Below are 89566 nucleotides of genomic sequence, written 5' to 3' on the forward strand. Positions count from 1 at the left end.
TGGCCGAACCGGGTCGCACGGCCCTGCCGACACGCCACAAGGCGGCGCAGGAACCAGGACTGCAGTTGATCCCGCAGAGGGTCCCGCATGGGCGCGGGGCTGCGGGATACCGGGAGGCAATGGGACGTGCGATACCGAGACCGCACCGCAGCCAGGTCGGGGCATGGAGCCGGCCGCTGCGCTGATTTAGCAGAATCACCGAATCCCCCCTTGCGGCCTCGCGCCGATTGCCTAGTCTGCGCGGCTGGGGGGTATGTGTCGTGATGCGGTTTGGGGGAAAAGCCTTCGTCCTAGGCGCTCTGCCATTGCTGGCAGGGCTGGCCTTGCTCGCCGGTGGGGGATCGAGCGCCGACGCGCAAGCGAACGGGGCGCGGATCGAAGGCGTTGCCTCATGCGCGGGATCGACCTGCCACGGCCGCGCCGAGGGCAATGGCGACGCCGTCCGGCAAGACGAGATCGCCACCTGGCAGGAGCCATCCTCGGCCAGCGGGGCGCACAGCCGCGCCTATGCGGTGCTCTCCAGCCCGCGCGGCAGGCAGATCATTGCCAGCCTGACGAGTTCGGGCAACTACAAGGAATCGGACTGCCTCGGCTGCCATACGACCTACAAGCCCGAAGTCGCCAAGGGCGCGCGCTACCAGGAATCGGACGGGGTCGGCTGCGAGAGCTGCCACGGCCCGGCCTCGGGCTGGCTCGCCTCGCACTATGTGCTGAGCGACGGCGACAATTCGCGCGTCACACATGCCTCGAACGTCGCGCGCGGGATGACCGATCTCACCAAGCCGCGGGTGCGCGCCAATGTCTGCCTCGACTGCCACTACGGCAGCGAGAAGACCGGCCAGTTCGTGACCCATGCGATGATGGCTGCAGGCCATCCGCGGGTGACTTTCGAGCTCGACCTGTTTTCCGCGCTCCAGCAGCATCATGATGAGGACGCCGACTACACCGGCAAGCGCATGAAGCCGGCGACCGACAGCGTGCGCCTCTGGGCAGTCGGTCAGGCCGAAGCCGTTGCGCGCTCGACCGAGCTGTTTGCCGGTCCGCGCGGAGCGAAGGGCGTCTTTCCGCAATATTATTTCTACGACTGCCACAGCTGCCACCGAACGATCACCGATGCCGAGCAGCGGCGGCTGACCTTCGAAACCAACCCGGGCCGCCCGATCGAGTTCGGGCAGGCCCCGTTCAACGACGAGAACATCATCATGCTGTCCTCGGTCGCGCGGGCGCTTGCCTCAGGCCAGGCCGCGTCGTTCGATTCGGCGAGCAAGGCGTTCCACGCCGCGATGGGCGAAGGGCGGGCGGAAGCGCAGGCGGCGGCGCTACGGCTCAACCGCGAAGCCAACGCCCTGGCCGGTGCGCTCGACCGGGATTTCGACGGCAACGATGCCTTCACGGTGATCCAGAAGATTTCCGACACCGCGACCGCGCCGCGCTTCACCGACTACACCGGTTCTTCGCAAGCGGTGATGGCGGTCGATACGCTGCTCAACGCGCTGGTGCGCGATGGCCGGATCACCACCGGTGCGGCGGCGAGCATCCGGGCGGATATCAATGTCGCCTATGGCGCGGTGCGCAGCCCCGAGAGCTACAAGCCGGTCCAGTTCCGCGCCGCCCTCGCCCGGGCAACCGGCGCGATCGGAAGGCTGCGGTAGCATGCGGCGTTCGGGCAGGATCTGGTGCCTTTCGGCCTCGCTCGCTCTGGCCCTGTCGGGCTGTGGCGGAGGCGGCGGAAGCAACCCGAGCCCGATCGGCGGAACCCCGGCGCCGTCACCGACCCCGCCGCCCAGCGGGCGATTGTTCGCCGACCCCGCGCTCGAATCGCTGACCACGGGGGATGTGCAGCGCATCATTGCACAAGCGGCGGGGGAGGCTCAGGCGCGGAACCTGCCATCGACCATCGCGGTGACCGACCGGGTGGGCAATGTGCTCGCGGTGTTCCGCATGAACGGCGCGCCGCAGACCACGCGGATCAGCACACGCCAGATCGGCGGGCTGGCGACCGCGGCCGAAACGGTCGGACTGCAAGGCACCGATGTTCCGGCATCCGCCGCCGCCATCGCCAAAGCTATAACCGGCGCCTATCTGTCGAGCGGCGGCAATGCCTTCTCCAGCCGCACCGCGAGCCAGATCGTGCAGGAGCATTTCCCGCCCGCGCCCAACACCGTCGGGCTGGAGAGCGGGCCGCTGTTCGGGGTGCAGTTCAGCCAGCTGCCCTGTTCCGACCTGTCGGAACGGTTCAATCCGGCGGGCGGCACCGGTGCGCTGATCGGTCCCAAGCGCTCGCCACTCGGCCTGTCGGCCGATCCGGGTGGTTTTCCGCTGTACAAGAACGGCGTTGTCGTCGGCGGAATCGGTGTCGTGGGTGATGGCGACTACGGCTTCGACCCGAATATCCTCGACATCGAGGTCAATGCCGAAGAGGCGATCGCGCTGGCCGGCATCCAGGGCTTCGCACCGCCACCGGAAATCCTCGCCGACCGCATCCCGGTCGATGGCACGACCCTGCGGTTCAGCGACATGACGGTGGCCGATCTCAGCCCGCTGCAAGCCAACTTCGGCGCGATCAACGGTTCGGCCGGCACGCTCATTCCGGTGACGGCGTACACCGACGGGACGATCCGCCCCGGTACCGCCTATGGCACCGAAGCCTCCGGTGTGCGGCGCACCACCGCCGCCGAGTTCGCCCTGCCCGATGCCTATGTGCTGACCAACGGGGCGGGCACCGGGCGCTATCCGATCCGCGGCGGGACCGACGCGGCCTTGGTCGGCCAGCCGCTGACCGCCGCCGAGGCACGCGCGATCCTCGAGGAAGCCTTCACCGTGCTGTCGCGCGCGCGGGCGCAAATCCGTCGGCCGCTCGACAGCCGGATGCAGGCGACCATCAGCTTGGTCGATTCGCAAGGCGCGATCCTCGGCATCGTGCGTTCGCCCGACGGGCCGATGTTCGGCACCGACGTGTCGTTGCAGAAGGCGCGCACGGCGACGTTCTTTTCCAATTCGGTCGCTGCCGCGCAGATGAGCGCCTTCGCGCCGAGCGCGCCCTATGTGCAGCGCGTGCGGACCTTCCTGGGCGATGCCAACGCGCTGACGGGGAACTTCGCCTTTGCCGACCGTTCGGGCGGGAACCTCGCGCGACCTTATTTCCCCGATGGGGAAGTGGCGCAATTGCCCGGGCCGCTTTCGGTCGAACAGTCTTCGAAATTCAGTCCCTTTGCGGTCGGGCTCCAGTCGGACCTGATCGAAGACAATGTCGTCCAACACGTCGTCCATATCGTCACCAACGGCGGTGCGGCGGACACCCCGCGCCGCTGCACCGGCATCCCGCAGAACAACCGGCTCGCCAACGGCATCCAGATTTTCCCCGGCTCGGTACCGATCTACCGCGGCAACACGCTGGTCGGCGGCATCGGCGTGTCGGGCGACGGGATCGATCAGGACGATATGGTCAGTTTCCTCGGGGCGCATAACGGAGGCCTGCGGGTCGGCGGTGTCGGTAACGCGCCCAACGCTATCCGGGCGGACCGGATCGTGGTCCAGCTCGGCAACAACCGGCAGGTTCGCCTGCGTTATGTCAGCTGCCCCTTCGCGCCGTTCCTCGACACGGCGCAGCAGAATGTGTGCGAGGGGCTGTAGATGCCGTCGCCGCTGATCCTGCCCCTGATCCTGCACGCGGCGGCCCCGCTGCCGCAGCCGGTGCCGGAGGTGGATCGGGCAGCTTCCCCGTTCGATGCCGCATTCGGCGATTTCGCCTTTGCGCCCGGAGTGGTGACCGCTGCGCGCGCGCAGGCCCGGCCGGTCAGTTTTGCGGAGGCGTTTGCGCCGTTCAGCCAGGTGCGGCCGGTGGTCGATGCGGGATATCTCGGCGCGCTGTCGCAGCCCGAGCCCGAGCGGCAGCGACCGGGCGGCGGCGAGCCGGAAGAAGAGGTCCAGGCCGAACCCGCTCAGCCCGCATTCGAGGTCGAGCCCTCCGCCCCGCCGCCGGTCGATACGCAGAACGAGCTGGAGGATCGGCGCCGCCCAGGCTTCAACAGCCGGTTGCCCGACCGGATCGACCAGACCAACGAAGGCGCGTTCCGCGCGCCTCCGCCCGAGGCCTTCATCGAGGCTGACGGCATTCCGATTCCCGATCGCTGGCGGTTGTTGCAAACGCTCTGTCCGCCCAAGGACCAGCGCAACAACCCCGATGCTTACGGCATTTTCACTTCGCTGAAGTACAATTGCACCGCGAAGACCGATCCCTACGGGCAGAATGTGCTCAAGGGCGACCGCCCGCTGCCGCCGGGCAAGCGGCCCGGGTTTCTCAAGGGCGACGACTGGTTCTTCATCGTCAATGCGATCAGCGATACGGTGTTCGAACCGCGCACCTTCCCGATCCCTGTCGGTGTCCAGACCACGCAGGACCCCGACCGGCTCGATGTGTTCGGCAACGATTTCAGCCCGGTGCTGTCGCAAAGCTTCATTTTCGGCGCGGCGCTGCTCAAGGGCAACACCGCCTACAAACCGCCGACCGTCGAATATCGTGTCACCTTCGCCTACAACCTCAACTACGTCGATGTGCCCGAACGGCGCGTGCTGTTCGTCGAGCCGTCCAAGCCATCGCACCGGTTCGACCAGTTCCTCGGGGTGCAGGAGGCCTTCGTCGACTATCACATCGGGCGCTACGACAACGACCGGTACGACTTTATTTCGGTGCGCGCGGGCATCCAGCCGTTCCAGGCCGATTTCCGCGGCTTCCTGTTCAACGACAGCCAGCTCGGCATCCGGCTGTTCGGCAATCGCGACAACAACCGCTTCCAGTTCAACCTCGGCGCGTTCTGGCGGCTGGAGAAAGACACCAACAGCGGGCTCAACAATGTAACCCGCATGCCGCGCGACGATTTCCTGTTCATCGCCAACGCCTATCGCCAGGATTTCCTGATTCCCGCGCTGACCAGCCAGGTGACGCTCGCCTACAACCGCAACCGCGAGGCGGACGATATCGAGATCGACGACAACGGCTTCCCGGTCCGCCCGGCGCTGCTCGGCAGCCTGCGCGGGCGCGAATACGATGTGTTCTATCTCGGCTACAACGCCGACGGCCGGCTCGGCCGGATCAACGTCACCGCCAGCGCCTATGCCGCGCTGGGAGAGGACCGCAACAGCTTCTTCACCGATCGCCCGGCGGATATCGAGGCGTTCTTTGCCGCTGCCGAGCTGAGCTACGACAAGGACTGGATGCGATTCCGCCTGTCGGGCCTCTATCAGAGCGGTGACAGCGACCCGTATGACGACAAGGAAACCGGGTTCGACGCGGTGTTCGAGAACCCGGTCTTCGCCGGGGCGGATACGTCCTACTGGATCCGCCAGACGATCCCCTTCGCGGGCGGCGGGCGGGTGATCAGCGTCAACGGGCGCAACGGCATCCTCAACACGCTGCGCAGTTCCAAGGAACAGGGGCAGTCGAACTTCAACAACCCCGGCCTGATCCTGCTCGGCGCCGGGGCCGATTTCGATCTCACCCCCGAATTCCGCATCTCGGCCAATGCCAATCACCTGTGGTTCGAGAACACCGCGACGATGGAGGCACTGCGCAACGAGGGCACGATCCCGAAGGATATCGGCTGGGACCTGTCCGCCGCCGCGATCTGGCGCCCGCATGCGAACCAGAACATCGTATTCCGCCTCTCGGCCGCCACGCTCCTTTCGGGTGACGGCTTCCGCGACCTGTTCGACAACCTGGGCAACGACGACAAGTTCTACTCGGTGCTCGCCAATGTGATCCTGACCTACTGATGCCCTTCCTGCGCCAAATGCTCTTCTGGATCGCCGCCGCCACGCTGGCCGGGGCGATGATCTTCGCCACCCAGGGCGAGGCCGCCGAAAAGGTGCGCAAGGTCGAGCGCGACTACAGCAAGATCTGGAAAGAACCCGCCCCGGTCCAGCAGCCGGGCAAGACCGAAGGCGAGCAACTGGCGGCGGTCGCGCGCAAATCCGACGGCTGCCTCAGCTGCCACGAAGGCAGCGATGTCCCGTCGATGCACGAAACCCCGGCGGTGCAGCTCGGCTGTGTCGATTGCCACGGCGGCGATGCGTCGGTCACCGGCAATCCCAAGCTGCCTTATGACAGCGACCACAACTTCAAGCAGATGGAACTGGCGCACGTCCTTCCCGAATATCCGGACGACTGGCACGGCACTTCGGCCAACCCCAAGCGTAGCTACACCCTGCTCAACCGCGAAGCGCCCGAATTCATCCGGTTCGTGAACCCGAGCGACTACCGCGTGGTGCGCGAGGCCTGCGGGGCCTGCCACATGCCGATCATCGAAGCGGGCGAACGTTCGATCATGGCGACCGGGGCGATGCTGTGGGGCGGTGCGGCTTACAACAACGGAATTCTGCCGTTCAAGAACTACATCGTGGGCGAAGCTTTCACGAGGGATGGGCAGCCGGCCAGGCTGCTCTCGCCCGGTGCCCCCCCGGGAACCCTGACCGAGAACCAGAAGGCGCGCGGCGCTCTGGAAGCGCTCTATCCGCTGCCGACCTGGCAGGTGGTTCCACCGGGCGACGTGTTCCGCGTGTTCGAGCGGGGCGGGCGGACGATCAACCCGGCCTTCCCCGAAATCGGCCTGCCCAACCCGACCGGCAGCATCCAGCGGCTGGAGGAACCGGGGCGGCCCGATCTCAAGCAGTCGAACCGCGGCATGGGCACCGGACTGCGCGTCGCGATCCCGGTGCTCAACATCCACAAGACCCGGCTCAACGATCCCTTCATGTGGTACATGGGCACCAACGACCAGCCGGGCGATTATCGCCATTCGGGCTGCGCCGCGTGCCACGTGGTCTATGCCAACGACCGCGAACCGCGCCACTCGCTGACCTATGCCCAATACGGGCGCGACGGCCAGTCGATCACGCAGGACCCGACGATCTGCAACAAGACCGAACCCAAGCATGATGATGGTGGTCATGGCGAGAAGGCCGGCCACGGCGATGCCGATCATGGCGGCAGCGATCACGCGACGGAGCCATCCGGCCACGGCGCGCTGAGGCAACCTGCGGGGGGCAAGTGCGCCTCGCCCGAAGCGATCGCCGAGGCGGCAGAGAAGGCCGACGACGATCCGGCGGGCAAGATTGCGCACCAGCGCGAAAAGGGCCATCCGCTCAAGCACGTGTTCACCCGGTCGATCCCGACCGCGCAGTGCATGAACTGCCACATGCACCAGCCGAACATCTTCCTCAATTCCTACCTCGGCTACACCATGTGGGACTACGAATCCGACGCGCCCTTCATGTGGCCGAAGGAACAGAAATACCCCACAGCGGAGGAAGTGCGCGCGGTGACCGACCGCAATCCCGAAGGCGCAAGCCCCAAGGGCAATTGGGCGGACATCGATTTCCTGCGCAATGTCTATGACCTCAATCCGCAGCTGAAACACACCCAGTTCGCCGATTATCACGGCCACGGGTGGAACTTCCGCGCGATCTTCAAGCGCGATCGTGAGGGCAATCTGCTCGACAAGGATGACAACATCATCCCCCACGACGATCCGGAGAAATGGCGCAAGGAAGGCGAAGGCAAGTTCGTCGACGTGAAGACCAATCCGGGCAAGACGGTCCACATGATGGACATCCATGCCGAGAAGGGGATGCAATGCGCCGACTGCCACTTCGCGCAGGACAGCCACGGCAACGGGATGATATATGGCGAGGTCGCCAACGCGATCGAGATCGGGTGCAAGGACTGCCACGGCACGGCGGACGCCTATCCGACGCTGCGCACCAGCGGCCCGGCAGCTCCTCCCAAGGGGCACGATCTCTCGCTGTTGCGCAATCCGGACGGACAGCGGCGGTTCGAATGGGTGTGGGATGACAACGGCCAGCGTGCGCTGGTGCAGCGCTCGATCATCGATCCGAAGCTGAGCTGGACGGTCAGCCTGACCAAGGACAGCGCCGATCCCGACAGTCCCTATTTCAACGCCAAGTCCGCCCGCGCCAAGCTGGTCAGCGCAGACAGCGCAGGGGCCGAGGTGATGGAGTTCGGGCCCGATGTCCCGACCGACAAGCGCGCCCACCGCGACGAGAATATGGCGTGTTTCACCTGCCACCTGTCATGGACGACATCGTGCGGCGGCTGCCACCTGCCGATCGAGGCCAACTGGAAGACCAAGGACCACCATTACGAGAACGGTTCCACCCGCAATTTCGCGACCTACAACCCGCAGGTCGCGCGCGACGAGATGTTCCAGCTCGGCAAGCACCAGACGACCAAGGGCAACCAGATCGCGCCGGTCCGCTCGACCTCGGCGCTGGTGCTGAGCTCGACCAACATCAATCGCGAGCGGATCTATGTCCAGCAGCCGCCGATCTCATCGAGCGGCTACAGCTCGCAGGCTTTCGCGCCACATTTCCCGCATACGGTGCGCAAGACCGAGACCAAGAAATGCTCGGACTGCCATATCTCCGATCAGGGCGACAACAATGCGATCATGGCGCAGACGCTGCTGCTCGGGACCAATTTCGTCAATTTCGTCGGGCTCAACGCGTGGACCGGCGAGGAACGCGGGTTCGAAGCGATCCGGGTGACTGAGTGGGACGAACCGCAAGCGGTGCTCGGCTCCTACCTGCACAAATACGCCTATCCCGATTACTACAACCAGTTTGTCGATGAAAACGACCGCGAGCTGAAGAACTGGGTGCGCGGCAAGACGTTCGACGAGAGCCTCTCGGGCGAAACCCAGGCCTTCGAGGAGTTCGCCAATGTCCACGAGGGGACGAGCGACCGGGTCGGTTGCCTGCAACTGCGCGGCGAATACATGTTCGTGGCCGAGGGCAAGGGCGGCTTCCGGGTCTACGATGTCGCCTCGATCGCCAACAAGGGCGTGAGCGAACGGATCATCACCGCGCCGTTCAGCTCGATGGGGCATGACACCCACGTGAAGAGCGCCAATGCAACCTGCATGGCGCTCGCCACCAACCAGCCGATCAACCCGCTGCGCAACACCAAGGCGATGCAGGAAGCCAACCAGGAGCAGCCCTTCCTGCCGATCTACAACTACGCGGTGATCAGCGATAGCGAGGAGGGCATGATCCTCGTCAACGTCAACACCATGGCCGACGGCGAATTCCGCAACAACAAGCTGGAGCGGTTCGAATTCGCAAATGGCCAGACGGCGTGGAACGAGAACGGTGTGCTGACCGGGGCTCGCCATGTGCAGCTGGCCGGCGAAGTGGCCTATTTCTCCACCGACCGCGGTCTGGTGATGGTCGACCTCAAGGATCCGGCCAATCCGGTGGCCAAGCTGGTCGATCTGCCCGGGGCGAAGTCTTCGGCGATCCAGTTCCGCTATCTGTGGGTGGCCGATGGCAGCGGCCTCAAGCTGTTCGATGTCACCGACCTGCGCAACCCCGTGCCGGTGCCGCGGGGGAACATCGCCATCCCGGGCGCGCAGCGGCTCTACCTCGCGCGGACCTATGCCTATGTCGCCGCGAAATCGAACGGGCTGGTGATCGTTGACATGACCCGGCCCGAAGCCCCTGCGATCTATCGCAAGGTCCAGCCCGACGGGCAGCCCTACGACAGCACGCTCGGCGGCAGGTTGATCGATACCGAGGACGTGATCGTCGCCTCGACCAATGCGTCGCAGTTCGCCTATGTTGCGGACGGGCGCGGCGGGATGAAGGTGCTGCAACTGACCAGCCCGGACAGCCAGCCCAATTTCTACGGCTTCAGCCCGGCGCCGATGCCAGAGCTCATCGCCTGGGCGCGCACCAAGTCGCCCGCGATCGCGATGAGCAAGGGCCTCGACCGTGACCGTGCGGTGGACGAGACCGGCGGCCAGATGGCAGTGTTCGGCCGGCTGGGTTCACGCCCGTTCAACCGCGAGGAAATGGAAAAGCTGTTCAAGCGCGGCGAGGCGTGGACCGTCTCCGACGAGGTCGACATGCGCGGCTGGGTGGGCAAGGGCGGCAAATACCTGCGCGCCGATGCGAAGGGTTCGGTGGAGTATTGACCCCAGGCTGCGGTGCAGTTTCCGCTGTCCTGCAGCGGTGCGCGCGGGGAAAGGCAATAAAGCGCGCAGGAGGTCCACCGCGCCAGGGTTTTTTTGCCGCCCCCCGCAGGGGGGGGCGCCCGGACCCGATCACAGAACGGTGGCGCTATTTGGTCGCGCAGTCAGTATCTTAGAGATTGCGCGGCTGTCTGAGCGGGTGCCAACTTCGTCAAGCGGTCGGCAACTTCACTGCCGTTCGCGGAACATGTCCTTCATCATCGGCTTGAGGTGTTCGCCGTAGAACGCCAGCACATCCCAGTTGTTGGTCTTCTCGTAGTGGCTGACCAGCGATTGCCCGTCCCACCTATGCAGCGCGTAGGTCGCCGGTTCGGTGGTGATAAGGTCGCGGTTGTCGGCGCGGTTGGGGTCGACCGGGCGCAGGTCGAGCGAGACCAGCGGCGCGACCGACGGCGTAACCCCCAGCGGCACGCCGTGGAACGTCGTCATGATCGGGCGGTGCAAATGGCCGCAGTGGATCGCCAGGATCTGGTCATGCCCGGCAATCGCCTCGGCGAAGTTGGCGATCCACTCCTCGTCCGGCGCGGGGTCCATCCAGTCGACCCCGGATACGACCGGCGGATGGTGCATGAAGATCAGAGTCGGCATGCCCGCGTTCGCCTCGAGCTGGCTGCGCAGCCAGTCGCGCCGCGCGTGGCAGAACGCCCCGCCGTGCCGCCCTACCTCCAGCGTATCGAGCATGATGAGCAGCAGCCCGTCCTGCTGATGGGTGTAATGGATGAATCCGCCCTCGGTCGGGGTGTCGGGGAAAGCATGGAGCAGGCCTTCGCGGCTGTCGTGATTGCCGACCATCGGCAGGATCGGACAGGTCACCCGTTCGAGCAGCGCTGCGGTCTTCTCGAAGCTGTCCAGATCGCCATGGTCGGTCAGGTCGCCTGACAGCACCAGCAGGTCGATCGGGTTCGGCTGGGCAAGCAGGCGGTCGAGCGTCTTGCGAAAGCGGATGCGGTTGAGTTCCTCCGGCTTCGCATCCGGATCGAAACCGATATGGATATCGGTCATCTGCGCTACCAGCATCGAGCCCCCTGCCGCCGCGCTAACCGGTTTTCCGGGTGATCATCGCGACCTGCTTGTCCCTAGCATCCTTCCGGCGTTCGGGAACCCCCCCGGGTTTGGGGTGGTAGGAATGGCACATGGCGCAGCTCGAAGGAACCGGGGCCTGTCGCGCCTTTTCGCCCAGATGGCAGTCGCGGCATTCGGCGATCTTGGGCATCAGCAGGTCTTCGGACGTTTTCGACACATCCGCCGCGTGGCAGCTGATGCAGGTTTCCTCGCCCTGCCGCTGGCCGCCCTCGATCTTCTCGAACGCGGCATCGCCATGCGATTTGTGGTCGAACCAACTATGCTTGAGGAAACTCTGGTTGAGATAGACCGGAACCACATCGGCACGCCCGCCCCGCGTGGTCGGGATATGGCATTCGCCGCACACGCCCTTGGGGCTCAGCGCCTGGTTGATGCCGATATAGTTGCGCGAAGGGCGGCCGAAGTCCTGGTAGAAGCGCTGTCCCTGCGCATAGTCGCCCGGTCGCTGCCTGCCGGTGGTGATCGGGCGGCGCGGTGCGCGGTCCATCGCGGCGAGATCGGCGCGCATCTGGTCGACGTCGCCATGGCGCAGGGTGCGGAAAGTGTCGCCGACCTTGTCGTAGACCAGGCTGTGGCAGGCCTCGCAGGCTTCCTCCATCTCGACCGGCTTGAAGCCATAACGGTCGGCGGTGGGCTCGTGGCAATCCTTGCATTCGAGCGCCGGGCCATAGTCGCGCTTCGAGCCGATATTGCCCGCCATCCGCGCCACCCCGCCGGTCTTGCGCAGGTGCAGTTCGTGCGGGAATTTGAGCCCGTTCTGTTCGACGATCGGCTTGTCGAGCGAAAGCCGCGTCGTCTTCTTGCTGCCGAGCTCGCCATAGAAGACCGCGCTCAGCTGCGGGTGCGCGGTGCCGAAATCGGCCGCGTTGGCCAGTTGCGTATCCTTCAGGCGGGTGTCCATCCCGTCATGGCATTCGGCGCAGAATTTCTGCGGCGTCGGTTCCATCCGCCCCGCGCCCTCGTGCTCGGTGTGGCAGGTGGTGCAATTTCCGGGTCCTTCCTTGCCGAAAGTCTCGGCCACCGCCCACAGAAACTGGTCACCGCGCGACATCGGGCCGCGGCTGGTCAGCTGGCGATCGATCTTGGCGTGGTCGTCGATCTTCTCGTGGCAGGTGAGGCAGGTCTCGTCGCGTACCGAGACGAAGGCATCGACGTGGCACGCCTCGCAATTATCCTCCAGCCCGTGGTGCTTGACGCTGAGGTCGCCGGTGCTCCAGCTTGCGTCCATGATCGTCTGGCCGGGCTTCTTGTAGTCGGGTTCGACCCGTTCGCGGGTCAGGTTGGTGTAGATCGGCACCGCGAGGAAGGCGAGGAGCACCGCGATCAGACCGGCCCACGCCATCGCGCGCTTGCTCGGCAGCGCGGAGGCGAGTTCGAAGCCCTTGGCCGCATCGGTTGCGGGCTTGTCTTCCTTCTGGGTGATGACGATGGTCACCGGCCCGTCGCCGTCCTGCGTCACGGCGAGCCGGTAGCTGGCAAAGCCGAGCTCGACCCCTTCCTGCGGCTTGAAGGTCGCCGAGGTCGTGGTCCGCCCGTCGACCGTGAAGCCGAGCGTCCCGACCGCCTCTGCCGTGAGCTGCCCGCCGGTCGCCGGATCGATCCGGGCATGTTGCTGCTCAACCGCGAGGTCGGGCAGGTGGATGTCGTTCTCCGCCGCGCGGCCGATGGTCAGGCTGTCCTGCGCCAGTTCGCGGTCGCGCACGATCTCGCGCCCGGTTGCGGTGAAGTCGATGGTGCGGATCAGGAACGCCATGGCCCGCCTCTCACCAGTAATAGAACACGCTGACGACATGCGCGGTGAGCGCGGCGATCAGCAGTATGGTTGCGGGGATGTGGATGAACAGCCAGACCTCCAGCAGCGCCTTGTAGCGCATGTGGCGGCGGATCTGGTCGAGCTGTGCCTGCCGCCGCGCGAGCAGCGAGCGGACCTTGTCCGCCGCTTCGTCGCCGCCGGTGCCGTCGAAGGCGCGCAAGGCCTTGCGGGTGGCGCAGCGGGGGTATTTGCCGGTCAGGCGGGCGAGGAATCCGGCCTTGAACACATCCTGGTCGAGCGCGGCGATGACGACATCGGCCAGATGCCGGTCGAGCGGCTGCGCGGCCGTTTCGAGCTGGCGGTCGAGCGCGTCGAGCCCGTCGACCATCTGCTCGCGCGTCATCTCGCGCCGGTTGTTCGACAGCGAGCGGGGCAGCACCGAATAGACCACGATCCCGTAGATGCCCGACAATATCACCAGCATCATCAGCGCCCAGGCCAGCGTGTGCACGTTCCAGCCGAGCTGGAAGCCGGTGTGCCAGGTGCCGATCACGATCAGCGCCAGCCCGAGATAGACATGCGCGCTGGTCCAGCCCTTGAGGCTGAAATACTTCTCGCTCATCTTGCGCTTGCGCACGCCGAGCAGCGAGAGCCACAGGATCAGCAGCAGCCCGATGGTGCCGAGCGTATAGCCGTACCAGGTGCCGCCGTTGTGGCGCGGTTCGACATCGACCAGGAAATAGCTGACTACCACCGTCAGCATCAGCACCGTCGCGATCTTGAGCCAGCGGAAACCCCGGTGCGCGAGGAAGCTCTCGTGGTCGGTGTCGCGGCGGCGATCGTGGAACGCGAAGTTGGCTTTGGGCAGGCTGGCCATCAGTCGGCGTCCTCCTGCACGAGCTTGGTGAAGGTGAGGAATTTCTCCGGCGCGACGCGGATCGCGGCACCCGTGGGGCAGGCGCGTACACAAGCCGGCCCGCCTTCGATGCCCGAACACATATCGCATTTGATCGCCAGCTTGGCCTGCTCGACGCCCGCCTCCTCGGCCTTCTTCTTGCGCCATTTGTAGGGCGCTTCACCCGGCCCGGGGCCGCGCCCGAACAGCAGCCAGCTGAGCAGCGAGGGCTTGGGCGGGGGCTTCGCATCGAGCCGGATCACCCCATAGGGGCAGTTGCGCTGGCAGTTGCCGCAGCCGATGCATTTCTCGTCGATGAAGACCTCGCCGTCGGCCCCGCGCTTGATCGCGTTGGGCGGACAGTCGGCCATGCAGTGCGGGTGCTCGCAGTGGCGGCAGGAGGTCGGCACGTGGAGGTGGGCGTAGGTCGTCCCGGCTTCGCGATCGAGTCGGCTCAGCCCCTCGTGGCTGTCGGCGCAGGCCTTCTCGCAATTGTCGCAGCCGACGCACAGCGTCTCGTCGATCAGCAGCACGTCGGTCGCTTCGCCGATGCCGTTGTCGATCAGGAACTGCGCGGTCTTGGAATAGAGGTCCACCGCGCCGCCGAAGCTGTGCTTCTGGCTTTCGATGAAGCTGTTGACCTCGCGCCGCGATTTCATGTCGCGCCGCGCGCGTTCGAGCAGCTTGGGATGCTTGTCGAGCACCTGCTTGAACGCATCGCCGTTGATCTTGATCACTTCGGACTTGATCGCTGCCTTGACCGTGGCGGTGCGCTTGCCGCCGTCGAGCAGCGCCATTTCGCCGACATAGGACCCGGCGGGGAGGTAGGACAGGAACACCGGCTTGCCGCCGATATCCTTCTCGACGATCATCGAGCCGACGCGGACGACATAGATGTCGTTGCCCTCGTCGCCTTCCTTCAGGATTGCCTCCCCGGCCGGAACGCGGACGATTTCGGAGGTGTCCACCACCTCGCGGATATCGTCCGACTTGAGGCCCGAGCCGAACATCTGGAGAAGCTGGCGCTCGGTCGAGATGCGTTCGATTGCCTTCTTCGCCGTCGGCACCTGCGACTGCAGCTTGAGCGCGGCGAGGCGCGAAATCTCGACTACGATGGTGTCTTCCGCCGCACGGATCGTCGCGCCGCGGCGGCGGCCAGAGATTAGCCCGACTTCGCCGAAAATCGATCCGCATTCGATCGGGATGGTGATCGACGGGTCTTCCGGATTGACCTCGACCGCGACCGAGCCGCTGGCGATGCCGAACAGCGAGTTGCCCGGCGCGTTGCGCTCGAAGATCACCTCGCCCTTGCGGAAGAACTTTGCTTCGGATTCGAGCATGAACTCGCGCATCTGCAGCGGGTTCATGCCGTTGAGGATCGAGACGTTCGCGCGCAGGAATTCGAGCCAGTCCTCGGTGCTGCGGCCCGCCGGCAGGTCCTTGAACTTGGCGACCATGATCGGTTCGTCGGCCGGCTTCAGCTCGGTGTTGCCGTTGATGAACTCGATAACGTCGTAGCCCTGGTTCATGCAGTGCTTGATCAGCGGATAGCCCGCCAACGCACCGATCACGAAGATGCCCGGGGTGGTCGATTCGAACACCGGCGAGAGCTTTGGGAAGGCGTTGCGATCCTCGCTGGCGAATTCGATCCCGCATTCCTCGACGAACATGCGCGGCGGGGCGGAGCCGATGCGGGCGATGATCCGGTCGCAGGGGATGCGGATCTCGCCGTCGCGGGTGGTCAGGGTGATGAAGCCGGGTTCGATTTCCTTGGTTTCGCTCTCCAGCCGGATCATGAGCTTGCCGGAATCGTGATCGGCCTGAAGCGCCTTGACGTTGGCATCCTTGGCGGTGGGAAAATCGGTGCTGCGGTTGAGGATCGACACGGTGTTGCGCTGCGCCGGGTCTTCGGCGAGGCCGCGCGCATTTTCGATCCCAGCGTCACCGGTACCGACGATCACGATATGCTCGTCGACATACTCGGTCGGATCGTCGAGCTGGTACTGCACATGCGGCAGGTCCGCGCCGGGGCAGCGCATCCGGTTGGGATTACCCTGCGTGCCGATGGCGAGGACGACATTCTCGGCCATCACCTTCTCACCATTGGTCAGCTCGATCTCATAGGGCGGCTGGTGGCGCTGGATTTCCTTGGTCGTCTTGCTGCCGTCGCGCCCGCGCATCACGATGGTGTGGACGCTGCCGGGGATCGCGGGGCCGGTGCCCCTGATCGCCTTGGCTTCGGCATGGTATTTGACGTTGACCTTGTATCCGGCGGTCTGCTCGTCCCACTTGCCGAGGATCACCTCGCGCTTGCCCGCGTCGAAATCGCAGTCCGACCGCAGCACCAGATTGCTGGGCGTCGCCATGACGTGCTTGCCCTTCTGGTACTTGTAGATCGTGTCCGAGAGGTGGTCGGTCTTCTCGAGCAGCACGTGGCTCAGGCCGAGCGCAGCCGCCCGGGCAGCGGCGCTGAGGCCGGCCGGTCCCGATCCGATAATGGCTACGCGATACGTCTCCGGCATCAGTCCCCCCGAGGTGATCCCGCGACCCTATGTTCTGTTGTCGAATCATCATAGGCAATATGCGTCAAACCTCCAGAGGCAATTGCCGCAAACGCCCATGGTTGTTAGCAATCGGGAATGGAAGACCAGAAAACGGATTCGCCGCCCGCTGCCGATGCCAAGGAGAAAGGCGTTTCGCGCGGCGGTTTGGCGCTGCTCGGCGTCGGCGCTGCGCTCCTCGCGGGGGTGGTCGGCTGGAACGCGCTCAAGGACGGCGGGGAAGAGCCAGCGCCCGTCGTTGCCGCCGAGGGCGCACCTCTCACCCTCGAGCAGTTGCGCGAGCGCGCGGAGGCCGATCCGCTCAATTCGGAAGCATGGACCGAACTGGGTTTCGCTTTGTCGGACACCGGCGACTTCGCCGGTGCGGCGCGCGCCTATCGCCAGGCGATCGAGGGCGACAAGGACAATGCCGCGCTGTGGTCGGCGCTGGGCGAGATGCGCATCTATGCCGAGGAGAGCAATCCGATGCCGCCTGGCGCGCTGATGGCTTTCCAGAAGGCTTTCGAGCTCGACCCGACCGATTACCGCGCGCGCTATTTCCTCGCCGTGCAGAAAGACCTGACCGGCGATCACGAAGGGGCCATCGCCGATTGGCTCGCTCTGCTTGAGGATACCCCGGCGGGCGCGCCGTGGGACGAGAACCTCCAGCGCACGATCGAGCAAAGCGGCAAGAAGTACGGGATCGAGACCGCGAGCCGGATCGCCAAGGCCACTTCGGCAAGGCCCGAAGCGCCGCAGCTGACGGCCGGCAACGCCATTCCCGGCCCGAGCCAGCAGGACCTCGAAGGGGCGAGCGCCATCCCGCCGGGCGAACAGCGCGACATGGCGGTGGGCATGGTCGAAAGCCTCGAGGGCAAGCTGCGCGCCAATCCGAAGAACCCTGATGGCTGGGTGATGCTGATGCGCAGCCGGATGACGCTGGGCGAACCCGACAAGGCGCGCAAGGCGCTGGCCGATGCGGTGAAGGCAAATCCCGCCAATGCAGACCGTCTGAAGGACGAAGCGGCGGCACTGGGCGTGCCGGGGACCTGACGCCAGCTATCCCTTGGGCGGCGGTTCAGCCTTGGGTTCCAGCACGATCCTGATCTGCTGGAGCGAGAGGAACGCGGCCCAGAACGCCAATACGGCCAGCGCGCTCGATCCAAGGACGGTGAAGCCCGCGCCTTTCAGCCCCTGCCAGCCCATTGCGACGGGGAGCAGGGAAAAGGCCAGCACCATCGGGATCGCGCGGGCGAGGAACGCAGTCCCGGCCCGGTTGGCCGCCACCAGCAGCGATTCGAGGCTCGCCCCGACCAGTTCGATTGCGCCGGCAACCGCGAGGATCACCATGGTCCAGTAGACGACACCGAACTCCTTGCCGGCGATCGTCTCCAGCCCCCAGCGGCCGAACAGAACCGCGACGAGCACCGCGATCGCGCCGCCGATCAGCGACAGGTTCGCCATCCGGCGGGCGATTTCGACCGCATCGTCCTTGGCGTGCACCAGTTCGGGATAAATTGCCTTGGAAACGGTCTGCGCCAGTTGCACCAGCGCCTGTCCCAATTGCGACGCGACCCGGAAGCCGCCGGCAAATGCTTCCCCTCCGATTGCGCCGACCAGCAGGATCATCACCTGCTTGCCGCCGACATTGAGGCTGCCCATCGCGTTGGTCGAAAGGACGAAGCGCCACGCATCGGGATGGTGGCGGGGCAGGCGGGTCAGGCTGATCTGCGACAGGTCGACCTTGTCCTTACGCACGGCCGCCCACCACAGGGCGAGCGCCACGGCGACTTCGGCTGCCGCCCAGGCGATGATGAACCCGACCACGCTCGGCATGAAGATGACTGCGAGCACCGCCCCGATTGCGCGGACCACCGGCTGCACGGCCTCGGCGAAGGTCGCCTCGGCAAAGCGGAACCGCAGGCGCAGTAGCCCGGTGGGGGTCGACCGCATGGCGACCAGCGAGACGATGCAGAACCAGAAGGCGACCCACAGCAATTCATGCGGGAGCGGGAGCCAGAATTGCGCGCTATAGACCAGCCCGCCCGCGAGCAGCGCGCCGAGCACGGTCGACAAAGCGTCGAGCGCGATGGCGAAACCCGTCGCCTCGCCCGGACCCTCGCCATTCGCGCCCCAGCGGACCACGAACTGCCAGGTCTGGAAGTTCGCCAGCCCGGTCACCGTCTGGCCGAGCGCGACGATAAGCGCAAAATAGCCGAAACTCTCGATCCCGAGCGTGCGCGTGGCGAGCGCGAGATAGACCAGGCTGAGCAGAGCGTTGACCGCGCGGCCGCTCAGTAACCAGCCGATATTCTGCAACAGGCGCTTCATCGCACGCGCGCGCGGGGCAAGCCCGTCACGCCCTCCCGGAGGTTCGTTGCCACGGCAGGCTGGTGCGGACTTCAGCGTTGCGTTGGAAGATGATCGCCACGTTGCGCTTCCTAGAGCAGCTTGCGCCGGGTGCAAGCCTTGTCATGGGGATGTGCCGTAGGCAGGCTATTGGCGATGCGGACCAAATCCCGTCGCAATCGCTTTGGCTGCGCAGCGTAAGGCACGAGAGAACACCAGGCATTCTGGCCGAAATTGCCCACGGTGCGTCGCGCACGGGCAAGTAATCCCACCAATCGGCTTGGTGATGTGAGCGTCAACTACTAGAAGCGACAATGCACTGCGGCTGCTTCCAGCCCTTCGGGTCCACCAAGCAAAATGGCGGTTCGGTCGCAGTGCAACCTCCCTTGCGTTTCACAGCATTCTGATGATGGCCGAGAAGTCTAGCCCGCCGTTGCCTGCGCCGTTGAAGTCTTCGTAGAGCGAAGTGGCGCGCTGGCCCATGGGGACGGCGGCGTCGGAGCTTTCCGCCGCTTCCATCGCCAGCCGCAGGTCCTTCAGCATCAGCGCGGTCGCAAATCCGCCCTGGTAACCGTTGTCCGCCGGTGTGGCCGGGCCGACGCCGGGGACGGGGCAATAGCTGGTCATCGACCAGTTCTGGCCCGAACTGACCGAGGATATGTCGAAAAAGGTCTGCGGATCGAGCCCCAGCTTCTGCGCCATGGCAAAGGCCTCGCAGGTGCCGATCATGTGGATGCCGAGCAGCATGTTGTTGCAGATTTTGGCCGCCTGCCCGTTGCCCGCATCGCCGGCGTGGATCACCGCCTTGCCCATCGGGTTGAGCACATCCTTCGCGCGGGCGAAGGCGGTGTCGGTCCCGCCGACCATGAAGGTCAGCGTACCGCCATTGGCCGCCGCGATCCCGCCGCTGACCGGCGCATCGACCATGTCGTAGCCTGCGCTTTCCGCCGCCGCGATCACCTCGCGCGCGGTGTCGACATCGATGGTCGAGCAGTCGAGCAGCACCGCGCCGGCGGGCGCATGACCGATCACGCTTTCGGCATAAACCGACTTCACGATTGCGCCGTTGGGCAGCATCGTCACCACCGCCTCGACGCCTTCGACCGACGCGCGCGCATCGGTGAAGGTCGCGCAGCCATGTTCCGCTGCCGCAGCGAGCGCCGCATCGGAGAGGTCGAAGGCGTTGACCGAATGCCCCGCCTTGACGAGGTTCGCGGCCATCCCGCCGCCCATATTGCCGAGGCCGATAAAGGCGATTTTCATGTCATTCTCCGTCATCCCAGCGAAAGCTGGGATCGCTTTCTGCCGGCGTTTCGTTTGTGGCACGCGATCCCAGCTTTCGCTGGGATGACGGCGTCACCGCCCCTTCCACACGCCCTCGCGCTTTTCGATGAACGCGGCCATTCCCTCGGCCTTGTCTTCGCTCGCGGTGAGGATCTGGAACAGGCGGCGTTCCTGCACGATGCCCTGTTCGAGCGTCATTTCGTAGGCCGAATTGACCATTTCCTTGTTCGCGATCGCGGCCATCGGCGGCATCGATGCGATCAGGGCGGCGGTCTTCTTCGCTTCGGCCATCAGCTCGCCATGCGGCACCACGCGGGCGACGAGGTTGCTGCGTTCGGCCTCTTCCGCGCCCATCATCCGTCCGGTGAGGCACATTTCCATTGCCTTCGACTTGCCGACCGCGCGGGTCAGCCGCTGGCTGCCGCCCATCCCGGGGGCAACGCCGAGCTTGATCTCCGGCTGGCCGAACTTCGCATTCTCGCTGGCGATGATGAAATCGGCCATCATCGCAAGCTCGCAGCCGCCGCCCAGCGCGAAGCCGTTGACCGCCGCGATCCACGGCTTGCGCGTCGTCTTGACCAGGTGGCTGGTCCATTTGGCGAAGAAATCGTCGAGATAGAAATCGGCCGAGGCCTTGTCCGACATTTCCTTGATGTCCGCACCTGCGGCGAAGGCCTTGTCGCCGCTGCCGGTCAGCACCGCGCAGCGCTGGCTGTCGTCGGCCTGGTAGGCGGCGAAGGCGTCGATCAGCTCCTCCAGCACCACGCTGGAAAGCGCGTTCAAGGCCTGCGGGCGGTTGAGGGTGATGATCGTTACCGCGCCGTGGGTTTCGGTCAGGATGGTTTCGTAGGTCATAGGTTCTCCTCAATCCTCCCCATCGACTTGCGATGGGGAGGTGGCAGTCGCTGCAAGCGGCTGACGGAGGGGCGGACGCGGCACGAGACCCCTCCACCGTGCTGCGCACGGTCCCCCTCCCCATCGCGAGTCGATGGGGAGGATCACAGCGGCACCCACTCCTCGCCTTCCGGCAGCGGCGCGAAGATGCTGTCGAGCAATTCCTCGGTCACCCCCTCGGGCGTCGCCGGGTCCCACTTGGGGTCGTTGGTCTTGTCGGTGATAACAGCGCGCACACCTTCGGCGAAATCGGGGAGGGTCAGTACGCGACTGGCGATCCGGTATTCCATCCGCATGTTGTCCGCGAAGTCAGCAAACGTCAGGCTCTCGGCAAGCTGGCGCAGGGCGACCTTGCAGGTCTGCGGGCTCTTGGTGCCGAGCGTGTCCCGTTCCCTTGCCGCCCAGTCACTGTCATCAGACTCGAGCGAAGCGAGGATATCCTCGTAGCGATCCGACGCGAAATGGCGCCGGATGCGGTCGGCATTCTCTTCGATCCGCGCCTTGGGTGGTGAGCCCGGCATTTCGGACAGCACGCCTGCGATGCGGCCCGGCTTGTCGATAATCCGCGCCTTGGCCTCGGCGACCATGTCTGCGGGCAGGTAGTGCGTTGCAATCCCTGTCCACAGGCATTCCGCCCCGTCGAGCCGCGCGCCGGTGAGCGCAAGGAACTGCCCCAGCCGCCCGCCAAGCCGAGAGAGGTGCCAGCCGCCACCAACGTCAGGGAACAGACCGATGCCCGTTTCCGGCATGGCGAAGCGCGTGTTCTCGGTCGCGACCCGGAATTTGCACGGCAGCGCAATGCCGACCCCGCCGCCCATGGTGATCCCGTCCATGAAGGCCGCGATCGGCTTGGCGTAGGTCATCATCTGGTGGTTGAGCTGGTATTCGTCGTGGAAGAACTTGCGGCCCGATGCACCGCCATCGTTGAGCGCCGAATTGCGCAGGAAGGCGATATCTCCGCCGGCGCAGAAGCCGCGCCCTTCGGCATGGTCGAGAATGACCGCCTCGACGCCGTCGTCGTCCGCCCATTCTCGCAAAGCCGCGCTCATTGCGTGGCACATCTCCAGCGTCAGCGCATGCAGCGCCTTGGGCCGGTTGAGCGAAATATGCCCGACCGCACCGTGGCGGTGGATGAGGATGTCGTCGGTCATACAACTGCTCCTTCGAGACGCTCGGACATGCGTCCTCGCTCCTCAGGATGAGCGGTTCCAGGGAAATCCCGCTCATCCTGAGGAGGCCGAAGCCGCAGGCAGAGGCCGTCCCGAAGGACCCGTGTCCAAGTGTCTCGGAGGATCATTGCCTGAGCAGGTCCCTTCCCACGATCATCCGCATGACCTGGTTGGTCCCTTCGAGGATCGAATGCACCCGCAAGTCGCGCCAGAAGCGTTCGATCGGGTATTCCTTGAGATAGCCGTAGCCGCCGAACAGTTGCAGCGCATTGTTGACCACGTTCGATCCGCTGTCGGTCGCCAGCCGCTTGGCCATGGCAGAGAAGCGGCTCTTGTCGGGGGCGTTGTCGGTCACCTTGGCGGCAGCGAGATAGAGCAGCGCGCGCGCCGCCTCCAGCTCGGTCGCCATGTCGGCCAGCATGAACTGGGTGTTCTGGAAATCGGCGATCGGCGTATCGAACTGCTTGCGATCCTTGGTGTAGGCGATCGCCTCGTCGAGGCAGCGTTGCGCCCCGCCGAGCGAGCATGCGCCGATATTGAGCCGCCCGCCGTCGAGCCCCATCATCGCAAATCGGAAGCCTTCGCCTTCGTCGCCCACCCGGTTCTCCACCGGCACACGCGCGTCCTCGAAGATCACCTGCGCGGTGGGGGAGGCGTTCCAGCCGAGCTTTTTCTCCGGCTTGCCAAAGCTGACGCCCGGCGTGTCCTTGTCCACCACCAGGCAGGTGATGCCTTTGGTCTTGTGATCGGAGGTGCGGACCATGGTCACATAGACGTCGTTGAACCCGCCGCCCGAAATGAACTGCTTGGTGCCGTTGAGGACGTAGTGATCGCCGTCCAGCTTGGCGGTGGTCTTGAGCCCCGCCGCATCCGAGCCGGAACCAGGTTCGGTCAGCGCGTAGCTGGCGATCTTTTCCATCGTCACCAGGCTGGGCAGGTATTTGTCCTTCACCGTTTGCCCGCCAAATGTGTCGATCATCCACGCCGCCATATTGTGGATCGAGACATAGGCGGATGTGGCGGGGCAGCCATAGGCCATCGCCTCCATGATCAGCGCCGCCTCGAGCCGCCCGAGCGCGATCCCGCCGCTGGCTTCGGACACATAGATCGCGCCGAAGCCCAGCTCGCCGGTCTTCTGGATCACGTCGCGCGGGAAGTGGTGCTGTTCGTCCCACTCGGCAGCGAAGGGGGTGATGTTGTCTGCAGTAAACCGCTGCGCCATTTCCTGGATCGCAAGCTGGTCATCGGTCAGCTGGAATTGTCCTGTCATGGCCGGGCCTTTAGCCGCCGCCGCAGGAATTTGCCACCCACCAGAGTGGCGGAAATCAGGCCGGGCAACGCTTGTATGCGGTCGTGCGTTGTTCGCCCGCGTCGTGATTGGTGACCGTCAGGGTCAGGGCGACCGGATCGACCGAGAAGGTCAGCTCGTCGCGCGTCGGGGTGTCGGCGTAGGTCGTGTCGAACTGCGCACGGATCAACCCGTCTTCGCGCTGACTGACGTCCAGCATCGTGCCGCCGGTTTCGAAGATCGAGAAGCGCTTTTCGCGTACCTCCATGACCTTGCCGATATTCCCGCCCGCCGTGCCGTCGCATTGTGCAGCAGTGGGTGCAGGGCCATCGGTTTCGCGCCACTTTCCGCGCATCGCATTGGGAAAGGTCGCGACCGACAAGGCAGCGCTGCCTGCTTCCTTATCGGCTGCTTCCGGCTTGGCTGTATCGGCAACCGCCTCGCTCGGGGCAGCGGGCGAGGGAACCGGGCCTGCTTCGGGGCTTTCATCCCGATCCTGATCGCAGCCGGCGATCATCAGAAGTGGCGCCAGGAGCACGGCACGGATCGGCGGCATGAGGCGATCTCCATTAGGAATGGTCATATCTTCAACAAGTGCGTGCCGCACTCGTTCCGGCCTAGCCGCCAATCACCGCTTCGGCCTCGATCTCGACTTTCCATTCCGGGCGGCAAAGCCATGCGACGCCCAGCATCGTCGCGGCAGGCGCGGCCTCGCCGAAGAACCGGGCATGGACCGCGCCGACCGCGTCCTGGTCCGCCGGATCGGTCAGCAGCATCCGGGTGCGCACCACATCCGCCGTGCTGCCGCCCAGCTGCTCGATAGCACGGACGATGAGCGTGCAGCATCTGTCGGCCTGCTCGGCGGCTCCGCCCGGAGTGGTTGCCCCGTCATCCTCGATCGGTCCGGTCCCCGCGACGATGATGCGGTCCCCCACACGGACCGCCCGGCTGAAGCCGAATTGCGCCTCGTAAGGCGAGCCGGAGCTGGCGCGGTCTCGGCTCATCCGCAGGTGATCGCGGTGATCGTCAGGCTCTCGTCGTAGCGCACGTTCACGCGGTCGGTGCGATAGTCCATCGTCCAGGCCGAATCCGGCGCACCCCAGCGCAGGCGCCTCGCGCCGCTCTCGGTCAGGATCGCTTCGCCCATCGTGGTGGTCGCCGCGTGCCCCACGTGATTCTGCACGGCGGCGGCGTTGCATTCACCGCCTGTGGGGCGCTCGGTGATGCTGTCGGGCGGACTGGCCGTCACGCAGGCGGAAAGCGAGAGAAGGGCGAGGGATGGCAGAAACAAACGCATGGAACGCTCCTCAACTGCACTTGGTGTAGGTCAGCGGCTCGGCCAGTGCGTCTTCGCCGAATTCGCTGCGTTCGAGAGTTGTGCCGTCGTCGCCGATTTCCCATTCGATGTCGCGCGTCCATTCCATCCCCTCACCGGTGAAGGCGAAGTTGGCGCGGAACGAATCCTCGTCTTGCGATGTGACCTCGTCGAGTTTGCCGACCGATTCGAAAAAACGGATTTCACTTTCGCTGACTTCGATCAGGCCCTTGGCATCGCCCCGCGTCGAAGTGCAGTCTGCCGCGACCAGACCCCACTTGCCCTGTATCGACGGCGGGATCATGCCGTCGGGCGCAGTCACGGCCGGAGTTGGCGTGGCCGACTCGGTCACTTCTGCGAGCGGCGGGGGCTCGCTGTCCGTGTCGCGCGAACGGTCGACCGGTTCGGCGCAAGCCGCAAGAAGCACGAGGGGCGAGGCAATAAGGGCAATTCGCATGGAAACCTCCAGGGCGGCAATTCAGACTGAACGCGCGGGACGCAGCTTCTTTCCCCCGATCGGCCTCCCGATCAGCCCCCCGATCAACCCATCGTGGGGATGATGAAGGCGTTGCTACCATCGACGCCGCCGTCCGGCCAGCGCTGGGTGACCTTCTTGGTCTTGGTCCAGAAGCGCAGGCCCTCCATCCCGTATTGGTCGATATCGCCGAAGCCCGAACGCTTCCACCCGCCGAAGCTGTGGTATGCAACCGGCACCGGGATCGGCACGTTGATCCCGACCATGCCGACATTGACGCGGGATGCGAACTCGCGCGCGGCATGGCCGTTGCGAGTGAAGATCGCGACGCCGTTGCCGTACTGGTGCTCGCTCGGCAGGCGCAGCGCGTCTTCAAAGTCCTTTGCGCGCACGATCTGGAGCACCGGGCCGAAGATTTCTTCCCGGTAGCTTTCCATCTCGGTGGTAACCCGGTCGAGAAGGGTCGGCCCGACGAAGAAGCCCTTCTCGAAACCCTGCAGCGTGAAGCCGCGCCCGTCGATCACGACCTCCGCACCTTCGCGTTCGGCGGTGTCGATCCAGCCTTCGACGCGGGCCTTGTGCTCCGGCGTCACGACGGGGCCATAGTGCGCGTCCTTGTCGGTCGAGATGCCGACACGCAGAGCCTGGATCGCGGGGATCAGCTTGGCGCGCAAGGCATCGGCAGTGTCCTCTCCCACGGGGACGACTACGGGAAGCGCCATGCAGCGCTCGCCGGCCGAACCAAACGCTGCACCGGCGAGATCGTTCACCACCTGGTCGAGGTCGGCATCGGGCATCACGATCCCATGGTTCTTCGCCCCGCCAAAGGCCTGCACCCGCTTCGCATTCGCGGTGCCGCGGCTGTAGATATACTGCGCAATGTCCGAGCTGCCAACGAAGCTGATCGCCGGAATGTCGGGATGGTCGAGGATCGCGTCGACCATTTCCTTGTCGCCGTGGACGACCTGCAGCAGGCCTTCGGGCGCGCCCGCCTCGAGGAACAGTTCGGCCAACCGCACCGGCACGCTCGGATCGCGCTCGGAAGGCTTGAGGATGAAGGCGTTGCCCGCCGCGATCGCCATGCCGAACATCCACATCGGGATCATCGCCGGGAAGTTGAACGGGGTGATGCCTACCCCGATGCCAAGCGGCTGGCGCATCGAGTAGACGTCGATGCCGGGGCCTGCCCCTTGCGTGAACTCACCTTTCAGCGCCTGCGGAATACCGCAGGCATATTCGATCACCTCCAGCCCGCGCTGGATATCGCCATGCGCGTCGTCGACCACCTTGCCGTGCTCGCTGGCGAGCAGTTCGGCCAGTTCCTGCTTGTGCGCTTCGACCAGCCGCTTGAATTCGAACATCACCCGGGCGCGCTTCTGCGGGTTAGTCGCCGCCCATTCGGGCTGGACTGACTTTGCCGCATCGACTGCGCGCTGGAGCGTCGAGGCATCGCCCAGCACGACCTCGGCCTGGATTTCACCGGTCGAGGGATTCCAGATCGAATGCTTGCGACCGGAACCGCTCCCGGCTCCCCCGACGATGAAATGATCGACCTGGCGCATGGCGCATCTCCTGCAAAGTCTGTTGTTCTAATATTGCGCGCTCCCTAGCGCCTTCGCCCAAGCAAGGCGAATCCCTTTGTCGGGTATCGCGGGCTACGGCAGGGGCACGCCATGCGAACGCAGCGCTCGCTCGACCCGTTCCGCGGCTTCGCCGTAACGCTGCCACTGGCCGACCGATTTGCTGTGGATCGGTGCGCGGACCTGTACCGAACTTGCGGTGGCCACCGGGGCGGTGTTGCGATGGAACCGGAGGCATGCCTCATCCCACTCCAGCCCGAGGAAATCGACCAGCCTCCGGCTCTGGGCTTCCTGCTCCGCAACGAGCTGTTCGTAGCGCACTTCGGTGTAGCGATCAGGCGGCAAGGCCCTGAGCCAATGGTCGGCGAGATCGACGAAACCGGCGACGAAATGCGCGGTATCTTCGAGATCGTAGGCATAGTCGTAATAGCCGAAATCGGTCGCGAACAGCTGGCGGAAATTGGCGAACACCGTATCGCGCGGATCGCGGCGGACCATCACGATGCGCGCCAAAGGCAGGCTCTCGAGGATATGCGCGGCGAAGAACAGGTTGAACGGCATCTTGTCGATCAGCCGCGCGTGTCCTCCGGCTAGAGGTGATGTGCGCGCGAAGTATGCTTTGCCCGTTGCAGCGGGATCGTAGCGCGCCTTGAGCAATTCGGGCGACAGCGTGTGCGGCCCGCCGACCTCGCTGCTCCGCTTCACCAGCAGGGCGAAGTCGGGCAATTCACCGGCGGTTGCGACTTCGGGGTGGCTGGAAAGGATGCGCTCGACCAGCGTCGTCCCGCTGCGTGGCATGCCGAGAACGAACACGGGGGCGGGCGCGGCTGCGGAACTGCCGTTGGCACAGGCGATCTTCGCTACATCGCGCGTCTTGGCGGCTGCGAACAGTCGGTCCGCCCAATCCCGGTCGTAGGCGACCTGCGCGGCTTTGGCCCGCTTGGCTTTGAACAGCCAGTCGAGCGATCCGGCATGGTCCCCGCGCGCTTCGCAAATGCGGGCCGCCGCATGGCCGAGCTGCAACGCGCTGTCGATTTCTTGCCGATGAAACTCGAAAAGATCGTCGAGCGCGGACAGGTCGTGCTCGTTCGCGTTCTGCAGTTGCACCAGGGCCAGCCGTGCTCGGTGAAACGCCGGATCGGTGTCCAGCACGCTCGCATAGCTGCGCTTCGCCTCGTCCAGTCGGCCGGTGAATTGCAGCGAGGTGGCAAGGTTGTAGCCGAATTGCGCGACATCGGGCCGTTCGCAAACCGCGCGCTCGAAATAGGGCAGGGCTTCCTCGTGCAGGCCAGTCCGGGCGAGGATCACCCCGATCGTATCGGCTTCGAGCGCATCCTTGCACGTGTCGAGCGAGGTATCGGCGGCGAGGTCGCGCGCTTCGTCCTGCCGACCGGCGGCAAGCAGAGCCCGACCGCGTCCTCCGCGGACCAAGGCCGAGACTGCTCCCATATCGAGTGCCTTCCCGGAAAGTTCGAGCGATTTCATGATATTGCCGCCCTCGAGCGCGACGAGCGACATGATCCCCCAAGCCTCGCCATTGCCGCGATCGCGCGACAAAGTCTCAAGCGCCAGCTGATAGGCCCTCTCCAGCGCTCCGGCGCGCAGTTGCCTTTTTGCCTCAATCACCGCCATTTGTTCATCCGGGGCATCATTTCGCAGTTGCAGCATCGAGCAAAATTCGACAGATTCAGTCGATTAGGGAAATGGGTGGGAAATAATATAATGAAATTTGCAAAGATGCCTTTTCGCGCGCTCCTTTTCGTTGCGACGAGCACTATCCCGCTCGCGGTTAGCGCTCAACCGATCGAGGGGGAAGGTGCATCCGAAGCCGACGACGACGATATCGTCGTCACCGCCACGCGGCGCGAAGGTACGGTGCAGGACGTGCCGATCAATATCTCGGCGGTCGGCGGCGACCAGCTCGAAGCGCAGGGCCTCGACAATCTGCGCGAAGTCGCGGCGACGGTTCCGGGCGTCTACATCCTCGACCAGGGCAACCGGGCCGGCACGCCGATCGTGTTTCGCGGCCTTAACGCCACCGGCCTCGGCTCGTTCGACGGCAACAACGACGGCGGCGGCGCGGTGGCGACCTATGTCGGCGACATCCCGCTCTACGTCGACCTGCGGCTCAATGATATGGAGCGGGTCGAATTCCTGCTGGGACCGCAAGGCACGCTCTACGGTGCCGGCACGCTGGGCGGTGCGATCCGCTACATCCCGGTCAAACCCAAGCTGGGCGAGATCGGCGGCGAGGTGCGCGGCGACCTCTACACCTACCAGAGCGGCAGCGGCGTCAGTTCCGACACGGGGATGACGATCAACATCCCGCTGGGTGATGTCTTCGCCTTCCGCGGCTCGATCGACTACATCAACGATCGCGGCTTTATCGACTACCCCTATGCCGTCACCCGCCTGCCGTCGATCGGCACGGTCGGGCTGGTCAATCCGGACGATATCGGCAATGCGGCCAATTTCACCCCGCTGAAGGACCTGAACACCGACGATACGCTCTCTGCGCGCGCCGCGCTGCGGTTCGCCCCGTCGGACATTTTCGACGCTACGCTGACCTATTACTATCAGGACGCGCGCACCGACGGCCGCCAGTTCTCGCAGTTCCGCCTGACCAATTTCCCGGTCGACATCGGCAAATACGAAAACGTGCTGCGCGTGCCCGAACCCAACCGGCGCAAGACGCAGCTAGTCGCGCTCGAGGCCGAACTCGATCTCGGTTTCGCCAGCCTCGTTTCCGCGACCGGCTATTCGGACCACCGCGAGCTGGGCAACCGCGACCAGACCGACCTGCTGATCACGCTCGAATACAGCTACGAGCAGTTCCCCAACTTCACCGCCTTCACCGAAGAGCGCGACAAGACGACGATCTTCACTCAGGAAGTGCGGCTGGTTTCGAACCTCGACGGTCCGTTCAGCTTCATCGTCGGCGGCTTCTACAACAAGGAGAAGGTCCGCTCGGTGAGCACCGAGTTCACGCCGTTCTACGATGCCTTCAATGGCGGCAGCCGCCCCGATGCGATCGAGTATATCGCCCCGTTCAATTCCGACCTGCGCGAAGCGGCTGTGTTCGGCGAGCTGAGCTACCAGTTGACCGACGCATGGCAATTCACCGTGGGCGGGCGCTACTACGACTATGACCTCGAAACCGAAAGCGCAGTCGACTTGCCGCTGCTCGAGACGGTTTTCAACGGTCGCACGCCCGATGACCTGATCGTGCTCGATTTCACCCCGGCGAACCAGAAGGACGACGGATTCCTGTTCAAGTTCAACACCTCCTATGAGGTGAATGCCGACGCGCTGCTCTATGCTACCGTCAGCCAGGGTTTCCGGATCGGCAATTCCAATGGCCTCGACCCATGTGTTCCGGGCAATACCCAGCAGAACATCTGCGGCCAGCCGAACGAGCTCGAATACACCGCCGACAAGACCACCAATTACGAGCTCGGTTTCAAGACCCAGTGGATGGACCGCCGCCTGACGCTCAACGGGGCGGTCTATTACATCGACTGGAGCGGGCCGCAGGTCGCTTCGGCCACGCTGGTCGGATCGTCGCCGATCACCATCAACGGGGCCGGCGCGGTGTCCAAGGGTTTCGAAATCTATGGCGCGTTGCAGGCGACCGACCAGCTGAGCTTCCGCGGGGCCTACAGCTACACCGATGCGAAACTGAGCGCCGATTCGCCCAACCTGCTGACCGCCGACAATCCCGATCCGACCGCCAGCCCGTTCGACACCATCTTCATCGACGGGCTCGACGGCGATCGACTGCCGGGTTCGCCCAAGCACCAGGGCAGCTTCTTTGCCGATTACGAGCTGCCGGTGTCCGACAAATGGGACCTGACCTTCAGTTATGGTGTGACCGCGCACAGCAATGTGCTCACCCGCACCGGCAGCCGCGCGCAAGGCATCGTTCTCCCCGGTTTCGACACGCATAACTTCTCGCTCAACCTGAGCGACGGGAGCCTGTCGATCACCGCCTATGTGAACAACATCTTCAATACCTTCGGCGAAACCGGCGTACGCGGAACCCCGGCGGTCGACCAGTCGGTGACCGACACCAATGGCGATCCGGTTTATGTGCGCAACTTCGGCACCTTCGTCGCCCCGCCGCGCCAGATCGGGGTAAGGGTGCGCAAGGACTTCTGACCGCCGGACTGTCGACCTGGAAAAGGGCGCGGCGGAGCGATCCGCCGCGCCCTTTTCATTTGCAGCGCCGGTTGTATGGCCTGCGCAAGGATTGAGAGGATCGTTGCACCATGGCCGCAGGCACCGGATTGAAAATGCGCTCCTGGCTGTTCGCTCCCGGCGACAGCGAGCGGAAGATGGCGAAGGCGGTCGAGAGCGACGCTGATATCGTGCTGTTCGACCTTGAGGATTCGGTCACCCCCGACAACAAGCCCGCCGCGCGCGAAGCGGTGCGTGCGATGCTCGATGCGAACGCCGACAGGCGAACGCGGCTGTGGGTGCGGATCAATCCGCTCGACGGGCCCTACACCGCCGACGATCTGGCCGCGATCATGCCCGCCAGACCCGGCGGGATCATGTTCCCCAAATCGAATGGGCGGCACGATGTCGAGGCGCTCGACCGCATGCTGACGGAGCAGGAGCGGACTTGCGGGATCGAGGAAGGCAGCACTCCGGTAATCGCGCTGGTGACCGAGACGGCCGCCGCCATGTTCACCACCGGGGACTATGCCGGCGCGCCGCGACTGGTTGCGATGACCTGGGGCGCGGAGGATCTGGCCGACGCGGTCGGCGCGCTGTCCAACCGCGGGCCGGACGGGGAGTTGTCCTTCACCTACCAGCTGGCGCGCAGCCTGTGCCTGCTCGGTGCCTCGGCGGCGCAGGTGGTGCCGATCGAGACGATCGATGCCGATTTCCGCGATCTCGATGCGCTGGCGGCGCGCGCGAAGCAGGTCCGGCGCGAGGGCTATCGCGGCATGCTGGCGATCCATCCGGCGCAGGTGCCGGTGATCAATGCGGCTTTTACCCCGAGCGAGGAAGAAATCACCGAGGCGCGCGCCATCGTGCAGCTTTTCGCCGACAACCCCGGCGCGGGGACGATCGGCTGGAACGGCCGGATGCTGGACCGGCCGCATTTGTCGCAGGCGCGACAGCTGCTCGCGCAGTTGGGTGACTGATCAGGCGGAGAGCGCGGCCACTTCGGCCAGCACCCGCCCGGCCCATTCAGGGCGGCAGATCAAAAGGTCGGGCATCCAGCTGTCGGCTTCGTTGTAGACCAGCGGACTGCCGTCGACGCGCGAGGCGTGGAGCCCATGCGCCAGCGCCACCGCGACCGGGGCGCAATTGTCCCACTGGTGCTGGCCGCCGGTGTGGAGGTAGATTTCCGCTTCGCCGCGCACCACCGCCATCGCCTTGGCACCGGCGCTGCCCATCGCCACCAGCTCGCCGCCGATCCGCTCCGCGACCTCGACCGCTTCCTTCGCCGGGCGCGTGCGGCTGACCACCAGCCGCGGTCGCTCTTCGGCTGCGGCCAGCGGCTTCGGCCGATCCGACCGCAGCACCAGGTCGATGCCCGGCAGGCCGACCGCGCCGAGAGCCGGTTCCCCGCCCACGGCCAGCGCTACGTGAATCGCCCAGTCCGACCGCGCCTCGCTGTATTCGCGCGTGCCGTCGATGGGATCGATGATCCACACCCGCTCCTTGCCGAGCCGCTCTTCGGTGTCCTTGCTCTCTTCGGACAGCAAGCCATCGTCGGGCCGCGCCTGGCGGATCGCGTGGACGAGGAACTGGTTGACCGCCTTGTCCGCCGCATCGCCCATCGGCTTGCCGCTGAGCAGGCCGGAGCGCTGGATTTCGAGTGCGATCCGCCCGGCGGTGGCGGCGAGCGCCGCAGCGAGTTCGGTATCGGTCATATCCGCTGGCCGATCGCCTTGATGATGTAGTCGGCGGCTTCGGCGGGCGTCATCGCCACGGTGTTGACCACGATGTCGGGCCGCTCGGGCGCTTCATAGGGGCTGTCGATCCCTGTGAAGTTCTTGAGCTTGCCCTCGCGCGCCTTCTTGTAGAGGCCCTTGACGTCGCGCCCCTCGGCGACCTCGAGCGGCGTATCGACGAAGATCTCGACGAGTTCGCCGTCGGGCAGCATGTCACGCACCATCTGCCGCTCGGCGCGGAACGGGCTGATGAAGGCGGTCAGCACGATCAGCCCGGCATCGGCCATCAGTTTCGCCACCTCGCCGATGCGGCGGATGTTCTCCACCCGGTCGGCGTCGGTGAATCCCAGATCCTTGTTCAGCCCGTGGCGGATATTGTCGCCGTCGAGCAGGAAGGTGTGGCGGTTCATACGCTTCAGGCCAATCTCGACCTCGTTGGCGATGGTCGATTTGCCCGATCCCGAGAGTCCGGTGAACCACAGCACCAGCGGCTTCTGGTTCTTGAGCGCAGCATGGTCCTCGCGGGTGACCGAGGTCGCCTGCCAGTGGACATTCTGCGCCCGGCGCAGACTGAAATGGAGCATGCCGGCACCCACCGTGCGGTTGGTCACCTTGTCGATCAGGATGAACCCGCCCAGTGCGCGGTTGTCGGCATAGGATTCGAACACCAGTGGCCGGTCGGTGGTTACCTCGGCCACGCCGATCGCATTGAGTTCCAGCGTCTTGGCCGCCAGATGCTCCATGGTGTTTACGTTGATTTCGTATTTCGGCTCGGCGATCGAGGCGGAGACCGTCTGGGTCGCCAGCTTCAGCCAATAGCCGCGTCCAGGCAGCAGAGCCTCGTCGTCAAGCCAGACGATGGTCGCCTCGAACTGGTCGGCCACTTCGGGCGGATCGTCGGCAGCGGCCAGCACGTTGCCGCGGCTGCAATCGACCTCGTCTTCGAGGCAAATGGTGACCGACTGGCCCGCCTGCGCCTCCGCCATGTCGCCATCGAACGACGCGATCGACTTGACGGTGGAGGTCTTGCCCGACGGCAGCACCCGCACCGCGTCGCCTGGCCGGACCGAGCCGGTGGCGATCAGCCCGGAAAACCCGCGAAAGTCGAGATTGGGGCGGTTGACCCACTGCACCGGCATGCGGAACGGCTTCTCGCCATCGACCGAAGCGCGGACCTCCACGCTTTCGAGGTGTTCGATCAGCGACGGCCCGTCATACCATGGCGTATGCGGCGAGGACGCGGTGATGTTGTCACCCTTGAAGCCGGAAATCGGCAGGGCCACGAAACCCTCGATCCCAATGCTTTCGGCAAAGGCGGCATAATCGGCGACGATCGCGTCGAAGGTCGCCCGGTCGTACTCTACCAGGTCCATCTTGTTGACCGCCAGCACGATGTTGCGGATGCCGAGCTGGTGGCACAGGAAACTGTGCCGCCGGGTCTGCACCAGCACGCCCTTGCGCGCATCGATCAGGATCACCGCGAGGTCGGCTGTGGAAGCGCCGGTCACCATATTGCGCGTATACTGCTCGTGCCCCGGGCAATCTGCGACGATGAACTTGCGCTTCTCGGTGGCGAAAAAGCGGTAGGCGACGTCGATCGTGATGCCCTGTTCGCGCTCCGCCGCGAGTCCGTCGACCAACAGCGCGAAGTCGATCTCGCCTCCTTGCGTCCCGACCCGCTTGCTGTCGCTTTCGAGCGCGGCGAGCTGGTCTTCAAATATCATCTTGCTGTCGTACAGCAGCCGCCCGATCAGCGTGGACTTGCCGTCGTCGACGCTCCCGCAGGTGATGAAGCGCAGCATGGTCTTGTGCTGGTGCCGCTCGAGATAGGCGTCGATGTCCTCGGCAATCAGCGCTTCGGTTTCGTAAGCATGAGAGGTCATCAGAAATATCCCTCCTGCTTCTTTTTCTCCATCGACGCGTCGCCGCCGTCCTTGTCGATCACCCGGCCCTGCCGTTCGCTGGTGGTGGTCAGCAGCATTTCCTGGATGATCTCGGGCAGGGTGGCGGCCGAACTTTCGACCGCGCCGGTCAGCGGGAAGCACCCCAGCGTGCGGAAGCGGATCGAGCGTTCGGTGATCTCGGGCCGCTCGCCCATCACCTGTTCCAACCGCTCGACATCGTCGGCCATGAACAATCCGCCCTGGTACTCGAAAGTCGGCCGGACGGCCGAAAAATAGAGCGGCACGATCTCGATGTTCTCGAGATGGATGTACTGCCAGATGTCGAGCTCGGTCCAGTTCGAGATGGGGAACACGCGGATGCTCTCGCCCTTCTTCTTGCGGGCGTTGTAGAGGTTCCACAGCTCGGGCCGCTGGTTCTTCGGATCCCACCCGTGGCTCGCGGTGCGGAAGCTGAAGATGCGCTCCTTGGCGCGGCTCTTCTCCTCGTCGCGCCGCGCGCCGCCGAAGGCCGCGTCGAAGCCGTAATGATCGAGCGCCTGCTTGAGCCCCTCGGTCTTCCACATGTCGGTGTGCAAGGGGCCGTGGTCGAACGGGTTGATCCCTCGGCTTTTCGCCTCGGGGTTGTGGTGGACCAGCAGCTCCATCCCGGCGTCACGCGCGCTCTTCTCGCGCAACGCGTACATGTCCTTGAACTTCCACGTCGTGTCCACGTGCAGCAGCGCGAACGGCGGCGGCGAGGGGTAAAACGCCTTCTTCGCCAGATGCAGCATCACTGCGCTGTCCTTGCCGATCGAATAGAGCATCACCGGATGCTCGGCCTCGGCCACCACCTCGCGCATGATGTGGATGCTCTCGGCCTCGAGCCGCTGGAGATGGGTCAGGGGGGTGGTCATTCGTCGCCCGGTTGGTTGTAACGGCATTGTGGCAGCGCGCTCCGCTGCAACGTCTTGCCCGCGATGTCCAGCCCCTTGGCAGGACATGGCGCAATTGAAAAACAAGCGTCTCTTTCAGGCGCGGCACGCCGGCTATCGGCAAAAACGATATTGACGCGCCGCACCGGCTGGTGTCTGAGCGCTGTCGCCTGCGCGCGGGTGTAGCTCAATGGTAGAGCAGCAGCTTCCCAAGCTGACGACGAGGGTTCGATTCCCTTCACCCGCTCCAGCTGTGCCAGGCTAGGCCAGCACCCCAACCTTTCGCAGATGATATTCCGCATTGCCGAGCAGTGCGTCGTTGGCGAGGATGCGCTTGTGCAGGTGGCTGACGCTCAACTCGTCGGTCATGCCCACTCCGCCATGGGTCTGGATCGCGGCTTCGCCCAATGCGCGGCCCAGCTTGCCGGTCTGACCTTTCAAGATCGCGATATCCTTCGGTGTGGCGCGTCCGGTATCGATCAGCGCAGTGGTATAGAGCAGCGTCGCACGCGCCTTGGTATAAGCGATCTTCATGTCGGCCAAGCGGTGCGCCACCGCCTGGAAAGTCGCGATCGGGACGCCGAACTGCTTGCGCGTTGCGGCATATTCGGCGGTCTGGCGCAGCAGGGCACCCATCGCCCCGACGCTTTCCGCGCATAGTGCGAGGATCGCCCGGTCGAGCACGCCGCGCAGCGCGTCGCCCGCGTCGGCAAGGATCAGGGCCTCTGCCGGGATCGCGACGGTGTCGAACGCGATGTTGGCGGCGCGGCGGCCGTCGATGGTCGCATAGGGCCTGATCGTGATGCCCTGCACCGCGGGCTCGACGGCAAACAGCGCCAAGGCGCCCTCCAGGCGGGCGACGACGACAAGGACATCTGCATCACCGCCGCCCAGCACCATGCGCTTCTCGCCCGACAGGCTGAAACCGCTTCCCTGCCTTTCGACGACCGCCTGGATCAGCGAGGGATCGGGCGTGCCCGGCCCTTCCTCATAGGCCAGCGCTGCGATGGCTTCCCCGGTGATGACCTTGTCGAGCCAGCCGGCGGCCGGCGAGCCGTCACCAGCCAGCGCCAGCGCCGCCCCGCCGAGCATTGCCGAAGCGGTATAGTGTTCGGCCAAAAGATGCGCCCCGAAGGGCTCGGCGATGGCGACCAGATCCGCCATCGATCCGCCTAGGCCGCCGCGGTCCTCGGCAAAGGGCAGCGCGAGCAGGCCGAGTTTGGCGAATTGCTGCCACACCTCGCGCGACCAGCCCGCATCCGACCGGACGATCGCATTGCGCCGGTCGAAGTCGTAGTTCTTAAGCAGAAAGGCCGAGACGCTGTCGCGCAGCATCTGCTGCTCGTCGGAGAAGGTGAAGTCCATCGGCTCAGCCCTCCCGCCCGACGGTGCGCGCGATCAGGTCGCGCTGGACCTCGTTCGACCCGGCATAGATCGTCGTCGCGCGGCTGTTGAGATACCACGGCATAGCGATCAGATCGAGATCGCTGCCGAGCGGCTCGACATTCGCGCCGACGCGCAGTGCCTCCAGCTGAAGTGGCAGCGCCTCGTTACCAACGGCCTGCGTCAGCATCACCGTGACGCGCTGGGTCAGTTCCGAATTCATCGTCTTGTTGATCGAGGGGTAGGCCGGGTCGGCGGCGACCGGGTGGCCGCTCACTGCCAGCTTCTCGAAATGTTCGAAACTGGCGATGTCGGCTTCGAGCTCGCCGATGTCGCGCTGGAACACCGGGTCCTCCGCCAACATGGTGCCGAAGCCGCTGGGGGTGGTCTGCGCCGCCTCGCGGATGCGCTCGAGCCCGCGCTTGAGCGTGGGGCTCTGCGCCCCGCCGCCGCGTTCGTGCTTGAGCAGGTGCTTGGCGACCGACCAACCGTCGTTCTCCGCCCCGACCCGGCCCGATTGCGGCACGCGGACATCTTCGAAGAAAACCTCGCACTGCTCGGGAAAGCCGTCGAGCCCGATGATTGGGCGCACCGTCATGCCGGGATAGTCCATCCGGTCGAGCAGCAGGAAGGTGATGCCCTGCTGCTTCTTGCCGCTGCTGTCGGTCCGCACCAGCATGAACATGCGGTTCGCGTGATGCGCGTAAGTGGTCCAGATCTTCGAGCCGTTGATGATGTAGTCGTCGCCGTCGGCCACCGCGCGGCACTGGAGCGAGGCGAGGTCCGATCCGGAATTGGGCTCCGAATAGCCCTGCGCCCAGAAATCTTCCCCCTTCAGGATACCGGGGAGGTATTTCGCCTTCTGCTCCTCGGTGCCGATGTCGATCAGCAGCGGGCCGACCATGCCCACCCCCTGCGGCAGCAGCGGCGGCAGGTCGCGCTTGCGGTATTCTTCGGCGAAAATGTACTTCTGTTCGACCGACCAGCCGGTGCCGCCGTGCTCCTTCGGCCAGTGCGGCGCGGACCAGCCTTGGTGGTAGAGGATGCGGTGCCACTCCATCACCTGGTCGAATTGCGCGAAGACGCTGGTGAGCTTGCGCCCCGCTTCGCGGATCGCCGGGGTGGGCGCGGTGTCGAGAAAGGCGCAGACCTCGGCGCGGAAGGTCTCGAGCTCGGAGCCGAAATCGATGTTCATAGTTGCTGCGCTCCCTCGATTTCATCATCCGGCAGGCTGCCCATCGCGATTGCGAGAGGATGCATGGCATTACCCGACCTGGACGCCCACACAAGCTTTGCCGGGCGGACTGTCAGGCACCGGTATTGCGGCATCGGCCCGGATCGAGAAGGCCGTCGTTGGGGCAGGACTGCGTCGGCCGATCTGCCGAAATGCTTACATATACTGTTCGCGCACATTCGCAGGCACATTGGGGCAATGCCTGTGTTCCTGCTGCGTTGCGTCGTCGAAGAACGACGCCGGACCGGTCACGCGGATGGTAAAATCGCTGCTTTCGCCGACCGGATCGTCACCATTCCCGAAGGACCGACCGCGCACCCGATAGCGTCCGTTCCCGATATCATCGAAACCCGAGATCTGCATTGTCCCGTCCCATTCGCCGATCCCCTTGCTGGTGAATTTCACCAGACCGATCGGAGGATCGCCACCCTCTCCGCTGGCGATGGCTTCGGCGCAGCTGCTGCCATACGCGTAAAAGCCTTGCGGGATCGGCGGGAAACCGATGCTGGCCTTCGCTGCGGCAGGAGCCTTCCCATCGGCCAGCTTGGGAACCTTGGCGCGGAATGCCGCCTGCATCGACGGCGAGAGCTGCGCGAAAGAGCATTTCTGGAACGCCTCGTCGGAATACATGTAACCCTTCGGCCCGTCGCTGACCGACATGGCTTCGATCCTGCCGTTTCGGCCGGCCTTGAGGCCAAGGATGTCTTCGTCGGTATCGGCATTTTCCGCGTGCCAGACGAGGGTGTAACCGCGATAATCCTCAAAGAATTCGCTGTCGCGCGACGGCGGACCGACCCTGACGATACGGTTGCTCTCGAAGTAGGCCTCGTCCTGAAAGCCCGGCTCGGCAGGCATCACGTAACCATAGTTCGCGCCGTCGTAGAAAAAGGCCCGCTTGGTCTTGCCGCAATCGCCCCATTGGGTATCGCCGTAAATTCCTACGGCGATAGGCAAAGCCTTGGCCGGAGCGCCGGCATTGCCTCCGCCGGCTTCTGCCGTCCTCGTGTCGTTTCCGGCCACTTCGGCGCCGCCGGAGCCTGTTGCCTCGGACGTATCGCCGGAAGACCACCCGCAGGAGCTCAGCGCCGTCGTGGCAATGGCCAATACCGCGTAGCGACCGAGGCTATTGCCAATCTCCTTTGTCCGCATGTCGGAACCCCCGTATTGATAGTTGAAATTGCAATCTGCAGACTTTTCCGTCAAAACTCCGGTCTGCGTTGGTCGGCCGCATTCTGCCGCTTCCGCGCGTTGTCGGCCTCGCTGTTGGCGACACGCTGTTGCAACGTAATTGCTGTCTCGTAGGCCATCGGCAGATCGATCGCGGTGATCCTCAATTCATCGATCACTCCGTCGGCGTCCCAGCTGAGATAGGCTCGAATGATCCGGCCGCACCCGGCGCGCATGCCGACCTCCCAATCGGGCAGGGTAACCTTGCGATCGATGACCGCGGCATTGTAGAGGCCTGCGCCGTATCCACCCATGCCCACGAAGCTGTTGTCGAGCGCCTTGAAACATGCGTCCGACGATTGCTGGCCCATCCGCTGTCCAGCGGGCGTCCAATACCACAGCATCGTTCCGCCGCGCGTTTTCTGGCTGTTGGGGACCGACTTGATGAAGCTCGCAGTGGTCAGACCCTTGTGAGACATTGGCTCACCGTATTTGTCGACGAGACTTTCGATAGTGTTCGCGGTCGAGGGGCCGGTGGAGGAGCCATAGGTGCGGGTGTAGTGGATGCCCCAAAGCTTTTCCTCACCGGGCTCGGGGGTGAAGGCCCCCGCGAGCATTTTGGTGTTGGGTGAATAGCCCGAGGTAACCTTTGGCCCGGGCGCTCCCCAGCTTTCCGACTTGAACGCCGAATAGAATACATAGTCGCCCAGAGGCGTAATGTGCTGCTTTTCCTGATTGAAATTGCGATCGCCCTCCTGGATCGACAATCCCGCCTCGGCAACAGCCGTCAGCGCGGGCACCGGGCCCATTCCGATCTGGAGACCGAGAATGTCGATCAGCTCGGGCGGCGCGCTTGGTGCCGTCTGTGCCGGTGCGACTGCGCTTGTCTGCAGTGCCAGCAACGCGAGCATCGCTGTGGAGAATTTGATCACCTTCGGGTGTGTGAACCTGCCAGCCATATGAATCGGACTCCTTGCCGGTCCGGACCGAGGACCGATTATTGCATTGCAGTGGACCCGACGTATGTTCTGGCTGAGAATTATCGCGTTCGCGAAGCCCCTACAAGTATCAATGAAATCAGAGGCTGCACGCCGAGTTCGACCCAACCTCGCCTTACTTCGACGGCATCCGGATCCCGCCGTCCAAGCGGAACTGGTGGCCGTTGATATATCCGTTGCGCGCAATCTCGAGCACCAGCGAGGCGAATTCCTCCGGGTTGCCGAGGCGCTTGGGGAAGGGGACGCTGGCGTTCAGCTGCGCCCACATCGGCGGGTTGCGATCCTTCATGCCCAGCATCAGCGGGGTGGCGAAGATGCCCGGCATGATCGAGTTGACCCTGATCCCGAGATCCATCAGGTCGCGCGCCATCGGCAGGACGAGGCCGTTAACGCCGGCCTTGCAGCTGCCGTAGATCACCTGCCCGATCTGCCCGTCCTGCGCCGCGACGCTGGCGGTGAGGATGATCGCGCCGCGTTCGCCGTCTTCGGTCACCGGATCGCTGTTCGCCATGCCGAGCGCGGAGATCGACGCGACGCGGTAGCTGGCGACGAGGATGCCCTCGGCCCCGAAGGCATAGTCCTCGGTCGAAAGCCGCTTGTAACCGCCCACTTCCTTGTCCCAGCCCAGCGTCTTGCCGCGCTTGCTCGCCATCGCGCAGTGGAGCGTCAGCCGTTCCTGCCCGTGCGCGGCGCGGGCGGCGGCGAAACCATCCTCCACCGATTGCTCGCTCATGATGTCGACGTGGTGGAAGGTGCCGCCGATTTCGCGCGCAGTTGCTTTGCCCGCCTCGTCGTTGATGTCGAAGATCGCGACCTTGAACCCGGCCCCGGCCAGCGCCCGCGCGCTCGCCTGTCCCAGCCCCGATGCACCGCCGGTCACCACCGCGGCATGGCCCTGCGCAAAATCCATCGTCCTCTCCCTCCTGCCCTGTTTGCCGATTCGATAGACCGAAAGCTCCGCGCTGTCATTTGCGCTTCATCTGCCAAGGGCATATCTGTCGCAAACCGGATTCGGAGTTCCTGACCCATGACCTATCTCGCCCCCGATCGCCGCCGCTTCCTTGCCGGAACCGCCGCTTCCTTCGCCGCTCTGGTGGCCACCGGCTGCTCGGTGCGCACAGGCGGTGCGCTGGCCGGATCGCCGACCGGCTATGGACCGCTGGTGCCGGACCCCGCTGCACTGCTCGATTTGCCGAGAGGCTTTTCCTACAAAATCGTCTCCAAATTGGGCGATGCGATGGACGATGGCGGCACCGTGCCCGACCGGGCGGACGGTATGGGCTGCTTCGACCTCGGCAAGGGCAAGATCGCGCTGGTGCGCAATCACGAACTCGCCGCCGACCACGATAGCGGCGGCGCAAGCGGCCCGGCCTTCGACACCGTCGCGCGCAGCCTGATCCCGCTCGCAGGCGGGACGACCACGATCGTGCTCGATGCCAAGTCGCTGGCGGTGGAGAAGCAATACCGTTCGCTCGCCGGGACGATCCGGAACTGTGCGGGCGGGATCACACCGTGGGGCAGCTGGCTGACCTGCGAGGAGAATACGTCCAAGGCCGACGGACGAATCAACAAGGATCACGGCTGGGTTTTCGAAGTGCCCGCCGCCGCTGGCAGGCAGGTCGACCCCGTCCCGCTCAAGGCGATGGGGCGTTTCGTCCACGAAGCCGCCTGCGTCGATCCGGCGACTGGCATCGTCTACCTGACCGAGGACCGCAACGAATCGCTGCTCTATCGCTTCATTCCCAAGGTGAAGGGCAAGCTGGCCGAAGGCGGCAAGCTGGAAGCGCTCGTACTGGTCGACGGGAGTGCCGACACCCGCAACTGGGACATGGTCGGATTCGCGCCTGGATCGCGCCGCGCGGCGCGCTGGATCGCGATGAGCGACGTCGAGGCCCCGGAAGACGACCTGCGGCTGCGCGGTGCGGCAATGGGCGCGGCGGTGTTCGCGCGCGGCGAGGGCATCTGGATGGGCGAGGGCGAGATGTTCTTCACCGCCACCAGCGGCGGCGCGGTGAAGCAGGGGCAGATCTTCCGGCTCACTGTGGGCACCGGCGATGCGCCCGACATGCTCGACCTGTTTTTCGAAAGCACCAGCGCCGAGCAATTCGCCTATGGCGACAATCTGACCATCGCGCCGGACGGACACCTGATCGTGTGCGAAGACCAGTACAGCGACACGGTGAACAACCATCTGCGCGGGATTACGCCCGACGGGCAGGCTTACCCCTTTGCGCTGCTGCGGACGCAGACCGAACCGGCGGGGGCGTGCTTCTCGCCCGATGGCAAGGTTCTGTTCGTCAACGCCTACAGTCCGACCGCGACGCTGGCGATCACCGGCCCGTGGCCCTGGCTCGGCTGATCGCCGGGACCGTCGTCTGATGTCGGCGCTGCTCGCCGCGCTGCTGGCAGCGGTGATGACCTCGATCGGGAGCCGCGATCAGCTGCTGGTGGCCCACCTCGCCGGTCGTCTGGGCAAGGGATATGGCTTGCTCGCGACATCGCTGGCGGTCACCGCCGCCTCGACGGCGCTGGCTGCCTGGGCCGGATCGACTGTTTCGGCAATGCTGCCCGCTGCAGCGAAGCAGATGCTGGTGGCAATGGCGCTGGTGCTGGCCGCAGTCGAACTGGCATGGCCGCGCCGGAAAGCCCTCGCCACCGAGCCGACCCGCTCGCTCGGGGCGATCGCGATCGTTCTCGCCGCGCAGCAGATCACCGATGCCGCCCGCTTCCTCGTCTTCGCGCTGGCGGCCGCCTTCGCTTCGCCGACGCTCGCCGCGATCGGCGGTGCGCTCGGCAGCGGGGCGATGCTGGTGCTGGCCTGGGCGGCGCATGACCAATTGGCCAAGTGGCCGATCGCACCGATCCGCCTCGGGCTCGCTGCCATCCTGCTCGTGGTCGGGGTCGTCATGGGGCTCTCCGCACGAGGACTGATCTAGCGATCGATTCTCTCGATTATTGCAAGCGCCACAATCGCCGGACCCATTGGGCATGCCCTGCGTTGAATGGGTGACCTATTCACGCAACAGGAGACAGCGGCATGGCCGACAAGGGCGACAACTCGAAAACCGAACTTATCGCGGCGCTCAACGGCGCGCTGGCCGATACCTACGCGCTCTATATCAAGACCAAGAACTTCCACTGGCACGTCGCCGGGCCGCGATTTCGCGACCTGCACCTTATGTTCGACGAGCAGGCGCAGCAGATGTTCGCCACGGTGGACATCATCGCCGAACGCGCGCGCAAGCTGGATGGCGATACGCTGACCTCAATCGGTGCGATTGCCAAGCTGACCAAGATCAAGGACCAGGATTCAACCTCGATCGGTCCGGACAAGATGGTGGCCGAACTGAAAAGCGACAACGAGACGCTGCATGCCCGGCTCGAAACGCTGAAGGATGCGGCGGAAGCGGCGGGCGACAACGCAACCAGCGCCTTAGTCGACGAGTGGATCGATGCCTGCGAGGAACGCATCTGGTTCCTGCGACAGACTGGCAAGTAGGGCCGCGCGCTCAGCATCGAGCCAGAGCAATGGGCCCAGCATGTGCAAAGCCCACCAATGTCGCCTGTGCGCCGGCGGGTTTTTTGCTATCGCACGCAGATGGCAAATGTAACGATCATTGAACGTTCCTACGATGGCATGGTCGCGGACTGGCTCGCACAGCGACTATCGGCGGCACTGGCTGCCACCGACGGCAGGATTGCGATCAGCGTGCCGGGCGGCTCGACCCCGTTCCCGATCCTGGAGCGACTGGTCGACAGCGCCATCGACTGGTCGCGGATCACGGTCTGGCCGGGCGACGACCGGATCGTCCCCGAAGTTCACCCCGCCAGCAACACCGGCAAGATCCGCGCCCTGCTCGAGCCGGCGGGCGCGCAGGTCGAGCGGCTGGAGGATGCTGCCGAAGTGCCGCATTTCGCGCTCGTCTGGCTGGGCATGGGGGCGGACGGGCACATCGCGTCGCTGTTTCCCAACACCGATCCGCAGGTGGGCGACCCGCAGATGCTCCGGCGGCTCACCCCCGATCCGCTGCCGCCCGAGGCCCCGTTCGACCGGATCACGCTCACCATCCCCGCGCTACTGCGCAGCGACGCGCTGGTGTTCGTCATCCGCGGGGAGGACAAGCGCGTGGTGTTCGACGCAGCGGCGCGCGGCGAGCACGATCTGCCGATTGCGCGACTGCTCGGCGCAGCGACGCAGGAAATCACGTGCTTCGCCTAATGCCGGCCGGCCTGCACCGCCGGGCCTATCGCACCGCGCATGCCTTGCGAAAGCTGTGGTGGCGGCTGACCCGGCCCGAGCTCGAAGGGGTCGCCGTCGTTGCCACCGATCTCAACGACCAGCTGCTGCTGATCCGGATGAGCTACGGTTCGGGCGGCTGGAACCTGCCGACGGGCGGGATCGCCAAAGGCGAGCCGCTCGAAGCCGCTGCCCGCCGCGAGCTGTTCGAGGAAACAGGGTGCGAGGCGGGCCGTCTCGACCTGCTCGGCGTGCAGGAGGAAGTGCTGTCGGGCGCATCGAACCGGGTGCATGTCTTCGCCGCGCGCGTTTCCGGGCTACCGAGGGCCGACGGACGCGAGATCATCGAGGCGCGCTTCTTCCCGATGCATTCGCTGCCCGAACCGCTGACCCACACCACCCGCCGCAGGCTGGAACTTTACCGCGAGGCGTCACAGCAGCGATAGCTGCGCCTCGTCGCGTCCGCGCTCCGGCTCTGCACCTTCGCGCTCGAGATTGGACAGAGTCAGCCCCATCAGCCGGATCGGCAAAGGCAGCGGCAGCATCTCTTCCAGCAGGCCGTGCGCCACCCGCGCGAACTCCGTCTTTCCCGGCACATTGTGCGGCAGAGAATGCGCGCGGCTGGCGATGCGGAAATCGGTGTATTTCAGCTTGAGCGTGATCGTGCGGCCCTTGGCTTCGGCGCGCTCGATGCTTTCCCACACGATATCCACGATGTTATCCAGCGTCTCGCGCAGCAGCAGGCCGCTCGAAATGTCCTCGCCGAAGGTGCGCTCGCCGCCGACCGACTTGCGGATGCGGTTGGCGCGCACCGGGCGCAGGTCGATCCCCCGCGCGGCGCGATAGAGATACTCCGCAAAGCTGCCGAAATGCTGGCGCAAGAAGGCGACATCCTTCGCCGCGAGATCCGCGCCGGTTTCGATCCCCAACTTCGCCATCTTCTCCGCGCCCTTCGGCCCGACCCCGTGGAACCTGCGCACCGGCAGCGACTGGACGAATTGCGCCCCTTCGCCCGGGCGGATTACGCATAGGCCGTCGGGCTTGTTCTGGTCGCTCGCCAGCTTGGCGAGGAACTTGTTGTAGCTCACCCCCGCGCTGGCGGTCAGCTGCGTCTTGGCGCGGATTTCCTGCCGGATCAGCTCGGCGATGCGGGTGGCGCTGCCGATGCCGAGCTTGTCCTCGGTGACGTCGAGATAGGCCTCGTCGAGGCTGAGCGGTTCGACCAATTCGGTGTGGTGGCGGAAGACGGCGCGGATCTGGCGGCTCGCTTCCTTGTAGGCATCGAAGCGGTGGCGCACGAAAATGAGGTCGGGGCACAGCCGCCGCGCGGTGACGCCGGGCATCGCGCTGCGGACCCCGAACTTGCGCGCCTCATAGCTCGCCGCCGCCACCACCCCCCGCCCGCCCGACCCGCCGACCGCCACCGGTTTGCCGCGCAGCTCGGGATTGTCGCGCTGCTCGACGCTGGCAAAGAAGGCGTCCATGTCGACATGGATGATCTTGCGCAGGCCGATCGGGGCCTCGGGCGCGTCGCCGTCCTCTTCGTCCTCTTCCACCATCGCCCTTGATTACGCCCCTGCGCGGCATTTCGGAACCATCTGGCGGCAAAATTCCTTCTGCACTGCACAACGGACTTTCCTTTTGCCGACCGAGCCACCAAGGACCCTGCCATGCTGACCGCCGGCCATCCCGACCACCGACTGAGCGAACGCGAACTGATCGTGCTGATGGCGCTGCTGATGAGCCTGCAGGCCTTCGGCATCGATTCGATGCTGCCCGCGCTCGGCGTGATCGGCAGTGATCTCGGTGCAACAGGAAACGAGCGCCAGTTCGTGATCGGGGCCTATTTCCTCGGCTCGGGTATCGGGGCATTCTTTCCCGGTGCCTTTGCCGACCGGTTCGGACGCCGGCCGGTGCTTGCCGTGGGCCTGGTGGTCTATGTCGTGTTCTCGATCGCCTGCGCATTCGTCACCGCGTTCGACTGGCTGATCGGCCTGCGGCTGGTGCAGGGCCTGTTCTGCGCCGGGCTGAGCGTGGTCCCGGCGGCGATCGTGCGCGACCGGGTAGGCGGCGACCGCATGGCGCGGTTGATGAGCCTGATCATGATGATCTTCCTCGCCGTGCCGCTGGTCGCCCCGACCATCGGCCAGGCGATCCTGACCGTGCTCGACTGGCGCTGGATCTTTGGCGCGATGGCGGTGATGGGCACGCTGGTCGGTATCTGGGTGTGGCTGCGCCTGCCCGAATCGCTCGTGCCCGAAAACCAGCAGGACATCGAACCGCGCACCATCTTGAAGAACATGGGCAACGCGCTGATGCGGCGCGATTCGATCGGCTATGTCATCGGCAGCGCGCTGGTGTTCGGGTCGCTGTTCGGATTCCTCAATTCCTCGCAGCAGCTGATCGGCGAGCATTTCCATGCGGGCGAGAGCTTCGCGCTGATCTTCGGTGCGGCGGTGCTCGGCATGGTGGTGGCCAATTTCACCAATTCGCGCATCGTCGAACGCTTCGGCGCGCGGCGGGTGAGCCATGCGGCGCTGCTGGGGTTCATCGCGGCGAGCATCGCGCAATATATCTCCGCCGGACGCGCAGACCAGCAATTGTGGGAATTCGTCCCGATCCTCGCGGTCTCAATGGCCTCGCTCGGCTTCATCGGCGCGAATTTCAGCTCGATCGCGATGCAGCCGTTCCACCAGATCGCCGGCGCCGCGAGTTCGGCGCAGACCAGCCTGCGCATGGTGAGCGGCGCGGTCCTCGGCAGCGCGATCGGCTTCGCCTACGACGGCACCGCGCGCCCGCTCGCCACCGCGATGCTGAGCTGCGGGCTGCTGGCACTGGCGGCGATCCTGTTCAGCGAGAAGGGGCGGCTGTTCGCGCGGCGGACGGTGCAGAGCTAGTCGGCAGGTCGGCGAGCGCTGGGACGGCGGGTCATTCACTCCCCAGCCGCCGCCACGCCAGCTCGGCGAATTCGCACAGCAGCGGCCGCGTGTCGCGCGGATCGATAATGTCCTCGACATTGAACCGCTCGGCGCTGCGGAAGGGCGAGGTGACTTTGGCAAGGCGTTCGCGGATCGCTGCCAGTTCGGCGGCCGGGTCCTCGGCGGCTTCGATCTCGCTCTTGTAGGCGACTTCCAGACCGCCGGCGATCGGGAGCGAGCCCCAGTCGCCCGAGGGCCAACAATAGCGATACTGGTAGCTGCTGTCGTTGCTCATCGCGCTGCCGGCGATGCCATAGGCGCGGCGCATCACGATGCTGGCGAGCGGCACGGTCGCCTTGTAGACCGCATTCATCGCCTGCACACCGTAGCGGATCGTACCCGCCACTTCCGCCTCGCGCCCGATCATGAAGCCGGGGTTGTCCACCAGATGCACGATCGGCAGGCGGAACTGGTCGGCCAGTTTGACGAACCGCTCGACCTTCTCGCTGGTCTTGGCATCCCACGAGCCGCCGAGATAGCTCGGGTCGTTCGCCAGCACCATCACCGGCCAGCCATCCAGCCGGGCGAGGGCAGTGATGCAGGCACGGCCCCATTGTCTGCCGATCTCGAACACGGTGCCGTGATCGAACAACAGCTCCATCGCGCGGCGCATCGAATAGACCTGCTTGTCCTCGCGCGGGACGAGGCTGAGCAAGGCTTCCTCCCGCCGGTCGGCGGGGTCGCCGGTTTCGATGCGGCGGGCGAGCTGGCCGACATGCTCGGGCATGAAGCTGAGGAAATGGCGCGCACGGGCGAAGGCTTCGGCTTCGCTTGCCACTTCGTCATCGACCACGCCGTTGCGGGTGTGGATCGCGCTGCCGCCGAGCGCTTCCTTGGCTTCCTCGTGGTTGGCCGAGCCGCCATCCTTCCACGCTTCGCCCAGACCGTCGACGACCGCCGGTCCGGCGGCGAAGATCTGGCTCAGGCCCTTGACCATGATCGAGTAATGGCTGGCGACGATCCGCGCGGCGCCAAGCCCTGCGGTCGGCCCGAGCGCCAGCGCGACCACCGGCACGGTGTCGAGGTTCCTGACCACCTCGCTCCACATGTGGACCGCCGGGATATAGGTCGCACCGATCATCTCCAGCGTCTTGACGCTGCCGCCGCCGCCGGTGCCATCGATCATGCGGATGATCGGCAGGCGCAGCTCGTGCGCCATCTTCTCGGCCTGCTCCATCTTGCGGCCGATCCCGGCATCCGCCGCGCCGCCGCGAATGGTGAAATCGTCCGCCGTGGCGACCACCGGGCGGCCGTTGATGGTGGCCTTGCCGAACAGGAAAGGCGCGGGGAGGACGCCCGTCAGTTCGCCGTTCTCGTCATAGGAGCCCTTGCCCGCGATCTTGCCGATCTCGCGGAAGCTACCCGGATCGACCAGGCCTGCGAGCCTTGCGCGCGCATCCATCTTGCCCCGCCCATGCTGGCGCGCGACCTTGTCCGCGCCGCCCATCTGCTCCGCCAGCGCCTCGCGGGCGTGCAGTTCTTCGAGTTCCTTGGCCCAGATCACGTCAACTCCCCTTCCCTAGAGGGAAGGGGTCGGGGGATGGGTGTACCACGCCCGCGGATGTCGAACCCCCACCCCCGCCCCTCCCCACGGGGAGGGGAGATATACCCGCATCACTCAGTAGCAGGCTCCACCACGCACAACACCGCCTCGACCTGCACCTGCGATCCCTGCTCGACCGTCAGCCCGCTGACCGTCCCGTCGAACGGCGCGGTGAGAGCGTGCTCCATCTTCATCGCCTCGAGCACCAGCAGCCGTTGCCCGGCGGTGACGGCCTGGCCTTCGCTGACATCAACCGCGATGACCTTGCCCGGCATGGGAGCGATGATCGCGCCATCGGCGGCGGAGGCTTGGCCGGTGCCGCGGGCTTGATATAGAGTAATGCGGTGAGTCCGTCCGGCTTCCGTGATAATTGCTGCGTCACCTTCGTGATCTGCGTAAAGCTCTGACGGCCAGCGTTCAGGAATATCGACGACTTGTGGGCCTGCCCCCCAGTCCAGCGTAATCGCTCGCTGAGGCGTAGCATTTAATCTAAAGCCAAAACCGCCGACGGTTTTGGTCGGAGTCTCCGACCCGCTCAAGACGTAGGCAGCGGTTTCCAAATGGGTCTGCGACGGATGCTCATCTGGAATTAGCGCATCGCCACGCGCGGCGATCAGACCGGTCGTCATATCGCCGTCCTGAAATGTTTCGTCGTCGAGCAGCGCGACCACGAAGCCGGCGTTGTTCTTGACCGGATAAATCTCTGTCTCCGACAGAATGTGGCGGAGCTTGCCGATGGCGAGTTCTCTCGTCTCCGAATGGGCAATCGCCTTGGCGATCATCGGGTCATAAAACGGCGAAATATCGGAACCTTGTTCCACACCGGTATCGAAGCGGACGCCGCCACCTGACGCGTGGAAATCGAACCGGTCCAATCGCCCGATGCTCGGCAGAAAGCCTTTCGCCGGGTCTTCAGCGTAAATGCGGGCCTCAATGGCCCAGCCGTTGATCGAAAGTTCATCCTGCCGTTTCGGCAACACCTCCCCGCTCGCAACCCGCAGCTGCCACTCCACAAGATCGACCCCGGTGATTTCCTCGGTGACGGGGTGCTCGACCTGAAGGCGGGTGTTCATCTCCATGAAGAAGATGCGGTCCGCGCGCAGGCCTTCGCTCGCATCAGCGATGAATTCGATTGTGCCTGCGCCCTCGTAATCGACTGCCTTGGCCGCGCGCACGGCGGCCGCGCAGATCGCTTCGCGGGTGGCTTCGTCCATGCCGGGGGCGGGGGCTTCCTCGATCACTTTCTGGTGGCGGCGCTGGAGCGAGCAGTCGCGCTCGAACAGGTGGACGACGTTGCCGTGGGCATCGCCGAACACCTGCACCTCGATATGGCGGGGCGAGGTGATCCACTTTTCGAGCAAGACCTCGTCATTGCCGAAGCTGGCCTTGGCCTCGCGGCGGCAGCTTTCGAGGCTCGCGGCGAAATCGGCGGGCGCATCGACCTTGCGCATCCCCTTGCCACCGCCGCCCGCGACGGCCTTGATGAGGACGGGATAACCGATGGCCTCAGCCTCCGCCGTCAGCCGCTCGACCGACTGGTCCGACCCGTCATAGCCCGGCGTCACCGGCACGCCCGCGCTGCGCATCAGCTGCTTGGCCGCGTCCTTGAGGCCCATCGCGCGGATGCTCGAAGGCTTGGGGCCGACCCAGATGAGGCCCGCATCGAGAACCGCCTGCGCGAAGTCGGAATTCTCGGAGAGGAAACCATATCCGGGGTGGATCGCATCCGCCCCGGTCTGCTTGGCCGCCGCAATGATCTTCGCGCCCACCAGATAGCTCTCGGCAGCAGGCGAGGGGCCGATATGCACCGCCTCGTCGGCGGAGCGCACGTGGAGCGCCTTGGCATCGGCATCGGAATAGACCGCCACGGTGGCGATCCCCATCGCGCGCGCGGTGCGGATGATCCGGCAGGCGATCTCGCCGCGATTGGCGATCAGGAGCTTCTGGATCATTTCCTTGTCCAGGCCGCCGGCGCGCCGAGCTCATCGCAACGTTCAGGGCGCTCCATCGTGAAGCTGGTGTTGGCGACCTTCCAGCCATCTTCACGCTTTACGAGGCTGAGCGAATTGATCCCGCAATGGGTGGTCTCGCCGTTCGCCATGAACCGATACGGCCCCCACACATGGGCCATATCGCCGTCGTACAACACGGTGTGCTGGAACATCTGTTCGTCGATTCCGGGAGGCGATTTGAGCCAGTTCTCGAGGTGCTGGGCGACCGAGACGAACACGATCATCGGTGCTGCCGGATCCATCCGGTCGTGGATGGTGATCACTCCGCCCGGCTCCATCTGGCGGGCAAGCGCCGTCTTGTCCTCGCTGCGCAAGGCGTTGAAGAAGAGCGACACGGCCACGGTTATCTCGCCGGATTTCGTCAGATAGATCGTGTCGTCTACCGGCTCCTGCGCGTGCAGCGGAGCGGCGGCGAGCGTCAGCATGGCGATAGCGGCTTTAAGGGCATGTCTCATAAACGCTGGATTAGCCACCGCTCCGGTTTGTGTCGAGACGGGGGATTTGTTTCTCGCAGAGAGGGCAGAAGCAAGGATGGGCGGTGAGAAGAGTTGCGGCGAAGCCGCAGGATGTTCTCGCACTAAGCCACCAAGCCACCAAGGCACAAAGATTGAACACCGCACCACCCAGCCAAGTCGCACCTTAGTGGCTTAGTGTCTTAGTGCGATCCTAAATGGCCGCTGCGCGGCGGGGGCGACCTTTCCCGTTTCGCTTTCCTCTGCGTCTCTGCGAGAAACCAGTCCGCCTGCTACGCCGACTGCGTGAAATCCCGCCGGGTCCAGCGAGGCATTTCGCGGGGCTGCAGCGGGCGGTTGATCAGCGCCTCGGGGAATGCCGCCAGCGCATGGCCGATCTTTTGCAGCTTCGAGGTGTGGACCCGGTGGTCCCACGCCGCAGTCCCGCGCCGCCGCACCTCGAGGCCGATCGCGGTGTAGATGAGTGCGGCGGTCAGGATCGCCCAGCGGCTGCGGAACGGCAGCCGCGCCGCGCCGAGGCGCGATGCGGCGGCGTGGGTCTCCATCAGCGCGACGAGCCGCTCGGCCATGTCGGACAGTTCCTGCCGGTGGTGCGGCTTCATATGCTGACCGGGCTCGATGTCTTCCTCGACCAGCCATTCCACCGGAATGTAACAGCGATCCGCCGCATCGTCCTCCGCGATGTCGCGCGCGATATTCGCAAGCTGGAAGGCGAAACCGAGGTCCGCCGCGCGATCAAGCGTGTCCGCTTCGTCCGAACGCACGCCCATCACCTTGGCCATCATCACCCCGACCGCGCCCGCGACGTGCCAGCAATAGCGCATCAGGTCGCGCTCGCTGCGCGGACGCCAGTCTTCCGCGTCGAGATCGAACCCGGCGATCACCGCATCGGCGTCGGCCAGCGTCAGCCCGCATTCGGCAGCGACGAGTCCGAAGGCATCGAACGCCGGGTCGCCGGTCTGTTGCCCGTCGAGCGCGCGCTGCGTCAGGATGCGGAGAGACTTGACGCGGGCCGCGATGTCCGATTGGTCGCCCAGCTCGCCGCCGAGATGCTGCCCGTCGGCGATGTCGTCGCACCTTCGGCACCAGGCATAAAGCAGCCACACCCGCTCGCGCGTGGTGCGGTCGAACAGGCGGCTGGCGGCGTGGAAGCTCTTCGATCCCTGCTTGATCGCGGCATGCGCCTGCTCGACGAGTAGCGCGCGCTCGCTACTCACAAATCGTCCGCCTTCATGCGGAAGATCGGCGTGTGCGGCTGGTAGGTGACCATCTTCGCGAGCAGGCCCGCCAGAGTATCCGCCGCGATCAGGATGTTCTGGTGCACCGGGCGCACGAAACCGACCTCGGCCATCTTGCGGTTGAAGGCGAGCAGATCGTCGTAGAAACCGAAGGCGTTGAGCAGGCCGACCGGCTTGGTGTGGTAGCCGAGCTGCGACCAGCTCATCGCTTCCCACAGTTCGTCCATCGTGCCGACCCCGCCGGGGATGGTGACGAAGCCGTCGGAGAGGTCGGTGAAGCGCTGCTTGCGCTCGTGCATCCCGGAAACGGTGAACAGCTGCGTGCAATCATGGTTGGCGACTTCGCTGTTGGCCAGCGCGTCGGGGATCACCCCGATCACCTCGCCACCCGCCGCCAGCGCTCCCGCAGCGACCGCCCCCATCAGCCCGAGCCTGCCGCCGCCATAGACCACCCCGATCCCGCGCTCGGCGAGGCCTTGCCCGACCTCGCGGGCAAGCTCGATGTAGCGCGGATCGGCGGGGGTCGCCGACCCGCAATAGACGGCGAGGCGGTTCATGGCTTCTCTGTGCCTTTTGGTTCTTGATCGGCTCTTTCATGTTCTAACCACCCTTCGCAAAATGGGCAGTCACCATGCCAAATCACCCGGATTCTTTGATTGATACTTAGCGCAAGAAATCGCAGGTAGCCCTCTTCTAGCCGATGTCCGCCACAATATTTACACTTGGCGCGAAAACCGACGGCCCAGAACACGAAACCGCTGAAAAAAGCGACAGAAAACATGATTGTTGCCGCTGGCGGTTCCAAGAACTCGAGCGCCAGAAACATAACTACAAACGTCGATGCAAAGAAATATGGTGATGCATTGTAGAATCTTTGCCATCGATCCATGCGATGAGACTCCTCGTCGCCGTTCATCGCGCCAAATCCTCGATCATCAACCCCGCTGTCGCCTTCGCGCTTCCGACCACGCCCGGAATACCCGCACCCGGATGCGTCCCCGCGCCGACGAGGTAGAAATTGTCGATCACGTCGTCGCGGTTGTGGCCGCGGAACCAGGCGCTTTGGGTCAGCACCGGCTCGAGGCTGAAGGCGCTGCCCAAATGCGCGTTGAGGTCGCTCGCGAAGTCCTTGGGCGCGTAGTGGAACTTGGTCACGATGCGGTCGTGGATGTCGGGGATCAGTCGCCGCCCGACCTCGTCGAGCACGCGCTTCTCCAGCACTGGGCCGACCTCATCCCAGTCGACCGCCAGCTTGCCCATGTGCGCGACCGGGACCAGCGCGTAAAAGGTGCTCTTGCCCGGCGGCGCCATGCTCGGATCGGTCACCGTCGGATGGTGCAGGTAGATCGAGAAATCGGCCGGCAGCACGCCGTTGTCGTAGATATCCTCCAGCAGCCCTTTGTAGCGCGGGCCGAACAGGATCATGTGGTGCGGGATGCCGGGCCAGCTGCCCTCGAGCCCGAAGTGGACCACGAACAGCCCGGGGCTGAAGCTCTTGCGCTTAAGCTTGGCGGCGTATTCCGCCCCGCGCGCGCTGCCCTTCAAGAGGTCGCGGTAGCTGTGCATGATGTCGGCGTTGGAGGCGACCGCGTGGAACTTCTCGCGCCGGCCCGAGGCGGTTTCGACCTCGGTCGCGCGGGTGCCGATGCAATGCACCTGCACCACCGGATCGCCGACGATCATCGTGCCGCCGAGCCGCTCGAAATGGCGGATCATCCCCGCGATCAGCCGGTTGGTGCCGCCGCGCGTCCACCACACGCCGCCATCCTTCTCCAGCTTGTGGATCAGGGCGTAGATCGCGCTGGTCTTCATCGGGTTGCCGCCGACCAGCAGCGTGTGGAAGCTCAGCGCCTCGCGCAGTTTTTCGCTTTTCACGAAACTCGAAACCATCGAATAGACGCTGCGCCATGCCTGCTTCTTGACCAGCGCCGGCGCGGCCTTGATCATCGACTTGAAATCGAGGAACGGCACCGTGCCGAGCTTGACGTAGCCTTCCTCGTAAACCCCGGCGGAGTATTCGAGGAACTGCGCATAGCCCGCGACATCCGCCGGATCGAGCTTGGCGATCTCGGAATTGAGCTGCGCCTCGTCGTTCGAATAGTCGAAATTGGTCCCGTCGGGCCAGTTGAGGCGGTAGAACGGGCGCACCGGCATCAGCTCGACATCCTCGGCCATGTCGTGCCCGGACAGCGCCCACAGTTCCTTCAGGCAGTCGGGGTCGGTCACCACGGTCGGCCCGCCGTCGAAGGTGAAGCCGTCACGCTCCCAGAAATAGGCGCGCCCGCCGGGCTTGTCGCGGCCTTCGATTACGGTCGTCGCGATGCCAGCCGATTGCAGCCGCATCGCCAGCGCCATCCCGCCGAAGCCCGATCCGATGACGCAGGCGGTCCTGCTGCCGGTCTTCACCATATCCTGTTCGTTCGTCATGCCTGTTCCCTGTCGGCCACCAGCGGCGCGCCCTTGCCGAGCAGCGCGCCGATGGCTCTGAAAATAGATACGGGCGGCTTGCCGGTTAGGACGCGCGCCTTGTCTGCCAGATGCGATTGTCCGGCGTAAAACCGCTCGATCAGCCCCGGGCTGAGGCGATAGAAGCGCTGGAAGATGCGGTAGCGTTCCTCCGGCCGTGCCGCCCCGAACAGCATCGAGCCGAGCATGCGGTAGAACCCGGTGCGCGACCAGTGGCGGCGCGCCCTGGCTTCGAGCAGCGCGGCGAGCTGTTCGCCCGGCAGTTCGGCATCCGCGGCGATCGCCAGCGCATTCTCGACCGCGAAGGGCAGGGTGTAGCTGGTCAGCGGATGGACGAAGCCACCGCGCGCGCCCGCCAATGCAACGCCTTCGGTGCGCAGTTCGGCCTGATAGGCGGCGAAATCGCCCCCGGTGATCACCGGCAGCACGCCAGTTTCCCCGCCGACAATCTCGCCCTGCAGCCTGTGCGCGTCGAGGTAGCGGTCGATCCGGCCCGACAGCGCGCTGCGGTCAAGCACCGGGGAATCAGCGTAATAGGTATCCTCGACGAACAGCTCGCTCGCACCGAGAGGTAGGACGTAGACGAAACGGTAGGCCCCATGCTGGCTGACCGCCGCGTCCATGATCACCGGCTGCTCGATCCCGTGCGGGCGCGGGGTGCGGACATGGCGGCCCATGAACACTTGCCACCCGCCGCGCAGGTGCCGGTTGGGAGAAGCGTCGCGGCAATCGATCACCGCGCGGGCGGAAATGCGCGCGCCGTCTTCGAGTGTCACACCCTTCGCATCGAGGGTTGCAACGCGCTTGCCGGTGTGGATCGTATCCTGCGACAGCTCGCGCCGCAGCGCCGCATCGAAATCGGGCGAGGCGAGCGAGTTATAGCGCGAATCCAGCCGCCGGCGATAGGCAGGAAAGCGGACGGAATAGCCGTTCCACCGGGTCTTGCGAAACCCGGCGAGGAGTTCTCTTCCGGCGGCATCGAGATCATCGTCGAACCAGCTCCACCGGTGGTTGCCGCCGAGCGCTTCGCCCGCTTCGAGCAGCGTGACCTGCATTTCGGGATGCTGCCGCCGCAGCGCGAGCGCGATCAGCCCGCCCGCGAGGCCACCCCCGACGATGGCGATTTCGGTCCGTCTGTCGCTGGTGCGTCCGTTCATCGCGCCATGCCCTAGGGGGCAATGCGGAACGGGGCAATCATGCAATCGGCGCCGCCCGTCTACCGGTCGTCGCATTTCTCGAAATGGGCGATGGTCGCCGGTTGAACCGACGCATCGATCCGCGCATGGTCCTCCGGCGGATAGTCCTGATTGACCAGCTTGTGCTGCAACGCGGTCACCTCGGGCTGGATCCTGCTGAAGGCGCGGGCCCAGTCTTCGCTGGAGAATAGGCGTGTCAGTTCCTTCCGGTCTTCGGGCGACAGCGCGAGGATGCCTCGCAGGGCGCTGGTGCGGGTATCTCTCTCGAGCGAACCCCGACTGATCGACATGTCTTCATTGCTCACCACGTCGGCGATGACATTGTCGGCGCTGATCCCGAGTTGGAGGGTGTAGACGAACCGCTTGCCGAGCGGCGAGGCGAAGAACCCGGCACCCCCGGCTGCCTCTTCCCTGCTCAACCGCCGGGCGAACAGCTTGTGCAACGCGGTACGGTAATCGAGATTGTCACGCTGGTGCAGTTCCCACATCACAGGGCGCGCAGCCTCGGCCATCGTGCTGATCAGCCCGGGACATTCGGTTTCGAGCGCCACCATTTCCTCGTCGGCTTCGAGGACACCTTTGAAACCAATCTGTATCGCGATCTCGAAGCTCTGCTCGCTGAGCGCATCGTCAGTGAGGGTTGTGGCGAGCCTCAGATACTCGTCGGTTTCGTCCTGCGCCATGCCGGGCGTGGTAAGCAGCAGGGCAGCACACGCTGCGAGGAACCGGAATTGCATGATTTTTCCCCGAGAATCGATTTGCGCGATATTGCCGCTCGCCGTTCCTGTGGCAAACCCAATTGCGTGGATCATCCCCTCAAGCCCCACCGCAATGCCTGGATCGCCGCTGCGGCGCTGTGCCTCGTCACCCTCACGGTGCTGTTCGCGATGGGACGCCCGCCAATCTGCACCTGCGGGACGGTCGAGCTGTGGTACGGCGACATCAACGCTGCAGGCAACAGCCAGCATCTTTCGGACTGGTACACCCCCAGCCACATCATCCACGGCATGCTGTTCTTCGGGCTGGCGTGGATGCTGTTCGTCAAATGGCAGATCGGCGGAGCGGGAGCGGCACGGTGGGGCTATCCGCTGGCGGTGCTGCTCGAGGCGTCGTGGGAAGTGCTCGAGAACACCCCGATGGTGATCGACCGCTATCGTTCGGTCACCGTCAACTGGGGCTACTCCGGGGACAGTATCATCAATTCGATGGCGGATATCGGGTGGATGAGCCTCGGCTTCTGGCTCGCGATGCGGCTGCCGGTGAAAGTAACCGTCGCGCTGGCGCTGGCGATGGAAGTGCTGACGGCGGTGGTGGTGCGTGACAATCTGACGCTCAACGTCGTGATGCTGGTGTGGCCGGTGGAAGCGATCGCACAGTGGCAGGCCGCCGGCTGATCGCGCACTGCGCCGGAACTTGAGCCCATCCGGGCCGTTGCACCGGCAAACAATCCAAAGGATTATCATGCGACTTGCATATTACCCGGCGCTTGCGCTGGGCCTCGCCTCACCCGCGCTCGCGCAGGACGGCCCTCCGGTCGAGACCGAGACCGCCATGCCGCCCATAGGCGAAACTGTGTTCGACGGTGACTGGCTGAGCGTCGGCGTCGGCGCGGCCTATTCGCCGAGCTACGACGGTTCGGACGATTACGTCGTCTCGGTGCTGCCGATCGTGCAGGGCTCGTTTGCCGGGGTCGATCTCAACCCGCGTCCGGGCGGGCTGGCGCTCGACTTCGTGCCCGATGCGGCGGATGGTCCCGGCTTCGACTTCGGTGTTGCGGCACGGATCCGGGGCAACCGCGCGAGCGATATCAAGGATCCGGTGGTCGCCAGCCTCGGCGAACTCGAAACAGCGATCGAGGTCGGGCCGACCGCAGGGGTGAGTTTCCCGCGCCTGCTCAATCCCTATGACAGCCTGAGTTTCAACGTCGATGCGCGGTGGGATGTCGCCGGGGCGCACAAGGGCAAGGTGATCGATCCCTCGGTAACCTACTTCACCCCGCTCAGCCGCGGCGCGATCGCGTCGCTTTCGCTCGGCGCGGAATATGCCGATGGCGACTATGCCGATTACTACTACTCGATCGATGCGGCGGACAGCGCAACCAGCGGGCTGGCGCAGTTCGACGCGGGCAGCGGCTTCACCAAGGCCAGCGCCACGCTGCTGCTGGGCTATGATCTCGACGGCGATGCGACCAATGGCGGGCTCGCACTGGTCGGCATCGGCGGCTATTCGCGCATGCTTGGCGATGCCAAGCGCACCCCCTTCACCAGCGTGCGCGGCGATGCCGATCAGTGGTTCGTGGGCGCCGGGATCGGCTACACCTTCTAGGACAGTGGCAAGCTATCTGGCGCGGTATCCTGCCGGAATCTGGTCCGCCGGGCACCACCGCATCGGCTGACCGAATTCCTCGTGCATGGTGCGGATTCGCGTTGGCGACATGACGTCGACCACCGTCTGCCAATCTTCCAGCAGCAAGCCCTCGCGGATCCGCGAGACCTTGCCCAGCGGATCGAGGAAATTCTCGTCCTCGGTGCCGGGACGACCGCCGCGCATAAGGCCGAAGCGCTTGCCGTCGTAGAACACCACCTCGAAGCCGGGGTTGCCGCAGGAATTGCCCTCGACGACATAGTGCCCCGGAACGATATTGAGCGGGGCGACGGGTTGCTGGCCCGCCGCCTGCTGGCTCGCCGCCGCCCCGGCAACGCCCGAGCATTGCGCGGTGAGCGATCGGATCGCAGCGGAAGATCCGCCGAGCGACAGCGGGGTGAGGCTTTGCCACTCGCCGCCCCCGTCGCCGCTCGCAATGACACCGAGCATGTCATCCTTGCCCGACATCAGCGAGAGCACCACCTCGTCCACCTCGCCGCTGAAATCGTTTCGCCCCGGCTCCTGCATGAGTTGCTGATTGCCGTCGATATTGTCGGTGTAGCCGGTAAAGGTCATCATCAGCGGCTGGCCTGCTTGCGGCGGCACCATTCCGCTGCCCGGGACCACTGTCATATAGATCCCGCCGCCGGGGATGCAGCGCAGGCCCACGGCGGTGATTTCCGGATGGTCGACGACTGCCGCTATGGCCCCGTCGCCTTGCCCCGCAAACTGCCAGCGCGCGGTGTGCTGCGGCGGCTCGACAAAGGGATCGCCATCCATCCCGTTCTGGTGGGCGGCATAGTCGGCATCGGTCCAGCGATAGGTCCTGACCGTGTTCCATTCGGTTCTGTTCCACGCCAGAGTCCGGATGCAGACTTCTGCGCCCACACCGCCGCAGACACTGCCGTGGACCGACAGTTCGAGCGCGGGTTCGCCGTTCGGGAGCTTCACCGCGTCCCAGCCGCGCACATTGTCTTCGAAGATCGGGGTCAGCCCGCGGCGGCCCGAACCGAGGATCACCGTCGAGCATCCGGCAGTGCCGCAATAGGCACTGCCGCTTTCGGGCGCGTTGTCGGCAAAACGCAGGATCTCGGGCACCTGGCAGTCCCACGCGCCGTAATCGATCACCCAGTCCGGCTTGCCGTCGCCGGTGACTTCGGTCTGGATCGCGAAATTCGCCTTGTCGGGGATGAACTTGCCGCCGCCGTTGCGGCACTGGCTCTTAAACTCGTTGTAGATCTGGCGGACCTCCGCCGGCCAGGAGGCGGAATTGTCCTGCGGCGGCGTCTGGGCCTGGGCCGACAGTGCGACCCCGGCAATTGCGGCCAGAACCAAACCCGTGCGCATCATCGGCATCTCTCCCCCAACGGTGGGCGGCGGGAGATCGAATCACCCCGCGCGCCCGGAAAAATCTCGCGATACGGGGAGGTTGCCGCCGAGCGGACCAAGTCGCAAGAGGGAATTTCCCCGATGTGCCGAGGCTTGCGCACGCGCGGCCCGACGGGCATCACCGATCCCGATAACAGGGAGAGTTACCACATGCGCCTGCCCAGCCTGCTCGCCGCCACCGCGCTTGCCGCCATCGCCAGCCCGGCGCTGGCCGACACCACCATCATCCACGCCGGGGCGGTTATCACCGATGCTGCCAGCAACCCGACCGGCCCGGCGACAATCACCGTCACCGACGGGCGCATCGTCAGCATCGTCGACGGGTTCCAGCCGACGCCCGAAGGCGCGACCATGGTCCACCTGCCCGATCACACGGTGCTCCCCGGGTTGATCGACCTCCACGTCCACCTGACCGGCGATCCGGGCGGCGATTTCTGGAAGGAAGCGACCGAGCCCGAGGAGTGGGGCGTGGTGCTGGGGGCGAAGAACGCGCGGCTCACCGTGCTCGCCGGCTTCACTACCGTGCGCGAGGCGGGGAGCGCGCAGCACACCGCCTTCTCGCTCCGCCGGGCCACCGCCGAAGGGCTGATGCCGGGGCCGCGCATTATCGCCGCCGGTCCCGCGCTGGCGATCGTCGGCGGGCACGGTGACACCAACGGCTTCCGGCCGGAGGTCAACGCGGTGCTCGACACCGGCTACACCTGCACCGGCCCGGTCGAGTGTGCGGAGAAGGTTCGCCTCGCCAGCCAGAACGGGGCCGACGTGATCAAGATCACCGCCACCGGCGGTGTGCTCAGCCAGCAGGGCCGCGGGCTCGAGGCGCATTTCTCGGCCGAAGAAATGAAGAGCATCGCCGACACCGCGCATTCGCTTGGCCTCAAGGTGATGGCGCATGCCCACGGCGCGCGCGGGATCGAGGCGGTGGCGAAGGCGGGGATCGATACGGTCGATCACGGCACCTATCTCGACGAGGCCGCCGCCAGGGCCATGCGCGACAACGGCACGGTGCTGGTGCCCACGCTGATGGCGCTGCAGGGCGTCTCCGAAGGGCTGGGCAAGGGCGTCTACACACCGGTGGTCGAGGCCAAGATCCGCGCGGTTCAGCCACTGATGGCGACGCTCGTCTCGCGTGCCCGGGCGAACGGCGTGACGATCGCGTTCGGCACCGATTCAGGCGTCTACGAGCATGGCCGCAACGCCGAGGAATTCGCGTTGATGAAGGCGCAGGGCATGACCGACCGCGAAGCGCTGGCGAGCGCGACCACCGTGGCCGCCAGGGTCTTGTCGATGGAGAACGAGATCGGCAGACTCGCCCCCGGTTATTCGGCGGACATCATCGCGGTGAAGGGCAACCCGCTGACCGATGTGACGGTGCTGGAAAACGTCGACTGGGTGATGGCGCGCGGGCGGGTGATGGAGTGAGGCGGCTTCCGCACCGCTTTGTGAAAACGTGACCGGTCGGCGGCTTCCTTGATAAACTCCTTTTCGGGAAACCGGGATTTTCGCCATTTCGGAACCGGGATTACTGACGGGCGTATGAATTTCTGTTCGGGAATTCAGGAGTCGCTTCGATGTTTCAGGCAAATCGTTCCGTAATCGCCAAATCGCTCGCCACCCTCATGGGCGCAGGTTTCCTCTTTACCGCCCAGCCAGCGGCGGCGCAGACCGTCACTGCGGTGCCGTCGTCGATCAAGACGCAGTACAACATCACCTCTCCGTGGTACACCAAGTACGTCGATGCCTGGGGTGTGCCGGTGCTCGGCTCGGCCAATGTCAGCAACGCCGCGCTGCTCAAGGCTCGCGCCAACATGCAGAACACGCTGCGCACCTATCCCTACTGGCCGGTTTCCGAATTGCAGGCGAAGAAGGTCCGCGTGGTGATCGTCGCCCGCAACGAGAAAATGAGCAGCATCCCGGAGGTGAAGGCGATGTTCGGCACCTCGCTGGACGACCGGTACTGGGGCGGGTTCGGGGCCACCACCTCGCTCCCCATCACCGCCGGGACCGAGGCCAATCTGATCGACAATTACGGCAGCGAGAATGTGTTCGTGCACGAGTTCGGCCACACCATCATGGATATGGCGATCTCGATCATCGATCCCAACTTCAACACCGAACTGACCGCGGCCTACAACAACGCCAAGAGCAAGAACCTTTGGGCCAACACCTACGCGATCTCTACGCGCAGCGAATATTGGGCGGAAGGCATGCAGTCCTACTTCTCGGTCAACTACAACGGCCCGACCGGCGGCGACGGGGTGCACAACCAGGTCAACACGCGGCCCGAACTGCAGACCTACGATCCGATGCTCTACGCCCTGCTCAACCGGGTCTATCAGGGTCAGACGCTGATCAACTGAGCTGTCTCAATCGGCAGCGACGGGCGAGCGGTGAAGGGCGAACGCGTCCCACGTTGCTCGCCCTCCTGTCGATGGCTTCGCGCCGTTGGTCGACGACGGGGCGAACGGCGGATAGATGCCCGCTATCGCAATCACGCAATTCAGGCGGGCGTCATCACGGCATGATCACACCCGTCGCATCTGAACGGGGAACATCCATGAAATCGATCCGACTCGCCCTGCTGGCAACCGCTGCCGCATTCGCCTTGCCCGCCGCTCCGGCGCTGGCGCAGACCGCCGAACCGGCCGCCGAACAAACCGCGCCGAAGAGCGAGCACGACAAGCTCCACGCGCTGTTCGCCGAATCCGATGCGCGCGGGCTGGAGATCAATCCGATCGGGCGGCTGTTCCGCGGCGACGACAAGGATGCCGGCAGGCTCGGCGATTTCCTGACCGACAGCAATTTCTACGCCAACCGGCTCGACACCCAGCTCAACCTCGCCAAGCTGGAGCTGATTGATCGCGCGAAGCTGAGCGAGACCGACCAGCTTGCCTACGATGTGTTCAAATACGGCCAGGAATCGGCCCTTCGCGGACAGACCGACGAAATCCGCGCGCTGACCGAAGTGCGCCCCATCAACCACTTCTTCGGCTTTCACACCTTCTATCCCGATCTCGCCAGCGGCGACAGCGCGGCGCAGTTCAAGACGGTGGCGAACTACGAAGACAATCTCGGGCGGCACGACGACTACATCGCGATCACCGACCGCGCGATCGAGCGTTCGCGCGAGGGGATGAAGAGCGGGGTACTCGAAACCAGCCTGACCATCGGGATCGTGATCAAGCAGCTCGATACGCTGGTGACGACCCCGATCGCGGATTCGCCGTTCATGACGCCGGTCAAGAATTTCCCCGAGACGTTCTCCGCCGAAGACAAGACCCGGCTGACCGCCGCCTACGAGGCGAAGACGAAGGAAATCTACGCCGCACACGAGCGGCTGCGCGATTTCCTGCGCGACGAGTATTTCCCGGTCGCCCGCACCAGCGTGGGGCTTAGCGAAATGAAGGGCGGGGCGGAACTCTACAACCAGCTTATCGAGCAGACCACCACCCTGCCGCTGACGGCCGATTACCTGCATGATCTCGGCCTCAGCGAAGTCGCGCGGATCAAGGGCGACCTCGAAGCGATCAAGGCGGAGGTCGGTTTTGCCGGAACGCTCAACGAGTTTTTCGATTACGTCCGAACCGACCCCAAGTTCGCACCGGAAAGCCGGCAGGCGCTGACCGACGATTATTACCGCATCGGCAAGGAAGTCGACACCAAGATCGCCGAGTATTTCTCGGTCCTTCCCAAGACCCCGCTGGTGATCAAGCCTTACGACGAGTCGGTCGAGCAATTCAGCGCGGGCGGTTCGTACCAGCAGGGTTCGCCCGACGGATCGCGCCCCGGCACTTTCTATTTCAACGCTTACGACCTGCCGAGCCGGCTGACGACGGGCAATGTCACGCTTTACTTGCACGAAGGCGCACCGGGGCATCACTTCCAGATCAGCCTCGCGCAGGAAAACACCGCCCTTCCCGCCTTCATGCGCTTCGGCGGCAACACCGCCTATGTCGAGGGCTGGGCGCTCTATTCGGAAACGCTCGGCTACGAGATGGGCTTCTTCGAGGATCCGTGGAACCGCTACGGCACGCTGCAGGACGAACAGCTGCGCGCGATGCGGCTGGTGGTCGACACCGGGCTGCACTCCAAGGGCTGGACCCGCGAACAGGCGATCGACTTCATGCTGGAAAACAGCGGCATGACCCGCACCGAAGTTGTGGCCGAAGTCGAACGCTATATCGCCATCCCCAGCCAGGCGCTCGCCTACAAGGTCGGCGCGCTCAAGATCCAGGAATTGCGCAAGAAGGGCGAAGCGGCGCTGGGCGACCGGTTCGACCTGCGCGAATTCCACAACCAGGTGCTCAACACCGGCGCGCTTCCATTGCCGGTGCTGGAAGCCAAGATCGACCGCTGGATCGCGTCGCAGAAGTAAGGTTGGTTGCCCGCGCGATGGATCGAGGGGTGGCCCGGACACGGTGCCGCCCCTTTTTTTCGTGCTTGATCCGCATCAATGCAGGGCGGATGTTACCATGCGAGTCGCCGGGAGGATGGGAGAGGAGAATCCGCCATGGACGCAATGGTCGAGATGCAAGGGTATACGCAGGCGACCCATGTCGATGTGATCATCGTCGGCGCGGGGATATCGGGGATCGGGTCGGCGTGGCACCTGCAGGACCAGTGTCCGGGCACGAGCTATGCAATCCTCGAGACCAAGGACACTTTCGGCGGCACGTGGGACACGCATAAATATCCCGGCATCCGCTCGGATTCGGATCTCTACACCTTCGGCTACCGGTTCAAGCCGTGGGTCGGCCCGCCGATCGCCACCGCTGCCGAAATCCTCGCCTATATGGGCGAGGTGATCGCGGAGAGCGGGATCGGCGAGCATATCCATTACGGCCACCGCATCCGCGCCTGCGCCTTCTCGCGCGAGACCAATCGGTGGACCGTCACCGCCGAGCGGCGGAGCGACGGGCAGACGGTGACCTTCACCTGCAACTTCCTGTGGATGTGTTCGGGCTATTACGACCACGAGAACCCCTATATCCCCGACTGGAAAGGGGTGGAGGTTTACAAGGGGCTGTTCGTCCACGCGATGCAGTGGGACCCGGAGACCGACTACACCGGCAAGCGCGTGCTGGTGATCGGATCGGGCGCGACCGCCGCGACGGTGATCCCCGAATTCGCCAAGAGCGCGGCGCATGTCACCATGCTCCAGCGCAGCCCGACCTATTTCTTCTGCCATCCCAACCAGAACGAACTGGCCGACCGGCTGCGCGAGATCGGGATCGACGAGCCGACCATCCACCGCGTGGTGCGCCAGCAGATCCTCTACGACCAGGACGCGCTGACCCGGCGCTGCATCGAGGAGCCCGATGCGGTGTTCGACGAGCTTAAGGAGCTGGTGCGCGGTTATGCCGGGCCGGACTTCGAGTTCGAACCGCATTTCACGCCCCGATACCGCGTGTGGCAGCAGCGGCTTGCCTTCTGCCCCGACGGCGACGTGTTTCAGGCGGTGGCAGCGGGCAAGGCGAGCGCGGTGACCGACACGATCGACCGGTTTACCGAGAAGGGCGTCCTGACCGGTTCGGGGCAGGAGATCGAGGCGGATATCATCGTCGCCTGCACCGGCTTCAACCTCTCGGTGATGAGCGACATGGCGGTCAGCGTCGACGGCCAAGCGATCGACTGGCACGATACGCTGACCTATCGCGGGATGATGTTCACCGGAGTGCCCAACCTCGTGTGGGTGATGGGCTATTTCCGCGCCAGCTGGACGCTGCGGGTCGACATGATGGGCGATTTCGTCTGTCGCCTGCTCGCGCATATGCGCGACAAGGGCGTCGCGCGGGTCGAGGTCGAGCCGGTCGATCCGGCAATGGAAGCGCGGCCGTGGATCGAGGCGGACAATTTCAATCCGGGCTATCTCCAGCGCGGGATGACGACGTTGCCCAAGGCGGGCAGCGATCCCGCGTGGCGCCACACGCAGGACTACTGGGTCGAGAAGGATGAATTCCCGCAGATCGACCTGGACGGAGCGGAATTCCGCTACGCCGGTGAAGTGGCAAGGGCGCGCGAAGCGGAGCCAGCCTGAGGACAGGGTTGACGTTACGGCACGATTTACAGCGCGCCCGCGCTGCGCCACACCGTGCGCCATGACCAAGAAAACGATCTGGTGGAACGACGAGCTCCCCCCGCTCGACCCGATGACCCGGCTGGGCGACGGCTGCATGCCCGGTTTCCTCGGCATCGAATTCCTCGAAGCGGGCGACGACTGGATCAGCGCACGGATGCCGGTGAACGAGCGCACCCAGCAGCCGTTCAAGCGGCTGCACGGCGGGGCCTCGGTCGCGCTGGCGGAAACTGTCGGATCGGTCGCCGCGAGCTTCTGCATCGACCGTGAGAAGCATGTCGCGGTCGGGCTGGAAATCAACGCCAACCACGTCCGTCCGGCGTATCAGGGCTATGTCACCGCCACCGCCACGGCGGAAAATATCGGGCGCACGACGCAAATCTGGTCGATCAAGATCCGGGACGAGAACGGCAAGCTGGTGTGCATCTCGCGCTTCACCGCGGCGGTCATCCCGCTCGACCGGAAATAGCGCGGGTGTAACCATTCGCGGCGCGGGGGCGAAGGACCTTCGTCAGGCAACAGGGGGCCAGCCATGGAATTCACACCGCACCGTTCCGCACAGATCGTCGCCGTCGCGCTCATTTCGATGGTCGTGACGCAGATCGTCTATTTCGCACTCTACAGCCAGGGGCTGGATATCGATCGCCCAATCATCTGGACGGTGGAGGCGGTGGCTTTCCTCGCTATCGCGGTGTTCGCGCTGGTCCCGCTCGCGCGCGGCCGCGACCTGACCGCCGCTTGGGCGGTGATCGCGGTCGGCGGCGTGCTCAACGCGATCCAGGTCGGCATGGGGCTGGCGATGTTTGGCCCGGTGAGCGAGGCGGGCGAGGCGATGGCTCCGGCGTTCCAGTCGATCCTCGCCGGGGCGTTCTTCCTTTATTTCGCGGGCAAGTTCCTGTTCGGCTTCGCCGCGATCGTGATCGGGCTGGGCGCGGTGCGCTGCGGCAATGGGCTGGGCAAGGCGATCGGCGGGCTGGCCGTGCTGGCGGGCGGCGCGGCGATGCTCGCCAATACCGGCGCGATGGCGCGCGGCATGGAGCTGATGCTGCCCGCCGGAGCCACCGGGACGCTCGCCACGCTGCTGCTCGCGCTTGCGATCATCGTGACCGGGCGGCGCGAGGAAGAATAGTCGAACAATACTTCCAGCGCTCTAACCCGCGGTTCGTGCTGGTTTGGGCTTCAATCCGAACATGAACCGGGCGACATTAAAGGGATAGATCAGGAACGCGCAGATGGCAGCCGTTATGGCGAAACTGGAGAGCAGCAGGACGCTCATCTTGACGGCGATCCCTGCGCTCCATTCCACTATATGGAATGCCAGAACGACAATGACTGTCTGATGCAGGATATAGAACGGGTAGATCAACATGTTGGACTTTTGTAGCCAACCGGGGGAGGCCTTGAGATAGCGCTGCGCTCCGCCAATGAGGGTTAGTGCTCCCGTCCACGCCACCAGACTGGCGAGCGCCCACCAGATCGACCAGAGTGTTTCAATTGAGGCGAAAGAGCTGAAATCGAACAGATAATAGACATAAAAGACAATCGATATTGCCGCAAAGGCACCGCCAATTGTCGCCAAGTTATCTCCCAACGTCCGCCACAGCTCAACGCGCTGCGCCAGCAACAAACCCGCCATAAAAAAGAACAGGTAGAAGATCGAGGACGAGAGGTTATCCAGACCTAGATCGTCAGACGGGAAGTAGATTTTCAATCCAATGCGCAGCGCCGCGAGCACCAGGCCGAGCGAAATGAGCCCCACAGGATGGATCAGAACGTAACTTAGCGCATTGATCGCCATCCTGCCACGATCGGACCGAAGTAGCCGATGGAACGGTATGGCGAGCAGCGAGAACACAAACAGATATTCGATAAACCACAAGTGCTGGGTCTCGAGTTCCAGCGCCAGCTCAGGATAGGCCGACCAAAGCGAGGTGAACTCTTCCGGGTTCCGGAAATAGAGTTGCGGAGGAACAATCAGCAGGACGCCAATGGTCAGCGGAATAAGCAGTCGCTTTGCCTTTTCGATCGCAAATCTTCCGGCTGATCGTTTGGCCAGCAGGAGGCTTGCGCCGACCCCGGCGACCATGAACAGGGACGGCAATCGGAACTGCTCGAAATAGACCATGATGTCGTCCAGCAGGCTGCTCGATTCCCTATTCATGATCAACCAGTCGTCACCGTTGAACGGCATGCCGACGTGATGCAGAAAAACCGCGAACACGACCAATACGCGCACCCAGTCAAGTTCGTTGATCCGGTCAGGCCCGTTCTGCATCCTGGCGGCCTCCTGACGCTGGATTCGGAGCGGTCATACCTGTTACTCTATCGCCTGCTTGAGCGTTTCAAAGCCTCGGACGAAGTCTTCCTTGAAATCCTGCACCACCTGGCCCGCGCCGCGCTGCTGCTTGACCATGCCAACTCCCTGGCCGACGAAGTAGGTCGCCAGCTCCTGCGCCGCGCGGTTGCCGTTGACGCTGGCCTTGTCGATCGCGCGCAGGGTCGGTTCGCTCAGCAGCATCATCAGCGGCATGGGGAGCGCAGGAATCTCGGCCTCCTCCCATTTCTGGTGCCATTCGCTGCGCAGCTGGCGGCTGTATTTGCCGGTGCGGTGCTTGGAGCGGATGGTGTCGCGGCTGGAGGCGGCGATCATCTTCTCGCGGAACACCTCGGTCGTCTCCGCCTCGCTGGTGGCGAGCCAGACGCTGCCGCACCACACGCCGTCCGCCCCCATCGCCATCATCCCGGCCATCTGCTTGCCGGTCATGATCCCGCCTGCGGCGAGCACCGGGATGTCGGCCCCCGCTTCCTCGATTGCATCGAGCACTTCGGGGATCAGCACCACGGTCGAAACCTCGCCGCAATGCCCACCGCCTTCGCCGCCCTGCGCGACGATGATATCAACCCCGGCGGCGATCTGTTTCATCGCGTGCTCCTTGGCCCCGACCAGCGCCGCGACCGGGATGCCGCGCTTCTTGCCTGCCTCGATCATTTCGGGCGGGGCAGTGCCGAGCGCATTGGCGATCAGCCGCACGGGATGATTGAAGGCGACCTCCAGCAGCTCCTGACCCAGCGATGTGTTGGGCCGCTGCTTGCCGCCCAGCGGTTCGGCGTTCTCCTCCGCGATCCCCGCCTCGCGCAGGATGGCACGGGTGAAATCGCGGTACATGCCGGGAATCTGGGCGATGATCTGGTCGGCGGTGATGTCCATCTTCACCGCTTGCACTTCGGGGATCAGCACATCGACGCCGTAGGGCTTGCCGTCGACATGGTCGTCGATCCAGCGCAGTTCCTGCTCGAGCTGGTCGGGCGTCGAGCTGACCGCCCCGACCACCCCGAACCCGCCCGCGCGGCTGACCGCTGCAACCACATCGCGGCAATGCGAAAAGGCGAACAGCGGGAATTCGCATCCCACCAGCTCGGTCATCCGGAACGGCATGTTGTGTCTCTCCCTCTATCGGGCGAGGGGGTGCCACAGGTGAGGGCGCCTCGCCAAGCCGGTTAATTCATGATGCCGGGCGAAGAGCCGTGACTCATTCGCCGACGAGGAACAGGTTGACCGTCAGCCGCCCCTCGCGCGGATCGGCGGAAAGGCTCTCAGGCGCGGGAATCACCCCCGAATGGAGCAGCCTGCCGGGGTAGAGGATCATCCGGTCGGGCTGCGCCTCGACCTCGCCGATCAGTTCGTAGCGTTCGCTGCTGCCATAGTAATACACCGGCGGCGGCGGGCCGAATTCGCGATCGTCGGCGGCAATCGCATCGAGATAGGTATCGACCCGGTCGTCGGTGATGATTTCGAACCCGGTGCGTTTCTGACGGTAGAATGCCGTGCCCCCGCTCTCCGGCCCGAGCAGGTAATGCATCACCCCGATCACCCGCCCGCTGCTCGCGCGGTCGTAGTGCGGCAGGCGCTGGAGCGGGACGAGATCGCCCGGCGGGGTTGTCACCAGCGAGAAGCACGACAGCTCGCAGCTGATGCCGCGCGAAATGCCGAACACCCGACCGACAACCTGCATCATCAGCTCGCGGCGGATATCGAGGAACTGCGGCTCCACCCATGCGCGGATACCGGGATAGCCGGCGCCGGGCTGCTCGTACTGCGCGGCATATCCGGCCCGCTTCATCGCCTCGACGTCGCCGGTGAACCCGTCGATGATCACCAGCGGGCTGCCCTCGTGGCCGATGGTCTGGACCGAAACCTGAGGCGGAGGTGGCTGTATCACAAACGGTGGGATGGAGCAGCGGTGGGGACCTGTCAAAGGTCGATGCCGGTCGATGCAATCCACCCCCGGTCCCGCAGCGGGATCGGGGGCGCTTGTTCATGACCGCAAGGAGCTATTGCTTGATCGTCGCAACCGTCGGATCGTGGTCGTTGATATAGTCGATCGGCATATAGACGGCGATCGAGCTCGCTCCGGTGCCTGCGCCAGCGGAATGGATGCCGACGCCGGTTATCGTACTCGAACTCCCCGGATAGAGAAACCATGGCCCGCCGCTATCGCCCGGTTCGCTGATATCGGCCTGGTTGGTCTGGCTGACCTCGATCCAGCCCGCGACGCCATCGCGCGATTTGTTGCCGTTGACAATCTTGCCGCAGGTTATGCCGGTGGTGTGACCGGACTTGCACACCACCATCCCCGCCTTCTGGTTCATGAAGCTGGTGATGCCGGTGAGGGTGAGCGAACCGGATGCCGGAAACTCGGGAATCGAGTTCTTGTCGACGTACCGGATCGAAGGCCCGACGGTTATGCCGGTCATATCGAAAATCTGGTAGTCGTACTTGTCGGTCAGCCCGTCGGCATCCGCGCTCTGGTCGCGGTCGGCCTTGTCGATGAATGGTCCCGACAGGGTCACCTTGCGGCCTGCGTAGTCGAGATACATCGTGTCCGGGCAATGGCCCGCCGTCAGCATGCCCTTCTTCGCCACGCCACCGGCGGTGTAGGAGACCGCAAATCCCATCGAGCAGTAATAGTCGAACGAGGTCGTCGTCGAGAAGACCGGGTTTCCGCCATAGGCTGCATCGCCGGCGCGAACGTTGCTCGGCACGGCTTCGGTCTGCGGGATCAGGCCTTGCTCGACCGTCGTCTCGGAGCGAAGCTTCGGAGGGATCGCGGCCCGAACCCTTGCCAGCGCAGCCTGATCGGCAACGGTGACGACGAACCGTTCGGATTCAAGGTCGTATTCCGAAGTGAACGGCACTCCGACCGCGACGACCGCAGCATTCAGCGTGTCGAGTTCGGCGTCGCTCAGGGCACGCGAACGCTTGGCCTGCTTGAGCTGGACATAACGGCGCAGCCCGGGGTCGAGCGCATCGAGGAAAGCCTTGCGATCCGACCGGTCGGCAAACATCACGACGATCTTGTAGACCGGCTCGTGCTGGATATACATATCGGCATAGTTCGCGTCGCCGCCGGTGTTGAGGCGTTCCGACAGGGCAATGATCTGCCCTTGCAGGTCGATCCGCATGGTCGCCTCATCCTTGCTCAGGCCGTGCTTTTCCATGAGATAGGTGACTGACGGGTTGGTTACCGCCCCTTCCTGCGCCAGCACGGAGGTTGGCGCGGCTCCGGCCAGGGCCAGAGCGGATGCGGCGACGAGTAAACGTGTGAATGGGCGGGTCATATTAGCCTCCAATGCCGAAAAAGCTTGATGGGCAGCCTGCTGCTGCCGGCGCGCGAAGTGCGAAATCCGACGGATTCAGCTTGCCGCCCGGGATCGGCGCGGTCTTTTCGAGGGGCAGGGTCTTGCCTTCGAATGTAACCGCCGATCCGGTAATCGAGACGGGACCATTGAACACGGCGGTATGCGTTTGACCCCCGACTTCGACAACGAGGCAGCCGTTTCTCACCGAGAGCCGGCCGGGGTTGGCGATATTGACCACTGCCACCGGTTGCCTGAGCCGCGCGATGTAGGGTGCGCCGGTTGATGCGCTGCCAGTCTCGGCGGTCATGGTGTTGACCGTCTTGGGCTCTTCGCCCGGGGGCGCTGCGATGTCGGGTGTCTCTTGCGGCATGGGCGCGGCGCCCGGGTCGGACGATGCGGTAGCATCTGCTGCGGGGTCTGTCGCAGGGGTTGCGGATGCGGCAGCCTCGGGCGCGTCGCTATCCTGCGGTGAACAGGCCGCGATGGCAATTGCTGCCAGTGCGACGCAATGAACTTTATATGGCATGGAGAATTGTCCTTCTCGGTAATTTCTACACGAGGGAATAATTATCCTTGGAGCAATAGGTTCCGTCTATACTGATGAATATCGTGCCAAGATGAACTGATTACATGATTGGAGCGTTTGGACGAATGTTGGGTTCAACTTCGGCCCAATCATCTGCGGCTGGAACATTTAAGCGGGAACGGCGTTCTTCCGGTCGCTTTCAGCCGTTCGTCAAACTATTGTTGCCAGCAACTGGGTGTTCGAGCCGAGAACGGATCGCGCCGTATCCCACCCGCTATGCAGCCAAGCCTGCCGCATGTCCTCGCGGTCGGGCAGGACGACCGGTATCGTCCTGCACCCCAGCTCTCGCGGCACGCCATGCGCCTCGACCGTCAGCAAGGCAAAGCCCGGCACCTCGTCGTCCTTCCACACGCCTGCCATGGCGAAGATCGGCTGGTCCTCGGGCGCGAACCAGTGGCGGAGGCGGCGGCCCTCGTAGTCCGTTCCGCTGCCCCATTCCATGAAGGCGGTGGCGGGGACGAGACAGCGGAACTCGCTGTTGCGCAAATTGCCGATCCAGAACGGACTGTCCGGATTGCGCACCGTCGCCACCAGACGCGCGCGGTCCCCGGCCGAGGGCGGCGGCTGCACGCCCCACAAGCGCGGCACCATACGCGGCGCGAGCGGCCTCCCCGCAGGACGCGGCCCGGCAATGAATTCTCGCCCCGCAGTGGTGACCGGGGCAAATCTGCCGGGGGTGCAATATCCGCCCGCCCACTGATCGCCTCCCGGACGTGCGCCGAAGCGCGCGGCGACATCGGCGGCGGGGGCGTCGAGGCGGTAGAGGAGGGTCATGGCGAGCGCCTAGACGCAGGCGTGACGAAGGTCTATCGTCCCTCCATCCCCGGGGAGCGAGCTTTCGCTGAGAGGGGCAGGTTGCGCTGCCCGACCCGTCGAACCTGAACCGATTAGCATCGGCGGAGGGAGTGGGCCGGTCGAAAGCCACAGGTCCGTTCTCCATCCGCCACAAGGAGAGATACGCGCATGGCCGACATCGATTCCACCATCGAGATCCCCCCCTCGGGAGAGAATATTCCCGTCACCACCGGGCCGATCCGGGGCAGCCGCAAGATTCATGTCGGCGCGCGCACCGGCTCCGGCATCCGCGTCGCCATGCGCGAGATCGACCTCGAGGGCGGCGAGCCCAGCGTGCGGGTCTACGACACCTCCGGCCCCTATACCGATCCCGCTGCCGCGATCGACATCAACCGCGGCCTCCCGCAGCTGCGGCGAGAGTGGATCATGGCGCGCGGCGATGTCGAGGAATATGACGCGCGCGAGACCAAGCCGGAGGATAACGGCCAGCTCGGCCCCGACCGCTCTGGCGGCGTCCCGCCGTTCCCGCATGTCCGCCAGCGGGTGCTGCGCGCGAAATCGGGCCAGAACGTCAGCCAGATGCACTATGCCCGGCGCGGGATCGTTACCCCCGAGATGGAATATGTCGCCGAGCGCGAGAACCTCGGGCGCGAAATGGCGCGTGAGCTGATCGCCGCCAACCGCGAGGGCGCGCAGAGCTGGGGCGCGAGCATCCCCGACGTCATCACGCCGGAGTTCGTCCGCGACGAGGTCGCCCGCGGCCGCGCGATCATCCCCAGCAACATCAACCACCCCGAGAGCGAGCCGATGGCGATCGGGCGCAACTTCCTGGTCAAGATCAACGCCAATATCGGCAACAGCGCGGTGGCGAGCGACGTGGCGAACGAGGTCGACAAGATGGTCTGGTCGATCCGCTGGGGGGCGGACACGGTGATGGACCTTTCCACCGGGCGTAACATCCACGACACCCGCGAATGGATCATCCGCAACAGCCCCGTGCCCATCGGTACCGTCCCGATCTACCAGGCGCTGGAGAAGGTCGGCGGGGTGGCCGAGGAGCTGACCTGGGAAGTGTTCCGCGACACGCTGATCGAGCAGGCCGAGCAGGGGGTGGACTACTTCACCATCCACGCCGGGGTGCGGCTCCCTTACGTGCCGCTTGCCGCGAACCGCGTGACCGGCATCGTCAGCCGCGGCGGCAGCATCATGGCCAAATGGTGCCTCGCACATCACAAGGAATCGTTCCTCTACGAACGCTTCGACGAGATCACCGAGATCATGAAGGCCTACGACATCGCCTATTCGCTGGGCGACGGCCTGCGCCCCGGCTCCATCGCCGACGCCAATGACGAGGCGCAGTTCGCCGAGCTCTACACCCTGGGCGAGCTGACCCACCGCGCGTGGAAGCAGGATGTGCAGGTGATGATCGAAGGGCCGGGCCATGTCCCGATGCACAAGATCAAGGAGAACATGGACAAGCAGCTCGAGGTCTGCGGCGAGGCGCCGTTCTACACCCTCGGTCCGCTGGTGACCGATATCGCGCCCGGCTACGACCACATCACCAGCGGCATCGGCGCGGCGCAAATCGGCTGGTACGGCACCGCGATGCTCTGCTACGTCACGCCCAAGGAGCACCTCGGCCTGCCCGACCGCGACGATGTGAAGGTCGGCGTCATCACCTACAAGCTCGCCGCCCACGCCGCCGACCTCGCCAAGGGCCACCCGGCCTCCAAGGTCCGCGACGACGCGCTCTCCAAGGCCCGCTTCGAATTCCGCTGGCGCGACCAGTTCAACCTCAGCTTGGACCCCGACACGGCCGAGCAATACCACGACCAGACGCTGCCCGCCGAAGGCGCCAAGACCGCGCATTTCTGCAGCATGTGCGGGCCGAAATTCTGCTCGATGAAGATCAGCCAGGACGTGCGGGATTTCGCGGCGAAGCAGAACCAGGGCGCCGACGGCTTCGTCGCCAGCGGCCAGACCGGCGCGGAGGCGGCAGCGGCGAGCAAGGAAGCGGCGCTGAAGGGGATGGAAGAGATGGCGGCGAAGTTTCGCGAGGGCGGGGAATTGTATGTGAGGGCGGAGTGAAGGTGCGACTGCTGCTGCGCACATGGCTGATCATTCTGGCGATGATCGCCGCGTCACCGGCGGTGGCAGACTCCTGTGCCGACCCTTACCTGCAGACCGTATCTTCGCCAAACGAGGCATTTGTCCTGGAATACGTGCCTCGAAAGCGAGACTGCAAAGTCGAAGATTGCTGGGATGAACCGACAAAAACTGGCGAATCGAAGGGCGACCCGGAAAGTGCGTTCTTGAACCTGTACGAGAGGCAGGATGACGGAACACAAACAAAACGATGGTCGTATGCACTCGATCAATGGGGTGACCCGATGACGCTCAGCGTTGGCGACCAAGGCCATGTTCTGATCGCCGACCAATGGTGCGATGCGGGCCTTGGCCCAGAAGTGGTAACTCTGTTTAGTGCCGACGGTGAGAAGCTCGAGTCTTGGTCGCTTGAGGACATCATCGGGCCGCAATATTTGGCTGCTTTGCATCAGACGAGTTTTAATATGCATTGGAGAGGGGCTATCGCTTTCGATCCGGAGGCTGGCGCATTTGAAATCGAGATCGTTAGGCCCAGCGACGAGCTTTTGTTCGCCACCGCGCAACATACGTCGTTGATGCTCGCTCCCGGAACCCGTGAATTCGTGCCCCGGAGTCAATCCGATTGGTCGGCTGCACTGGAACTGGCTAATGATCGGATTGCGAGGCTTTGCATGGCTCGAAAGGAAAATCTTGCACGGGCGGCCTCGCCAATCAAGGCACCTCCAGATAGTGATCGCGACGATTGGGCGATTTTTGCAGCGGAAGTGGTCGCTAGAGTGACTTATCCAGAAGTGGAGAATGCTTGGGATCAACTGCTGTTTCTTCCTGAAAAGGGTCACACAGACTATCAGGAGGATTTGAGAGAATTTGAGCGTAGTCTGACATTCTTACGACAACAGCATATCCCTCAGATTTTTTACTTGATTTCTCCTGATATCGAGAACGCCGCTAACCTACTTGGAAAGTTCCTCGCTGGCGAGAAGCGTGCCGATCTTGGCAAACATCGGTTTGTCATAGTGAGCGACGAACCAATGGCCACCTCCCTCACTGGCATACTGTCAAGTTATGGTGGCAAGTCTTGGCACGTAATTGGTTTGAAAGAGCCTATCCAACCGCGCGCTGATCGCGAAGATCATGATTGGCGGGGTATGAGAGCCTGCGACGCTCTGGAGCGCCAAACCTCTCAGCAAATCCCGGGGTCATAGTTCCAAATTATCGCCATCGGGGAAATCCGGGGACAGCATACTTCATCGAGAGATCTGGAGACAGCATACTTAGTTTAAGCGCGCCAACGCCCCGCCAAAATCACCCCATCTTCCTCGGCCTCCCGCCTTTCGCGCCATTCGCTCGCGCCGCCGCGGCCTTGGCCGCAGACGTCCCCCGTCCCGCCTGCGCCGCCATCCATTTGGCCGTGCCGAAAATGCCGTTGATCAGGCCGGGGACGGTGTAGTCGAGGTCCAGCGCTCCCCAGTGCAGGCCGTATCCCGCCCCGATCACCTCCACCTCGGCGATCTGCGCCGGGCTGGCATCGTGCAGGCCCTGCACCAGGCGCGGGGGGAAGGCGAAGGTCGCGCCGCTGGTCAGTTCCACGATCACCCGGTCGGCCTTGGCATCGTAGCGCGCAGCCTTCGCATGCGGCTGAGTTTGCGCGATGATCCGCTCGCGTTCCTCGGCTGCGGCAATCTGTGCGTCGGTCAATTCAACCATGATGGGCCTTCCACTGTTCGAGCAGGTATGCCTGCTGTTCTGCCACGATCCGCATCGCCTTGCGCAGGTCGCCCGCTTTCACTCCTGCGGCGCTGACCAACTCCGGCTCGCCGCCTTGGCCAGCCAGATTGATCTTCGCCTGTCCGTCACCGAAAACATGCACATGGGCCGGTTCGTGATCATCGGTGAAGATGATGAACCGAAAGCCCGCTTCGCGATGGACGGTGACCAAGCTGCCGAATAACCGATCTTGATGGGTTTCTCAAGTTGGAGCCTTCTCTCCGGCTTCCCGACGTCAGTAAGCCGTAATGCGCGAGCGGCTCGGTCGGAATTTCTCACACTAAGGCACAAAGGCACGAAGGTGTTGCGCGTGAGGGATCGGCCTGCTCATTCGATGCGAGCGGCGAAGGGTGACGATAGGAATTCGATAGCGGCTTCGCCGCAGGCATGCCCTCTTCGAGCCTTTCTGCCGTCACGTGAACCAAAAAAGTGGGGCCCCGGCTCGGGGGCCGGGGTGACGATGGGGTGGAAAACACTTTCCTACACACCCCCATTTGTGGCTTATCCTGTCGGATGAACACTCCCGCCAAACTCCCCGCCGCGCCCGCTCCGTCTTCCGCCACCGCCGCCGAGCCGGACGATCCCTTCGCCCTCGCCGCGCCCGACTACGACCCGGCCGAATACCGCTGGGTCCCGGTCCGCCGCCGGCCGCGCTATGACGGGTGGACCGAGGAGAAGCAGCGGCGCTTTATCGAAGTGCTGGCCGATACCGGCCTCGTCGGCCTCGCCGCGAAAGAGGTCGGGATGAACCGGGCGAGCGCCTATCGCCTGCGCCGTGCGGCGCACGCCGGGGCCTTCGCGCGCGCGTGGGACCGGGCGCGCGAGCTCGCCGGGGCGCTGATCGAGGATATCGCCTTCGAGCGCGCGATCGAGGGGGTGGAGGTCGAGGTCTATACCCGCGACGGCGAGGTGGCCGGCACGCGCACGGTCTACAGCGACCGCTTGCTGACCTTCCTGCTGCGCCATCTGAAGCCCGAGATCTACACCGCCGCCGCGCGCGAGCGGCGCGGGTCGGCGCTGCTGCCGGTCTCCGGGCCGGAGGGGCAGGGGGCATCGGACCACACCGCCTCGCTGGACGGGGCGCTGCGGGCGATGGAGCCGCCGCTGCCCGCGCCGCCCGAGGAGCTGCTCGGCCCCGACCAGCTGGCCGACGACCTGCTCACCGCCGAGGTGGCCGACGGGGTGCTGCCGCAGTTCCTCTCCGAACAGCGGCCGAAGAAATCGCCCGAGCGCCTGCTGGCCGAGGAACGCGCGGCGCAGCACGAGCGCGGGCTTCTGGCCGAGGCGAAAATGGCGCGCGGCGAGCCGCTGGACGACGCGGAGTTCGAGGACCTGTGCGCCTATCTCGACCCGGCCGAGGCTGCCGCCAAACGCCGGGAACCGCGGCCGGCCCGCAAGCGCGGCGGCGAGTGACGTTGGTGTCGCCTTAGTGTCGCCTTTCGCGCCTCTCCCGCCCTTGCGGGGCCGCCGCTGGCCTGCCTCCGCCTGCCTGAAACCGCTCGTAATTTTCGCGGCGCTCCCCATCTCGGTTTCACCCCCCTCCCCCCCAACAACCCGAGAGGAACCCCCGCCATGCAAGTCCAGTTCAATTCAGACAGCTCCGTCATGGGCACCGAGAACGTCGCCGAGCGGATCGAGGCGGCGGTGCGGCACAAGCTGGCCCGGTTCGAAGAGCGGTTGACCCGGCTCGAGATCCATGTCCGTGACGAGAACGGTGCCAAGCACGGCGCGGATGACAAGGCCTGCACCATCGAGGCGCGCCCGCGCGGAGGCAGGCCGATCGGGGTGACCGAACATGCCGACAAGGTGGACGATGCCGCGCGCAAGGCCGCCACCACCCTCGCCCAGCGGCTGGAACGGCACTTTGGCAAGGGCGATCGCCATGGCCACGACCCTCGCCCCGAGAAGGTGCTGTAACCGCATTGGCCGATCTTTATCTCAAGAACCTCGAATCCGAACGGCGGCAGCTGTGGGCGACGTGCCGTCTCAAGGGACTCGCGAAGGACACGCCCGAGCGGCAGCGGATCGCCGCGCTCGACGAGGCGATTGCGGCGCACAAGGACAAGGCTATGGACGCGGGTTAGCGCACGCGCCGCGCGAGCTGCACCAGCACCCGGTCGAGCGCCTGCAGGAACCGCGAGCGGTCCGCCTTGCCGAAGGGCGGCGGCCCCCCTCCCATCCCGTCCATCCCGGCGCGCAAATCGGCCATGATCGCGCGAGTGGCGATGGCGCTGCCGATGCTGGCGGCGTCGAACGGCTTGCCGTTGTGGGCGAGCACCTGCGCCCCCGCCTTGAGGCAGCGGTCGGCCAGGAGGATGTCGGCGGTGATGACCACGCTGCGCGGCCCGGCGTTCTCCGCGATCCAGTCGTCCGCCGCGTCGAAGCTGTCCGATACCACCACCCGCTGCACCCGGTCGCTCACCGGCACGCGGAAGGCGCTGTTGCTGACCACGCGGACCTGCGCGCGGTGGCGCTCGGCGACGCGGTAGATCTCTTCCTTCACCGGACAGGCGTCGGCATCGACCAGGATCGTCACGGGGTCGGCGGGACGGGCGGAGGCCGGGGTGTGCGGGTTGCTCATGGTGGCGGGCCCTAGCGGGAAGCCGTGTCGGCCTCCAGTGCGCAAGGTCCCCGCCGATGCGCCGCTAGCTGTTCTTCATGTTCTCCAGCCCCTTGATGCCGCCGGGCTTGAGACTGGGGTTGGAGGCGTTGGTCTTGACCTTTTCCTTCTTCGGCTTGCGTTGCTCTCGGCTCTTCTTCTGCTGGCCCTTGGCCATGTCCGGTTCCAATCGGGGCGGGATGCCCCCCTGCCTGATACGCTCTTTGCCGCAATCGCCTGCATCAATTCGCCCACCGCCCGATTGAGCACGCCCGGGCGAGTGCATCCGGGCGGGCAGGCCGGTCAGGCCGCGATCACGCTCCGGTTCCGCCCCGTTTCCTTCGCATCGTAGAGCGCGCGGTCGGCGCGGATCATCAGGCGGTCGATGGCCTCGTCGCCGCGCAGGGTGGCGACGCCGAAGCTGGCGGTCAGGCGGTGTTGCCCGGCATGGGTGATCAGCGGTGTCGTCTCGAGCGTCGTGCGCACGCGCTCGACCAGGTCGGAGAAGCTGCCGCCGCCGGCGGTGGGTGCGGCGATCAGGAATTCCTCGCCGCCCAGCCGGGCGACCAGCCAGCCCTCGGGCGCGAGGCGGGAGAGGATGTGGGCGACATGCACGATCCCGGCATCGCCCGCATCATGGCCGAACTGGTCGTTGATCCGCTTGAACCGGTCGATATCGGCGATCGCCACCGACAGCAGGTTGCCCCGGCGCGCAGGGTCGTGGGCGCCCCGCTGGCCGGACTCTTCGGAGCCCGACCATTGCTGCATCGTCCGCATCGCCGCGCGGCGATTGGCCAGCCCGGTCAGCGGATCGGTCAGCGCGAGCGTCTCCAGCTCGGCGCGCGAGCGTTCCAGCCGGACGGTGAGCGAAGCGATCCATAGATAGGCGCAGCTCGCCACCACCAGCGGGATCAGCACCGCGAACAGCATCGTTGTGGTGTAGTCGGGCTCGCCCGAGCTGCTGAAAGCGAGCTGGACCAGCATCACCGATGCCGCGATCGAGGCCCCGACGACGATGAAGCCGTTGCGCCACAGGCGGCGGCGCAGCGCGCGGCGCTGCCCCCCCGGGCCGGCGGCGCGGGGCAGGTGGCTGGTCGCCTGATCGGAGTGCGTTCGGTCCATGGCTATCGGGTCTGCTCCATCCTCCGCTTTAAAGCGCAATGCCCAACCAAGGTTTCGCATGTTTGGAAAACGCGGCGTTAAGGCGGGGTACGCAAAAACCCATGGACGACGCCGCAACCCCCGCGCCGGACGACGCCGCCTCGCTCGATGCGGATGCGGCAGCAACGGGTGTGACGGGCGTTGCTTCCGCACGGGGCCGGGCTGCGTAGCTGCAGCACCATAGCTGGAGACTTGCCATGACCCGACCTGCTGCTTTCGCCCTCTGCTCGCTCGCCGCCTTGTTCACCGCGCCCACCGCCGCGCAGGATGCGCCCGCCGCGCCGCCGCTGGCCGAAGTGCTCGCCTCGCAGGTGGGCGAATGGACGGGGACGCTCGAATATCGCGACTATCAGGCGGACCGCTGGTTCGGCCTGCCGATGCGCGTCACCGTGGCGGATGGCGGCGACGGGGTGACGATGATCCGCACCGCCGATTTCGACGACGGACTGCGGGTCGGTGTGGTGCGGATCACCACCGTCACTATGCTGGGGGAGGACGGAAGCACCGAATATTCGGTCGGCTTCCGCAAGGGGCGGGTGCCCGAAGTCTCCAGCGCGCGCCTGACGCTCGCCGCTTGGAGTGACGACGCGCACTGGACCATCCTTGCCGAGGAAACCGCCACCGACGACGACCGCCCCGCGCTGATCCGCGAGACCATCGTGCGCGACGGGGCGCGGTTGACCACGCTGAAGGAGGTCGACTTCACCGACGACGACGCGGCGGAATGGCTGGTTCGCAACCGCTCGACCCTCGACCGCGTCGATGGCTAAGGGGTGGCGGGTAGGGCGAGCGCCGGGCGAGCGCCGCGTCAGCCGCCTTCGACGATCGTCACCTCCACCCGCCGCGCCTGTTCGGGGGTCAGATCGGTGGTGGTCGTCTCCTCCGGCTTGACCAGCTCGGCGCGGGCTTCGTCCACGCCCTGGCCGACGAGCGCGGCCTGCACCGCCTGTGCCCGGCGCTTGGAAAGCTCGGCGTTGGCAGCGGCGTTGCCGGTCGGGTCGTTGTAGCCCGAGATGGCGAGCTTCGACCCGGGATTGGCGGCCAAGTAATCGCGCACCGCGACGGAGGCGGCGGCGAAGTCCGGCGTGACCTCGGCCTTGCCGGTGTCGAAATAGACCGTCAGCATCGGCCTGGTATCCTGCTGGCTCGCGATCACGCCCGCGCCTGTCGGCACGGTTGCCGGGGCAGTTGCAGGGGCGGCAGGCGCTGCCGCCGGGGCCGGGGCGGTTGCCGGTTCGGTCGCGCGGGGGATGACCACCGGGTCGTCGTTCCGCCCGCTGACGAAGCCGGCGATCACCATGGCCAGTATCATCGCCCCGACCACCGCGGCGAAAGCGATTACGCCGGTCTCCACCATGCCGTCGCTCTCCGGCGGGATCGCCGAATGGCGCGAGGGTGCGGAAGCCAGCGCGGCCGGCGCGCTCGCGGTGACCGCTGCCGCCGCAGGGGCTGGAACGGGCGCAGCGGCCGGCGGGTCGGCAGGCCGGTCGGTGGCTGTCGGGGCATCGGCAGGAGTGGCGTCGGCGGAAGCGCTACCCCCGGGCAGCGACGCAATCCCCATCGCTCCGCCGGCGAGTGCAGCAGCTCTCGCCCCGCCGACATCCGATCCGCGTTTTGCGCCGCCAAACAGGTCGAGCATGTCGAAATGCTCCGCCAGCAGGTAGTAGACCGTCACCCGGTTCTTCGTCCGGTCGGCCTGCATCCGCTGCCCGACCGCCTGGATCGCATTGTCGAGCGTCGCATCGTCCTGCGTCAGGCCGAGCTTCTTCTTGAGGTAATTGTCGCGGACCCGCGCGGTTTCTTTCGGGTCCGACATCGACACCAGCGAGGAATCGCGCTTGCGCAGGGCAATGCCGCAGTAGTTGACGATCTTTTTGACCACCAACTCGTCTGCATCGTGAACGTATTTCCGAACGTCGGCCAGCCAGTCTTCCGCCATGCGACAGCACCTCCCCAAGGCCCGCCGCAGTCGACGCTCTCCGGCACGATGCACACAGGCGCGCGGTGGGGCCGAGTCGGCACTCTATTGCAAGCGCCTCGCATGGCAAGGGGGTGTGCGAACGGAGGCCCGGTCGCGCAATCAGTTGAGCGGCTTGAGCACTCCGTCCCAGCCGTATTGCTGGCTGGTGCCGTCCTGGATGCGCAGCAGGTTGAGGTCGATCCGCGCGGGGCCCGAATTCTCGATGTCGACCGAACCGACCCCGGCGATGTAGTCGCTGCCCGTGCTGTCGACGCCCCAGAAAGCGACCGACGACCCTTTGCGGCCCGGCGTTGTGCCGATCGCCGCCCACTGGCCGCTCACGGTGAACGGCTCGCCCTTGAACCACAGCGTCCCGCCGACCTTGCCGATGCTGTCGTCATTGAGGAAGTTGATCGTGACGTCGCGCGCGCCGCCTGCTCCGGCAGCGCTGCCCATTTCCCAGTTCGACATGATCCGTAAAGTCCCTGAATTCGGTTGAAGCGACCATCATACTGGTTAGCGGGTCCCCGGCGCGGCACAAGCGGGAATGCACGCGCCGACCCGGGCGATGCGCCGGACGATCTTGAGCCACCTCGCAATTGGTGTAGGTTGCAAGCGGGGCGGACGGCCCCGGGAGGGTCGCTGATGAATTGTCGCGGTTTCACAGTTGCGCTCGCAGCTATCGCGCTTGCCGCAGCGCCGCATGCCATCGCCAAAACTCCGCGCGACAGCTATTGCTCGTGGATCAAGGAAACGCCGGAAGGCAGGTTCACCTACGAGATGAAGCTCGGCTGGAGCCTGATCCGCGAAGGTGCTCTCGAAGGCGGCCCTGAGCTGCCGGAGGATGTCGTCGGGATCAGCTGCCTGCGCGATCCGCCGGTGCTGGTGGCGGGTGACGTTGCGTTGCTTGAGCGCGGGGTGGAAATCTATTTCGGGCTCGGCGGCGCAGGCTTTTCGACGATCAAATATAGGTTGACCGACGGGGTGATTGCTTACGAGTTGAGCGGCGGCGCGTTGTCGGCCAGGCAGAAGAAGGATGTCGACCGCGCGCTGGCCGATGCGCAGAAGCTGGTCGGCGATCAGGGGGCTGCGAATTGATCCAGCGGGCGATCCTATGGCTGGCAGCCGCTTACAACCTGGTCATCGGGGCTGCGGCGCTGTTCGCCCCGGCGGAGCACGTCGAGGCGCGGGTTGTCGGCCTGCTGGTGCTGTGTTTCGGCGTGGTTTACGCGCTGGTCGCAAGCGACATCGCCCGCTTCCGCCCCGTGCTGTGGGCCGGGGTGATCGGCAAGGCCGGGGTGGTGGTGCTGATGGCCCCGCTGGTGCAGGCAGGCCTGCTGCCCGGCTATGTCGGCGTGATCCTGACCGGCGATGCGCTGTTCATGGCCGCCTTCGTGTGGATCCTGCTGCGGCGCGAGGGGTCCGGCTAACGCTACATCGGGTAGAGCCTGCCGCTCCAACCGTATTGCTCGTCGTCACCGGTCGAGACGCGGATGAGGTTCAGGTCGATATCGTCGGGCGCGCTGCCGGGGCCATCCATCGTCCCCGCGACCGCGAGGTAGACCGTCGCTGCCTGCTGGTCGCTTGCCCAAAGCGCGAAGGCCGAGTGGTTGCGGCCCGCGATCGAGCCAGCTGCCGCCCAGTTGCCGTTGACGTAATAGGTGGTGCCCTCGAAGATCATCGTGCCGCTGATCTGCCCGATGGCGTCGTTGTTCTGAAAATCGATCGTCACGTCGCGCGTGCCGTCGCTGTGCTCTTCGCTGCCCAATACCCAGTTCGACATCGTTGCCTCCACATTCGGCCCGGACAATACCGGGCGCCCGTTCGACGGAGTACCGGGGCAGTGAAACGGCGGATTGGAGAAATGCGGCGCACCGCTTCTCGGACCTCCTCCGCACTACGGGCAGCATTGCGTCGCGAAAAGGGCTATTGTCGATTCCGATCGGGAGTGGGTAAATCACTACCCAGGGATACTGGACCGGAAGCAGGAAAGGGCCGCGCAACATGGTCAAAACCAGGGGTTTCGCTTCGCTCGCAATTGCGGCGCTGGCGTTGCAGGGCTCGCCGGTGGCAGCGCAGGACTACAGCGTCTTCATCGCCGATGTGATCGGGCAGACGATCGCCAATATGAACAGCTATGCGCCGCCGTGCGGCTACATGCCCGACAACGAACTGGCCGAGGCGCGCGATCCTGCGCCGGGCGTGATGCAGGGCTATTTCGACGCGGCGAGAAATGGCGGGGATCGCGCGCGGTTCTTCAAGCTCGACAACAAGACCACGTGGCGGCTGGGCGAGCGCGAGATCGGAAGCGATGGCCTGAATGCGCAGGCCGATCCGCTCGCAGTCGAAGGCAATCGGCTCGATCCGCTGGCGCTGCGGTTCTATCGCGCGGGGAACTACTCCACGGCGCAGGGCCAATGGGCAGTGCTGGCACCCGACGGGACCGTCGCCGGGGTCTACACCGGCCTGTTCACCCGCGAACGGGGCGAGTGGAAGCTGCGCGAGCTGACGGTTGTGCCTGCGGGTTCCGAAGTCGGCGCGATCGACCAGTATTGCGCCGAACCCGGCGACCTGACCGACGCGGCGGTGACAGGCGGCGAGCAGCGGATTGCGTGGCTCGAGAAGCAGATCGCCGACAAGGAAGAAGACCGTCAGCGCGACGAAGCGCGCATCGCCACGACCGAGGAAAAGCTCGCCAAGCGCGACAGCCGTTCCCTGCGCGAGCGGTTGGCGCGCGAAAAGCGGACGCTGGCCAACCGGCTCGAATCGCTCGAAACGCTGCGCAGCGCGCTCGGCACGGCGCGCGACGCGCTGGACGAGGCGCAGAAAACCCGTGCCGAGCTTCTCGCGCTCAGGGGCGATGCGCGCAATGCGCTGGCGTTCCGGATCGCGGAGAAGGACGCAGAGCCCGCAAATGGCAGGAGCGAATAGCGCGTCTCACCAAAGCTCGACGTCTTACTTCTTCACCCGCCAGGCGCGCGCGTAGGTCGATTCCTCGTGGTACTTGCGATCAGCGGCGGCAGCCTGTTCGGCCAGCTCCGCATCGCTCGAGGCGCGCGCCGTGCTCTCCTTGAGCAAGGTGTCGCGCCTGACCGGCAACAACTGCGCGATCGGCAGACCTGCGGGCAGGTGGAAGTCGCCTGCCGGGCCGGTCCAGGCGAAGGGCAGGTTGACCGTCGTGTCGAACCGGTCGCAGTCGACGAAACCGGTGAAGCAGGTGAACGGCAGGTCGACCCGGCTGAACGGGGTCGAGAACAGCACCGAATAGCCCTGCGGCACGCGGATCCGCCACGGGTTGATGAACTTGAGCGGCATGATCTGCTCGAACGGCGGCTCGGGCGCGCCGATCTGCGAAGGCAGGTGCTGCTCGACCGGGGCGAAGGGCGCATCGGGTGCCCAGCCGAGCTGGATATGCACCCGGTCCTCCGGCACCATGATCCGCACCTCGAACGGCAGCGGGATGATGTAGCCGAGCGCGAAGGCATCGGTCATCGGCAGGCAGGCTTTGGCGGTAAGCCCGGGCAGGCCATGCGCGTCGGGTACGCCCAACTCGCGCGGCAGGCGCTTGAACCAGTCGGGCGCGAAACGGATCGCGCGGTCGGGCGCGGGTATCGTGCCCAGCAGCGCCGGGTCGCACAGGAACTCGATCTCCGGTTCGGTTGCCGCTTCGTTCATAGCGTGCCTCATGCTCCATTTGGGTTGCGCTGTCAGCAGCGTTGCGGCGGCGGCAGACACGGCCTATCTGCCGATCCATGATCAGGCTCACGCTCCTTCTCGCCCCTGTGCTGCTCGCGGCATGCGCCTCCGCCACCGGGACCGGCGAGCAAACCGCCTCCTTCGACGGCATCGCCGCAGATGAGACGGTTTATTTCGGCGGTACCGAGCCCTTCTGGGGCGGGCAGACTTCCGGGCAAAGCCTCACCTATACCACGCCCGAGAATATCGACGGCACCACCTTCGCGGTGCGCCGGTTTGCGGGCAATGTCGGGATCGGCATCAGCGGCACGCTGGAGGGGCAGGCATTCGACATGACGGTGACCCCCGGCGAGTGCAGCGACGGCATGTCCGACACCACCTACCCGCTCACCGTCACGCTGCGCATCGGCGAGGAGCAACGCGAAGGTTGCGGCTGGACGGACCGGCTCCCGAGAGTTGGCGGCGAAGCGGGCTAGATCGGTCGATTTTTTCGGAACCAGTCGACCAGTAGGCCGTTTCCCCTGCCAATGGGTCGCCGGTTTCTCCGGCACCCCTTTCCCGCAGGATGAACGAAGGACGATCCTCCATGACCAAGCGTATGACTTACCTTGCCGTACCCATGCTCGCTTCCGCACTGGCGCTCGCCGCCTGCGGCGAAACCGCCGACACGACCGAGCCGGCCGATGCCGAAATGACCGAGGCGGTCGAGGCGAACACCGTCGTGGACGTGGCCAAGGGCAACCCCGACTTCTCGACGCTGGTCGCGGCGGTCGAGGCTGCCCAGCTCGGCGAGACGCTGTCGGGCACCGGCCCGTTCACCGTGTTCGCGCCGAACAACGCCGCGTTCGAAAAGCTGCCTGCCGGCACCGTCGACGGCCTGCTCAAGCCTGAAAGCCAGGCCCAGCTCACCGGCCTGCTGACCTATCACGTGGTGGCCGGCAAGACCGACGCCGCAGCGCTGGCCAAGGCGATCACCGATGGCAATGGCAAGGCCGAGCTGACCACGGTCAACGGCGGCAAGCTGACCGCCTCGATGGACGGCGAGAACGTCGTGCTGACCGATGCCGGCGGCAACACCTCGACCGTCACGGCGACCGATGTCGAAGCCTCGAACGGGGTGATCCACGTGATCGACACCGTGGTGATGCCCGCCGCCGCCGAGTAACTTTCGAGCAAAGCAAAACGGGGCGTCGCCTGCACTGGCAGGCGGCGCCCCGATCTTTGTGGTGCTGTCATCGCCACCTACAGGCGGAGCGCCGCCTAGCCTTTGCGCACCCCCGCGTGCTTGAGATGGGGGCCGAGCCGCCCGGTGAGCCACAGCGTCCACATTCTGAAATCGGCGGCGAGCGACCCTAGCGGATAGGTGAGGGTCGCCGGGCGGTTCTTCTCCAAGGTGAAATGCGCCAGCCAGGCGAAGAAATACCCCGCCAGCGGCAGCGCGAGCAGCCACCACCAGTTCGCCGTTATGATCGCAAACACCGCCAGCCCCACCACCAGCGTCGTCCCGACATAATGCAGCGCCCGCGTCGACGCCTTGGAATGCTCGCTCTGGTCGTGGGGGTAGAAGTAGGCGAAGGTGGTATGGGTGCTGGTGGGAGTCAAATTTGCTCGCCAGACCTTGCGGCACCTACGTCAAGGTTGCTTCTATCGAGATTTGTGCTCACACCTCGTCCATGGAAAATGTCGATCGATTGAAGCACTTAACTGGGAAGGGCTACTTTCCAAAGGAACTACCGCTGGCCTTTACTACAGCAGATTTCGGAGAATTTGCCGATCAAGTTTACGCTGACTGGCTGTCGTCTGGAATCATCAAGGTCGAGCTAGTCAAGTTAAGAGGAAGGAAGAAAAAAGGAGGGGCGTATAGGCCGGTTGTCGCAGCAGCTGACCCTGATTTAATCTCGATGCCGAAGCGAGGTCACGAGCGACGCGATCTGAGCATTGCGCACCCTGTCATTCAATTGGCTTTGAATAATGAGATTACCAGCAACTGGCGAACGCTACAAAAGTGGCTTGCGCGACAAGCTTTGTCGAACGATGAAATTGAGATTGGTCAGGAATTTCCACGATCGATCAAAGGGATAAATTTTGACCTGCATCGTGTCCGAAAGAGTTTGATCCGGGCTGAGTCCGATTGGGTCCTGCAGACGGATATAAATCGTTTCTATCCGAGCATTTATACACACAGCATTGCTTGGGCTGCTTATGGCAAAGAACGCGTCAAGTCGTGCGTCAAGACCAAGACTTATGATGGCTCACTTGCGGATCGACTAGATATTTTAGTCAGGTCATGCAATCGGAACCAGACCTCTGGGATCCCAATCGGACCTGAAAGTTCAAGGATCATAGCTGAGATTATATCTTCACGGATTGATTCCCAATTTCTAGAGAAGCACCCAAAGGCTGTGCTTGAGCGGATAGATCGCCTTCAGGACGACTGGCTGTTAGGTTTCGAAGACCGTAGTGAAGCAGAAACAGCGTTGGCTACGATATTTGAAATATATCGGGCATTTAATCTTGAGATCAACGGGTCAAAGACTTCGATCCAACATATCGCCGACCCAGTACAGGCAGATTGGATAAGTGGCCTGCGCGGTTTTCTGTCACACCGGTCAGGTTCAATAGGCGGCAATCGGCTCGAAGAGTTTCTTGGGTTGGCCATTCGTTTGCAGGGCGATGAGCCGGGCGCTCCGGTGATGAACTACGCGCTGTCTGTCCTTGAGGGATTTAGGATCAAGCACCGCGATGTTCCGATGGTAGAATCGTTTCTGCTCAGAGCCTGTAGTGTAGCGCCCTGGTCTTTTGAGCGAATTGTGAGTCTCCTGATCACCCTGCATTCAGAGACCGGACGAATTTCAAAGCCTCGCATTGAAAGGCGGTTCAAGGAATTGATGGCGCGTGCAATAGCTCGTGGCCATGATTACGAGGTAATCTGGATTCTATACGCTTTCCGAGGGTTGGGCATTGCGGTTCGAGAACCGAAGCTGGCTGGCCTCCTTCAGCATACTAGGGTCAGGACTCATTGATTGAGCCAGAAGATGACGGTTGCGGCGATGCATATTGCTGACATGAAGGCATGCGCGCAGCGATCATAGCGTGTGTGGATGCGC

84 protein-coding genes, 1 tRNA gene, 1 pseudogene and 1 riboswitch are annotated in these 89566 nt (G+C 64.8%); of the genes and pseudogenes, 34 read left to right on the forward strand and 52 right to left on the reverse strand.

The window, feature by feature from the left end; genetic code table 11:
* Positions 1–263: 263 nt before the first annotated feature.
* Genes NSO95_RS02555 through NSO95_RS02570 form a run of 4 tightly spaced genes read left to right on the forward strand, consistent with a single transcriptional unit; the run spans position 264 to position 9989 of the window.
* Positions 264–1652: a cytochrome c family protein gene (locus tag NSO95_RS02555; RefSeq protein ID WP_257594573.1), complete on the forward strand. Its 1389-nt coding sequence runs from the start codon at positions 264–266 to the stop codon at positions 1650–1652.
* Position 1653: 1 nt separating this feature from the next.
* Positions 1654–3633, forward strand: coding sequence for a heme-binding protein (locus tag NSO95_RS02560; protein WP_257594574.1), 1980 nt, complete (start codon positions 1654–1656; stop codon positions 3631–3633).
* Positions 3634–5772 carry a hypothetical protein gene (locus NSO95_RS02565; protein WP_257594575.1) on the forward strand — a complete coding sequence of 713 codons (2139 nt, stop codon included), beginning with the start codon at positions 3634–3636 and terminating at the stop codon, positions 5770–5772. It abuts the gene before it with no gap.
* Between the two features lie 17 nt (positions 5773–5789).
* On the forward strand, positions 5790–9989 hold the full coding sequence (locus tag NSO95_RS02570; protein WP_257594576.1) for a multiheme c-type cytochrome: 4200 nt from the start codon (positions 5790–5792) through the stop codon (positions 9987–9989).
* A gap of 225 nt (positions 9990–10214) precedes the next feature.
* Here the strand turns inward: NSO95_RS02570 and NSO95_RS02575 are convergent, their stop codons facing one another.
* The 4 genes from NSO95_RS02575 to NSO95_RS02590 are packed head-to-tail and all read right to left on the reverse strand — an operon-like array spanning position 10215 to position 16299.
* Positions 10215–11063 (reverse strand): metallophosphoesterase, encoded by an 849-nt coding sequence (locus NSO95_RS02575; RefSeq protein WP_257594577.1) that lies wholly within the window; start codon positions 11061–11063, stop codon positions 10215–10217.
* Positions 11064–11082: 19 nt separating this feature from the next.
* Positions 11083–12882 (reverse strand): cytochrome c3 family protein, encoded by a 1800-nt coding sequence (locus tag NSO95_RS02580; protein ID WP_257594578.1) that lies wholly within the window; start codon positions 12880–12882, stop codon positions 11083–11085.
* Between the two features lie 10 nt (positions 12883–12892).
* Positions 12893–13759 (reverse strand): hypothetical protein, encoded by an 867-nt coding sequence (locus tag NSO95_RS02585; RefSeq protein ID WP_257594579.1) that lies wholly within the window; start codon positions 13757–13759, stop codon positions 12893–12895.
* Complete coding sequence (locus NSO95_RS02590; RefSeq protein WP_257594580.1) at positions 13759–16299, reverse strand: cyclic nucleotide-binding domain-containing protein; 2541 nt, start codon at positions 16297–16299, stop codon at positions 13759–13761. The genes NSO95_RS02585 and NSO95_RS02590 overlap by 1 nt, the downstream gene beginning before the upstream one ends.
* A 117-nt stretch (positions 16300–16416) precedes the next feature.
* Here NSO95_RS02590 and NSO95_RS02595 point away from each other — a divergent pair, with 117 nt between their 5' ends.
* The gene (locus NSO95_RS02595; RefSeq protein WP_257594581.1) at positions 16417–17370 is read left to right on the forward strand and encodes a tetratricopeptide repeat protein; all 954 of its coding nucleotides are present in this window, start codon (positions 16417–16419) and stop codon (positions 17368–17370) included.
* Positions 17371–17376: 6 nt separating this feature from the next.
* Here NSO95_RS02595 and NSO95_RS02600 read toward each other — a convergent pair whose 3' ends face one another.
* From NSO95_RS02600 to NSO95_RS02650, 11 genes are all read right to left on the reverse strand, one after another.
* Positions 17377–18648, reverse strand: a complete 1272-nt coding sequence (locus NSO95_RS02600) for a lipopolysaccharide biosynthesis protein (protein ID WP_257594582.1) — start codon at positions 18646–18648, stop codon at positions 17377–17379.
* 411 nt (positions 18649–19059) lie between these two features.
* The gene (mmsB, locus tag NSO95_RS02605) at positions 19060–19929 is read right to left on the reverse strand and encodes a 3-hydroxyisobutyrate dehydrogenase (protein ID WP_257594583.1); all 870 of its coding nucleotides are present in this window, start codon (positions 19927–19929) and stop codon (positions 19060–19062) included.
* 93 nt (positions 19930–20022) lie between these two features.
* Positions 20023–20805 (reverse strand): enoyl-CoA hydratase-related protein, encoded by a 783-nt coding sequence (locus NSO95_RS02610; RefSeq protein WP_257594584.1) that lies wholly within the window; start codon positions 20803–20805, stop codon positions 20023–20025.
* A 143-nt stretch (positions 20806–20948) separates the two neighbouring features.
* On the reverse strand, positions 20949–21995 hold the full coding sequence (locus NSO95_RS02615) for an enoyl-CoA hydratase/isomerase family protein (protein WP_257594585.1): 1047 nt from the start codon (positions 21993–21995) through the stop codon (positions 20949–20951).
* 142 nt (positions 21996–22137) lie between these two features.
* Positions 22138–23283, reverse strand: a complete 1146-nt coding sequence (locus tag NSO95_RS02620; RefSeq protein ID WP_257594586.1) for an acyl-CoA dehydrogenase family protein — start codon at positions 23281–23283, stop codon at positions 22138–22140.
* 55 nt (positions 23284–23338) lie between these two features.
* Positions 23339–23857, reverse strand: coding sequence for a hypothetical protein (locus NSO95_RS02625; protein ID WP_257594587.1), 519 nt, complete (start codon positions 23855–23857; stop codon positions 23339–23341).
* A gap of 61 nt (positions 23858–23918) precedes the next feature.
* The gene (locus NSO95_RS02630) at positions 23919–24305 is read right to left on the reverse strand and encodes a RidA family protein (RefSeq protein ID WP_257594588.1); all 387 of its coding nucleotides are present in this window, start codon (positions 24303–24305) and stop codon (positions 23919–23921) included.
* Positions 24302–24598 carry an I78 family peptidase inhibitor gene (locus NSO95_RS02635; protein ID WP_257594589.1) on the reverse strand — a complete coding sequence of 99 codons (297 nt, stop codon included), beginning with the start codon at positions 24596–24598 and terminating at the stop codon, positions 24302–24304. The genes NSO95_RS02630 and NSO95_RS02635 overlap by 4 nt, the downstream gene beginning before the upstream one ends.
* Positions 24599–24608: 10 nt before the next feature.
* Positions 24609–25073 carry a hypothetical protein gene (locus NSO95_RS02640; RefSeq protein WP_257594590.1) on the reverse strand — a complete coding sequence of 155 codons (465 nt, stop codon included), beginning with the start codon at positions 25071–25073 and terminating at the stop codon, positions 24609–24611.
* A gap of 83 nt (positions 25074–25156) precedes the next feature.
* Positions 25157–26653, reverse strand: a complete 1497-nt coding sequence (locus NSO95_RS02645; protein ID WP_257594591.1) for a CoA-acylating methylmalonate-semialdehyde dehydrogenase — start codon at positions 26651–26653, stop codon at positions 25157–25159.
* Positions 26654–26746: 93 nt separating this feature from the next.
* Positions 26747–28339, reverse strand: coding sequence for a tetratricopeptide repeat-containing sulfotransferase family protein (locus NSO95_RS02650; protein ID WP_257594592.1), 1593 nt, complete (start codon positions 28337–28339; stop codon positions 26747–26749).
* A gap of 54 nt (positions 28340–28393) precedes the next feature.
* On the opposite strand from NSO95_RS02650, the gene NSO95_RS02655 reads away from it, so the two are divergent.
* Positions 28394–30829: a TonB-dependent receptor gene (locus NSO95_RS02655; RefSeq protein WP_257594593.1), complete on the forward strand. Its 2436-nt coding sequence runs from the start codon at positions 28394–28396 to the stop codon at positions 30827–30829.
* 110 nt (positions 30830–30939) lie between these two features.
* Positions 30940–31824 (forward strand): HpcH/HpaI aldolase/citrate lyase family protein, encoded by an 885-nt coding sequence (locus NSO95_RS02660; RefSeq protein WP_257594594.1) that lies wholly within the window; start codon positions 30940–30942, stop codon positions 31822–31824.
* Here NSO95_RS02660 and NSO95_RS02665 read toward each other — a convergent pair whose 3' ends face one another.
* The 4 genes from NSO95_RS02665 to NSO95_RS02680 are packed head-to-tail and all read right to left on the reverse strand — an operon-like array spanning position 31825 to position 35586.
* The gene (locus NSO95_RS02665; RefSeq protein WP_257594595.1) at positions 31825–32559 is read right to left on the reverse strand and encodes a 3'(2'),5'-bisphosphate nucleotidase CysQ; all 735 of its coding nucleotides are present in this window, start codon (positions 32557–32559) and stop codon (positions 31825–31827) included.
* Positions 32556–34463, reverse strand: a complete 1908-nt coding sequence (gene cysN, locus NSO95_RS02670) for a sulfate adenylyltransferase subunit CysN (protein WP_257594596.1) — start codon at positions 34461–34463, stop codon at positions 32556–32558. The genes NSO95_RS02665 and cysN overlap by 4 nt, the downstream gene beginning before the upstream one ends.
* The gene (cysD, locus tag NSO95_RS02675; RefSeq protein WP_257594597.1) at positions 34463–35377 is read right to left on the reverse strand and encodes a sulfate adenylyltransferase subunit CysD; all 915 of its coding nucleotides are present in this window, start codon (positions 35375–35377) and stop codon (positions 34463–34465) included. The genes cysN and cysD overlap by 1 nt, the downstream gene beginning before the upstream one ends.
* On the reverse strand, positions 35374–35586 hold the full coding sequence (locus NSO95_RS02680; protein WP_257594598.1) for a hypothetical protein: 213 nt from the start codon (positions 35584–35586) through the stop codon (positions 35374–35376). Before NSO95_RS02680 ends, cysD begins: the two co-directional genes overlap by 4 nt.
* Here NSO95_RS02680 and NSO95_RS02685 point away from each other — a divergent pair.
* Positions 35572–35645 (forward strand) — tRNA-Gly (locus NSO95_RS02685). The two genes, NSO95_RS02680 and NSO95_RS02685, sit on opposite strands and share 15 nt — an antisense overlap.
* A gap of 11 nt (positions 35646–35656) precedes the next feature.
* Here NSO95_RS02685 and NSO95_RS02690 read toward each other — a convergent pair.
* From NSO95_RS02690 to NSO95_RS02710, 5 genes are all read right to left on the reverse strand, one after another.
* Positions 35657–36760, reverse strand: coding sequence for an acyl-CoA dehydrogenase family protein (locus NSO95_RS02690; RefSeq protein WP_257594599.1), 1104 nt, complete (start codon positions 36758–36760; stop codon positions 35657–35659).
* 4 nt (positions 36761–36764) lie between these two features.
* Positions 36765–37973 carry an acyl-CoA dehydrogenase family protein gene (locus NSO95_RS02695; RefSeq protein ID WP_257594600.1) on the reverse strand — a complete coding sequence of 403 codons (1209 nt, stop codon included), beginning with the start codon at positions 37971–37973 and terminating at the stop codon, positions 36765–36767.
* A 195-nt stretch (positions 37974–38168) separates the two neighbouring features.
* Positions 38169–39161 (reverse strand): hypothetical protein, encoded by a 993-nt coding sequence (locus NSO95_RS02700; RefSeq protein ID WP_257594601.1) that lies wholly within the window; start codon positions 39159–39161, stop codon positions 38169–38171.
* A 50-nt stretch (positions 39162–39211) separates the two neighbouring features.
* Entirely contained in the window at positions 39212–40138 is a 927-nt protein-coding gene (locus tag NSO95_RS02705) for a hypothetical protein (protein WP_257594602.1), read from the reverse strand.
* A gap of 154 nt (positions 40139–40292) precedes the next feature.
* Complete coding sequence (locus tag NSO95_RS02710; protein WP_257594603.1) at positions 40293–41087, reverse strand: SDR family oxidoreductase; 795 nt, start codon at positions 41085–41087, stop codon at positions 40293–40295.
* Between the two features lie 117 nt (positions 41088–41204).
* Between NSO95_RS02710 and NSO95_RS02715 the strand changes: the two genes are divergently transcribed.
* From NSO95_RS02715 to NSO95_RS02735, 5 genes are all read left to right on the forward strand, one after another.
* Complete coding sequence (locus tag NSO95_RS02715; RefSeq protein WP_257594604.1) at positions 41205–42536, forward strand: alkaline phosphatase PhoX; 1332 nt, start codon at positions 41205–41207, stop codon at positions 42534–42536.
* A 19-nt stretch (positions 42537–42555) separates the two neighbouring features.
* Positions 42556–43113 carry a hypothetical protein gene (locus NSO95_RS02720; protein WP_257594605.1) on the forward strand — a complete coding sequence of 186 codons (558 nt, stop codon included), beginning with the start codon at positions 42556–42558 and terminating at the stop codon, positions 43111–43113.
* A 101-nt stretch (positions 43114–43214) separates the two neighbouring features.
* Complete coding sequence (locus tag NSO95_RS02725) at positions 43215–43676, forward strand: Dps family protein (RefSeq protein ID WP_257594606.1); 462 nt, start codon at positions 43215–43217, stop codon at positions 43674–43676.
* Positions 43677–43775: 99 nt separating this feature from the next.
* Positions 43776–44396 carry a 6-phosphogluconolactonase gene (locus tag NSO95_RS02730; protein WP_257594607.1) on the forward strand — a complete coding sequence of 207 codons (621 nt, stop codon included), beginning with the start codon at positions 43776–43778 and terminating at the stop codon, positions 44394–44396.
* Positions 44384–44860 (forward strand): NUDIX domain-containing protein, encoded by a 477-nt coding sequence (locus tag NSO95_RS02735; protein WP_257594608.1) that lies wholly within the window; start codon positions 44384–44386, stop codon positions 44858–44860. The genes NSO95_RS02730 and NSO95_RS02735 overlap by 13 nt, the downstream gene beginning before the upstream one ends.
* Here the strand turns inward: NSO95_RS02735 and dinB are convergent.
* Entirely contained in the window at positions 44846–45973 is a 1128-nt protein-coding gene (gene dinB / locus NSO95_RS02740) for a DNA polymerase IV (protein ID WP_257594609.1), read from the reverse strand. The genes NSO95_RS02735 and dinB overlap by 15 nt on opposite strands.
* A 111-nt stretch (positions 45974–46084) precedes the next feature.
* On the opposite strand from dinB, the gene NSO95_RS02745 reads away from it, so the two are divergent.
* On the forward strand, positions 46085–47311 hold the full coding sequence (locus tag NSO95_RS02745) for a multidrug effflux MFS transporter (protein ID WP_257594610.1): 1227 nt from the start codon (positions 46085–46087) through the stop codon (positions 47309–47311).
* 31 nt (positions 47312–47342) lie between these two features.
* Here the strand turns inward: NSO95_RS02745 and NSO95_RS02750 are convergent, their stop codons facing one another.
* The 9 genes from NSO95_RS02750 to NSO95_RS02790 all read right to left on the reverse strand — a co-directional run bounded on the left by NSO95_RS02750 (position 47343) and on the right by NSO95_RS02790 (position 57057).
* Entirely contained in the window at positions 47343–48896 is a 1554-nt protein-coding gene (locus NSO95_RS02750) for an acyl-CoA carboxylase subunit beta (protein WP_257594611.1), read from the reverse strand.
* Between the two features lie 110 nt (positions 48897–49006).
* Complete coding sequence (locus tag NSO95_RS02755; protein ID WP_257594612.1) at positions 49007–50887, reverse strand: acetyl/propionyl/methylcrotonyl-CoA carboxylase subunit alpha; 1881 nt, start codon at positions 50885–50887, stop codon at positions 49007–49009.
* Positions 50884–51402 carry a hypothetical protein gene (locus tag NSO95_RS02760; RefSeq protein WP_257594613.1) on the reverse strand — a complete coding sequence of 173 codons (519 nt, stop codon included), beginning with the start codon at positions 51400–51402 and terminating at the stop codon, positions 50884–50886. Before NSO95_RS02760 ends, NSO95_RS02755 begins: the two co-directional genes overlap by 4 nt.
* A gap of 290 nt (positions 51403–51692) precedes the next feature.
* Positions 51693–52637 (reverse strand): phytoene/squalene synthase family protein, encoded by a 945-nt coding sequence (locus NSO95_RS02765; protein WP_257594614.1) that lies wholly within the window; start codon positions 52635–52637, stop codon positions 51693–51695.
* On the reverse strand, positions 52634–53215 hold the full coding sequence (locus NSO95_RS02770) for an LOG family protein (RefSeq protein ID WP_257594615.1): 582 nt from the start codon (positions 53213–53215) through the stop codon (positions 52634–52636). Before NSO95_RS02770 ends, NSO95_RS02765 begins: the two co-directional genes overlap by 4 nt.
* Positions 53212–53574 carry a hypothetical protein gene (locus NSO95_RS02775; protein WP_257594616.1) on the reverse strand — a complete coding sequence of 121 codons (363 nt, stop codon included), beginning with the start codon at positions 53572–53574 and terminating at the stop codon, positions 53212–53214. The genes NSO95_RS02770 and NSO95_RS02775 overlap by 4 nt, the downstream gene beginning before the upstream one ends.
* Complete coding sequence (locus NSO95_RS02780; protein ID WP_257594617.1) at positions 53571–55085, reverse strand: phytoene desaturase; 1515 nt, start codon at positions 55083–55085, stop codon at positions 53571–53573. The genes NSO95_RS02775 and NSO95_RS02780 overlap by 4 nt, the downstream gene beginning before the upstream one ends.
* Positions 55082–56281 (reverse strand): lycopene beta-cyclase CrtY, encoded by a 1200-nt coding sequence (crtY, locus tag NSO95_RS02785; protein WP_257594618.1) that lies wholly within the window; start codon positions 56279–56281, stop codon positions 55082–55084. The genes NSO95_RS02780 and crtY overlap by 4 nt, the downstream gene beginning before the upstream one ends.
* A gap of 59 nt (positions 56282–56340) precedes the next feature.
* Entirely contained in the window at positions 56341–57057 is a 717-nt protein-coding gene (locus NSO95_RS02790; protein ID WP_257594619.1) for a hypothetical protein, read from the reverse strand.
* Between the two features lie 66 nt (positions 57058–57123).
* On the opposite strand from NSO95_RS02790, the gene NSO95_RS02795 reads away from it, so the two are divergent.
* Together NSO95_RS02795 and NSO95_RS02800 are read left to right on the forward strand one after the other, a co-directional pair.
* Positions 57124–57714: a DUF2585 family protein gene (locus NSO95_RS02795; protein WP_257594620.1), complete on the forward strand. Its 591-nt coding sequence runs from the start codon at positions 57124–57126 to the stop codon at positions 57712–57714.
* 67 nt (positions 57715–57781) lie between these two features.
* On the forward strand, positions 57782–58645 hold the full coding sequence (locus NSO95_RS02800) for a MipA/OmpV family protein (protein WP_257594621.1): 864 nt from the start codon (positions 57782–57784) through the stop codon (positions 58643–58645).
* A gap of 12 nt (positions 58646–58657) precedes the next feature.
* On the opposite strand, the gene NSO95_RS02805 is transcribed toward NSO95_RS02800, so the two are convergent.
* On the reverse strand, positions 58658–60034 hold the full coding sequence (locus NSO95_RS02805; protein WP_257594622.1) for a hypothetical protein: 1377 nt from the start codon (positions 60032–60034) through the stop codon (positions 58658–58660).
* Positions 60035–60223: 189 nt separating this feature from the next.
* On the opposite strand from NSO95_RS02805, the gene NSO95_RS02810 reads away from it, so the two are divergent.
* From NSO95_RS02810 to NSO95_RS02835, 6 genes are all read left to right on the forward strand, one after another.
* Complete coding sequence (locus NSO95_RS02810) at positions 60224–61495, forward strand: metal-dependent hydrolase family protein (protein WP_257594623.1); 1272 nt, start codon at positions 60224–60226, stop codon at positions 61493–61495.
* Between the two features lie 149 nt (positions 61496–61644).
* Complete coding sequence (locus tag NSO95_RS02815; RefSeq protein ID WP_257594624.1) at positions 61645–62433, forward strand: hypothetical protein; 789 nt, start codon at positions 61645–61647, stop codon at positions 62431–62433.
* A gap of 197 nt (positions 62434–62630) precedes the next feature.
* Positions 62631–64448 carry a DUF885 domain-containing protein gene (locus tag NSO95_RS02820; RefSeq protein WP_257594625.1) on the forward strand — a complete coding sequence of 606 codons (1818 nt, stop codon included), beginning with the start codon at positions 62631–62633 and terminating at the stop codon, positions 64446–64448.
* 135 nt (positions 64449–64583) lie between these two features.
* A complete protein-coding gene (locus NSO95_RS02825; protein WP_257594626.1) occupies positions 64584–66110 on the forward strand; it encodes a flavin-containing monooxygenase in 1527 nt (508 codons plus the stop codon).
* A gap of 61 nt (positions 66111–66171) precedes the next feature.
* On the forward strand, positions 66172–66618 hold the full coding sequence (locus tag NSO95_RS02830; RefSeq protein WP_257594627.1) for a hotdog fold thioesterase: 447 nt from the start codon (positions 66172–66174) through the stop codon (positions 66616–66618).
* Between the two features lie 63 nt (positions 66619–66681).
* Entirely contained in the window at positions 66682–67278 is a 597-nt protein-coding gene (locus NSO95_RS02835) for a thiamine biosynthesis protein ThiC (RefSeq protein ID WP_257594628.1), read from the forward strand.
* Between the two features lie 21 nt (positions 67279–67299).
* Here the strand turns inward: NSO95_RS02835 and NSO95_RS02840 are convergent, their stop codons facing one another.
* The 6 genes from NSO95_RS02840 to NSO95_RS02865 all read right to left on the reverse strand — a co-directional run bounded on the left by NSO95_RS02840 (position 67300) and on the right by NSO95_RS02865 (position 73149).
* On the reverse strand, positions 67300–68424 hold the full coding sequence (locus tag NSO95_RS02840) for an acyltransferase family protein (RefSeq protein WP_257594629.1): 1125 nt from the start codon (positions 68422–68424) through the stop codon (positions 67300–67302).
* A gap of 42 nt (positions 68425–68466) precedes the next feature.
* Positions 68467–69585 (reverse strand): NAD(P)H-dependent flavin oxidoreductase, encoded by a 1119-nt coding sequence (locus NSO95_RS02845; RefSeq protein ID WP_257594630.1) that lies wholly within the window; start codon positions 69583–69585, stop codon positions 68467–68469.
* A 94-nt stretch (positions 69586–69679) separates the two neighbouring features.
* Complete coding sequence (locus NSO95_RS02850) at positions 69680–70369, reverse strand: DUF6445 family protein (RefSeq protein ID WP_257594631.1); 690 nt, start codon at positions 70367–70369, stop codon at positions 69680–69682.
* A 112-nt stretch (positions 70370–70481) separates the two neighbouring features.
* Positions 70482–71768, reverse strand: coding sequence for a S1 family peptidase (locus NSO95_RS02855; RefSeq protein ID WP_257594632.1), 1287 nt, complete (start codon positions 71766–71768; stop codon positions 70482–70484).
* Between the two features lies 1 nt (position 71769).
* The gene (locus NSO95_RS02860; RefSeq protein WP_257594633.1) at positions 71770–72315 is read right to left on the reverse strand and encodes a hypothetical protein; all 546 of its coding nucleotides are present in this window, start codon (positions 72313–72315) and stop codon (positions 71770–71772) included.
* A gap of 210 nt (positions 72316–72525) precedes the next feature.
* Positions 72526–73149, reverse strand: coding sequence for an SOS response-associated peptidase (locus NSO95_RS02865; RefSeq protein ID WP_257594634.1), 624 nt, complete (start codon positions 73147–73149; stop codon positions 72526–72528).
* 40 nt (positions 73150–73189) lie between these two features.
* A riboswitch (TPP riboswitch) is annotated at positions 73190–73298 on the forward strand.
* 40 nt (positions 73299–73338) lie between these two features.
* On the opposite strand from NSO95_RS02865, the gene thiC reads away from it, so the two are divergent.
* Both thiC and NSO95_RS02875 read left to right on the forward strand, forming a co-directional pair.
* Positions 73339–75258: a phosphomethylpyrimidine synthase ThiC gene (gene thiC, locus NSO95_RS02870; RefSeq protein ID WP_257594635.1), complete on the forward strand. Its 1920-nt coding sequence runs from the start codon at positions 73339–73341 to the stop codon at positions 75256–75258.
* Between the two features lie 2 nt (positions 75259–75260).
* Positions 75261–76481, forward strand: a complete 1221-nt coding sequence (locus NSO95_RS02875; protein WP_257594636.1) for a hypothetical protein — start codon at positions 75261–75263, stop codon at positions 76479–76481.
* A gap of 100 nt (positions 76482–76581) precedes the next feature.
* Here the strand turns inward: NSO95_RS02875 and NSO95_RS02880 are convergent, their stop codons facing one another.
* Positions 76582–76983 (reverse strand): DUF2442 domain-containing protein, encoded by a 402-nt coding sequence (locus tag NSO95_RS02880; RefSeq protein ID WP_257594637.1) that lies wholly within the window; start codon positions 76981–76983, stop codon positions 76582–76584.
* Positions 76976–77215: a DUF4160 domain-containing protein gene (locus NSO95_RS02885; RefSeq protein ID WP_257594638.1), complete on the reverse strand. Its 240-nt coding sequence runs from the start codon at positions 77213–77215 to the stop codon at positions 76976–76978. Before NSO95_RS02885 ends, NSO95_RS02880 begins: the two co-directional genes overlap by 8 nt.
* Positions 77216–77556: 341 nt before the next feature.
* Here NSO95_RS02885 and NSO95_RS02890 point away from each other — a divergent pair, with 341 nt between their 5' ends.
* The 3 genes from NSO95_RS02890 (at position 77557) to NSO95_RS02900 (ending at position 79127) form a co-directional block, all read left to right on the forward strand.
* The gene (locus tag NSO95_RS02890) at positions 77557–78456 is read left to right on the forward strand and encodes a hypothetical protein (protein WP_257594639.1); all 900 of its coding nucleotides are present in this window, start codon (positions 77557–77559) and stop codon (positions 78454–78456) included.
* 159 nt (positions 78457–78615) lie between these two features.
* On the forward strand, positions 78616–78960 hold the full coding sequence (locus NSO95_RS02895; protein ID WP_257594640.1) for an HPF/RaiA family ribosome-associated protein: 345 nt from the start codon (positions 78616–78618) through the stop codon (positions 78958–78960).
* 5 nt (positions 78961–78965) lie between these two features.
* The gene (locus tag NSO95_RS02900; protein ID WP_257594641.1) at positions 78966–79127 is read left to right on the forward strand and encodes a hypothetical protein; all 162 of its coding nucleotides are present in this window, start codon (positions 78966–78968) and stop codon (positions 79125–79127) included.
* Here NSO95_RS02900 and NSO95_RS02905 read toward each other — a convergent pair.
* The 3 genes from NSO95_RS02905 to NSO95_RS02915 all read right to left on the reverse strand — a co-directional run bounded on the left by NSO95_RS02905 (position 79124) and on the right by NSO95_RS02915 (position 80764).
* Positions 79124–79624 (reverse strand): YaiI/YqxD family protein, encoded by a 501-nt coding sequence (locus NSO95_RS02905; protein ID WP_257594642.1) that lies wholly within the window; start codon positions 79622–79624, stop codon positions 79124–79126. The two genes, NSO95_RS02900 and NSO95_RS02905, sit on opposite strands and share 4 nt — an antisense overlap.
* A 64-nt stretch (positions 79625–79688) precedes the next feature.
* Positions 79689–79820, reverse strand: coding sequence for a hypothetical protein (locus NSO95_RS02910; RefSeq protein WP_257594643.1), 132 nt, complete (start codon positions 79818–79820; stop codon positions 79689–79691).
* A 125-nt stretch (positions 79821–79945) separates the two neighbouring features.
* Positions 79946–80764 (reverse strand): GGDEF domain-containing protein, encoded by an 819-nt coding sequence (locus tag NSO95_RS02915; protein ID WP_257594644.1) that lies wholly within the window; start codon positions 80762–80764, stop codon positions 79946–79948.
* A gap of 236 nt (positions 80765–81000) precedes the next feature.
* Between NSO95_RS02915 and NSO95_RS02920 the strand changes: the two genes are divergently transcribed.
* Complete coding sequence (locus tag NSO95_RS02920) at positions 81001–81573, forward strand: hypothetical protein (protein WP_257594645.1); 573 nt, start codon at positions 81001–81003, stop codon at positions 81571–81573.
* A 38-nt stretch (positions 81574–81611) separates the two neighbouring features.
* On the opposite strand, the gene NSO95_RS02925 is transcribed toward NSO95_RS02920, so the two are convergent.
* Positions 81612–82742 (reverse strand): DUF2853 family protein, encoded by a 1131-nt coding sequence (locus NSO95_RS02925; RefSeq protein ID WP_257594646.1) that lies wholly within the window; start codon positions 82740–82742, stop codon positions 81612–81614.
* 141 nt (positions 82743–82883) lie between these two features.
* Entirely contained in the window at positions 82884–83234 is a 351-nt protein-coding gene (locus NSO95_RS02930) for a hypothetical protein (RefSeq protein WP_257594647.1), read from the reverse strand.
* Between the two features lie 174 nt (positions 83235–83408).
* On the opposite strand from NSO95_RS02930, the gene NSO95_RS02935 reads away from it, so the two are divergent.
* Complete coding sequence (locus NSO95_RS02935; RefSeq protein WP_257594648.1) at positions 83409–83861, forward strand: hypothetical protein; 453 nt, start codon at positions 83409–83411, stop codon at positions 83859–83861.
* Positions 83858–84193, forward strand: a complete 336-nt coding sequence (locus NSO95_RS02940) for a hypothetical protein (protein ID WP_257594649.1) — start codon at positions 83858–83860, stop codon at positions 84191–84193. Before NSO95_RS02935 ends, NSO95_RS02940 begins: the two co-directional genes overlap by 4 nt.
* Positions 84194–84195: 2 nt before the next feature.
* Here NSO95_RS02940 and NSO95_RS02945 read toward each other — a convergent pair whose 3' ends face one another.
* Complete coding sequence (locus tag NSO95_RS02945) at positions 84196–84546, reverse strand: hypothetical protein (RefSeq protein WP_257594650.1); 351 nt, start codon at positions 84544–84546, stop codon at positions 84196–84198.
* Positions 84547–84767: 221 nt separating this feature from the next.
* Here NSO95_RS02945 and NSO95_RS02950 point away from each other — a divergent pair, with 221 nt between their 5' ends.
* Entirely contained in the window at positions 84768–85694 is a 927-nt protein-coding gene (locus tag NSO95_RS02950) for a hypothetical protein (protein ID WP_257594651.1), read from the forward strand.
* 24 nt (positions 85695–85718) lie between these two features.
* On the opposite strand, the gene NSO95_RS02955 is transcribed toward NSO95_RS02950, so the two are convergent.
* Positions 85719–86438: a hypothetical protein gene (locus tag NSO95_RS02955; protein WP_257594652.1), complete on the reverse strand. Its 720-nt coding sequence runs from the start codon at positions 86436–86438 to the stop codon at positions 85719–85721.
* A gap of 77 nt (positions 86439–86515) precedes the next feature.
* On the opposite strand from NSO95_RS02955, the gene NSO95_RS02960 reads away from it, so the two are divergent.
* Entirely contained in the window at positions 86516–86935 is a 420-nt protein-coding gene (locus tag NSO95_RS02960) for a COG3650 family protein (protein ID WP_257594653.1), read from the forward strand.
* A gap of 110 nt (positions 86936–87045) precedes the next feature.
* On the forward strand, positions 87046–87624 hold the full coding sequence (locus tag NSO95_RS02965; protein WP_257594654.1) for a fasciclin domain-containing protein: 579 nt from the start codon (positions 87046–87048) through the stop codon (positions 87622–87624).
* Positions 87625–87719: 95 nt separating this feature from the next.
* Here the strand turns inward: NSO95_RS02965 and NSO95_RS02970 are convergent, their stop codons facing one another.
* Positions 87720–88061: an Mpo1-like protein gene (locus tag NSO95_RS02970; RefSeq protein WP_257594655.1), complete on the reverse strand. Its 342-nt coding sequence runs from the start codon at positions 88059–88061 to the stop codon at positions 87720–87722.
* A 71-nt stretch (positions 88062–88132) separates the two neighbouring features.
* Between NSO95_RS02970 and NSO95_RS02975 the strand changes: the two genes are divergently transcribed.
* Entirely contained in the window at positions 88133–89482 is a 1350-nt protein-coding gene (locus NSO95_RS02975; RefSeq protein WP_257594656.1) for an RNA-directed DNA polymerase, read from the forward strand.
* Here the strand turns inward: NSO95_RS02975 and NSO95_RS02980 are convergent.
* A pseudogene (locus NSO95_RS02980) lies at positions 89476–89566 on the reverse strand (IS5/IS1182 family transposase); the annotation flags it as partial. The gene NSO95_RS02975 and the pseudogene NSO95_RS02980 overlap by 7 nt on opposite strands.

Source organism: Parerythrobacter lacustris (assembly GCF_024626475.1).
Lineage (GTDB): Bacteria > Pseudomonadota > Alphaproteobacteria > Sphingomonadales > Sphingomonadaceae > Parerythrobacter_A > Parerythrobacter_A lacustris.

Excerpts from the sequence above, each read along its gene's own strand:
- NSO95_RS02770 (WP_257594615.1), bottom strand. The coding sequence starts at position 53,215 with ATGAACCGCCTCGCCGTCTATTGCGGGTCGGCGACCCCCGCCGATCCG.
- NSO95_RS02840 (WP_257594629.1), bottom strand. The coding sequence starts at position 68,424 with ATGCAGAACGGGCCTGACCGGATCAACGAACTTGACTGGGTGCGCGTA.
- NSO95_RS02855 (WP_257594632.1), bottom strand. The coding sequence starts at position 71,768 with ATGACCCGCCCATTCACACGTTTACTCGTCGCCGCATCCGCTCTGGCC.
- NSO95_RS02895 (WP_257594640.1), top strand. The coding sequence starts at position 78,616 with ATGCAAGTCCAGTTCAATTCAGACAGCTCCGTCATGGGCACCGAGAAC.
- NSO95_RS02725 (WP_257594606.1), top strand. The coding sequence starts at position 43,215 with ATGGCCGACAAGGGCGACAACTCGAAAACCGAACTTATCGCGGCGCTC.
- NSO95_RS02845 (WP_257594630.1), bottom strand. The coding sequence starts at position 69,585 with ATGCCGTTCCGGATGACCGAGCTGGTGGGATGCGAATTCCCGCTGTTC.
- NSO95_RS02730 (WP_257594607.1), top strand. The coding sequence starts at position 43,776 with ATGGCAAATGTAACGATCATTGAACGTTCCTACGATGGCATGGTCGCG.
- NSO95_RS02835 (WP_257594628.1), top strand. The coding sequence starts at position 66,682 with ATGGAATTCACACCGCACCGTTCCGCACAGATCGTCGCCGTCGCGCTC.
- NSO95_RS02935 (WP_257594648.1), top strand. The coding sequence starts at position 83,409 with ATGAATTGTCGCGGTTTCACAGTTGCGCTCGCAGCTATCGCGCTTGCC.
- NSO95_RS02805 (WP_257594622.1), bottom strand. The coding sequence starts at position 60,034 with ATGATGCGCACGGGTTTGGTTCTGGCCGCAATTGCCGGGGTCGCACTG.
- NSO95_RS02745 (WP_257594610.1), top strand. The coding sequence starts at position 46,085 with ATGCTGACCGCCGGCCATCCCGACCACCGACTGAGCGAACGCGAACTG.
- NSO95_RS02700 (WP_257594601.1), bottom strand. The coding sequence starts at position 39,161 with ATGCGGACAAAGGAGATTGGCAATAGCCTCGGTCGCTACGCGGTATTG.
- NSO95_RS02585 (WP_257594579.1), bottom strand. The coding sequence starts at position 13,759 with ATGGCCAGCCTGCCCAAAGCCAACTTCGCGTTCCACGATCGCCGCCGC.
- NSO95_RS02590 (WP_257594580.1), bottom strand. The coding sequence starts at position 16,299 with ATGCCGGAGACGTATCGCGTAGCCATTATCGGATCGGGACCGGCCGGC.
- NSO95_RS02905 (WP_257594642.1), bottom strand. The coding sequence starts at position 79,624 with ATGAGCAACCCGCACACCCCGGCCTCCGCCCGTCCCGCCGACCCCGTG.
- NSO95_RS02575 (WP_257594577.1), bottom strand. The coding sequence starts at position 11,063 with ATGCTGGTAGCGCAGATGACCGATATCCATATCGGTTTCGATCCGGAT.
- NSO95_RS02560 (WP_257594574.1), top strand. The coding sequence starts at position 1,654 with ATGCGGCGTTCGGGCAGGATCTGGTGCCTTTCGGCCTCGCTCGCTCTG.
- NSO95_RS02710 (WP_257594603.1), bottom strand. The coding sequence starts at position 41,087 with ATGGATTTTGCGCAGGGCCATGCCGCGGTGGTGACCGGCGGTGCATCG.
- cysD (WP_257594597.1), bottom strand. The coding sequence starts at position 35,377 with ATGACCACCCCCCTGACCCATCTCCAGCGGCTCGAGGCCGAGAGCATC.
- NSO95_RS02695 (WP_257594600.1), bottom strand. The coding sequence starts at position 37,973 with ATGAACATCGATTTCGGCTCCGAGCTCGAGACCTTCCGCGCCGAGGTC.
- NSO95_RS02715 (WP_257594604.1), top strand. The coding sequence starts at position 41,205 with ATGACCTATCTCGCCCCCGATCGCCGCCGCTTCCTTGCCGGAACCGCC.
- NSO95_RS02650 (WP_257594592.1), bottom strand. The coding sequence starts at position 28,339 with ATGCTGCAACTGCGAAATGATGCCCCGGATGAACAAATGGCGGTGATT.
- NSO95_RS02915 (WP_257594644.1), bottom strand. The coding sequence starts at position 80,764 with ATGGACCGAACGCACTCCGATCAGGCGACCAGCCACCTGCCCCGCGCC.
- NSO95_RS02910 (WP_257594643.1), bottom strand. The coding sequence starts at position 79,820 with ATGGCCAAGGGCCAGCAGAAGAAGAGCCGAGAGCAACGCAAGCCGAAG.
- NSO95_RS02780 (WP_257594617.1), bottom strand. The coding sequence starts at position 55,085 with ATGACGAACGAACAGGATATGGTGAAGACCGGCAGCAGGACCGCCTGC.
- NSO95_RS02630 (WP_257594588.1), bottom strand. The coding sequence starts at position 24,305 with ATGAGCCGAGACCGCGCCAGCTCCGGCTCGCCTTACGAGGCGCAATTC.
- NSO95_RS02820 (WP_257594625.1), top strand. The coding sequence starts at position 62,631 with ATGAAATCGATCCGACTCGCCCTGCTGGCAACCGCTGCCGCATTCGCC.
- NSO95_RS02690 (WP_257594599.1), bottom strand. The coding sequence starts at position 36,760 with ATGGACTTCACCTTCTCCGACGAGCAGCAGATGCTGCGCGACAGCGTC.
- NSO95_RS02595 (WP_257594581.1), top strand. The coding sequence starts at position 16,417 with ATGGAAGACCAGAAAACGGATTCGCCGCCCGCTGCCGATGCCAAGGAG.
- NSO95_RS02640 (WP_257594590.1), bottom strand. The coding sequence starts at position 25,073 with ATGCGAATTGCCCTTATTGCCTCGCCCCTCGTGCTTCTTGCGGCTTGC.
- NSO95_RS02645 (WP_257594591.1), bottom strand. The coding sequence starts at position 26,653 with ATGCGCCAGGTCGATCATTTCATCGTCGGGGGAGCCGGGAGCGGTTCC.
- NSO95_RS02865 (WP_257594634.1), bottom strand. The coding sequence starts at position 73,149 with ATGACCCTCCTCTACCGCCTCGACGCCCCCGCCGCCGATGTCGCCGCG.
- NSO95_RS02790 (WP_257594619.1), bottom strand. The coding sequence starts at position 57,057 with ATGCAATTCCGGTTCCTCGCAGCGTGTGCTGCCCTGCTGCTTACCACG.
- NSO95_RS02755 (WP_257594612.1), bottom strand. The coding sequence starts at position 50,887 with ATGATCCAGAAGCTCCTGATCGCCAATCGCGGCGAGATCGCCTGCCGG.
- NSO95_RS02975 (WP_257594656.1), top strand. The coding sequence starts at position 88,133 with ATGGAAAATGTCGATCGATTGAAGCACTTAACTGGGAAGGGCTACTTT.
- NSO95_RS02665 (WP_257594595.1), bottom strand. The coding sequence starts at position 32,559 with ATGACCGATACCGAACTCGCTGCGGCGCTCGCCGCCACCGCCGGGCGG.
- NSO95_RS02760 (WP_257594613.1), bottom strand. The coding sequence starts at position 51,402 with ATGAGACATGCCCTTAAAGCCGCTATCGCCATGCTGACGCTCGCCGCC.
- NSO95_RS02925 (WP_257594646.1), bottom strand. The coding sequence starts at position 82,742 with ATGGCGGAAGACTGGCTGGCCGACGTTCGGAAATACGTTCACGATGCA.
- NSO95_RS02950 (WP_257594651.1), top strand. The coding sequence starts at position 84,768 with ATGGTCAAAACCAGGGGTTTCGCTTCGCTCGCAATTGCGGCGCTGGCG.
- NSO95_RS02815 (WP_257594624.1), top strand. The coding sequence starts at position 61,645 with ATGTTTCAGGCAAATCGTTCCGTAATCGCCAAATCGCTCGCCACCCTC.
- NSO95_RS02880 (WP_257594637.1), bottom strand. The coding sequence starts at position 76,983 with ATGGTTGAATTGACCGACGCACAGATTGCCGCAGCCGAGGAACGCGAG.
- NSO95_RS02930 (WP_257594647.1), bottom strand. The coding sequence starts at position 83,234 with ATGTCGAACTGGGAAATGGGCAGCGCTGCCGGAGCAGGCGGCGCGCGC.
- NSO95_RS02620 (WP_257594586.1), bottom strand. The coding sequence starts at position 23,283 with ATGACAGGACAATTCCAGCTGACCGATGACCAGCTTGCGATCCAGGAA.
- NSO95_RS02615 (WP_257594585.1), bottom strand. The coding sequence starts at position 21,995 with ATGACCGACGACATCCTCATCCACCGCCACGGTGCGGTCGGGCATATT.
- NSO95_RS02965 (WP_257594654.1), top strand. The coding sequence starts at position 87,046 with ATGACCAAGCGTATGACTTACCTTGCCGTACCCATGCTCGCTTCCGCA.
- NSO95_RS02830 (WP_257594627.1), top strand. The coding sequence starts at position 66,172 with ATGACCAAGAAAACGATCTGGTGGAACGACGAGCTCCCCCCGCTCGAC.
- NSO95_RS02610 (WP_257594584.1), bottom strand. The coding sequence starts at position 20,805 with ATGACCTACGAAACCATCCTGACCGAAACCCACGGCGCGGTAACGATC.
- NSO95_RS02800 (WP_257594621.1), top strand. The coding sequence starts at position 57,782 with ATGCGACTTGCATATTACCCGGCGCTTGCGCTGGGCCTCGCCTCACCC.
- NSO95_RS02920 (WP_257594645.1), top strand. The coding sequence starts at position 81,001 with ATGACCCGACCTGCTGCTTTCGCCCTCTGCTCGCTCGCCGCCTTGTTC.
- NSO95_RS02890 (WP_257594639.1), top strand. The coding sequence starts at position 77,557 with ATGAACACTCCCGCCAAACTCCCCGCCGCGCCCGCTCCGTCTTCCGCC.
- NSO95_RS02955 (WP_257594652.1), bottom strand. The coding sequence starts at position 86,438 with ATGAACGAAGCGGCAACCGAACCGGAGATCGAGTTCCTGTGCGACCCG.
- NSO95_RS02810 (WP_257594623.1), top strand. The coding sequence starts at position 60,224 with ATGCGCCTGCCCAGCCTGCTCGCCGCCACCGCGCTTGCCGCCATCGCC.
- NSO95_RS02660 (WP_257594594.1), top strand. The coding sequence starts at position 30,940 with ATGGCCGCAGGCACCGGATTGAAAATGCGCTCCTGGCTGTTCGCTCCC.
- NSO95_RS02625 (WP_257594587.1), bottom strand. The coding sequence starts at position 23,857 with ATGCCGCCGATCCGTGCCGTGCTCCTGGCGCCACTTCTGATGATCGCC.
- NSO95_RS02720 (WP_257594605.1), top strand. The coding sequence starts at position 42,556 with ATGTCGGCGCTGCTCGCCGCGCTGCTGGCAGCGGTGATGACCTCGATC.
- NSO95_RS02960 (WP_257594653.1), top strand. The coding sequence starts at position 86,516 with ATGATCAGGCTCACGCTCCTTCTCGCCCCTGTGCTGCTCGCGGCATGC.
- NSO95_RS02825 (WP_257594626.1), top strand. The coding sequence starts at position 64,584 with ATGGACGCAATGGTCGAGATGCAAGGGTATACGCAGGCGACCCATGTC.
- crtY (WP_257594618.1), bottom strand. The coding sequence starts at position 56,281 with ATGAACGGACGCACCAGCGACAGACGGACCGAAATCGCCATCGTCGGG.
- mmsB (WP_257594583.1), bottom strand. The coding sequence starts at position 19,929 with ATGAAAATCGCCTTTATCGGCCTCGGCAATATGGGCGGCGGGATGGCC.
- NSO95_RS02580 (WP_257594578.1), bottom strand. The coding sequence starts at position 12,882 with ATGGCGTTCCTGATCCGCACCATCGACTTCACCGCAACCGGGCGCGAG.
- dinB (WP_257594609.1), bottom strand. The coding sequence starts at position 45,973 with ATGGTGGAAGAGGACGAAGAGGACGGCGACGCGCCCGAGGCCCCGATC.
- cysN (WP_257594596.1), bottom strand. The coding sequence starts at position 34,463 with ATGACCTCTCATGCTTACGAAACCGAAGCGCTGATTGCCGAGGACATC.
- thiC (WP_257594635.1), top strand. The coding sequence starts at position 73,339 with ATGGCCGACATCGATTCCACCATCGAGATCCCCCCCTCGGGAGAGAAT.
- NSO95_RS02635 (WP_257594589.1), bottom strand. The coding sequence starts at position 24,598 with ATGCGTTTGTTTCTGCCATCCCTCGCCCTTCTCTCGCTTTCCGCCTGC.
- NSO95_RS02945 (WP_257594650.1), bottom strand. The coding sequence starts at position 84,546 with ATGTCGAACTGGGTATTGGGCAGCGAAGAGCACAGCGACGGCACGCGC.
- NSO95_RS02775 (WP_257594616.1), bottom strand. The coding sequence starts at position 53,574 with ATGAACGGCGACGAGGAGTCTCATCGCATGGATCGATGGCAAAGATTC.
- NSO95_RS02565 (WP_257594575.1), top strand. The coding sequence starts at position 3,634 with ATGCCGTCGCCGCTGATCCTGCCCCTGATCCTGCACGCGGCGGCCCCG.
- NSO95_RS02600 (WP_257594582.1), bottom strand. The coding sequence starts at position 18,648 with ATGAAGCGCCTGTTGCAGAATATCGGCTGGTTACTGAGCGGCCGCGCG.
- NSO95_RS02655 (WP_257594593.1), top strand. The coding sequence starts at position 28,394 with ATGAAATTTGCAAAGATGCCTTTTCGCGCGCTCCTTTTCGTTGCGACG.
- NSO95_RS02860 (WP_257594633.1), bottom strand. The coding sequence starts at position 72,315 with ATGCCATATAAAGTTCATTGCGTCGCACTGGCAGCAATTGCCATCGCG.
- NSO95_RS02705 (WP_257594602.1), bottom strand. The coding sequence starts at position 40,138 with ATGGCTGGCAGGTTCACACACCCGAAGGTGATCAAATTCTCCACAGCG.
- NSO95_RS02570 (WP_257594576.1), top strand. The coding sequence starts at position 5,790 with ATGCTCTTCTGGATCGCCGCCGCCACGCTGGCCGGGGCGATGATCTTC.
- NSO95_RS02555 (WP_257594573.1), top strand. The coding sequence starts at position 264 with ATGCGGTTTGGGGGAAAAGCCTTCGTCCTAGGCGCTCTGCCATTGCTG.